General features: G+C 61.9%; 97 protein-coding genes and 9 pseudogenes (1 of these 106 only partly in view). 34 read left to right on the top strand and 72 right to left on the bottom strand.

The genetic code is table 11. From position 1 onward, the window contains the following. Positions 1-111 precede the first annotated feature (111 nt). Positions 112-830: pseudogene (locus OKW30_RS27110) on the bottom strand (IS6 family transposase). Positions 831-1,317: 487 nt separating this feature from the next. After that, positions 1,318-2,334, bottom strand: coding sequence for an IS110 family transposase (locus tag OKW30_RS27105; protein ID WP_429348115.1), 1,017 nt, complete (start codon positions 2,332-2,334; stop codon positions 1,318-1,320). Between the two features lie 428 nt (positions 2,335-2,762). On the opposite strand from OKW30_RS27105, the gene OKW30_RS27100 reads away from it, so the two are divergent. Next, positions 2,763-3,887: an acyltransferase family protein gene (locus OKW30_RS27100; RefSeq protein WP_429348114.1), complete on the top strand. Its 1,125-nt coding sequence runs from the start codon at positions 2,763-2,765 to the stop codon at positions 3,885-3,887. A 91-nt stretch (positions 3,888-3,978) separates the two neighbouring features. On the opposite strand, the gene OKW30_RS27095 is transcribed toward OKW30_RS27100, so the two are convergent. The 3 genes from OKW30_RS27095 to OKW30_RS27085 all read right to left on the bottom strand — a co-directional run bounded on the left by OKW30_RS27095 (position 3,979) and on the right by OKW30_RS27085 (position 7,208). Further along, complete coding sequence (locus tag OKW30_RS27095) at positions 3,979-5,877, bottom strand: ATP-dependent metallopeptidase FtsH/Yme1/Tma family protein (RefSeq protein WP_429348113.1); 1,899 nt, start codon at positions 5,875-5,877, stop codon at positions 3,979-3,981. Between the two features lie 588 nt (positions 5,878-6,465). Further along, a complete protein-coding gene (locus OKW30_RS27090; protein ID WP_429348112.1) occupies positions 6,466-6,783 on the bottom strand; it encodes a hypothetical protein in 318 nt (105 codons plus the stop codon). A 53-nt stretch (positions 6,784-6,836) separates the two neighbouring features. Next, the gene (locus OKW30_RS27085) at positions 6,837-7,208 is read right to left on the bottom strand and encodes a hypothetical protein (protein WP_429348111.1); all 372 of its coding nucleotides are present in this window, start codon (positions 7,206-7,208) and stop codon (positions 6,837-6,839) included. Here OKW30_RS27085 and OKW30_RS27080 point away from each other — a divergent pair. Then, on the top strand, positions 7,207-8,055 hold the full coding sequence (locus OKW30_RS27080; protein ID WP_429348110.1) for a shikimate dehydrogenase family protein: 849 nt from the start codon (positions 7,207-7,209) through the stop codon (positions 8,053-8,055). The genes OKW30_RS27085 and OKW30_RS27080 overlap by 2 nt on opposite strands. 128 nt (positions 8,056-8,183) lie before the next feature. Further along, a complete protein-coding gene (locus OKW30_RS27075) occupies positions 8,184-8,831 on the top strand; it encodes an ABC transporter ATP-binding protein (RefSeq protein WP_429348109.1) in 648 nt (215 codons plus the stop codon). 4 nt (positions 8,832-8,835) lie between these two features. Here the strand turns inward: OKW30_RS27075 and OKW30_RS27070 are convergent, their stop codons facing one another. Continuing rightward, positions 8,836-9,843 (bottom strand): zinc-dependent alcohol dehydrogenase family protein, encoded by a 1,008-nt coding sequence (locus tag OKW30_RS27070; RefSeq protein ID WP_429348108.1) that lies wholly within the window; start codon positions 9,841-9,843, stop codon positions 8,836-8,838. Between the two features lie 129 nt (positions 9,844-9,972). Next, positions 9,973-10,287, bottom strand: a complete 315-nt coding sequence (locus OKW30_RS27065; RefSeq protein WP_184064945.1) for an antibiotic biosynthesis monooxygenase family protein — start codon at positions 10,285-10,287, stop codon at positions 9,973-9,975. A 190-nt stretch (positions 10,288-10,477) separates the two neighbouring features. Between OKW30_RS27065 and copM the strand changes: the two genes are divergently transcribed. After that, entirely contained in the window at positions 10,478-10,873 is a 396-nt protein-coding gene (gene copM / locus OKW30_RS27060) for a CopM family metallochaperone (RefSeq protein ID WP_429348107.1), read from the top strand. Positions 10,874-10,886: 13 nt separating this feature from the next. Here the strand turns inward: copM and OKW30_RS27055 are convergent. From OKW30_RS27055 to prpC, 5 genes and pseudogenes are all read right to left on the bottom strand, one after another. Then, a pseudogene (locus OKW30_RS27055) lies at positions 10,887-12,123 on the bottom strand (MFS transporter). 134 nt (positions 12,124-12,257) lie between these two features. Further along, positions 12,258-12,872, bottom strand: a complete 615-nt coding sequence (locus OKW30_RS27050; protein WP_184064936.1) for a class I SAM-dependent methyltransferase — start codon at positions 12,870-12,872, stop codon at positions 12,258-12,260. A gap of 10 nt (positions 12,873-12,882) precedes the next feature. After that, complete coding sequence (prpF, locus tag OKW30_RS27045; protein WP_184064934.1) at positions 12,883-14,070, bottom strand: 2-methylaconitate cis-trans isomerase PrpF; 1,188 nt, start codon at positions 14,068-14,070, stop codon at positions 12,883-12,885. Positions 14,071-14,175: 105 nt separating this feature from the next. After that, positions 14,176-16,773 (bottom strand): Fe/S-dependent 2-methylisocitrate dehydratase AcnD, encoded by a 2,598-nt coding sequence (gene acnD / locus OKW30_RS27040; protein ID WP_429348106.1) that lies wholly within the window; start codon positions 16,771-16,773, stop codon positions 14,176-14,178. Positions 16,774-16,885: 112 nt separating this feature from the next. Then, a pseudogene (gene prpC / locus OKW30_RS27035) lies at positions 16,886-18,057 on the bottom strand (bifunctional 2-methylcitrate synthase/citrate synthase). 237 nt (positions 18,058-18,294) lie between these two features. Between prpC and prpR the strand changes: the two are divergent. Next, a complete protein-coding gene (gene prpR / locus OKW30_RS27030) occupies positions 18,295-20,253 on the top strand; it encodes a propionate catabolism operon regulatory protein PrpR (RefSeq protein WP_429348105.1) in 1,959 nt (652 codons plus the stop codon). 6 nt (positions 20,254-20,259) lie between these two features. Here prpR and OKW30_RS27025 read toward each other — a convergent pair whose 3' ends face one another. From OKW30_RS27025 to OKW30_RS27010, 4 genes are all read right to left on the bottom strand, one after another. Then, positions 20,260-20,685, bottom strand: a complete 426-nt coding sequence (locus OKW30_RS27025) for a hypothetical protein (protein ID WP_429348104.1) — start codon at positions 20,683-20,685, stop codon at positions 20,260-20,262. 106 nt (positions 20,686-20,791) lie between these two features. Then, complete coding sequence (locus tag OKW30_RS27020) at positions 20,792-21,115, bottom strand: glycoside hydrolase family protein (RefSeq protein ID WP_429349175.1); 324 nt, start codon at positions 21,113-21,115, stop codon at positions 20,792-20,794. Positions 21,116-21,165: 50 nt separating this feature from the next. Beyond that, positions 21,166-21,411 (bottom strand): hypothetical protein, encoded by a 246-nt coding sequence (locus tag OKW30_RS27015; RefSeq protein WP_429349236.1) that lies wholly within the window; start codon positions 21,409-21,411, stop codon positions 21,166-21,168. A gap of 166 nt (positions 21,412-21,577) precedes the next feature. Then, the gene (locus tag OKW30_RS27010; protein ID WP_090809231.1) at positions 21,578-21,841 is read right to left on the bottom strand and encodes a hypothetical protein; all 264 of its coding nucleotides are present in this window, start codon (positions 21,839-21,841) and stop codon (positions 21,578-21,580) included. Between the two features lie 183 nt (positions 21,842-22,024). Here OKW30_RS27010 and OKW30_RS27005 point away from each other — a divergent pair, with 183 nt between their 5' ends. After that, positions 22,025-22,147, top strand: coding sequence for a hypothetical protein (locus OKW30_RS27005; protein ID WP_429348103.1), 123 nt, complete (start codon positions 22,025-22,027; stop codon positions 22,145-22,147). Between the two features lie 59 nt (positions 22,148-22,206). Here the strand turns inward: OKW30_RS27005 and OKW30_RS27000 are convergent, their stop codons facing one another. The 3 genes from OKW30_RS27000 to OKW30_RS26990 form a co-directional block, all read right to left on the bottom strand. Then, on the bottom strand, positions 22,207-22,482 hold the full coding sequence (locus OKW30_RS27000; RefSeq protein ID WP_090809227.1) for a hypothetical protein: 276 nt from the start codon (positions 22,480-22,482) through the stop codon (positions 22,207-22,209). Positions 22,483-22,837: 355 nt separating this feature from the next. Continuing rightward, complete coding sequence (locus OKW30_RS26995) at positions 22,838-23,188, bottom strand: hypothetical protein (protein ID WP_221307645.1); 351 nt, start codon at positions 23,186-23,188, stop codon at positions 22,838-22,840. A gap of 12 nt (positions 23,189-23,200) precedes the next feature. Further along, positions 23,201-24,031, bottom strand: coding sequence for a hypothetical protein (locus OKW30_RS26990; RefSeq protein WP_260336220.1), 831 nt, complete (start codon positions 24,029-24,031; stop codon positions 23,201-23,203). A 176-nt stretch (positions 24,032-24,207) separates the two neighbouring features. Here OKW30_RS26990 and OKW30_RS26985 point away from each other — a divergent pair, with 176 nt between their 5' ends. Further along, positions 24,208-25,290: a tartrate dehydrogenase gene (locus tag OKW30_RS26985; protein WP_184064923.1), complete on the top strand. Its 1,083-nt coding sequence runs from the start codon at positions 24,208-24,210 to the stop codon at positions 25,288-25,290. 96 nt (positions 25,291-25,386) lie between these two features. On the opposite strand, the gene OKW30_RS26980 is transcribed toward OKW30_RS26985, so the two are convergent. Both OKW30_RS26980 and OKW30_RS26975 read right to left on the bottom strand, forming a co-directional pair. Next, on the bottom strand, positions 25,387-27,009 hold the full coding sequence (locus OKW30_RS26980; protein ID WP_429348102.1) for a hypothetical protein: 1,623 nt from the start codon (positions 27,007-27,009) through the stop codon (positions 25,387-25,389). After that, positions 27,006-27,941, bottom strand: coding sequence for a glycosyltransferase family 2 protein (locus OKW30_RS26975; RefSeq protein ID WP_184064919.1), 936 nt, complete (start codon positions 27,939-27,941; stop codon positions 27,006-27,008). Before OKW30_RS26975 ends, OKW30_RS26980 begins: the two co-directional genes overlap by 4 nt. Positions 27,942-28,308: 367 nt before the next feature. Between OKW30_RS26975 and OKW30_RS26970 the strand changes: the two genes are divergently transcribed. The 5 genes from OKW30_RS26970 (at position 28,309) to OKW30_RS26950 (ending at position 33,043) form a co-directional block, all read left to right on the top strand. Next, positions 28,309-29,004: a class I SAM-dependent methyltransferase gene (locus OKW30_RS26970; protein ID WP_184064917.1), complete on the top strand. Its 696-nt coding sequence runs from the start codon at positions 28,309-28,311 to the stop codon at positions 29,002-29,004. A gap of 13 nt (positions 29,005-29,017) precedes the next feature. Beyond that, positions 29,018-29,425 carry a GtrA family protein gene (locus OKW30_RS26965; RefSeq protein ID WP_184039660.1) on the top strand — a complete coding sequence of 136 codons (408 nt, stop codon included), beginning with the start codon at positions 29,018-29,020 and terminating at the stop codon, positions 29,423-29,425. Between the two features lie 168 nt (positions 29,426-29,593). Then, positions 29,594-30,580 (top strand): M14 family metallopeptidase, encoded by a 987-nt coding sequence (locus OKW30_RS26960; protein ID WP_184064914.1) that lies wholly within the window; start codon positions 29,594-29,596, stop codon positions 30,578-30,580. Between the two features lie 384 nt (positions 30,581-30,964). Continuing rightward, positions 30,965-32,323: an MFS transporter gene (locus tag OKW30_RS26955; protein WP_184064911.1), complete on the top strand. Its 1,359-nt coding sequence runs from the start codon at positions 30,965-30,967 to the stop codon at positions 32,321-32,323. A 387-nt stretch (positions 32,324-32,710) separates the two neighbouring features. Next, positions 32,711-33,043 carry a hypothetical protein gene (locus tag OKW30_RS26950; RefSeq protein WP_429348101.1) on the top strand — a complete coding sequence of 111 codons (333 nt, stop codon included), beginning with the start codon at positions 32,711-32,713 and terminating at the stop codon, positions 33,041-33,043. Positions 33,044-33,067: 24 nt separating this feature from the next. Here the strand turns inward: OKW30_RS26950 and OKW30_RS26945 are convergent. The 6 genes and pseudogenes from OKW30_RS26945 to OKW30_RS26920 all read right to left on the bottom strand — a co-directional run. Then, positions 33,068-33,617 (bottom strand): annotated as a pseudogene (locus OKW30_RS26945) (glycosyl hydrolase 53 family protein); the annotation flags it as partial. Beyond that, complete coding sequence (locus OKW30_RS26940) at positions 33,610-35,574, bottom strand: beta-galactosidase (RefSeq protein ID WP_429348100.1); 1,965 nt, start codon at positions 35,572-35,574, stop codon at positions 33,610-33,612. The gene OKW30_RS26940 and the pseudogene OKW30_RS26945, both read right to left, overlap by 8 nt. A 60-nt stretch (positions 35,575-35,634) precedes the next feature. After that, complete coding sequence (locus OKW30_RS26935) at positions 35,635-36,486, bottom strand: carbohydrate ABC transporter permease (RefSeq protein WP_018424689.1); 852 nt, start codon at positions 36,484-36,486, stop codon at positions 35,635-35,637. Between the two features lie 27 nt (positions 36,487-36,513). Continuing rightward, positions 36,514-37,419: a carbohydrate ABC transporter permease gene (locus OKW30_RS26930; RefSeq protein ID WP_090809213.1), complete on the bottom strand. Its 906-nt coding sequence runs from the start codon at positions 37,417-37,419 to the stop codon at positions 36,514-36,516. 78 nt (positions 37,420-37,497) lie between these two features. Beyond that, positions 37,498-38,751 carry an ABC transporter substrate-binding protein gene (locus tag OKW30_RS26925; protein WP_429348099.1) on the bottom strand — a complete coding sequence of 418 codons (1,254 nt, stop codon included), beginning with the start codon at positions 38,749-38,751 and terminating at the stop codon, positions 37,498-37,500. Between the two features lie 117 nt (positions 38,752-38,868). Next, positions 38,869-40,008 (bottom strand): ABC transporter ATP-binding protein, encoded by a 1,140-nt coding sequence (locus OKW30_RS26920; RefSeq protein WP_429348098.1) that lies wholly within the window; start codon positions 40,006-40,008, stop codon positions 38,869-38,871. A 204-nt stretch (positions 40,009-40,212) separates the two neighbouring features. Here OKW30_RS26920 and OKW30_RS26915 point away from each other — a divergent pair, with 204 nt between their 5' ends. Next, the gene (locus OKW30_RS26915; RefSeq protein ID WP_090809209.1) at positions 40,213-41,229 is read left to right on the top strand and encodes a LacI family DNA-binding transcriptional regulator; all 1,017 of its coding nucleotides are present in this window, start codon (positions 40,213-40,215) and stop codon (positions 41,227-41,229) included. A gap of 4 nt (positions 41,230-41,233) precedes the next feature. Here the strand turns inward: OKW30_RS26915 and OKW30_RS26910 are convergent, their stop codons facing one another. The 3 genes from OKW30_RS26910 to OKW30_RS26900 are packed head-to-tail and all read right to left on the bottom strand — an operon-like array spanning position 41,234 to position 44,812. After that, positions 41,234-42,241, bottom strand: a complete 1,008-nt coding sequence (locus tag OKW30_RS26910; RefSeq protein WP_429348097.1) for a 4-hydroxythreonine-4-phosphate dehydrogenase PdxA — start codon at positions 42,239-42,241, stop codon at positions 41,234-41,236. A gap of 23 nt (positions 42,242-42,264) precedes the next feature. After that, positions 42,265-43,440 (bottom strand): L-rhamnonate dehydratase, encoded by a 1,176-nt coding sequence (locus OKW30_RS26905; RefSeq protein WP_429348096.1) that lies wholly within the window; start codon positions 43,438-43,440, stop codon positions 42,265-42,267. Positions 43,441-43,471: 31 nt separating this feature from the next. Next, a complete protein-coding gene (locus tag OKW30_RS26900) occupies positions 43,472-44,812 on the bottom strand; it encodes an MFS transporter (RefSeq protein WP_429348095.1) in 1,341 nt (446 codons plus the stop codon). 136 nt (positions 44,813-44,948) lie between these two features. On the opposite strand from OKW30_RS26900, the gene OKW30_RS26895 reads away from it, so the two are divergent. Continuing rightward, positions 44,949-45,884: a LysR family transcriptional regulator gene (locus OKW30_RS26895; protein ID WP_429348094.1), complete on the top strand. Its 936-nt coding sequence runs from the start codon at positions 44,949-44,951 to the stop codon at positions 45,882-45,884. On the opposite strand, the gene OKW30_RS26890 is transcribed toward OKW30_RS26895, so the two are convergent. Continuing rightward, on the bottom strand, positions 45,859-47,196 hold the full coding sequence (locus OKW30_RS26890) for an MFS transporter (protein WP_429348093.1): 1,338 nt from the start codon (positions 47,194-47,196) through the stop codon (positions 45,859-45,861). The two genes, OKW30_RS26895 and OKW30_RS26890, sit on opposite strands and share 26 nt — an antisense overlap. Before the next feature lie 308 nt (positions 47,197-47,504). On the opposite strand from OKW30_RS26890, the gene OKW30_RS26885 reads away from it, so the two are divergent. Together OKW30_RS26885 and OKW30_RS26880 are read left to right on the top strand one after the other, a co-directional pair. Further along, positions 47,505-47,831 (top strand): hypothetical protein, encoded by a 327-nt coding sequence (locus OKW30_RS26885; RefSeq protein WP_429348092.1) that lies wholly within the window; start codon positions 47,505-47,507, stop codon positions 47,829-47,831. A gap of 94 nt (positions 47,832-47,925) precedes the next feature. Next, positions 47,926-48,090, top strand: a pseudogene (locus OKW30_RS26880) (LysR family transcriptional regulator); the annotation flags it as partial. Positions 48,091-48,489: 399 nt separating this feature from the next. On the opposite strand, the gene OKW30_RS26875 reads toward OKW30_RS26880, so the two are convergent. The 9 genes and pseudogenes from OKW30_RS26875 to OKW30_RS26835 form a co-directional block, all read right to left on the bottom strand. Further along, positions 48,490-48,711: a hypothetical protein gene (locus OKW30_RS26875; protein WP_187631200.1), complete on the bottom strand. Its 222-nt coding sequence runs from the start codon at positions 48,709-48,711 to the stop codon at positions 48,490-48,492. 97 nt (positions 48,712-48,808) lie between these two features. Then, positions 48,809-49,168: pseudogene (locus OKW30_RS26870) on the bottom strand (transposase); the annotation flags it as partial. Positions 49,169-49,194: 26 nt separating this feature from the next. Next, entirely contained in the window at positions 49,195-50,697 is a 1,503-nt protein-coding gene (locus OKW30_RS26865; protein WP_429348091.1) for a YaaC family protein, read from the bottom strand. Between the two features lie 49 nt (positions 50,698-50,746). Beyond that, complete coding sequence (locus OKW30_RS26860) at positions 50,747-51,430, bottom strand: hypothetical protein (protein ID WP_187619791.1); 684 nt, start codon at positions 51,428-51,430, stop codon at positions 50,747-50,749. Between the two features lie 497 nt (positions 51,431-51,927). Further along, a pseudogene (locus tag OKW30_RS26855) lies at positions 51,928-52,984 on the bottom strand (DUF746 domain-containing protein). Positions 52,985-53,337: 353 nt separating this feature from the next. After that, positions 53,338-54,003 carry a DUF799 domain-containing protein gene (locus OKW30_RS26850; RefSeq protein WP_429348090.1) on the bottom strand — a complete coding sequence of 222 codons (666 nt, stop codon included), beginning with the start codon at positions 54,001-54,003 and terminating at the stop codon, positions 53,338-53,340. 10 nt (positions 54,004-54,013) lie between these two features. Beyond that, positions 54,014-54,385 (bottom strand): DUF4810 domain-containing protein, encoded by a 372-nt coding sequence (locus OKW30_RS26845; protein ID WP_429348089.1) that lies wholly within the window; start codon positions 54,383-54,385, stop codon positions 54,014-54,016. Between the two features lie 69 nt (positions 54,386-54,454). Next, complete coding sequence (locus tag OKW30_RS26840; RefSeq protein ID WP_429348088.1) at positions 54,455-55,135, bottom strand: CsgG/HfaB family protein; 681 nt, start codon at positions 55,133-55,135, stop codon at positions 54,455-54,457. Positions 55,136-55,192: 57 nt separating this feature from the next. Further along, positions 55,193-56,944: a ShlB/FhaC/HecB family hemolysin secretion/activation protein gene (locus OKW30_RS26835; protein WP_429348087.1), complete on the bottom strand. Its 1,752-nt coding sequence runs from the start codon at positions 56,942-56,944 to the stop codon at positions 55,193-55,195. A 34-nt stretch (positions 56,945-56,978) separates the two neighbouring features. On the opposite strand from OKW30_RS26835, the gene OKW30_RS26830 reads away from it, so the two are divergent. Next, complete coding sequence (locus tag OKW30_RS26830) at positions 56,979-57,383, top strand: hypothetical protein (protein WP_429348086.1); 405 nt, start codon at positions 56,979-56,981, stop codon at positions 57,381-57,383. Positions 57,384-57,631: 248 nt separating this feature from the next. Here OKW30_RS26830 and OKW30_RS26825 read toward each other — a convergent pair whose 3' ends face one another. The 3 genes from OKW30_RS26825 to OKW30_RS26815 form a co-directional block, all read right to left on the bottom strand. After that, positions 57,632-57,925 (bottom strand): hypothetical protein, encoded by a 294-nt coding sequence (locus OKW30_RS26825; RefSeq protein WP_429334355.1) that lies wholly within the window; start codon positions 57,923-57,925, stop codon positions 57,632-57,634. A 13-nt stretch (positions 57,926-57,938) separates the two neighbouring features. Next, positions 57,939-66,800, bottom strand: coding sequence for a hemagglutinin repeat-containing protein (locus OKW30_RS26820; protein WP_429348085.1), 8,862 nt, complete (start codon positions 66,798-66,800; stop codon positions 57,939-57,941). Between the two features lie 238 nt (positions 66,801-67,038). Then, the gene (locus tag OKW30_RS26815; RefSeq protein ID WP_187610435.1) at positions 67,039-67,233 is read right to left on the bottom strand and encodes a hypothetical protein; all 195 of its coding nucleotides are present in this window, start codon (positions 67,231-67,233) and stop codon (positions 67,039-67,041) included. 268 nt (positions 67,234-67,501) lie between these two features. Between OKW30_RS26815 and OKW30_RS26810 the strand changes: the two genes are divergently transcribed. Then, positions 67,502-67,672 (top strand): hypothetical protein, encoded by a 171-nt coding sequence (locus tag OKW30_RS26810; protein ID WP_429348084.1) that lies wholly within the window; start codon positions 67,502-67,504, stop codon positions 67,670-67,672. After that, positions 67,657-68,081: pseudogene (locus tag OKW30_RS26805) on the top strand (hypothetical protein). The gene OKW30_RS26810 and the pseudogene OKW30_RS26805 overlap by 16 nt, the downstream one beginning before the upstream one ends. A gap of 22 nt (positions 68,082-68,103) precedes the next feature. On the opposite strand, the gene OKW30_RS26800 reads toward OKW30_RS26805, so the two are convergent. From OKW30_RS26800 to OKW30_RS26785, 4 genes are read right to left on the bottom strand one after another with little or no spacing between them, the layout of a single operon-like run. After that, positions 68,104-68,439: a hypothetical protein gene (locus tag OKW30_RS26800; protein ID WP_184064884.1), complete on the bottom strand. Its 336-nt coding sequence runs from the start codon at positions 68,437-68,439 to the stop codon at positions 68,104-68,106. 36 nt (positions 68,440-68,475) lie between these two features. Further along, positions 68,476-69,561 carry a sugar-transfer associated ATP-grasp domain-containing protein gene (locus OKW30_RS26795; protein ID WP_429348083.1) on the bottom strand — a complete coding sequence of 362 codons (1,086 nt, stop codon included), beginning with the start codon at positions 69,559-69,561 and terminating at the stop codon, positions 68,476-68,478. Between the two features lie 2 nt (positions 69,562-69,563). After that, the gene (locus tag OKW30_RS26790; RefSeq protein ID WP_187631399.1) at positions 69,564-70,946 is read right to left on the bottom strand and encodes an undecaprenyl-phosphate glucose phosphotransferase; all 1,383 of its coding nucleotides are present in this window, start codon (positions 70,944-70,946) and stop codon (positions 69,564-69,566) included. A 41-nt stretch (positions 70,947-70,987) separates the two neighbouring features. Then, on the bottom strand, positions 70,988-72,508 hold the full coding sequence (locus OKW30_RS26785; RefSeq protein ID WP_187631398.1) for a mannose-1-phosphate guanylyltransferase/mannose-6-phosphate isomerase: 1,521 nt from the start codon (positions 72,506-72,508) through the stop codon (positions 70,988-70,990). Between the two features lie 635 nt (positions 72,509-73,143). Between OKW30_RS26785 and OKW30_RS26780 the strand changes: the two genes are divergently transcribed. Then, on the top strand, positions 73,144-74,451 hold the full coding sequence (locus tag OKW30_RS26780; protein ID WP_429348082.1) for an O-antigen ligase family protein: 1,308 nt from the start codon (positions 73,144-73,146) through the stop codon (positions 74,449-74,451). On the opposite strand, the gene OKW30_RS26775 is transcribed toward OKW30_RS26780, so the two are convergent. From OKW30_RS26775 to OKW30_RS26750, 6 genes are all read right to left on the bottom strand, one after another. Then, positions 74,427-75,617 carry a glycosyltransferase family 4 protein gene (locus tag OKW30_RS26775; RefSeq protein ID WP_184064868.1) on the bottom strand — a complete coding sequence of 397 codons (1,191 nt, stop codon included), beginning with the start codon at positions 75,615-75,617 and terminating at the stop codon, positions 74,427-74,429. The two genes, OKW30_RS26780 and OKW30_RS26775, sit on opposite strands and share 25 nt — an antisense overlap. A gap of 51 nt (positions 75,618-75,668) precedes the next feature. Further along, positions 75,669-76,985 carry a lipopolysaccharide biosynthesis protein gene (locus OKW30_RS26770; RefSeq protein WP_429348081.1) on the bottom strand — a complete coding sequence of 439 codons (1,317 nt, stop codon included), beginning with the start codon at positions 76,983-76,985 and terminating at the stop codon, positions 75,669-75,671. A 16-nt stretch (positions 76,986-77,001) separates the two neighbouring features. Further along, positions 77,002-78,012: a glycosyltransferase family 2 protein gene (locus OKW30_RS26765; RefSeq protein ID WP_184064861.1), complete on the bottom strand. Its 1,011-nt coding sequence runs from the start codon at positions 78,010-78,012 to the stop codon at positions 77,002-77,004. A gap of 69 nt (positions 78,013-78,081) precedes the next feature. Then, positions 78,082-79,539: a hypothetical protein gene (locus OKW30_RS26760; RefSeq protein ID WP_429348080.1), complete on the bottom strand. Its 1,458-nt coding sequence runs from the start codon at positions 79,537-79,539 to the stop codon at positions 78,082-78,084. 18 nt (positions 79,540-79,557) lie between these two features. Next, on the bottom strand, positions 79,558-80,673 hold the full coding sequence (locus OKW30_RS26755; protein WP_184064855.1) for a glycosyltransferase family 4 protein: 1,116 nt from the start codon (positions 80,671-80,673) through the stop codon (positions 79,558-79,560). A gap of 60 nt (positions 80,674-80,733) precedes the next feature. Then, the gene (locus tag OKW30_RS26750) at positions 80,734-83,055 is read right to left on the bottom strand and encodes a polysaccharide biosynthesis tyrosine autokinase (RefSeq protein ID WP_429348079.1); all 2,322 of its coding nucleotides are present in this window, start codon (positions 83,053-83,055) and stop codon (positions 80,734-80,736) included. An 808-nt stretch (positions 83,056-83,863) separates the two neighbouring features. Between OKW30_RS26750 and OKW30_RS26745 the strand changes: the two genes are divergently transcribed. Both OKW30_RS26745 and OKW30_RS26740 read left to right on the top strand, forming a co-directional pair. After that, a complete protein-coding gene (locus tag OKW30_RS26745; RefSeq protein ID WP_184064849.1) occupies positions 83,864-84,796 on the top strand; it encodes a GlxA family transcriptional regulator in 933 nt (310 codons plus the stop codon). 58 nt (positions 84,797-84,854) lie between these two features. Beyond that, on the top strand, positions 84,855-85,871 hold the full coding sequence (locus tag OKW30_RS26740; protein WP_429348078.1) for an ATP-grasp fold amidoligase family protein: 1,017 nt from the start codon (positions 84,855-84,857) through the stop codon (positions 85,869-85,871). Positions 85,872-86,023: 152 nt separating this feature from the next. Here OKW30_RS26740 and OKW30_RS26735 read toward each other — a convergent pair whose 3' ends face one another. The 4 genes and pseudogenes from OKW30_RS26735 to OKW30_RS26720 all read right to left on the bottom strand — a co-directional run bounded on the left by OKW30_RS26735 (position 86,024) and on the right by OKW30_RS26720 (position 89,888). Next, positions 86,024-86,731: a substrate-binding domain-containing protein gene (locus tag OKW30_RS26735; protein WP_429348077.1), complete on the bottom strand. Its 708-nt coding sequence runs from the start codon at positions 86,729-86,731 to the stop codon at positions 86,024-86,026. Between the two features lie 14 nt (positions 86,732-86,745). Continuing rightward, positions 86,746-87,430 (bottom strand): annotated as a pseudogene (gene ligK, locus OKW30_RS26730) (4-carboxy-4-hydroxy-2-oxoadipate aldolase/oxaloacetate decarboxylase). Between the two features lie 2 nt (positions 87,431-87,432). Continuing rightward, positions 87,433-88,458, bottom strand: coding sequence for an amidohydrolase family protein (locus OKW30_RS26725; protein ID WP_429348076.1), 1,026 nt, complete (start codon positions 88,456-88,458; stop codon positions 87,433-87,435). Positions 88,459-88,529: 71 nt separating this feature from the next. Beyond that, positions 88,530-89,888: an MFS transporter gene (locus OKW30_RS26720; protein ID WP_429348075.1), complete on the bottom strand. Its 1,359-nt coding sequence runs from the start codon at positions 89,886-89,888 to the stop codon at positions 88,530-88,532. 887 nt (positions 89,889-90,775) lie between these two features. Here OKW30_RS26720 and OKW30_RS26715 point away from each other — a divergent pair. The 3 genes from OKW30_RS26715 (at position 90,776) to OKW30_RS26705 (ending at position 92,776) form a co-directional block, all read left to right on the top strand. Beyond that, entirely contained in the window at positions 90,776-91,357 is a 582-nt protein-coding gene (locus OKW30_RS26715; RefSeq protein WP_187619723.1) for a cytochrome b/b6 domain-containing protein, read from the top strand. A gap of 3 nt (positions 91,358-91,360) precedes the next feature. Further along, a complete protein-coding gene (locus OKW30_RS26710) occupies positions 91,361-92,155 on the top strand; it encodes a molybdopterin-dependent oxidoreductase (protein WP_429348074.1) in 795 nt (264 codons plus the stop codon). Between the two features lie 219 nt (positions 92,156-92,374). Next, entirely contained in the window at positions 92,375-92,776 is a 402-nt protein-coding gene (locus OKW30_RS26705) for a DUF3597 domain-containing protein (RefSeq protein WP_429348073.1), read from the top strand. Between the two features lie 264 nt (positions 92,777-93,040). Here OKW30_RS26705 and OKW30_RS26700 read toward each other — a convergent pair whose 3' ends face one another. Beyond that, positions 93,041-93,313 (bottom strand): hypothetical protein, encoded by a 273-nt coding sequence (locus OKW30_RS26700; RefSeq protein ID WP_013091148.1) that lies wholly within the window; start codon positions 93,311-93,313, stop codon positions 93,041-93,043. A gap of 329 nt (positions 93,314-93,642) precedes the next feature. Beyond that, entirely contained in the window at positions 93,643-95,343 is a 1,701-nt protein-coding gene (locus tag OKW30_RS26695; protein ID WP_184064825.1) for a Na/Pi cotransporter family protein, read from the bottom strand. Between the two features lie 377 nt (positions 95,344-95,720). Between OKW30_RS26695 and OKW30_RS26690 the strand changes: the two genes are divergently transcribed. Continuing rightward, positions 95,721-96,461, top strand: coding sequence for a 3-ketoacyl-ACP reductase (locus OKW30_RS26690; RefSeq protein ID WP_090809155.1), 741 nt, complete (start codon positions 95,721-95,723; stop codon positions 96,459-96,461). 173 nt (positions 96,462-96,634) lie between these two features. After that, a complete protein-coding gene (locus tag OKW30_RS26685) occupies positions 96,635-97,039 on the top strand; it encodes a Fis family transcriptional regulator (RefSeq protein ID WP_429348072.1) in 405 nt (134 codons plus the stop codon). Positions 97,040-97,055: 16 nt separating this feature from the next. Here OKW30_RS26685 and OKW30_RS26680 read toward each other — a convergent pair whose 3' ends face one another. The 5 genes from OKW30_RS26680 to coxB are packed head-to-tail and all read right to left on the bottom strand — an operon-like array spanning position 97,056 to position 102,527. Then, positions 97,056-98,384 carry a c-type cytochrome gene (locus OKW30_RS26680; protein ID WP_429348071.1) on the bottom strand — a complete coding sequence of 443 codons (1,329 nt, stop codon included), beginning with the start codon at positions 98,382-98,384 and terminating at the stop codon, positions 97,056-97,058. Further along, entirely contained in the window at positions 98,384-98,800 is a 417-nt protein-coding gene (locus tag OKW30_RS26675; RefSeq protein ID WP_184064815.1) for a hypothetical protein, read from the bottom strand. The genes OKW30_RS26680 and OKW30_RS26675 overlap by 1 nt, the downstream gene beginning before the upstream one ends. Beyond that, positions 98,797-99,438: a cytochrome c oxidase subunit 3 gene (locus OKW30_RS26670; protein WP_090810416.1), complete on the bottom strand. Its 642-nt coding sequence runs from the start codon at positions 99,436-99,438 to the stop codon at positions 98,797-98,799. The genes OKW30_RS26675 and OKW30_RS26670 overlap by 4 nt, the downstream gene beginning before the upstream one ends. Before the next feature lies 1 nt (position 99,439). Then, complete coding sequence (gene ctaD, locus OKW30_RS26665; RefSeq protein WP_429348070.1) at positions 99,440-101,437, bottom strand: cytochrome c oxidase subunit I; 1,998 nt, start codon at positions 101,435-101,437, stop codon at positions 99,440-99,442. Between the two features lie 28 nt (positions 101,438-101,465). Then, on the bottom strand, positions 101,466-102,527 hold the full coding sequence (coxB, locus tag OKW30_RS26660; protein WP_429348069.1) for a cytochrome c oxidase subunit II: 1,062 nt from the start codon (positions 102,525-102,527) through the stop codon (positions 101,466-101,468). Between the two features lie 357 nt (positions 102,528-102,884). Here coxB and OKW30_RS26655 point away from each other — a divergent pair, with 357 nt between their 5' ends. The 3 genes from OKW30_RS26655 (at position 102,885) to OKW30_RS26645 (ending at position 104,209) form a co-directional block, all read left to right on the top strand. After that, entirely contained in the window at positions 102,885-103,322 is a 438-nt protein-coding gene (locus OKW30_RS26655) for a DUF2778 domain-containing protein (RefSeq protein ID WP_429348068.1), read from the top strand. Continuing rightward, positions 103,319-103,594, top strand: coding sequence for a hypothetical protein (locus OKW30_RS26650; protein WP_184064801.1), 276 nt, complete (start codon positions 103,319-103,321; stop codon positions 103,592-103,594). The genes OKW30_RS26655 and OKW30_RS26650 overlap by 4 nt, the downstream gene beginning before the upstream one ends. A 141-nt stretch (positions 103,595-103,735) precedes the next feature. Continuing rightward, the gene (locus OKW30_RS26645) at positions 103,736-104,209 is read left to right on the top strand and encodes a DUF2778 domain-containing protein (RefSeq protein WP_429348067.1); all 474 of its coding nucleotides are present in this window, start codon (positions 103,736-103,738) and stop codon (positions 104,207-104,209) included. Positions 104,210-104,670: 461 nt separating this feature from the next. On the opposite strand, the gene OKW30_RS26640 is transcribed toward OKW30_RS26645, so the two are convergent. Then, positions 104,671-105,054 carry a hypothetical protein gene (locus tag OKW30_RS26640; protein WP_187629712.1) on the bottom strand — a complete coding sequence of 128 codons (384 nt, stop codon included), beginning with the start codon at positions 105,052-105,054 and terminating at the stop codon, positions 104,671-104,673. 3 nt (positions 105,055-105,057) lie between these two features. After that, positions 105,058-106,230: a DUF6402 family protein gene (locus tag OKW30_RS26635; protein WP_429348066.1), complete on the bottom strand. Its 1,173-nt coding sequence runs from the start codon at positions 106,228-106,230 to the stop codon at positions 105,058-105,060. A gap of 226 nt (positions 106,231-106,456) precedes the next feature. On the opposite strand from OKW30_RS26635, the gene OKW30_RS26630 reads away from it, so the two are divergent. Then, entirely contained in the window at positions 106,457-108,913 is a 2,457-nt protein-coding gene (locus OKW30_RS26630) for a penicillin acylase family protein (protein ID WP_429348065.1), read from the top strand. Positions 108,914-108,956: 43 nt separating this feature from the next. Here the strand turns inward: OKW30_RS26630 and OKW30_RS26625 are convergent, their stop codons facing one another. Both OKW30_RS26625 and OKW30_RS26620 read right to left on the bottom strand, forming a co-directional pair. Further along, positions 108,957-109,922, bottom strand: a complete 966-nt coding sequence (locus tag OKW30_RS26625; RefSeq protein WP_184064788.1) for a PDR/VanB family oxidoreductase — start codon at positions 109,920-109,922, stop codon at positions 108,957-108,959. After that, complete coding sequence (locus tag OKW30_RS26620) at positions 109,919-111,004, bottom strand: aromatic ring-hydroxylating oxygenase subunit alpha (RefSeq protein ID WP_184064785.1); 1,086 nt, start codon at positions 111,002-111,004, stop codon at positions 109,919-109,921. The genes OKW30_RS26625 and OKW30_RS26620 overlap by 4 nt, the downstream gene beginning before the upstream one ends. A 185-nt stretch (positions 111,005-111,189) precedes the next feature. On the opposite strand from OKW30_RS26620, the gene OKW30_RS26615 reads away from it, so the two are divergent. Further along, complete coding sequence (locus tag OKW30_RS26615; protein WP_090809135.1) at positions 111,190-111,690, top strand: MarR family winged helix-turn-helix transcriptional regulator; 501 nt, start codon at positions 111,190-111,192, stop codon at positions 111,688-111,690. Between the two features lie 20 nt (positions 111,691-111,710). On the opposite strand, the gene OKW30_RS26610 is transcribed toward OKW30_RS26615, so the two are convergent. After that, a complete protein-coding gene (locus OKW30_RS26610; protein ID WP_184064782.1) occupies positions 111,711-112,649 on the bottom strand; it encodes an NADP-dependent oxidoreductase in 939 nt (312 codons plus the stop codon). A 204-nt stretch (positions 112,650-112,853) separates the two neighbouring features. On the opposite strand from OKW30_RS26610, the gene OKW30_RS26605 reads away from it, so the two are divergent. Continuing rightward, on the top strand, positions 112,854-113,087 hold the full coding sequence (locus OKW30_RS26605) for a DUF2795 domain-containing protein (protein WP_187629707.1): 234 nt from the start codon (positions 112,854-112,856) through the stop codon (positions 113,085-113,087). A gap of 62 nt (positions 113,088-113,149) precedes the next feature. Continuing rightward, positions 113,150-114,061 (top strand): DUF72 domain-containing protein, encoded by a 912-nt coding sequence (locus tag OKW30_RS26600; protein WP_429348064.1) that lies wholly within the window; start codon positions 113,150-113,152, stop codon positions 114,059-114,061. Here OKW30_RS26600 and OKW30_RS26595 read toward each other — a convergent pair. The 3 genes from OKW30_RS26595 to OKW30_RS26585 all read right to left on the bottom strand — a co-directional run. Continuing rightward, on the bottom strand, positions 114,053-114,715 hold the full coding sequence (locus tag OKW30_RS26595) for a UdgX family uracil-DNA binding protein (protein ID WP_429348063.1): 663 nt from the start codon (positions 114,713-114,715) through the stop codon (positions 114,053-114,055). The two genes, OKW30_RS26600 and OKW30_RS26595, sit on opposite strands and share 9 nt — an antisense overlap. 27 nt (positions 114,716-114,742) lie before the next feature. Beyond that, positions 114,743-114,895, bottom strand: a complete 153-nt coding sequence (locus OKW30_RS26590) for a DUF6496 domain-containing protein (protein ID WP_184064770.1) — start codon at positions 114,893-114,895, stop codon at positions 114,743-114,745. A 124-nt stretch (positions 114,896-115,019) separates the two neighbouring features. After that, a protein-coding gene (locus tag OKW30_RS26585) for a hypothetical protein (protein WP_184064767.1) crosses the window boundary here: on the bottom strand, positions 115,020-115,343 show its 3' portion. 360 nt of this gene lie beyond the right edge of the window; only the last 324 of its 684 coding nucleotides appear in the window; its start codon lies beyond the right edge, outside the window — the gene reads right to left on this strand; it ends in the stop codon at positions 115,020-115,022.

Genomic DNA, 115,343 nt, shown 5'->3' with positions numbered 1-115,343 from the left:
AGTCTATTGCCGTACAGGAAGAGTGCCATCGTTGCGTGAGTCGTAGTCCAAGCAGGGGTGCTGTCACGTCAAATTATTCGCGACGCAATAGCGGAGAGGACAGACGCCTGCTCAGAAAACGGACGGAGTTTGGGTGGCCTCAGTGAAACAATGCCAGGCGGCGAAGCGTGTGGCGAGCTGTTTGCGGTAGAGTGAGGCGCGTAGCAGGTGTCGTTTGAGCGCGAAGTGCTGACGGATCGGACCGAAGCTCGATAAGAAAGCCTGCGTGCGTTCAGGATCGCGGAAGCCACGCATGCGTCGCTCACGTTCGCGCGTCGGCTGATGACTGTTTTCAGCTCGGTTATTGATTCGCGCGCTGGCTTTGACGAAAACGTGCTTCACATGAGCGAGCTCGGGAATCTCGGCTTTCGCCGCCGGATAGCTGCGCAGCTGGTCGGTCACGATCTTGCGCGGTGCTTCAGCACACGAGGCAAGCACGCGCTTGAAAAACCGCTTCGCCGCTGCCTTGTCGCGGCGCTTCTGTAGCAGGATATCGAGTTCACTCCCGTGTTGATCAACAGCGCGCCACAGCAGGTAAGGCTCGCCGCGCAACGTCACAAATACTTCGTCAAGGTGCCATGTCGTGCCGGGCTTGCGACGCGCCGCTTTCACACGGTGGGCGAAACGGGCACCGAATTTATCGCACCAGCGTCGGACTGTTTCGTAGCTGACGATAACCCCCCCTCGAATAGCAGCTCTTCGATATCACGCAGGCTGAGCTGAAACCTGAAATACCAGCGGACCGCGGAACTGATGACCGCCGCTGGAAAGCGATGACCGTGTAAAGCGATTTTTCATTCTTCATCACGCGATCTTACTCGAACATCTCAGCAACGTGACACCCATTAGCCGGCCCAAGTCAAGGCGCGAATTCATCCATCGCCGGATTGCAGTGGCGATGGTATTTCCATCGGCACTGCAATCCGGCGATGCTTTTCCGTTGTCTGTCATGCTGCCTACGGAGCCTGATCACATCCGCTTTCTCTCAGCTGGTTGCGAACCGGGTCGCACCAGACACCCATCGGGATCAAGCATGCCGCAGGTCTGCAGCCGCCCTGGCGACTATTGCCGCCCCAGAGAAACGTTGGTGCCAGGCGACGTCCAATGGGTTGCATCGCAGAGCCGTGGCTGTCACTTTCGCGACGCCAGTCAATTGTGGCTCATCGCCTGGGCGATCCGGTTTTTCGCAGACAGTGGGGCCGGCGCAGGAGCACGTCCAATCAGTAGCCCTGGCTGCAGGCCAGTCACGTTACTGGCTCGCCTCCATGCGTCGACCCGTCAGGCAAAACATCGCTTCACGTCAAACGGCTGGTGCTCACGCAACATGTGATAGCACGCGCGTGCCAGCTTGTGCGCCAGCGCCTTGATTGCGAGGATTCCATTCCTTGCGCGCTTCTTGCGCTCATAAAAACGCCTCGCCTGCGGGCAGTAGCGAATGGCATAGTTCGCCGCCTCGACAAACGCCCAGGCGAGGTACTTGTTTCCATTCTTCGTGTTGCCTTCGCCTTTCTTGCGGTTGTTGCTCTCCCGTCGGCTATCGACACAGCGACAATATGAGCTGAAATTGCCAACGTCGGCAAAGCGCGTGATGGCGCCCGTCTCTAGCATGATCGTTGTCGCCAGTACGGGGCCGACACCGGGTATCGACTTCAGCAGCGCATAATCCGGGCGCAGTTGTACACGCTCCATGAGTCGCTTCTGCAAGATGGCGATTTCCTCCTGCAGCGTGCGCATCACCGCCAGATTGGCCTGCATGGCGAGCGTCACATCAGGCGCAAAACCGAGCGCATTTACCTGCTCGTCGCTCAGATGCTTGATCACTTCTCCGGTCATCCGCTGACCTGTCTGTCGGGAAAGCAGGTTTTCGATTGAGAGTATCTGTGCGGTCCGGCAGCGCACCAGTTGCATTCGTTTGCGCGAGAGGTCCCGTACTGGCCGCTCTTCTGCTGGATAAATGTAGCCTTCTGGCAATAGCCCCAGACGCAGGAGTTGCGCCAGATGGGCTGCATCGGTGAAGTCACCGCTGTATTTCAGGCCCTCGTACTGCCTGATTGCCGCTGGGTTCGCCAGATGGACCTGATAGCCATCCTCCATTAACTCATCCACCAGCCAGTACCAGTTGAACGTCGCTTCGATGACCACCCCGACCAGTTCGGGCCGGTACGGTGCCAGAGCGGCCCGAATCTGGAGCGCATCGTTCGGTAACCGCCGCTGGTAGACAACCCGGTCCGTTTCATCGCTGACCACGACCACACTGTTGTTCGAGTGCAGGTCGATTCCACTAAACTTGTTCATGCCGGCCTCCTGTGCGTCACGTCGGTGTTCGCACCTCCGACTCTACGCCAGCCGTTCGAGTCGAACGGAGGGGGCCGGCTATATGATTATCAGTGCCCATCAGCGTGCCGACCTGTGCGAACGACAAAAGACTCGATCGTTCAATGCATCACCTATGACGCAGGCGAAGGCGCTGACGATCCGCCTCTAATGTTCGCTTTCACAACGGCTTTCTGAAATGGAGGCGTTGGCGACTGGTAATACTCGGCGCGTCTTTAGCGAACACGCGGAAAGTTTTGCGGCTTTTCATGCACGAAACAGGGACACCCGTCTTCATGGATGGACGCGAGCCTCGAAAATAAATCATCGAACGCGCGCTGCGATTTTTTTCGCATTTTTTCCCCGTACGATGTTTTCGTGCTTTTCCGCCGCTTTGCGAATAGAGGTCTATGAAAAACAGAATTGCCGGATTCGATGGATTGCGCGCGATCGCTGTGCTGATGGTGTTTCTGCAGCATCGACTCTTCGGCGACATCGGCGAAATCGGGCATCTCGGCGTGTGGATCTTCTTTGCGCTGAGCGGCTTTCTGATCATCGGCATCCTGTCGTCGCGGCGCGCGCGCATCGAAGAGGGCGACAGCTGTTTCCGCACCGAACTCCGGCGCTTTCTGTTTCGTCGCACGGTGCGCATCTTTCCGATCTATTACCTGATGCTCGTCGTGATGTGCGTGCTGATGGCATTTGGCCTCGCGAATCCGGAACTGGCGAGCGGCATGCCGTTTCACTTCGCGTATCTGTCCAACTTCTGGATCGGCTCGGTGCTGCGTTACTGGCCGGGCCGCTATTCGCACTTGTGGAGCCTCGCGATCGAGGAGCAGTTCTATCTCGTCGTTGCGCCGTTTTTGCTGCTGCTCGCGACGCGGCGACATCGAGCGGCATGTTGGGCGATCGTGGCGCTCGGCCTTGCCGCGCTGTTCGCGATGCGCGCCGCGCATTGGGATGAGATCACGATCTATACGCACCCGTTGAGCAATGTCTGGTTGCTCGCGTTGGGCGGCATCGGTGGTCTGGTGATCGAGGACGATCGCGGCCGCGTGCGTGCCTGGCTCGGTCGTGGCCTGACGCTGTTCGCGCTGAGTCTGGTCGTGATCGGTTTGTGCGCGGCCGAGCCGAGGTGGAACATGCTCGACGATCCCTTGCTGTTTACCGCGATCAGCGCAACGTACGGGATCGGTATCGCGGCGCTGGTGGCTTCGATCGCGTGTTGCCGCAATGCTGCCGTGATGGGTCTGCTACAGACGCGTTGGCTCGCCGGTCTTGGGCGTATCAGTTACGGCTTCTATCTGTATCACAACCTGATCCCCGATCTGACGCGTAACCGTCACGCCGAGGCGTTGTTTGGCGGCACCGTGCCGATGTGGGCACATATGCTTGGCATCGTCGCGTCGTTTGCGATTTCGCTTGGCATTGCGGTGCTGTCGTGGCGGTTGATCGAGGCGCCGATTTTGCGAGTGAAGGCGCGCGGCGAATCGGTATTGAAAGCAGCGGAGAACGTCGCTTCCGACGTAGCCTGAAAGATCGAACCAGGTCGATGCGCGAGGCGCTTTCCCGCGATGCCGACCGACCCGGGATCGTCGGACTTCGCGTAGCGCATCATCAGGCCCGTCAAGCCGCCGCAGGCTCGTGCACGATCTTCAGCGTGCTCTTGTGCTCGGCGATGAACCGATAAACGGTGTCCCCGGGTACGGTCTCGTGCTCGAGCAACTGGTCCGAAATGTCGCGCAGTACCGGCTCGTACGCGTGCAGTAGCCCGTAGCAAAGTTCGTTGAGTTCCTTGAGCAGCACGTTCGCATGCTCGATTGCGCTCTTCATTTGCAGGCCCGCATACTGCGACGGCAGCGCCGCGAGACTGAACAGATCGCCGTCGCTGTTGAAGCCGAACTTCGACACCATGTCGAGGCTGATACGCGAGGCCTCCTGCAAGTCCGACGCGGCGCCGCTCGATGCTTCGGAGAACATCAGAATCTCCGCGTTGCGTCCGCCGAGCAGCACCTGGATCTCGTTGCGGATTTCCGTTTCGCGGTACAGGTGCTTGTCCTGCGCCTTCGTGATCAGCGCGACGCCAAGCGCGCCGCCACGCGGCAGAATCGTCACTTCCTCGAGCACGCCGGTGCCAAGCAGCGCCGCGACCAGACCATGACCCGCCTCATGCACCGCGATGCGCCTGCGCTCGTCCTCGGTGAGCGCGCGCTCGGCGCCGCTCACGTCGCCGATGCGCGCGATCTTGATCGCTTCCATGAAGTGCTTCGCGGCGATTTCGTTATCGCCCGCCTTGCGCGCGATCAGCCCCGCCTGATTCACGACCATCGCGACGGTGGCCGGCGACAGTCCGGTCGTCAAACGCGCGAGCTGGTCGTAGTCGATATCCGCCGCTTTCGACTTCAGCCGCTGCGCGTAGAAACGGAAAATCTTGGCGCGGTCTTCGCGATCCGGCAGACGCACCTGCACCGTGCGATCGAAACGGCCGGGGCGGCGCAATGCTTCGTCGAGATTGTCGGGATGGTTGGTCGCGGCCACGACGATCACGCCCTCGTTCGACTCGAAGCCGTCCATCTCCGCGAGCAGCTGGTTGATGATCCGGTTGCTTTCGGCTTCGACCGGACCACCGCCGGTGTCGGTTCGTTTCGCGAGACCGTCCGCTTCGTCGATGAAGATGACCGTCGGCGCGTTCTTGCGCGCGAGTTCGAACAGGTGCCGCACCTTCTGGATACCGACACCGTAGTACTTCGCGCTGAAATAGCTGCCCGTGATCGAAATGAAGTTCGCGCCGCATTCGCCGGCCAGCGCCTGAGCGAGCCGCGTCTTGCCGACGCCGGGCGCGCCGACCATCAGGATGCCGCACGGCGCGCGCACGCCCAGCGACGAGAACTGCTTCGGATCGGACAGGTAACCGCGAATGTCGGCGAGCGCGGCCTTCGCTTCGTTCGCGCCGATCACGTCGTCGAAACGCAGCGTCGGTGTTTCGCTGAGCAGCTTCGCGCCGCCCTTCATCTCGCGTCGCATGAACCACGCCATGCCGCCGATCAGCGCGAGCGGCAGGAGCACGCTCAGCGCGTCGCGGAACTGGTCGAACAGTTGGGTCCAGCGTGCGCCGTCGCTGTGGATGTCGACGTCGGGCAGCCACACGAGCTGATACGCGGCGGCGTCGGAGCGCTCGCCCAGCAGCAGCGCGTGCGAGAAGGTTGCGTTGTGATCGGTGACGAAGTACTTCGAGCCGTCACGCAGCGACACCAGAATCGCGTTGGGACTCACGCCGATCGCCGCGACGTTGGTGTCGTGAATGTCGCGCAGCATCGTCGACGCATCCTTCTCCGCATGCGTCCACGCGGATGCATCGTGACGCATCTGGCTCGCAATGCCGCTCAGCGCCGGCGCCTGCGGCTCGGCGCGATGCTGGATATACCAGACGCCCCAACCGACCAACACCGCGATCAGCACCGCCATAGCCGCCACCGCAATTTTGCGTGCGCGCTTTTTCCCAAGCGAATTATTTCCCGGCTTCATGAGTCATTTCCAAAATGCGGACTTGAACAAGCCCTTACTTAATCAAGCTGTCTGTCAAACTTACCTGTCGAAATCGGAAGGCGGAGTCTGCGGAAAATCGGCTGGGGGCGAAGCGCCACACGGCGAGGCTCAAAGGACAATTCAGAAGGACGACGATCTTTGCGTCCCGGTGAGCCGCGTTAGCCGAAGGCAGTATGCCGGCGGTACGCTTCCGTCAAAGTCGCGGAAAAGGCCTTTGTACCGTCTATCCGGCCATCGACACGCCGGAAGGGGACGCGGGAAGCGCGCGTAGGGCGTCGCCGCCTTGGCTCCGGCGCACAGTTTATCAGCGTAAAAAGCGGCGCGTGTTTTTAAATGTCTATATCTAACCGCACCCCAATTAAAATCAGTCAGAATTACTGACAAAGGCGCAATTTAGACAGACCTAAATGATCTGAAAATAGGCCACGATTAAGTCAGGATTTTGGAATCGGCTGGCAATACCGGCGGATGAGCGACGGGTCTCTGTGGACCCGTTCGCGTCATCGCCACTTTTCTCTCAGGTTCTGCTTCTTGGGCGCCGGCGCCGAGCGGCATCGACGGTTCTTTCTACGCTGCACTTCTTTCGGTCTTCGCGGACGACTCCGACATCTCAGGCCGCCGTGCGCCGCTGGCCCGAGCCTGCAAGCGCAACATGTCGCGCAGCTTCGCGATGCGCGCGCGCTGATTCTGGATCAGATGATGCGTGTCCTCGAGCGCGCGAATACGCCGCTCCCAATAGACGTGGTCGAGTTCACCGGATTGCGCGGCGCCCTTGCGCGCCACGAAGGCAAGCACACTCTCGAGATGCTGCAAGTGGCCATCCGCGAATCTGGCCGGAAGCCGCCCGCCGCATTGCGCGGCTGCTTGCCTGTTGATGAGGCTCATCTTCGCTCCCCCGCGTCCTGCCTGTTGGCCTGATGACTTGGCCGCATCGATCGCTAAAGTCGAAAGCGATCTGCAATCTGACCGTTTGACCATAGCGCAGTTTTTGGATGCGGCTTGACCGTGCGTCTCAAAATAGGGCGCGGGCGTGAGAAATGCCGACTGGTATGGCCTGTCTTTGCGTGCTGAAACAGCTCGTCGCGCGGGATTGCCGCACTCGCATCGCGGCGACCAGGCGCGATGCCGGGCTCAAGGTAGACACCACCCATCACCGATTTTTCGTTCTGCTGCCCGTTCTGACTCAGCGTGATGCCGTCGATCGCGCCGCTTGCATTCGTGCGCAACGCATCGAGCCGACAATAGGCAACACATGGCGCCCGCCATCGGGCACGATGCATAGGGGCACCCATTTCAGGAGATTCGACCATGCAGCCGGCTGAAACCCCTTCCTTCGCGGCGTCGCTCGACGCGGGTCTGAGCGGCGCGACGCGCGTGTATTTCATCGTCGGCGATCCGATTGCGCAGGTGCGCTCGCCGTCCGGCGTGACCGCCGCGTTGCGTTCGGCCGGCCGCGATGCGCTGGTGGTGCCCGCGCACGTCGCGCCAGCCGATCTGCCGGCTTTTTTCGCGGGCATCGCGCCGATGCGCAACGTCGACGGCGTGATCATCACGGTGCCGCACAAATTCAGCGCGGCGAGCTATTGCGCGACGCTCGCCGAAGAAGCCGCGTTCCTTGGCGCGGTCAACACGCTGCGCCGCAACGCCGATGGCGGCTGGCATGGCGGCATGTTCGACGGCACCGGCTTCGTTGCGGCGCTCGTCGCGGCGGGCTGCGAACTACAGGGCAAGCGCGCGCTGCTGGTCGGCGCGGGCGGCGCGGGCTCGGCGATCGGTCATGCGCTGATTCAGCGCGGCGTCGGCTCGCTCGACGTGCGCGACAACGACGTCGAACGCACCAGCTCGCTGACCGCACGGCTCAATGCGCTCGGCCGAGGCAAGGCGCGCGGTGCGGCGGCCGACCTCGACCCGAGTCCGTATGACGTGGTCGTCAACGCATCGCCGCTCGGCATGCGCGCGGGCGATTCCTTGCCGATCGACGTCGCGCGCTTGCCGGCCAAGACTTTTGTCGGCGATGTCGTAACGAAACCGCCACTTACGCCGCTGATCGAAGCGGCACGCGCGCGCGGTTGCCCGACCGTGACGGGCACGCAGATGTTCGAACGCGTGTGTGATCGGATGGTGGAATTCTTGCTGGAGACGCCGACGTCTACGTAACGGCGCGAAGCAACCAGGCGCGCGCTGCTACACTGGCGCGAAATTGCCGTGCCGAAGATCCCGCACGGCATGCACGAGGCGTGGCGCAATCCTGCGCCGCGTTCACATCGCCCTCTGCGCGCCAACCCATGCTTCGATTCGACAACCTCAGCAAGCGCTATAGCGACCGTGTCCTGTTCGAAGGACTGCACTTCGACGCGACGTCCGGCTGCGTCGCGTTGAACGATGAATCCGGCAGCGGCAAATCGACGTTGCTCGCCATCCTCGCCGGCGCGCTCGAACCCGACACCGGCGACGTATGGCTCGGCGGTCATTCGCTGCGCGCCGCGCCGCATGCCGCGCAAGCGCTGCTCACGTATGTGCCGGAAGACAGCATGAGCTGGCCCGATCAGACCGGCCGCGATTATCTGCGGCAGGTTGCGGCGGCGCGGCACACCGCGCTGACCGACGACGTGCTCGCGCTCGCCGAACGCTTCGGCCTCGCGCCGCATCTGGACAAACGTTTCGAGCAGATGTCGTATGGCAGCCGCAAAAAGGTGTTTCTGACGGCGGCCGCGCTCGGCGAAACCCGCGTGCTGATCGCCGACGAACCGGCCGGCGGACTCGACGCGTCGGCGCGCGCGGTGCTCGCCGAGCTGTTCAGAATGCTCGGCACGACGCGCACGGTGTTTTTCACGAGTTACGACGAAGGGTTCACGCAGGCCTGCGAGGCGACGGGTGTCAGTTTCGCGGACCTAGCGATCCCGCGGGTCATGCGGGCCGGGCGCGAGCGTTGAATCCTCAGATCGCCACACAAATCTTGCCGAAGTGCGCACCCGATGCCTCGTGCCGGAACGCGTCGGCGAGCTTGTCCAGCGCGAACGTGCTGTCGATCACCGGCTTGATGCCCGTGGTCTCGAGCGCGCGCACCATGTCGATCTGATCCTGCCGGCTGCCGACGATCAGCCCTTGCAGACGCTGTTGCCGCGCCATCAGATGCGCGGTCGGCACCTGACCCGCGCGGCCGGTCAGCACGCCGATCAGCGCGATGTGCCCGCCGATGCGGCATGCGGTGATCGACTGCGGCAACGTGCCGGGACCACCCACCTCGATCACGTGATCGACGCCGCGCCCGTTGGTGATGTGACGCACTTCTTTGCCCCACTCGGGATTGTCGCGATAGTTGATCGTATGGTCGGCACCCAGTTCGCGCAGCTTCGCGAGCTTCGCATTCGACGACGACGTCGCGATCACCGACGCCCCCATCGCCCTCGCCATCTGCAAGCCGAAGATCGACACGCCGCCGGTGCCGAGCACGAGCACGCTGCTGCCTGCCTTCAACTGACCATCGACGACCAGCGCGCGCCACGCGGTCAGCCCCGCCGTGGTCAACGTCGCCGCTTCGGCGTGGCTGTAGCCGGCCGGCGCGTGCGTGAAGTAGTGGCTCGGCAGCACGACGACTTCGCGCGCGTAGCCGTCGACGCCGTCGCCGGGGGTGGTCGCAAAATCGCCGATCGCGGGCGAACCGTTTTCCCAGTGTGGGAAGAAGCAGGACACGACGTGATCGCCGGCCTTGAATTCGCGCACGCCTGCGCCGACCGCTTCGACGACGCCCGCGCCATCGGCCATCGGGATGCGGCCCGCTTCGGCCGGCAGATTGCCGCAGACGACGCCGTAGTCGTGGTAGTTCAACGAACTAGCGCGAATGCGCACGCGAATCTGCCCGGCCTCGGGCTGACCGGGATCGGCGAGATCGACGACCTGCAGGCTATCGACTGTGGCGGGAGAACCGATTCTGACGGCTTTCATGTTTTCGATCCTTGGTGAGTGGTGCGCTGCCGTGAGCAGCTCGATGTCCACGCGCGATGCGCGTCGGATGTGCATGCGCCATGCCGGCGCGAATGCGAACCGGCATGCAGGCGCCGCGCGAGCACCGCGCTATTTGACGGTCTGGATGACTTCGAAGCCTTCGAATTCCGGGTGGCCGAGATACAGCACGCGGTTTTCGTTACCGGCACTGCGATGCGCGGCACGAAACGCGTCGGACTTCGTCCATGTCTCGAACGATCCATAGTCGCGCCAGATCGTATGGCTCGAATAGAGCACGTGATCGTCCTTGCGCGGTCCCTTCAGCAAATGAAATTCGACGAAGCCCGGCACCTCTTTCAGATGGGTGTCGCGCGTGGTCCACAGATGTTCGAAGGCGTCCTCGGAGCCGGGCGCCACCTTGAAGCGGTTCATCGCGATGTACATGCTGTCAGCCTCGTTGAGTGAGTGATGCTGCCAATGATGCTGGCTTGGTCATCCGGTCGCGTTTCATTATAGGCGTGCGTTGCTTTGCCTTCGCTTGACCTTACCACGGCAGGAAGCTCCACGATGTCCGACGTGACCGTTAGAATCGCGCGGATCACGTCGCCACTCTCTTCAACAACGGAAAACCAATATGAAAAACCTTCGCGCGTTGCGCGCTCTCTGTGTGTTCGGCGGTTTGGCATTCGCGGCGGCGGCTCTGCCCGCTCACGCGCAACATCAGGGCATGCCCGGCATGGACATGCCGGATTCGGCGCATACCGACGCGGGCGCATCGACGCATGCCTTCAAGGCCGCCGACGAGCGCATGATGCATGAGATGAGCGCCCCCGAATACACCGGCGACGCCGACCGGGATTTCGTCGCGCACATGATCCCGCATCACCAGGGCGCGATCGAGATGGCGCAGGCGGAGTTGAAATACGGCAAGGACCCGGAGATCAAGCGGCTCGCGCGCAACATCATCAAGGCGCAGCATGACGAGATCGCGTTCATGCAGCGCTGGCAGGAAAAGCACGACGGCAAGTAACGCAGCGCGAGCATCACCAGCGTGGCTGCTTGCGCAACAGCGGCGACATCGCGATCAGACCGATGATCGGCCCAGGCAGCAGCAGCCATGCGACGCGCACGTCGAGCGCGTGAAATACGCTGGTCGACCACAGGATCGAGCATGCGGACAGGAAAAAGCCGAAGCTGTTCTGCAGCGTCAGCGCGCCGCCGATCTTGTCGGCGGGACAGGCCTTCACGGACAGCGCCGAAAACTGCGGCGAATCCGCGATCACGCTGATGCCCCACACGAGTAGCAGCGCCAGTTGCGCGGCGGTGCCGAACCCGGTGGTCAGCGGATAAATCGCGCACAGCGTGCCGGATATCGTCAGCGCGAGAGCGGCGGTTCGCGCGCTGCCGACCACCTGGCTGAGTCTGCCGCCGAGCAGGCAGCCGAGCGCACCGATCGCGATGATCAGGAACGACCACAACGCGACGGTGCCCGGCGTCGCCGGCGCCCCGCTCGCGAACGCGCGCTGCACGAGCAGCGGCGTCAGCGTCCAGAACGCGTACAACTCCCACATGTGACCGAAATAGCCGAGCGCGGCCGAGCGAAACTCGCTGATGCGCACGACCTGCCCGACGCCCGCCGACAAACCGAAGCGTCGGCTGCCCGAGCGCCGCGCGTGCGGCCCTTCGCCGAGCACGAACACCAGCAGCGCGCCGATCACCGCGAGTCCGGACGAAGTGAGCACCACGGTTTGCCACGGCACGCTCGACAGCAACGCACGAATCGCATGCACCGACGCCGTGCCGAGCGTCAGCATCGCAACGAGCAACGCGAGCGTCTGCGCGGCGCGGGTCCCACGTAACGAGCAGCTTCATGCCGAGCGGATAGATGCCGGCAAGCGCGACGCCCACGCCGAAGCGAAACACGAGCGCCGACGCGAGCCCGCTGCTGCACAGCGCGAACAGCGCATTCAAGGTCGCGCCGAGCACGCCGCAGACGGCGAACACCTTGCTTGCCGACACGCGATCCGCGAGTCCGGTGGTCGCCGACAGCAAGGTCCCGACGATAAAGCCAGCCTGCACTGCATTCGTCAGCCAGCCGATACCGGACGCGCTCAGATGCCAGGCGATCTGCAGATCGCGCATCGCGCCGTTCGCGCTGAACCACAACGACGTACCGAGCAATTGCGCAATCGCGATCACGAGCACCGCGCGTCTCGCGCGCGCGATGTCGTGCGCCGCGTCGCCGGACTTCGTTGCGTCGGCGTCCAGCCTGTTCTGCATCGTGGCTCCTCTGCGTCGGGACTGAGTCGGCCGCTGGGGAGTGGTTATGAGTGCGCGGCCGGAGCGGCCATTGTAGACGACGCGAAGGTTTGCATCGGCGAAGGCGGCGGCGGTGGCGCGCCTGGATCGGGGGGTCAACGGAACACGAGTCGCGTCCACGTCACGCCGCTGTCGCGGTTGGCCTTCTGAACCGATGGCGTGCGCAACTCGCGTACGAGTCGCAGGCCTTGCTCGCTCGCCAGCCGGATCGTCTCATCGGGGGTAACGTCGAACATGCGACGGCCGGCGGGAACCGGTCCGTGCCGCAGCGACATGATCAACACGCCGCCGTCGCGCAGCAACGACGCAACGCGCGGCATCGCGCGTTCGCGCTGCCGCGCATCGAGATGCATCCAGACCGCGGTGAGCATGACTACGTCGAAAGTGATGCGCTTCGACTTCGCTAGCACGACAGCGAGATCAGGCAGGCTATCGTCGAGCCACTCGATGCGCGTCGACGCATGCAGCTCGCGCGCCGCGTTGCGCAATGCGTCGACCGGTTCGACCGCGAGCACCGTATGCCCCATCGCCGCGAGCGCGGCCGCGTCCGTGCCGATGCCCGCGCCGATATCGACGATGCGCGACGGCGCCTGCGGTATCCAGTCGAGAATCGGCCGATGCCGATCGCCGAACGACAGCGTGCGCCATCGCTCGATCAGCGCGGCGGCCTGCTCTACGTAGCCTTCCGTGCCGCTGACGTTGGCCGACATCGGCGCCGCCTCAGCCCTGCTGCGGCACCCTGACCCACCCCTCCATCAACACGCGCGCGCTGCGGCTCATGATCGCCTTCGTGACAACCCACTCGCCGTCCTTCTGACTCGCCTGCGCGCCGACGCGCAACGTGCCCGACGGATGCCCGAAGCGCACCGACTCACGCTCGCCGCCGCCCGCCGCCTGATTGACGAGCGTGCCCGCGATCGCCGCCGCGGTGCCGATCGCGACCGCCGCCGTGCCCATCATCGCGTGATGCAGCTTGCCCATCGACATCGCGCGCACCAACAGGTCGACGTCGCCCGCGCGCACCGGCTTGCCGCTCGACGCCACGTAATCAACCGGCTTCGCGACGAATGCGACCTTCGGCGTGTGCTGCCGCGTCGCGATCTCGTCGAGATGCTTGATGAGCCCCATGCGCAGCGCGCCATGCGCGCGAATCGTCTCGAACATCGCGAGCGCCTTCGCGTCGCTGTTGATCGCGTCCTGCAACTCCGTGCCCTTGTAGCCGATCGCCTCGGCGTCGACGAAGATCGTCGGGATGCCCGCGTTGATCATCGTCGCCTTCAACGTGCCGACGCCTGGCACTTCCAGGTCGTCGACGAGGTTGCCGGTCGGGAACATCGCGCCGCCCGCGCCTTCTTCGTCGGCGGCCGGGTCCATGAATTCGAGCGGCACTTCGGCGGCCGGAAAGGTCACGCCGTCGAGTTCGAAGTCGCCGGTTTCCTGCACCGCGCCATCGCTCATCGGCACGTGCGCGATGATCGTCTTGCCGATATTGGCCTGCCAGATGCGCACGATCGCGACGCCGTCGCGCGGCACGCGGCTCGCCTCGACGAGGCCCGCGCTGATCGCGAACGGCCCCACCGCGGCCGACAGGTTGCCGCAATTGCCGCTCCAGTCGACGAACGCCTTGTCGATCGACACCTGACCGAACAGATAATCGACGTCGTGATCGGGCCGGCCGCTGCGCGAAATGATCACGGTCTTGCTGGTGCTCGACGTCGCGCCGCCCATGCCGTCGATCTGCTTGCCGTACGGATCGGGACTGCCGATCACGCGCATCAGCAGCGCGTCGCGCGCGGCGCCCGGTCGCTGCGCGGCCTCGGGCAGATCCTGCAGACGGAAAAACACGCCCTTGCTGGTGCCGCCGCGCATATAAGTGGCCGGAATCTTGATCTGGGGAAGGTGGGCCATGAAGGTGTCCTGAGGTGACATGTTCTTTGATGAAGGGCGATGCGGCTCGTCAAGCCGCATCGCCCTGGTCTGTTGCGACGTTCACTGCAAACGCGCGTCTACCCGTCAAGCCGCTGCTCTGGTCGACTCGAGAAAGTCCTGCGCGAAACGCTGCAGCACGCCACCGGCCTCGTAGATCGACAGCTCTTCGGCCGTATCGAGCCGGCACGTCACCGGCACTTCGACGCGCTCGCCGTTGCGGCGATGAATCACCAGCGTCAGATCGGCGCGCGGCTTGCGCTCGCCGATCACGTCGAACGTCTCCGTGCCGTCGATGCCGAGCGTCAGGCGATTCACGCCGGGCTTGAATTCGAGCGGGAGCACGCCCATGCCGACGAGGTTCGTGCGGTGAATCCGCTCGAAGCCTTCCGCGACGATCGCTTCGGTGCCGGCCAGCCGCACGCCCTTCGCGGCCCAGTCGCGTGACGAACCCTGGCCATAGTCGGCGCCCGCGATCACGATCAGCGGCTGCTTGCGCTCCATATACGTTTCGATCGCTTCCCACATGCGCGTGACCTTGCCCTCGGGCTCGATGCGCGCGAGCGAACCGGCCTTCACCTGGCCATTCTCCAGCACCATCTCGTTCTTCAGCGTCGGGTTCGCGAAGGTCGCACGCTGCGCGGTCAAATGATCGCCGCGGTGCGTCGCGTACGAATTGAAGTCCTCTTCGGGCAGGCCCATTTTCGTCAGGTATTCGCCGGCCGCGCTGTCGGGCAGAATCGCGTTCGACGGCGACAGGTGGTCCGTCGTGATGTTGTCGCCGAGCACGGCCAACGCGCGCATGCCCTTCAGCGTGCGCTCGCCGGCGAGCGCGCCTTCCCAGTACGGCGGACGGCGAATATAGGTGCTTTCTTCGCGCCAGTCGTACAGCGGGTCGGCCTTCGCGCCGGTGTCGGGGGAGACCGCGAACATCGGTTCATACACTTTGCGGAATTGCTCGGGCTTCACGCTCGCGGCGACGATCGCATCGATCTCCGCATCCGACGGCCACAGATCTTTCAGCGTGACCGCATGACCGTGCGCATCGACGCCGAGCACCTCCTTCTCGATGTCGAAGCGAATCGTGCCCGCGATCGCATAGGCGACGACCAGCGGCGGCGACGCGAGAAAAGCCTGCTTCGCATACGGATGGATGCGGCCGTCGAAGTTGCGGTTGCCCGACAGCACGGCGGTCGCATACAGATCGCGCTCGATCACTTCCTTCTGGATCACCGGGTCCAACGCGCCGGACATGCCGTTGCACGACGTGCACGCATACGCGACCACGCCGAAGCCGAGCTGTTCGAGTTCAGGCAAGAGCCCTGCCTCTTCCAGATACAGCGTGACCGCCTTCGAGCCCGGCGCGAGCGAGCTCTTGACCCACGGCTTGCGCACGAGTCCACGCCGGTTCGCGTTGCGTGCGACCAGGCCCGCCGCGATCATGTTGCGCGGATTGTTCGTGTTGGTGCAGCTCGTGATCGCGGCGATGATCACCGCGCCGTCCGGCATCAGACCGGGCTCGTTCTCGACCTTGCCGCTGACGCCGCGCGCGGCCAGCTCCGACACCGGCAAGCGGCGATGCGGATTCGACGGCCCCGCGAGCGTGCGCACCACGCTCGACAGATCGAACTCGAGCACGCGCTCGTATTCGGCGTGCTTCAGCGTATCGGCCCACAAGCCGGTTTGCTTCGCATAGGTTTCCACGAGTTTGACGAGTTCGTCGTCGCGGCCGGTCAGCTTCAGGTAGCGGATCGTCTGCTCGTCGATGTAAAACATCGCGGCGGTCGCGCCGAACTCGGGCGCCATGTTCGCGATCGTCGCGCGATCGCCCAAGGTCAAATTCGCGGCGCCCTCGCCGTAAAACTCGAGGTACGCACCGACCACCTTCTCTTTGCGCAAGAACTCGGTCAACGACAGAACCACGTCGGTCGCGGTAATGCCCTCGCCCGGCTTGCCGCTCAGCTCCACGCCGACGATATCGGGCAGCCGCATGTACGACGCGCGGCCGAGCATCACGCTCTCCGCTTCGAGGCCGCCGACGCCGATCGCGATCACGCCGAGCGCATCGACCATCGGCGTATGCGAGTCGGTGCCGACCAGCGTGTCGGGAAACGCGACGCCGTCCTTCACCTGCACGACCGGGCTCATGCGTTCGAGGTTGATCTGATGCAGGATGCCGTTGCCCGGCGGAATCACGTCGACGTTGCGGAACGCGCGCTTGGTCCAGTTGATGAAATCGAAGCGGTCTTCGTTGCGGCGATCTTCGATCGCGCGATTCTTCGCGAACGCATCCGGATCGAAACCGCCGCACTCAACGGCCAGCGAGTGATCGACGACCAGTTGCGTCGGCACCACCGGGTTCACGAGCGCCGGATCGCCGCCTTGCGCGGCGATCGCATCGCGCAGACCCGCCAGATCGACGAGAGCGGTCTGGCCGAGAATGTCGTGGCACACGACGCGCGCCGGGAACCACGGAAAATCGAGCTCGCGCTTGCGCTCGATGATCTGTTTCAGCGAAGCGGTCAGCGTCACCGGGTCGCAGCGGCGCACCAGGTTTTCGGCGAGCACGCGTGACGTGTACGGCAGCTTGTCGTAAGCGCCGGGCTCGATCTTGTCGACCGCGGCACGCGTATCGAAGAAGTCGAGCTCGGTGCCCGGAAGGCGTTTGCGGTTGGCAGTATTCATGACGTAGGGACAGGACGGTTATCGGCCGCCGGACGGTATGCCGGCGGCGTCGGGCGGCGCTTCGCTCGCGCGCCGGCCGGACAGTGCGGGTAGTTTAGCTCGCGGCCTCAGCTCAAACGCGCTTCGCCAGCGGCACGAACGGCAGATCGTCCGGACCGGTGTAATTCGCGCTTGGCCGGATGATCTTGTTGTCGACGCGCTGCTCGATGATGTGCGCGCTCCATCCTGCCGTACGCGAGATCACGAACAGCGGCGTGAACATCGCGGTCGGCACGCCCATCATGTGATACGACACCGCGCTGAACCAGTCGAGGTTCGGGAACATCTTCTTCGCGTCCCACATCACCGATTCGAGCCGTTCGGCGATCGAGAACAGTTTCGTGTTGCCCGCTTCCTTCGACAGCTTCTTCGCGACTTCCTTGATGATCTTGTTGCGCGGGTCCGAGATCGTGTAGACCGGATGGCCAAAGCCGATCACGACTTCCTTGTTCTCGACGCGGCGGCGGATGTCGGCTTCGGCTTCGTCAGGCGTCTGGTAGCGCGACTGGATTTCGAACGCGGCTTCATTGGCGCCGCCGTGTTTCGGGCCGCGCAGCGCGCCGATCGCGCCGGTGACCGCCGAGTACATGTCCGAGCCCGTGCCCGCGATCACGCGGCCGGTGAACGTCGACGCGTTGAACTCGTGCTCCGCGTACAGGTTCAGCGAGACGTGCATCGCATCGACCCACGCCTTCGACGGCTCGACGCCATGCAGCAGATGCAGGAAGTGACCGCCGATCGAATCGTCGTCGGTCTCGACCTCGATGCGCTTGCCGTTGTGCGAGTAGTGATACCAGTACAGCAGCATCGAGCCGAGCGAGGCCATCAGTTTGTCGGCGATATCGCGCGCGCCGGGCAGGTTGTGATCGTCTTTCTCGGGCAGCACGGTGCCGAGCACCGACACGCCGGTGCGCATCACGTCCATCGGATGCGCGGCGGCCGGAATCCATTCGAGTGCGGCTTTTACGTTGGCCGGCAGGCCGCGCATCGACTTCAGCCTGGTCTTGTACGCGGTCAGTTCGGCCTGGGTCGGCAGCTTGCCGTGGACCAGCAGATAAGCGATCTCCTCGAATTCGCACGCCTCGGCGATGTCGAGAATGTCATAGCCGCGATAGTGCAGATCGTTGCCGGTCTTGCCGACCGTGCACAGCGCGCGGTATTACCCGCGGTCACGCCCGACAGCGCGACGGATTTTTTCGGTTTGAAAGCGCCTGCGTTCGGCGTGCTGTTGTCTGCTTCGCTCATCGATTGTCTCCAGAAAGGGTTGGAATTTGGCCATTGCTTCGACTGGGCTGCCTTGTACGCAAGGAACGGGCCAGCCCGCTCACCGCCAGCTAAGTGCCTGATTTGGCGGCAGTCCGGCGAAGCAATGACGCGACCCCGTCCGACGCTCGATTTCATTAATGAAACTCCGGATTTCAAATCGGCAATGAATGCTCGCATAATGGAGGTCCCGAACCATCCCGTTGCGAGCCGTCCGCCTTGAGCACGCCTCTTTATGAACCGCCGCAGCGTCCGCGCGTCTGGGCGCTCAGCATTAGCCGCCTGCGCGATCTGTTCTTCGACATCGCCGGCGAATACGTGGAACGCGCGGATGTTCGCATCGTGTCGCACGCCTTCGAAGACGCGGTGCGCGAAATCGAGGCCGCGGGCGCCGCGCGGCCCGACGTCGTGCTCGCGGGCGGCTCGAACGGCGCGTATCTGAAGACGCGCGTGTCGGTGCCGGTCGTGCGGATCAGTCCGACCGGCTACGACGTCATGCATGCGCTCGCCCGCGCGCGTCGGGAAGGCGCGCGTGTCGCGCTCGTCACGCACGGCGACACGCCCGACGAAGTGCGGCGGTTCGCCACCGCGTACGCGCTCGATGTCACGTTCGCGTCGTACCAGTCGGCGCAGGACGCGGAGAGCGTCGTGCTCGATCTCAGCGATCGTGGCATCGACGTCGTGGTCGGCCCAGGCATGGTCACCGACCTCGCCGCGAATGCCGGCATGGGCGCGGTGTTTCTGTACTCGCGCGCATCGGTGCGGGCCGGTTTCGACACCGCGCTCGAAGTCGCGCAGGCCACGCGCCGCGAAACCGTGCGACGCCAGCGGCTCGACACGCTGCTGCAGCACCTGCGCGACGGCGTGGTCGCGCTCGATGCGCAAGGCCGCGTCGAACTGATGAACCAGCGGCTCGCGGGCGTGCTCGGTATCGATGCGGCAAAGGCCGTCGGCCGCGCGCTGCTCGAACTCGCGCCCGACCTCGCGGGCAGTCTGCCGGACGCGGAGGGCGACAGCTTCTGCACGGTGCGCGGCGCCAGCTATGTCGTGCATCGCGGGCCGCTCGCAAGCAGCGGCGCGGCGCCGGGCACCGTGCTGACGTTTCAGGAATCGCGCGCGGTCGAACGGCTCGATCGGACGCTGCGCGCGCGTCAACGCGTGCAGCAGTTCACCGCGCGCTACCGGCTCGACGATATCGTCGGCGCGTCGGAATCGATCGAACGGGTGCGCGCGCTCGTCGTGCGTTATGCGAGGTCGGACGCGACCGTGCTGATTCTCGGCGAAAGCGGCACCGGCAAGGAAATGGTCGCGCAGAGCATGCATCAACTGAGCGCGCGACGCGACTTCGCGTTCGTCGCGATCAATTGCGGCGCGTTTCCGGAGGCGCTGCTCGAAAGCGAACTGTTCGGCTACGAGGAAGGCGCGTTCACCGGCGCGCGCAAGGGCGGCAAGGCGGGGCTGATCGAGGTCGCGCATCGCGGCACGCTGTTTCTCGACGAGATCGGCGAGATGCCGTTGCCGTTGCAGAGCCGCCTGTTGCGCGTGTTGCAGGAGCGCGAGGTGGTGCGGCTCGGATCGACGGAGCCGATGCGCGTCGATATCCGCATCGTCGCGGCGACGCATCGCGCGCTGACCGACGCCGTCGCAGAGGGCAGTTTCCGTGCCGATCTGTACTACCGGCTCAACATCCTCAGCATCGCGCTACCGCCGCTGCGCGAGCGGCCGAACGACCTGCTGCCGCTCGCCGCCGAACTGTTGCGCCAGGCGGCCGCGCGCGAGCCGAGGCTGGCGGCGCGCGTGCCCGACGCGCAGACCGCCGCTCGCATGCTGGAGGGTTTGGGCGCGGCGCTGCGGCGCTATGCGTGGCCGGGCAATGTGCGCGAGTTGCAGAACGTGATCGAGCGGATCGCGGTTGAACTCGCCGATGGCGATGCGGACACGGATGCGAGTGCGGCGCTCGTCACGCGCGACATGCTGCGCGCGATCGCGCCGGAAGTCGTCGAACCCATCGCGCGCGCGAAGCCGGCGGCGCTGACGCTGCGCGAGCGCAGCCGTCATGTCGAGGTCGATGAAATCCGCGCGGTGCTCGCGGTTCACGACGGTGATCGCGATGCGGCTTGCGCCGCGTTGGGCATCAGCAAGACGACGCTGTGGCGCAAGTTGAATGCGGGGCGGTAGAGAGGGTTACGGTTTCACTGCCCGCACGATCACGCCGTTCCAACCGAATACGACGCGATGCGCATCCATGCGGAATACGGCCGCGCAATTGTCGCTGTCCAGCAGTAGGGCCTTCGGGGGCAAGCCCGTATCTTCGAGGTTGATGCCGTAATAGTCTTTGAGCTTTGGCGCGGTCTCGACGGTGCGGACGTTGAAACCGCCGTGCGGACGACAGCGGTCGCCTGCGAATTCGATCTGCGCAGTCGATATGCTCAGCACCTTGCCGAGCAGTCGTTTTGCCTCAGGTATTCCGCCCGAGACATCGCTGTATCCGACCACATCGGTGACGGTCCATTTTCCGTTGAATGATGACGGGGTGGCCGTGACCCCGGTGGCAGAGCAGGTGGTCGCAATCAGGTAAATGATCAGCGCCGGGCACAGTGGTTTGAGCATCACGGTCGCTGCTTCCTGAAAGGCGCCGATTCCCGTACCCGCCGATTCGCCAGTCCCCGGCTTCTGCGGGGCGAGCCAATCGGGCGCCCCCGCCGATCGCGTGGGGTCACCTATTGAGCGACATGTGCTGCGCGACTCCTTCCATATCCCCCCGATTTGCAGGGTCCAGCGCTTCTCGTGTATTCCGAACCGTCGAGTTGTATGCGAAAGAGACTGCCGCGTCGAACTGCGCTTGTGTCAGTGCGTGCCCGGTGACCGTGGCCCTAACGAGCCGCTCGGCGTCGTGAACGCGCGCCGTTAAGACAGCGTTCACCTGCTCAGGTAAGACCGCGCGCTGCAACTCCGCGTGTGTACAGGGTCCGAGGTGCGCCAGTGTTCCGACTCCCCACGTACAGTTTCCGTTGATGGGCGCATCGTTGTAATAGCGCATGACCACGCCCTCATTGAACCTGAGTGCAGCGTAACCTTCCGCGCTCATCCTCATTGCGTCGTTTGCACCCGGCGTATTTGCCGCCATGTCATCTCCTCGAAGACAATTGCATAGGCGAGCGCTACGGACAACTTGCTCACTGCCCGTAACGCGAGCGGAAATTTACCATCGCTTGCCCTGCTTGAAGCGCTATGCAGTAAATTTTGGGCCGTCGCCCAAACAAACCGCATACCGTCGTCATCCGGCATGCCGCGCTGATAGTCGAACGGCTGCGCATTGCTGAGATTCTGTGGCACGCGGGGCTTTTGTAATAGCGCCCATAAAAACCGCCTCAATAGACGCAGTAACAGTAATGCAACAGGGGTACCAGGGGAAACAGGCAACCATCGACTCTGCTGCTGGCGACCCGATCATCATACGGACCCTTGACTGGTGGATCCGACTTCGCTGACGCGGTACGGCCTACGGAAACGGAAACTGATCCGGCTCCACGCGCAAACGTTGCTGCACTTCAGGGTGATATATCGAGAGAACGCCAAGCGCCATAGCGCCGAGACGCTTCGCGATGTTTTCACCTAATTTGCCGCCCGGAATCGCTGAAAGACGCCAAGGCGCGACAACGGCGTTTTCGCGTAGAGCGGCCAAGTCGGAATCCTTGAGTGAATACATTTCAAACTGTTGCAGCTCTTCGTTATACGAGACGACGAATGATTTTGACGGGACCATAGTTCAGTATCCTCGACATTGGTTATAGAACCGGAAAGCGTTGTCCTTGCACGCGCGCCCCGTTGCCGCAGCGACACCACCGCAGCCGGAGCAGTCGTGGCGGCGGTACTCGCAAGGACGGGCTGGCAGCGGGCAGACGTGATCGTCTATCGCGACAGCACTGGGTAGTTCGAGGGGCTGCTGGTGGACGACAACGACAGCTTTGCCGGCTTTCTCCCACTCGGCGGCGCACGTTCGCTAGCGGAAGCGCTCGCGCGACTTCCTGAAGCGCTCGCGGCCCTGCGCGCGCCGGACGCGCAACAGTAGGTTTGATAATTCCCGAATGCCCTTTGCACGCACAGCGCATAAGTGCGCGGGCGCGCAGGCTACGTCTGTGAAGGCTTGTCGATCGGCTCTTGCGTAACCGACATGTACTGCTTGATGTCAGGCTGACCGAGCGCAATCACGTTGAGTATTGCGACGCCGAGCCTCCGCGCAAATTCATCGTCGAGTTTGAAATCGTACTCATCGAGAAGGATCGGCATTTCGATTTTCCCAGCCAGCAACGGGGCAAGCCTGGTTGGGTCAACGGTTTGCACCGTGAGCCGTTGACGGTCCTCTGTATAGGTTAGAACCACAGAATACGGCGGATGAGTAGCCATCAATATCCTCTGCATTGTTGATAGTTCTGGAACGCCTGCGTTTTGCATAGCACCATGCCGCGTGTACCGCCATTGGGACAGCCAGTGCGTTGCACAGGTCTAGGTCCCGTTCGTACTCCGCGAAGCATTCGGCCTCGTGAAAATCGCTCACTCCGCGCGCCGCAATGTCCTGCACATCGTCACTCACGGCATCTGGCTGATAGTTGAACGCCTGAGCATTGCCGAGGTTCTGCGGCGCGCGCGGGCTGTTGCCATAGAGCGAACTTAACACTGGGTACAGTGTCTTTTAGCATCACGGCCACTGCTTCCCGAAAGGCGCCGATTCCCGTAGTCGGAGATTCACGAGTCGAATCGCCTACTCAGCGTCGATGTCGAGCGTCTCAAATTCCACAGCTAGCTCCGCGCCGGCCGTTGCGAGGACTAGCGCTACTTGAGACCCCGGCGTCTTCGAAAACCGCTCGCTTTTAGAGAGCATGGCGCGGGCGAGATCGTAATTCGTGTCCCCCGGCGTGAGGATCTTCATCTCAAAGACGATGTTATTGGACACGCTGAAATGTTCAACGGTGCAGCGACTGGTTCCGCTAAAAGTTGCCGTTGCCCGCTTCCCTTCATCCTCCAACATGACAATAAGTTTATGCTTATCCCGAACCACGAGAGCGTTGATATACCAGTCGTGGAAGTAACCAAATTCCTTGAGTTTGTCCATCAAACAAATCCTTTACCAAGGTAGCAGCGAAAATGCATTTCCCTTATCTCTAACGCCATTTTCCCAATTATGGGAGTGTGGAACGCCAAACCCGTGATCGTGACCGAAATCAATATCGACGGCCGCGTTACCGTCTCCGTCATATAAGCGCCATTGTTTCTTGCCCGATGTGTTTTCGACCCATTGGTTAGGTGACCCTCCTTCTGAGGGAAGCCATGCCGTTTGCATTTCACCGCCCGTGGGAATGTCCTCGCTGTACTCGAACGGCTGAGCTTCGCCTAACGAACCAACACGGGGAGAATACGACGGCGTACCGGCATTCTGCGGCACCCGGGGGCTGTTGCCATAGAGCGAACTTAGCATGTCCGCGTCGGCCGGTTGTTGCGCGCGCGCGGACGCTGTCCGGGACGCCTTTTCCCGCTGCTCCCGTATCGCCTGCACGCACTTGCGCATCTCGTCCCGCTCAGGGACGAAGATCAGGCTACCGTCCTTCACTTCGTTGTAGAGGGCTTTAGCAACCTCATCGTCTTTCATCCTGTACATATGAAAGCGGTTGTCACTCCGGCCGAGCATATCGCGTAACTCGTATGGCTGGTGCGACAGCAGCACGGATGGGCTATGTTGCAGCCACGCCGCGCGCGCTTCCTCCATGCCCTGCACAATGTCATCGTGCGCTTCGCGGGCTGTGCTCGCCGGCAATGCAAAATGGAACCACCGATCCACGTCAAACAACCAGCGAGACCTGATGTGAAGGTTGAACGATCTGTAAAGGCTGACCGAGAAGAAATGTCCGTGCCGCCTTTCACGGACCTCATGATGAGAACCCAGGGAAAGTGAAGTCATCGTGCCTCACAGTCAATAAAGGAGGCCAATTGTGCATCAAGGTACCATCCCAAAAAACCCCTGGTTAAGCCTTGCAGGAGGGGCACGCCGCGCCTGGCACGGCATGAACGAATGCACCACGAATAAAATGACCGCCACCACATCCCCAACCCAATTCTTCAAAGGAGAAGCCCAGCATGTCGAACAAATACCGGATTGCCGTCATCCCCGGCGACGGCATCGGCGTCGAGGTGATGCCCGAAGCGCTGCGCGTACTCGAAGTCGCGACGCAACGCTTCGGCATCGAGCTCGAATATCGGCACATCGAATGGGCAAGCTGCGACTACTACGCGAAGCACGGCAAGATGATGCCGGACGACTGGAAAGCGCAACTGCAATCGGCCGATGCGATCCTGTTCGGCGCGGTCGGCTGGCCCGACACCGTGCCCGATCACATCTCGCTGTGGGGGTCGCTGCTGAAGTTTCGCCGCGAGTTCGACCAGTATGTGAATCTGCGGCCCGCACGGCTCTTTGCGGGCGTTCCCTCGCCGCTCGCGGGACGCAAGGCCGGCGACATCGACTTCTGGATCGTGCGCGAGAACACCGAGGGCGAGTATTCGTCGGTGGGCGGCGTGATGTTCGAAGGCACCGAGCGCGAGTTCGTGCTGCAGGAGTCGGTGTTTACGCGGCATGGCAGCGAGCGCGTGCTGAAGTTCGCGTTCGATCTCGCGCAGCGCCGCGCGCGCAAGAAAATCACCGTCGCAACGAAGAGCAATGGCATCGCGATCAGCATGCCGTGGTGGGACAAATGCGCGGCCGGCATCGCCGCGCAGTATCCGGACGTCACGTGGGACAAGCAGCACATCGACATCCTGTGCGCGCGTTTCGTCCTGAACCCGGACCGTTTCGACGTGGTCGTCGCGACCAATCTGTTCGGCGACATCCTGTCCGATCTCGGCCCCGCGTGCACGGGCACGATCGGCCTCGCGCCGTCGGGCAACCTGAATCCGGACCGCAAGTTTCCGTCGCTGTTCGAGCCGGTGCACGGCTCGGCACCCGATATCGCCGGCAAGCACATCGCGAATCCGATCGCGATGATCTGGTCGGCCGCGATGATGCTCGACTTCCTCGGTCATTCGAGCGGCAAGGAGCGCGCAGCGCACGACGCGATCCTGAAGGCGATCGAGGCGACGCTGAGCGAGGGTCCGCACACCGGCGACCTTGGCGGCAAAGCAAGCACGAGCGAAGTCGGCGAGGCGATCGCGGCAAAACTCGCCTGATATGAACGGCGCGCCAGGCCCATCAAAGCGCGCTGCGAATGCCTGGCCGCCGATCGTTCGACATGAAGGGATGACGGCGCAACGCCGGATGCGCCGTTATCGACAGTTGCGCCGCTCGTAGAGCGACCATTCGCCCTCGTGCGTCACCAGGGCGACATCGCATTCGCTATTGGCGAAGAAATCTTTCGGCAACGGCCCCTCCTTGCGAACGAAGAAATAGCGGTACAGACGGCCATTGTCCTTATTCCATTCGAAACCCGCCGGATCGTGTTCGAGCGTCAGCGGGGCCATAGGCATCATGCCCGGCCTGAAGCGCGCGATCTGCGGCACGTAAGTCGCGAAGTTCGGATCGACGAAACCGTGTTTCTCCGCCTGATACCACAGCGACTGGTGCTCGTACGCGGCCGGGCTCCTGTACGCGGGACTCGCGCGATCGAATATCAGACTTAGCGCGCGTTGATCCGGTTCGGTCCGCGACAGCAGCGCGTCCAGCGGCGCGTTCTCGACGGCGAAACGATGCAGACGAACCGTCTGGTCCGCAAAGAAGATCCAGCATCCGGCGATGATCAACGCTTGTACGGCGACGCCGGGCAGCGCACCCCGGTTCGAACCGGACGACGCACGGCGAGCGCCGTTCGCCGACGTTTGCGGCGCGCAGAACATCAACGCATACGCGGGCAACAGAAACAGCGCGAAACGGTGATACAGGTACGCCGTCTTCAGCGCCGTGCCGGGTACGACGAACCACACGAACGCCACGGCGAGCATCGGCACGATGACCGAGCGATCGGGATTGATCCTGTTGCGCCACAGCCACGGCGCGGCGAACATCAGCGCGACGAGCGGCAAATACACGGCCGCGCTTTTGTTCATGCCCCACACGTAGACGGGCAGCGAAAGCACCCGCTGCAAGTCGAAGCCCCATTTGAATACGTCTACGCCGGGCACCGTCTGCCCGAGCAGCGGATCGGTCGCGCGGCTCCACAACATATACGCGATGCACAGCACACCGAGCGGCACGAACGGCGCGAGCGCGAGGATCTTGCGGACCAACGTCTTCTGTTTGAACAGCACGAAGCCGACGCCTACCGCCATCGCAAGCAGAAACACGAGCCCGTGACAGAAGAACAGCGCCGTGCCCGCAACGAACATCCATACCCCCTTCCTGACCGAAGTCGCCTTCGCATAGTCGTGCGAGAGCCACATGAACAGAATGCCCAACGGGGTCGCGACCAGAAACGTATAGAAGCCCCACATGAAGGCGAAGCCGAAAAATCCCGGCACGAACAGCCAGTCGAGCCGTGGATCGCCGCCCAGATACCTGCGAAAGCCCACGCATGACGCCACGAACGCGAAATACGCGAGCATCAGCACGCAATTGAGCGCGGCGCCGATCGGCATCAGATACGTGAGCGGCAGCGCGAGGCCGTAGCCGACGAGATACGGCGTCAGCAGATTGAGCTGCACGAGGTTTTGCCACGGCGACGTATGCTCGAGCAGATCGCGCAGCAACATCACCTGTCCCGCGTGTTGCGGCAGGTCCACCAGGGGCGGACGCGGCGCGATCCAGAACAACGCTCCGCCATACAGCACGGTGACGATGAAAAGCACGCGCGGAAGAATGGTGGTGAGCCGGCCGGAGCGCGAAAACAGCGCGTCTGCGGACACCGCGTCGGCGCCCGGGGTCGCCGGCGCCGAACGATCGACGGGAGAATTCATAACGTTTGCTCAATGATGAAACGAGGACGCTGCTTGGTTTCGGCGTACGTCTTCGAGATGTAGCCGCCGATCACACCGAGAAAGAGCAACTGGATACCGCCGAGAAAGTACATCGGGATTACCGTCGAAGCCCAGCCGGGCACCGTGAGGTTGGTGAAGATGCGCGCATAGGCGGCCCATGCGCCGAAGCACAGCGAGCCGATCGCCAGCAATGCGCCGATGCGCGTACTCCATTGCAAGGGAACGGCGGAGAACGACGTGATGCCGTCCAGCGCGAGGACGATCATTTTGCTGAGCGGGTATTTGCTCTCGCCCGCAAAGCGCGCGGCGCGCTCGTATTCGACGATCGCAGTCTTGAACCCGAGCAGCGGAATGATGCCGCGCAGGAAAAGATTGACCTCCTGAAACTGACGCAACGCTTCCACTGTCTTGCGGCTCATCAGGCGAAAATCCGCGTGGCCCGGCAGGATATCGACGCCGAACGTCCGGAGCAGCTTGTAGTAGTTGCGAGCGGTGAAGCGCTTGAAGAATGTGTCCGACGTACGTTTGTGACGCACGCCGAAGACGATTTCCGCACCCGACTGATATTCCGCGAGCATGCGTGGAATGGCTTCGATATCGTCCTGAAGATCCGCGTCGAGACTCACGAGTACATCGCCTTGAGCCGTCATCAGACCGGCGAGCAGCGCATTCTGATGGCCGCGATTGCGCGAGAGTTTGATGCCGCCGCAGCGGGCATTCTGCGCGTGCAGCACTTCGATGATCGACCAGGTACGGTCGCGGGAACCATCGTCAATGAAAGTGATGCGGCTTTCGTTGCTCACCTCGCCGGCTTCGATCAATCGCTCCAGAAGTGCGAGCAGCCGCTTGCCTGTCTCGGTGATAACCTCTTCTTCGTTGTAGCACGGTACGACGAGATTCATCGTCGTCATAGGCAACTCCCCATTCTGAAGCTGGCTCGACCCAGAGTCAGGCACAGAGTCCGGCGTTTAACCTAGTTGGACATTAGTACGCATCGCCGACCACAGGCAAGCATAAGGACCTCTTTGTCCGAAATGTGCTAAGGCATCGGAAAAAACGTCGAATTAGAGCCGCAACGGAATTACCACATCGGAATGCGAACAACCACTTTTTACTGGCACTGGTCTGCATCAGCATGCCGATACGCGCAAGGCCATGCGATTGTTCGCGTGGTCCCGTATGATTGGGTCGTGGAGACAATGGAGAATGCATGAACCGTCACGCCAGATCGCTTTCCAATTGCTTTTGGAACCGATGTTCACGGAAAGGATGAATAGCATGGACAAGGCCGAGTTCGACAGCTTTGCTGACGAGTATCTTTCGCTGCACGCCCGTAACATCGCGGCATCGGGAGAAGGTCCGGAGTTTTTCGCCGAGTACAAGATCCGCGACATCGCCGAGGAGATGACGCGACGCGATGCGCTGCCCGCGCGCATGCTCGATTTCGGATCGGGCGTGGGCACGTCGATTCCATGGGTGAAGCGCTATTTGCCGGACGCACAGCTCACGTGCGCGGATGTATCGGAGCGTTCACTGGAAGTCGCGCAAAGCCGCTTTCCCGATTCCTCGCGCTTCGTCCACTTCGACGGTCACACGCTGCCTTTCGAGCAGGGCGAATTCAATCTCGCCTATGCGATGTGCGTGTTCCATCATATCGATCACGCCGAGCATGTTCATTTGTTGGGCGAACTGAAGCGCGTCGTGGGTCCGCGGGGCACGGTCGTCATCTTCGAGCATAATCCGCTGAACCCGCTGACCGTCAGGGCGGTCAACACCTGCGAGTTCGATGTGAACGCCAAACTGATCACCGCGCGCAACATGAAGCGGGCGTGCCTCGATGCGGGCTTTTCCGACGTTGTCGTGCGCTTCCGGATTTTCTTTCCTCACATGCTGGCCAAACTGCGTCCACTCGAAAAATATCTGACCCATGTTCCGCTCGGCGCCCAATACGCCGTCTACGCGAGCGCCGCATGAAGGCGGCCATTCGATGAACAGTCTACGCACGACAGCATCGCGTACCGAACCTCTTCGCCAGTTCATCAAATATCTTCTGGTTGGCGGCCTCAATACGGTGATCTCGGCCGCCATCATCTTTATCGTGCAAGCGGCGGGCGCGATTCCTGTAGTTGCCAACATAGTCGGCTACGCGATGGGTGTGGGACTGAGCTTCGCGCTCAACAGCAGGTTCACGTTCAGGACGGAGGCCACGCGGCACACCGCCATCCGCTTTCTGATCGTCGTGCTGATCTCGTACCTGGCCAATCTCGCGACGATGGTTTCGGTGTTGCATCTCACGCACGCGCCCTATCTCGCGCAACTGTGCGGCATTCCCGTCTACGTGATCGTGGGCTTTCTCGGCAACCGGTATTGGGCGATGCGCGGGCGCGCACGCTGAAGATGCGCCTCGTATCCACACGTCATTGATATCCGTTCACGATTTTGTCGACGTGGCGGGATACGGTAAGCACATGTCTGAAGAACATTTACTATCTTTTGCGGAAGGCGCCAGGAATAACAACGTCTTACGAAAAGATTATCAATGCCATTCACCGAGGACGCCGCCATGAGCCGAGAAGCCTATCCGATCGAAGTCGAATTCCCCGATATCGCGCCGCACGAGCCATCGTCGTCGGGCGTTGCATACGTCCATACGTTCGATTCGGGCGTGCCCGGCCCGCACGTGATGATCAACGCGCTCACGCACGGCAACGAAGTGTGCGGCGCGATCGTCGTCGACGAACTGCTGCGCCGCGCGCTGCGGCCGCGACGCGGGCAGCTCACGCTGTCGTTCGCGAACGTCGCCGCGTACCGGCGCTTCGATCCGGCGAATCCGGACGCCGCGCGCTTCGTCGATCAGGACTTCAATCGCGTGTGGACGGCGGCGGTGCTCGACGACACGTCGCGCAGGTCGAGCGAGCTGCAGCGCGCGCGTGCGATGCGCCCGGTGATCGATACGGTCGACGCGCTGCTCGACCTGCATTCGATGCACGAGCGGTGCAAGCCGCTGATCGTCGCGGGACCGCTGCAAAAAGGCATCGACCTCGCGGTGCGGCTCGGTACGCCCGCCACGGTGATCTGCGACGAAGGGCATCCCGAAGGCCGCCGCATGCGCGACTACGAAGGGTTCGGCGATGCCGCGAGCCCGAAGAACGCGCTGCTGATCGAATGCGGCCAGCATTGGGAGCGCCGTGCGGTGGCCGTCGCGCGCGATACGACCGCGCGCTTCCTGCTGCTGGCCGGCGTGATCGACGAAGCGGATCTGCCGCCTGGATGGCTCGCGCCATTGCCGCCCGAGCAGAACATCGTGCGCGTGACACAGCCGGTCGTCGCAACCAGCATGGACTTCAGCTTCGCCGCGGCGTACACCGGCCTCGAGGTTTTCGCCGAAGCGGGCGCCGTGATCGGCTGGTCGAACGGCGAAGAGGTGCGCACCCCCTACGACAACTGCATGCTCGTGATGCCGTCGCTGCGGCAGTTACGCCCCGGTGTGACGGTGGTCCGGCTGGGGCGAATCGAGCGGACGGTGGCCAATCCCGGGGTGACGGCCTGACGGGCAGATGTCTCGACGCCGTTCGCCGGTTGCTTTGGCGCGTTGAGCTTGGCGCGCCTCGTCCTTTCTGCGGCCCTATTGCAGCGCGCCGCCTCCCACGCATCGGCGGGCACGTCCGCCACTGCGAAGCTCGGGTATTCCCCCGTTGACCGCATCGATTTCATTCCTTACAGTGGCGCGCGTTCGCATAGAGAATCACAGTTCTATATTCGAACAAATTCCCTCGCCCGGCGCGATTCCGTCAAACCGATCCGTCCGGGATGATTCATTGCCGATGAACGGCCAGTCGGCCCGCCGCAGGCATCGTACGCCGTTGCCAGACGGCGTACAGTCTTAGAGAAGAATAGCTCGTCGTGTCGGGCCTTTCGCTGCCAGGAGACCATCATGAACCGCAGCCCCGCTGTGAACGTTCAAACCTTCATCAACGAGCATCCGTTTTCGCCGTTCCAATGGCTGATCTTTTTCATGTGCTTCATCATCGTCCTGCTGGACGGTTTTGACACTGCTGCGATCGGCTTCATCGCGCCTTCACTGATCACCGAATGGGGTATCGACAAGCCCGCGCTCGCGCCGGTGCTGAGCGCCGCGCTGTTCGGCCTCGCGTGCGGCGCGCTCGGCTCGGGTCCGTTGTCCGACCGCCTCGGGCGTCGCTCGATGCTGGTCGGCTCGGTGCTGCTGTTCGGCGTCGCCTGCCTCGCGTCGGCGTTTTCGACCGGCATCGACCAACTGACCGTGCTGCGCTTCGTCACCGGCGTCGGCCTCGGCGCCGCGATGCCGAACGCGGTCACGATGATGGGCGAGTACTGCCCGGACAACCGCCGCGCCACCATGATCAACCTGATGTTCTGTGGCTTCCCGCTCGGCGCCGCGTTCGGCGGCTTCCTCGCCGCGTGGATGATTCCGCATCTGGGCTGGCGCAGCGTGCTGATCCTCGGCGGCGTCACGCCGCTGCTGCTGTTGCTGCTGTTGCTCGCGAAGATGCCTGAGTCGGTCCGCTACATGGTCGCGAATAACAAGCCGGCCGAGCGGATTCGCGCCGCTCTCGCGCGCATTTCCGGCGACGCGGTGCAGGCCGTCGGTTTCACGATGACCGAAACCGCGCCGCAAACCGGCGGCAAGGGGCTCGGCGTCGTGCTGTCGCGCTCGTACATCGTCGGTTCGGTGATGCTGTGGGTCGCGTACTTCATGGGCCTCGTGATCTTCTACGCATCGATCAACTGGATGCCGATCCTGCTGAAGGACGCCGGCCTCACGCCGCAACGCGCGACGCTGATCTCCGCGCTGTTCCCGCTCGGCGGCGTCGGCGCGGTACTGGCCGGCGTGCTGATGGACCGCTTCAACGCGAACCGCGTCATTGCGGTGTGCTATGCACTGACCGCCGTCAGCGTGTACTTCATCGGTCAGGCGGCCGGCAACGTCGGCGCGCTCGTGCTGATCGTGTTCATCGCCGGCGTGCTGATGAACACCGCGCAATCGTCGATGCCGGCGCTCGCCGCCGCGTTCTACCCGACCGTGGGCCGCGGCACGGGCGTCGCGTGGATGCTTGGCGTCGGCCGCTTCGGCGGCATTGCGGGTTCGTTCCTCGTAGCGGAGCTGGCGCGCCGCCACTTCTCGTTCGGCGGCATCTTCGCGACGATCGCGGTGGCGGGTCTGCTATCGTGCGTCGCGCTGCTGATCAAGCAGGCGGCACGGCCGCAGGCGGCGGAAGCGGGTGCGTCGAAGACGGAGTCGTTCGGCCATTGAGCGTGCAATGAAATGTGCGCACCAGCGGACCGGTAACGGGGTTCGACCGAGTGGTGACCCAGAAGCCGCCCTGCGAATCGCAGGGCGGCTTTTTATTTCGCTGAATGCCTGGAATCTCTCGCTTACCTGAACGCGAGCAGTTGCTCGACACACAGCAGCACGGCAATCAGAACCATCGCCGCGCCTGAAACCTGGCTAAAGGATCGGCCGCTGCCGCTGTGACGCATCGACGTCACACCCGTTCGCCTGCGGCATTGTGATCCACGGCGGCGAAAAGCGCCCCGGCCTACTTCCCGATACACTACGCAACAATTTTTCCGCGCGCGGCCAGGCGCGGCGATCACCGCCGCTGCCGCGCCGCCGCCGTCTCATGTCAGGACTCCGGTAATGAAACGCGTAGTCGTATCCGCGCTCGTCGCGCTGTGCATCGCGCAGCCGGCCGCTCAGGCCGTCGCGCAGACCGTCAGCGATCAATGTTTCGCGCTCGGCGATATCGCCGGCCAGGTCGCGTCGTGGCGCGCACACAAAAAGACCAAAGCTCAGGCGCTCGAGCAGGCCGCCCACTACTACAAAGACCCGTCCGACCGCGCGGCCGTCGACGCGATCATCGAAAAGATCTACAGCCCCGACGCGCCACACATGACGCCCGATCAGGCGAGCATGGCGATCACGTCGGACTGCGTGAACCGGCACAAGGGGCAGGCATCGCCGGCACAGTGATGCCGGCGTGTCACCCGCGATGCGCTAGCGCCGCCGGAACGCATCCAGCGACGACAGTGCATTGCCGCGGAAATCGAACAGCGTGTTGTTGTCCCACTGGTCGCACCGCGCCGAGAAACTGCGCCTGGCCGGCGGGCGTCCGCGGGTACGGCGAGGTGCCGACGTTGGTCATCGAGTCCGGTTCCGGATCGCCGTCGCTGGTCGTCCACGGATACGCGGTCTCGACGACGATCACGTCCTTGTCGTAGCGCGTCGCAAGATCGTTCACATTGCCCTGCAGGTCGCTGAACGAGCCCTGCCCGATCACGTCGAACGTGACGCCACGCTGCGTCATGTTGTCGAACCACCAGCGGCTCGTCGCGTTGTTGCCGCCGCTGTCGATATGCAGCATCACCTTGATGCGCCCGTCGACGGATTTGACCGCGTCGTGCCCGGCCTTCAGCAGCGCCGCGAGGTTATCGAGCTGATCGTACTTGCCGAGCGGCCACAGCATGCCACCGGTAATCTCATTGCCGATCTGCACCCGCTCGGTTGGCTTCCTGCCGTGACGTGACAACCACACCACGTCACGCGTCTTTCCACGCGCAGACGTCGCCGGTATTCAGGCGCGGCCCGCCGAGCACGAACGTCGCATTGCGCGGTGCTGGCGCCTGCACCGGTTGCGCGCCGAAATTGAATGCGAAGGTCAAGCCGCCGCGGCGGCGCAGCCTCAGTCCGTCGGCGAGTACCTGCGTATCGAGGCCCGCATCGCGCGCCGCCTGCCGCAACAGCGTGCGATGCAGTTCATGCGACAGCCAGCCGGCCACATAGCGCACGTTGCCGTGCGTCAGCAGCGCGGGCCAGGCATCGTCGAAGCGCGCGGCAATGCGTGTCTTGCCATTGGCGCGCACATGCTCGCGCCAGTGCAGCGCGTGACCCTCGGTGCCGTCGATCGACAGCGCGGGCGCGAGCGTCGGCCGCAGCGTTTCGACTTCGAGCACCTGGATCGGCAGCGCGCGCTGCAACGCGCCGGGCGGCAGATTGCCGGGAATCGCGAACGCGTCGGTTTTCGAGCCGCTGCGTGGGCCGAACACCCATTGCGCGTTCGAACGCGCGATCTGCTCGACGAGCGCGGCGTCGATCACCGCGAGGCTCGGCACCACGACTAGCTGGTAGCGCGAAAGATCTGCCCGGCTCGACACGATATCGACATCGAGCCCGAGTTCGCGCAGCGACTCGTAGTAGTCGAACGCGAGCGTCTGGTAGTCGAAGCCCTTGCCGTGACGCTGGATTTCGAACATCCACTGCGTCTCGTAGTCGAATACCAGCGCGGTGGCCGCGCGCGCGGGCGCGGCGAGCGTCGACAGCACCGTACTGCCCGCGATCTCACGCGCGGCCCGTTGCACCTCGAGACCGCCCGGCGACAGTTCGTCGTTCGGCAGATTGAGCCCGGAATGCATCTGCTCCTGCGCATACGGGCACTGACGCCAACGGAAATACGACACCAGCTCCGCGCCATGCGCGAACGCCTCGTACGCCCATAGCCGCACCATGCCCGGCGCCGGAATCGGATTGCACGACGCCCAGTTCACCGGACCGGCCTGCTGCTCCATCACCCAGAAGCGCCCGCCGCCAATGCCCCGGTAGCGGTCGTGATCGAACGCGGACACGTCGGGATGTCCGGTACGCGCGAAGCGCGCCTTCTGCTCCTCCGGCAACGCGATCGACTCAGTGCGAGCAATCGGATAGCTGTCCCATGCGGCGACGTCGATCGCGTCGTCGGCGGCGAAGCGATAGTGATCGAAGGTCGTGAAAAAGCCCATGAAGTTGTGCAGCAGATCCGCGTTCGGCGCATGCTCGCGCAACACCTCGATCTGCTCGCGATGGAAGCTCGCCACCTCGTCGGACATGAAGCGGCGGAAGTCGAGCAGATGGATCGGATTGGCGTCGGTGGGTGTCAGCGTCGGCAGCCCGATCGCGTCGAACGACGGGTACTCCATGCTCCAGAACACGTTGCCCCACGCGTCGTTCAACGCGCCGATCGTTGCGTAGCGCCGCTGCAGCCACGCGTGAAAGCGCTGCAACGCCGCAGCCGAATAGCTCGGCACCGTGTCGTGGCAGCCGAGTTCGTTATCGGTCTGCCATGCGACGATCGACGGATGCCGGCCATAGCGCTTCGCCATCGCGGTGACGATGCGCACGCATTCGCGCCGGTACGTGTCGCTCGAAATATCGTAGTGACGCCGCGAGCCGAAATTCCAGCGCGCGCCGTCCGCGCGCACCGGCAACACGTCCGGATGCGCGTCGACGAGCCACTTCGGCGGCGACGCGGTCGGCGTGCCGAGCACGAGTTTCAGGCCCGCTTTCGCGAGCGTTTCGACCGCTTCGTCGAGCCATTGCCAGTCGAATTCGCCGGCGCGCGGCTCCATACGGCTCCACGCGAATTCAGCGATCCGCACATGCGTGATGCCGAGTTCGACCATACGTTGCGCGTCGTCGGCCCACATCGCGCGCGGCCATTGTTCCGGGTAGTAGCAGACACCAAGTTGCATGTGAAAGTCTCGTGGTGAGTTGACGTCGAGCCGTCGTTTCAATCGTGTTTCAAGCGCCCTTTATCCCTTGCTCGCCCCGAAGGTCAGTCCGGCGACGAAGTGCCTTTGCATGCCGAAGAACATCAGCACCGAAGGCAACGCGGCCAGCACCGAGCCCGCCGCGACGAGGTTCCACGCAGTCGTCCACTGCCCTTTCAGCGCGGCGACGCCCACCGTGATCGGCGCGGCGTCGTCGCCTTGCGTGAGGCACAGCGCCCAGAAGTAGTCGTTCCACACGAACGTGAACACGAGGATCGCGAGCGCGGCGAGCGCGGGGCGGATCAGCGGCAGCACGATGCGCAGATAGATCGTCCACTCGCCCGCGCCTTCGACGCGCGCGGCCTCGATCATCTCGAACGGCAGTTGCTTGATGAAGTTGCGCAGAAACAAGGTGCAGAAGCCGGTCTGAAACGACACATGAAAGATCACCAGCGCCCACACGGTGTTGAACAGGCCGAACTTCAGCGCCATGTCGCGCACCGGAATCATCAGGATCTGGATCGGCACGAAATTGCCGGCGACGAACGCGAACAGCACGGCCGTGTTGCCCGGAAAGCGATACGTCGCCAACGCGAAGCCCGCCATCGACGCGAGCACGATCGCGCCGATCACCGACGGCACCGTGATCAGCACGCTATTGGCGAAGTAATGCAGCATCGGCGTTTGCGTGAGCGCGGTGCCATAGTTCTCCAGCAACGCGAAGTGTTTCGGCCACGTCCAGTAGTCGCCTTGCGACAATTCATCCGTCGAGCGGATCGAGGTCAGCAGCACGGCGAGCATCGGCAGCAGCCAGATAAACAGCGCCAGCGGCAGCGAGGCCTTGTAAAGCGTGCGATTCAGCGGTTTCCAGCGTTCGACGGGAAGCGGATACATGACCGGGTACTCCCGACGTTCAGAGAATCAGCGTTCCTCGCGCAACATGCGGCGCAGATGGAACACGATATAGACGAGCATGATCGCGAACAGCACGACTGCAATCGCGGCGGAATAGCCTTCGCGGTAGTACTTGATCGCCTGGTCGTACATGAAATAGGCGAGCACGGTGGAACTGTCGAACGGACCGCCGCCACTCATCACCGCGATCAGATCGAAGCTGCGCAGTGCGCCGATCACGGTCAGCACCACCGCCATGAAGGTGGCCGGCCGCAATTGCGGCAGGATCACGTGCCACAGCAGTCGCAGCCCTTGTGCGCCTTCCATGCGCGCGGCCTCGACCACCTCGGGATTGATGCCGGTGAGCCCGGTCAGATACAGGATCATGCAGAACGGCGCCTGCGGCCACAGCGCGGCGAAGATGATGCCGAACGTGACCGTGTGCGGATCGCCGAGCACCGGGATGCCACGGCCGACGATCAGCCGCAGCAGCCCGAACGTCGGATCGTAGAACCAGCTGAATACGAGGCCGACCACGACGCCCGACAGCACGAACGGCGCGAAAAACAGCGACTTCACGACGCGCATGCCGCGCACCTGCTGATTCAGATACAGCGCGAACAGCAGACCGAGAGGTGGCGCGAGCAGAAACAACGCGAGCCAGATCAGGTTGTTCTTCAGCGCCGTATAGAACGTATCGGACTGAAACAGCTCGACGTAATTGGCGAGACCGGCGAAGGTCTTCGGCGTCATGCCGTCCCAGTGGTAGAAGCTCAGCGAAATGCTGCTGATGATCGGATAGATCACGCACAGCGCGAACAACGCGCAGCCCGGCAGCAGAAAGAAAAACGCGGCGCGATGCTGATGACGGCGCGTCGTCGAGACGCGACGGTGCCGCGCCGCGGGCAGGCGGCGCGCTGCGGTATGAGACATGGAGCGGCCTCGTCGGAAATCGAAGGCGGAATTGGGACCCGCAAGCCGGCCGCGCTCAGGCGGCCGGCGCGGCGGGACTTACTTCTGGTAGATGCGCTTGCGCGTCGCTTCGAGATGAGCAAGCACGCTGTCGAGTTGCGACGGATCGCTGTAGAACTGCTGCATGGCCTTCATGCCTTCGTCGGCCATTTCCTTCTGCATATCGCGATCGTAGAACTGCGCGATGCCGCCCTTCGTGTTCGCGAGCGTCTGGAAGCCGACCTTCGAGATCGCGTCCTCAGGCGCCGCCGCCTGGCTGTTCGACGGCAACTGTCCCCAGCCCTTCGCGAGTTCGGCGTTGATCTTCGGCGTCTCCATGAACGCGAGCAGCTTGCGCGCGTCGGCCTTGTTCTTCGCCTTCGCCGGAATCAGCAGCACGTTGACGGGGCCGTCCTCGGCCATCGGCACGTTCGCGTCGAGCACCGGAAAGCGGAAGAAGCCGATCTGGTCCTTGATCGACGGCGGGAAGCTCGCCGAGAAGAACGTGCCCATCAGCATCATCGCGGCTTTGCCGTTGTTGAGGATCGGGCCGATCGAATCGACGTCGTACGACAGCGCATTGTCGATAAAGTCGTGATTGTCGAGCAGCGTCTTCCACGTCGTGTAGACCTTCTTCACGCGCGGATCGGTGTACGGAATTTCGCCGGCCATCAGCTTCTGATGGAACTCGTTGCCGTTGATGCGCAGATCGAGATAGTCGAACCAGGCAGCCAGCGTCCAGCTGTCGCGTGCAGCCACCGCGATCGGCGCGACGCCGATCGCCTTCAGCTTCTTGTTGGCTTCGAGCAGTTCGTCCCACGTTTTCGGCTCGCTCCTGATGCCGGCCTTCTCGAACAGATCCTTGCGATAGAAGAAGCCGTACGCGTCATAGCCGAGCGGTGCCGCATACTGCTTGCCCTTGTACGTCGACGCGTCCTTGACCGACGCATACTGCTGCGACCAGCCGTTCTTCGCCCAGTCCGAGCTCAGATCTTCGAGCAGACCACGTTGCGCGTAATAGGCCATCCGCTCGCCGTCGTGCCACGAGACGACGTCGGGTGGATCGGTGGCGAGCCAGCCGCCCATCTGCACCTTGTAGGCTTCCTCGGTCACGTAGGTGATTTTCAGGTCGATGTCGGGATTGGCTTTCTTGAACTGGTCGAACGCATCCTGCCAGGTCGAGCGCTGATTACCGCGCGCCGATACGTTGACGTTCAGCGTGGCCGCGTCGACCGCGGCGCTGCCGAGCGCGCCGGCCACCACGGCGGCGGCGATCGACACCTGTGCGAAACGGCGAAGGCGAAGAGCAATCATCTATGTCTCCTTGTCTACCTTGTTGACCGGCTACGCAGCGTGGCCGGCGATGTAACCCGCTCTATGGCGGAATTCAGTCCGACGAACCGTTGAAGCAGGTCCGCCGTCGACGATCGTTCAGGCGGCCGCGCGTTCCGGCTCGAACGTGCTACGCCGCAGCGCGAGTCCCTGTTCGTCGAACAGATGACAGGCAGCGGGCGGAACATGGACGCGGATGCGCTCGCCCGCGCCGAGCGGCGTATCGCCGGGCGCCTTCGCGATCAGCGTGCCTCCCGCGTGGTCCGCGTGGATATAGCTGTGCTCGCCGAGCCGTTCCGATAGCACGGTCGCGCACTGAATGAACTGTTCGTCGCCATCGAGCCGCAGATGCTCGGGGCGCACGCCGAGCGTGACGCGCTGGCCGCGTTGCAGCCGTTTACCGTCGACGTGCGCGACCAGCTTTTCCGCGCCGGCCACGAACGCCACCGTCACACGCCCCGGTTCGATCGACTCGACGGTCGCATCGACGAAGTTCATACGTGGCGAGCCGATAAAGCCCGCGACGAAGCGCGACTTCGGGTGGTGATACAGCTCGAGTGGCGCACCGCTCTGGGCGATGCTGCCGAAGCGCTCGGCATCCGCGCCCGCATGCAGCAGCACGATGCGATCGGCAAGCGTCATCGCTTCGACCTGATCGTGCGTGACGTACACGACGCTCGCATTCGCGAAGCGCTGATGCAGACGCGCGATCTCGACGCGCGTCTGGCCGCGCAGCGCGGCATCGAGATTCGATAGCGGCTCGTCGAACAGAAACACGCCCGGCTCGCGCACGATCGCGCGGCCGATCGCGACGCGCTGCCGCTGGCCGCCCGACAGCGCTTTCGGATGTCGTTCGAGCAAGCCTTCCAGTTGCAGAATCCGCGCGGCTTCGCGCACCTTGCGCTCGATCACGTCCTTCGGCTGCTTCGCGAGCTTCAATCCGAACGCCATGTTGTCGAACACGGTCATGTGCGGAAACAGCGCGTAGCTTTGGAACACCATCGCGACGCCGCGCTCGGCGGCCGGCACGTCGTTGACGAGGCGGCCGCCGATATGCAGCTCGCCTTCGCTGAGGTCTTCGAGACCGGCGATCATCCGTAGTAAGGTCGACTTGCCGCAGCCCGAGGGGCCGAGAAATACGCAGAATTCATGCTGCGCGATCTCGAGATTCACGCGCCGGATCACCGGCGGATGGTCGCCGTAGGCCTTTTGCACATCGCTCAAACGAATCGTCGCCATGCTGTCTCCGCCGTGATTTAACCGCTTAAATTTTGGCCGAAATAAAACGCCCCGGCCTTGTGCCGGCGGCATTTAATCGCTTAAATTCGAGTTCGACGGATAAAGTCATGGTGGGTGTCTCCGTTACGTTTTTCAGAAAGTTAGCAATGTCGCAGGCCGTTTGCAACATTTGAATTGACCTCCCTAAATATGGGATAACCCGACATGGTCACGTTGTCCGAAGTCGCGAAACGCGCGCAGGTTACCGCCGCCACGGTCTCCAACGTGCTGCGCAATCGCGAGAAAGTCCGCCCTGAAACGGCTGAGCGCGTGCTGCAGGCGATCGCCGAACTCGGCTACCGGCCGAACCTGAATGCGCGCGCGCTCGCCGAAGGCCGTTCGTCGACGCTCGCGCTCATGCTGTCGAACATCTCGAACCCGTTTTACCCGGAGTTCGTGCTCGCCGCCGAGCGCGCGGCGCGCAAGACCGGCCACTTCCTGATGGTCTGCAATACCGACGACGATGCCGAAATCGGCCGCGCATATCTGAACCAGATCGCCGGCACGCTCGCCGACGGCGTGCTCGTAATGAACACGGACATCACGATCAACGACCTGTGCGCGTCTGCGACGCATAGCGCGCCGATTCTGCTCGCCATGTGGGAGCACCCCGAGTCGCCGCCCGAGCTACCGTGCATCGCAGTCGACTTCGCGCGTGCCGGCGAGCTGGCCGCGGGGCATCTGCTCGGACTCGGCCATCGCGAGATCGGCTTGCTGATCGGCGACGGCTGCGGCGGTTTGCAGGACGCGCGCTCGAACGGCTTTCGCGCCGCGATGCGCATGGCCGGCATCGAAGCCGATGCGGCCGCCGTGCTGCAGATTCGCGACTCGATCGACGCCGGCTTCGCCGCCTGCATGGAACTGATGGCGAACCGCCCGCAACTGAGCGCGATCTTCGCGACCAACGACCTGCTCGCGATCGGCGCGATCCAGGCGTTGATCACGCTCGGCCGCTCGGTGCCCGACGACGTGTCGGTGATCGGCATCACCGACATTCAGCTCGCGCATCAGGTGCATCCCGCGCTGACCACGGTCGCGATTCAAACCGCGGCCGTCGCGGAGCTTTCCATCAAGAGCCTGATCCGTTTGATCCAGACGCCGGAGCGGCAGCCGTCGATGGTGCTCGGGCCACCGCCCGAGCTCGTGGTGCGCGCCTCGACCGGGCCGCGCAGGAAACGCTGACGCGTTAGGGCCTGTTCACGCGCTCGGTCGCCATCCGCGTGACGATGTCGAACGCCTTCTGCGTCGCGCCGACGTCGGCCTTGCCCTGGCCGTGGATGTCGAACGCGGTGCCGTGCGCGGGCGTCGCGATCGGAACCGGCAAGCCGCCGTGCACGGTCACGCCGCGCCAGAAACCCATCAGCTTCATCGCGATCTGGCCTTGATCGTGGTACATCGTGACGACGCCGTCGAAGGCCTTCTGGTCGCGCGCGCGCACGAAGATCGTGTCGGCGGGAAACGGTCCCTGCGCGTCGTAGCCGAGCTTGCGCGCGGCCTCGACGGCCGGCACGATCACGTCGATCTCCTCGCGGCCGAACGCGCCGTTGTCGCCGTTGTGCGGATTGAAACCGCATACCGCGATACGCGGCTGCGGATGGCCGGCTCGCTTCAGGCCTTCGTGAATCAGCCGCACCGCGCCGACGATGCGCTCCTCCGACAGCTTCGCGCTGACGTCCTTCAACGCCATATGCGAGGTCACGCGCGAAGTCCATAGCTCGTCGAGCACGTTGAACTCGCAGAAGCTGCCCGTGTAGCCGAGCTGCTTCGCGAACCACTCCATCTCGTCGCCGGTTTCCATGCCGGCCAGATGCAGCGAGGTCTTGTTGACCGGCGCGAACAGCATGCCTTGGGTGACGTTGCTTTGCGTCAGCGCGAGCGCGTGCCTGAACGCGGCGAGACTATAGCGGCCGCCGTGTTCGGTCGCCACCGCACGCTCGAAAGCTTGATCGCCGGGCAGACGGAAATCGATCAGCGACGGCACGCCGTCGCGTTGAAACGCGGCATGCGCATCTTCGACCACGTCGTAATCGAAGCGCTGCTGCGCGATCTTCATGCCGGTTTCGAGCTCGCGCCGGTCGCCGATGACCAGCAGCTCCGCGCGCGCGCGGTTCGCCCGCTGCGCGAGCAGACGCGCGATCAGCTCGGGACCGATACCGGCGGGGTCGCCGAGAAGGACTGCGATGCGTGGCTTCATGTGCTTTCCTCGGATCGGTCCACTCATTCGACGATGTTGAAGTCGGCAAGATACTTGTCGCTCAACTTGATGCCAAGACCCGGCACGTCGTCCGACAGTTGCAGATAGCCATTTTCCGGCCGCGGCTCGCCTTCGAAGATGTAGTAGAACAATTCGTTGCCAACTTCGACATCGAACACCGGGAAGAACTCCGACATCGGGCTCGCGGTGCTCGACATCGTCAGATGATAGTTGTGCATCTGTCCCGCATGCGGAATCACCGGCACCGACCACGCTTCGGCCATCGCGTTGATCTTGCGCGCCGCCGTGATCCCGCCCACGCGATTCGTGTCGTACTGGATCACGTCGATCGCGCGGCGTTCGAGCAGATCCTTGAAGCCATAGCTCGTGAACTCATGCTCGCCACCCGACACCGGCATCAGGTTCATCTTCTTCAACTCCTGATAGCCTTCGACGTCGTCGCCGATCACCGGCTCCTCGATCCAGCGTGGATTGAATTCGGCGAGGCGCGGCAGCATTCTGCGCGCGTATTCGAGCGTCCAGCCCATATAGCATTCGAGCATGATGTCGACTTCGTCGCCGACCAGTTCACGCAACAGACGCACCTGTTCGATGTTCTTCGCCATGCCTTTCGGGCCGTCTTTCGGACCGTAGCCGAAGCGCATCTTCATCGCGGTGAAGCCGTTGTCCAGATAGCTTTCCGCTTCGCCGAGGAAAGCGTCGCGATCATCGTTGTTGTAAAGCTTCGATGCATAGCACCAGATCTTTTCTTTCGTGCGCCCGCCGAGCAGCTTGAACACCGGCTTTTTCACGGCCTTGCCCATGATGTCCCACAGCGCGATATCGATCGCGGAGATCGCCGCCATGCCGATGCCTTTGCGGCCCCACGCGAGCGTGCGGCGATACATCTTCTGCCAGATGTATTCGTTGTCGAACGGGTCTTCGCCGATCGCGATCGGCGCGAGGTATTCGTCGATGATCTGCTTCGCGATGCGCGGCGCGAGCGCGCAATTGCCGATGCCCACGGTGCCGTCGTCGCATTCGACTTCGACGACGAGCCAGCCGTGAAAGCGGAACGACCCCATCGCATCGCCACGCTCGTACAGAATATCGACCGCGTTCGTGCAGAAATGCGCTTGCGGCGGCACGACTTTGCCTTTCCACTCGAAAACACGCGTTCGGATATGCTTGATTTTCATGTTCGACGATTTCCTTCAGAGAATCAGAGAGTCAGTGGCCCGGGCGTTCGCCGAGCGGGCCGCTGCGATGAGAGACGGAATGGGAGGCGGCAGGGGCGAAGCGGAACGTCAGCAGCAGCAATGCGCCGATCAGTCCGACCACCGCGAGCGAGAACATACCCGCCTGCGAAGAGCCGATCGCGTGCTCGGCCAGCCCCTTCAGATTCGGCGCGACGAAGCCGCCCAGATTGCCGATCGAATTGATCAACGCGATGCCGCCCGCGGCCGCGGCGCCGCCCAGGTAACCGGTGGGCAGCGTCCAGAACAATGGCTGCACGCAGACGAAACCGATGGCGGCGAAACAGAAGGCGGCAATCGCAAGCGTGACCGACGACGTCATCGCCGACGCGGCAATGCCGAACGCCGCGAGCGCGAGCATCGCCGCGGCCCAGGTACGGTGATGACCGTGGCGGTCGGCGTAGCGCGTCACCCAGAACGTGCCGATGATCGCGGCGATCCACGGAATCGCTGTCAGCATTCCGACCTCGACGCCGACATGGCCGCCGCTTGCGAGCCCGGCGATGCGGGTTGGCAGATAGAACACGACGCCATACACGCTCATCTGCACCGCGAAGTAGATCAGGCCGCAGAACAGTACGCGCAAATCGCGCAGCGCCGCGAGCACCGAAGCCGGACCATGCGCGAGCTTCTGGCGGTCTTCCTGGCGCAACGCGTGATCGAGCGCGTCACGCTCTTCGGCATCGAGCCAGTGCGCCTGCACGGGCCGGTCGGTCAGATAGAAGTAAGCGACGACGCCCACCACCGACGCCGCCAGCCCCTCGACGACGAACAGCCATTGCCACGGATGCATGCCGAACGGATTGCCCGCATCGAGCAGCAGACCCGAGATCGGGCTGCCGAGCAGGAGCGCGAGCGGGAAGCCGAAATAGAACATGCCCATCGTCTGCGAGCGCGTTTTCGCGGGAAACCAGTTCGACAGGAACAGGATGATGCCGGGAAAGAAACCGGCTTCGGCGATGCCGAGCAGCGTGCGCAGCACATAGAAGCTCGTGGCGCTGTCGACGAAGGCGGTGCACGCGGACACGATGCCCCACGTGACCATGATGCGGCTCATCCAGATGCGCGCGCCGAAGCGGTACATCAGCAGGTTGCTCGGTACTTCGAACACCGCATAGCCGACGAAGAAAATGCCGGCGCCGAACGCGAACGCCGCGTCGCTCAAGCCCGTGTCGGCCTGCAGCACGTTCTTCGCGAAGCCGACGTTCGCTCGGTCGATGAACGCCAGTACGTACATCAGGATCAGAAAAGGCAGCAGCCTCGTGCGCGCTTTGGTAATCGCGCTGTCGAGCGCGGGGCTCGCGGTCATCGTCATGCGTCGTCTCCGGTTTTGTCCTGTCAACGCGAACGGCGTCGCGATTGCCGTCCTGCGATAACCGCCAGTGTGCGAAACTATCCGATAACTGACCACTGAATAATTCGAATCGGCCGATTCGCTAAAGTTATCGCTCATGATCCCGCCCGCCTCCACCATTCGCAAACGCTTGCGCCTGCGTCATCTGCAACTGATGGTCGCGCTGTCGGAAACGGAATCGCTGCGGCGTGCCGCCGACGATCTCGCGATGACCCAGCCCGCCGCGACCAAAGCCTTGCAGGAACTCGAAGACACGCTCGGCGTATCGCTGTTCGTACGCCATGCGCGCGGCATGGAGCCGACGATCTTCGGCGAGGCCGTGATGCGCTATGCGCGCGTCGTGTTCCAGGATCTCGACGAGCTGCGCGAGGAGTTGGCCGGCATCGAGGCCGGCGACATCGGCAAGGTGCGCATCGGCGCGGTGATGGCGCCGTCGCCCGAATTGCTGACGCACACGATCGTCAAGCTGAAGGCAGCGCACCCGCGCCTGCAGATGGCGGTCACGATCGACACCAGCGACGTGCTCGTGCAGTCGCTGCAACAGGATCAGCTCGATATCGTGATTGGCCGGATTCCCGATGGTTTTCCGGCGCTCGATCTGAGCTTCGAGACGTTGGCGGAAGAGGCGCTGTCGATCGTCGTGCGGCCCGATCATCCGGCCGTGAAAACAGGCAAACAAACGGGCATGCGGCCGAAGCTCACGGACCTCGCGCGCTATCCGTGGATCATCCAGCCGCATCCGAGCCCGATGCGCCAGGTCATCGATCAAACGTTTCGCGAGTCGCGCGTTGCGCCGCCGGTGAGCACGGTCGAGACCTCGTCGATTCTGACCACGCTGTCGTTGCTGCACGACTCGGACATGCTCGCCGTGCTGCCGAGTTCGGTCGCGCAGTACTACGTCGCGCTCGATGCGATCGCCGCGATCGCGACGCCGCTGCGCGGCCGGCTCGCACCGTATGGGCTGATTCTGCGCAGAAACCGGCGCGTCACGCCGGCGATGCAACTGGTCATCGATTCGATTCGCGCGGCGTGAGGTTTTCTGCGAAGCGCAATTCGCCGCCCGCATTGATGTCCGCGAGATCCGGGTGAGCGCGAGCCGCGTCGAGCGGAATATCCGGCCGCATGAAGAAGGTCGCGACGATGCCGAGCGCGAGCAGTCCGAGCGAGCCCGCGAACGGCAGCGTCCAGCTACCCGTGCGGTCCACGATCAGGCCGAACACGATCGGCGTGAAAATCCCCGCAACCGCCGAGCCCGCATTCACGAGCCCGCTCGCGACACCGACGTGCCGCGGGCTGATGTCCATCGGCACGGCCCAGATCGGCCCGATCGTCATTTCGAGGAAGAAGAACGACAGGCTCATGCACGCTGCCATGACCGGCAGCGACTTCACGACCATCACCGGCGCGAGGAATACCAATGCGCCGAGAAACGCGCAGATGATCACGTTGCGGCGCGCCGCGACGACGTTGCGCGTACGCTTCAACACGCGGTCGCTGAGCACGCCGCCCGCGGTATTGCCGACCACGCCGGACAGAAACACGCCCGCGGAGAACATCGCCGAGCTTTTCAGATCGAGGCCGCGACCGTGCATGAAGAACGTGGGCAGCCAGGTGAAGAACAGCCAGCCGGTCCAGCCGTAGCAGAAGTAGACGAGCATTGTTGGTGCGATGCGTTTGAGCAGACGCCGCCACGGCGTGGGCTCGCGCGTCGCTTCGACCGCGGATTGACGGACCGGCGGCAATTGCGTTTCCTGCTCCGCGGTCATATGGCGATGCTTGCGCGGGTCGTCGGTGAAATACCATGCGTAGACCACGACCCACACCAACGTCAGCGCGGCGACCGCGAGAAACGACACCCGCCACGACGAATACGCGACCAGCAGCGCGATCAGCGGCGGCGTAATCGCATTGCCGAGCCGCGAGAACGAATGCGTGAGGCCTTGCACGAAGCCGCGCCGGTTCGACGGGAACCAGTTGGTCAGCGCCCGCGCCTGCGCGGGCAGCGCCGCGCCTTCGCCGATGCCGAGCAAAAGCCGCGCGCCGAACAGCGACGCGAGCCCGCCCGCGAGACCGGTCGCGACCGTCGCGACGATCCAGATGCTTGCGCAGGTCACGAGCGTGAGCTTCGCGCCGAAGCGGTCGCTGACCCAGCCGCCGATCACCTGGCACAGCGCGTACGTGTATGCGAACGCGGCGAACACGAGGCCGACGTTGGTATTGCTCAGATGCAGATCGTCGCGGATCAGCCCCGCCGCCGCCGACAGGTTGACGCGATCGAGATACAAGATGAACGACATCGCGCACATGAGTGCGAGAACCGCCCGGCTGACCTTGGGTCGCAGCATCGTCTCCTCCGGATTGTCGCGTGAGCCCGCGCCGATGCTCCGACGGTGGCGTCCGCTATGGCTTGTTTTGTGCGCACATTATCAGAAGCCGGGTGATAGTTGACTAATGAATTGTTTGGATACAGCGATCACTGGGGGTTATCGCTTTCATCCTTCGCCCATAGCCGAGCGTTGACTGTCAGGTATAGATTTGGGGCTCCATGCGACCGACCCGCAGTACGGCGCAAAACTGATCAGCATCATTCGCTCACGCCATGTCGATCAATATGACGTCCGGTAGAACAGACAAAACCTTGAGGACACGATTGGTGACCTTCGCTCTGCTTCCCGCCAGCGTGCACGCAATGGCATCGGGGCAGACGATCGCCACAGCGGATCAGGCAGCGGACCGGGCAGCGAAAGTTACCCAGAGCCACCATCTATCCTCTAACCGCACCCAATGCCTGATGTTCGACGTATCCGATGAGAAGCGCTTTTTCGTGGTCGGGGTTCACGAGAAACATACGCCCGAATGCGGTGGCGATCCGGCTACCGCCCCGATACTCTTCTTCCTGAAGATACGCGAGCGAGATGGCTACGTCGTCACCAATCAACGTGACGGGGAACATTTCGCGCCGCTCGCACCGAAACCATGATCTCCGCACCCGCCACTACCACGGCGGGTTCGTCCTGTGTTGCCGCCCTCCCCGCACAAGTTATGCTCGATCTTCCCCAGCCAGGACCACCGACATAAACCTCAGGGCTCCACAGTGCTTCGTCGTTCTCGCGGAGGAACTGAACTTCTGCCGCGCCGCGGAGCGCCTGCATATCGCGCAACCCGCGCTGAGCCAGCAAATCTGCTCGCTGGAAGAACGACGCGGCACGCGACTGGTCGATCGTGCGCGGCGTTCGATGGCGTCATTGAATTCATCTTCGTGAAGGCGCAGCGGACAGGTGGAGGCGGTCACGGCGGCGCACAGCCAGTCGGAGCCGTACGGACGAGTGACGAAGATTACGGCTTTTCACCAGTCGGGTGCGACGGGCATGCCACCACTGCCCCCGCTGCACGATGTTGAAACTAGCTGGACAGGGCCAAATGGCTTTTTGCTCACGGCATCGCGTTAATCGGCGATGTCGCCTATGCTCAGTCGGGGTGGTGCCGGTTTGCGTGCCCTGGTCTTGCGGAGCCCAGCCGAACTGGGTCGTTCAACCCGTTTTAGATCGCGCAGGAATTCGTTTTGCTGTTTTCGGATCGAATAATGACAGCGCGCCTCCATGACGTCGCACATATCCACATGTGTTTTCGGCGGCTCTTCAATATTCCATATCATAGGCTAGTTTAGGGGCTAGACCGCGAGCCTTTGCCGATTCATCTTGTGCGCGCATGCACCGGTCAAGTTCAGCCTTGCTCGCCCTTTTGATGCCGCGTGCCGATTTAATTGAATTTGCCAGTTTCTTATTGTCAATTTCAAGGAATTTTGCATGATGTTCATAGCAATCAAAATCTCCAAATCCGCCACCGCCCAGGTACCGCATGCAATTTGAATCGTTGATCACCTCATCGGCAAATCGACCATTTGACCTCTGCTGGTTTTCCAGAACACACCCGACGAATTAGTCGGACCTGCAAAATTCATTTAGCGAGTTGAAGGAAGCCGCGTGCGGAGCGTGAAAGCAACGTTATCGACGTGAAGTCAACGAACAGGCGCAGAACCATGAGAACAAAAAAGGCAGGCTTGATGCCGAGCCGGGCGATGGCGCGCAGCAGCCAGCGCAGGTTATAGCCGACGGCGCACAGCACCGCATGCAGGGCGTCGCCAGTTTGCCCCTTCAGCCAGCAGCGTCGCATGCCGTGATCCTGCTTGACATGGCCGATGATCGGCTCGATGGCCTGTCGCCGTTTGAGCCAGCGGCGCTGGGGTGCCGACAACGTCCTGCTCTTGCCGCGATGCACGACCTGTACCGGCGCCACGTCTCTAGGCTGATTTGAAAGTAAATGAGTTACCATGCTAGCCAACTTCATGGCTGCGCTGTTACGATTGTTTCGCCCGCGATACATTCCAGAAATTCTTCAGGAAGGACGCGTTCCCAAACACCCAATGACGCGGTCACTAAAGCTAGGTACTGGTCCTCATCGCCTCCTTCGATTCGTCGCCACGCGCTTGGCATATATCGAACTAAAATCGAAAGGGCATACAGCGTTGTCGCCGCGATGGTCCGATATTCCCTCATACCACCGATGGTCGGAAAAAGGAGCGTCGTCCTATTGCGAAAGGGAGACGAGTGCGTCGGCAGCACGCTCCACAATGAGTCATGTCCAGAATGATCGACGCGCCCGCGGAACGCATTTCCATCTATGTTGGGACGCTCGACCTGCTGCACCTCGGTAATCGGCCACCCTGAATTTTCTAGTCGACCAACAGGAACCAAACCGGAGCGATCAACAAACAACGCGTACGTGCTGTCTACTTTCTTACCTGTCCCGTTTATGGCTGGCAAGCGGTTCTCGATCATGTCATAGACAGGAACAATCCACCCCGGAGTACCTCCAAAAACCTGCGCAAAGAGGTCGTCAATCTCGGGCATTGAAGCAAATAGACTCTGCAAGGTACAACTCATCCCTTTGGGAACAGCATCGAGGTCGCTTGCACTCCTAGGCTTTCGCTTGGGGAACGTCGAAGTGTCTAGACCCAGGAAGGCAAGCCACTGAGGTAGAAAACCCGTGGCCAGGACTCCTACGTGCACGTCCGCGAAACCGCCGTGCACCCCGGGCACTGCATACAACCCGTGCCCTTGTTTTGTCATTTCTTCCACACCATCTAGATCGGACGGTCCGCTCGGAGAGGCCAGCATTTCCGCAAAAGCGAATGCAATTGTTCCGTAATAGAGGCCGAGGATTCGTTTGTTCAACTTGTCAGTTGGTGAGAAACTGATGTAGTCCAAAGCGTTTCTCATGGCATACGCGATACCCGCAGCCTTCGTGGCTACTTGCTCTTGCGTCAGAATGACAGCCTCATGGTTGGCTCGCCGCTCCACTAGTCTGGCGGCTAGGTTCACGCTGGTGAATTGTTGCAAGCGGGCCAGGATTCCATTCAGAGGGTTCTCGTCCGTAATTCGCCGAACAGCTATTTTTGGCTTGGAAATTACCGCTGGAGTGCGGTCGGGCTCCAGTTGCTTGTTCAACGCGACAAGGAGAGGGAAAAAATCCCCCAACGGCTCCACAGGTACACTTATACCGTGGGCAAAACTGTCCAGCATGTAAGGCTGACCATTAAAAAAAATATGCCGGACTCGCTGCTCCAACCTTTTGTAAAACGCATTGTCCGTGGCGGTACTATAGAGAACCCCAAGGCGAACGGTTTTTCCCCCTTTCGTGACGACAACTTCAAGACTCGACTGATAGTCGTGCTCTTGATCGATCTCAGCAACCCAGCCATGTGAGCGAAAAGGTTGAAGAATTCCTCGCTCCACATCTGTTCGGAGGATAGCGATACGGGGATTAGTTTGATTGGTTCGCGACAATTGTGCCGTCTCCACTAGTGCGAGGCTTTTCGGAGCAATCCTAGAGGGCTCAATTGTCAAAAGCCGATGGATGTAACTGAATTTTGGCCGAAGCAATCTGCTTGGCTGAAAGACGCAGCTTCGCGCGTAGCCACGAACGAATGCCTTCCAGATAGGTTTTATCTTTCGGAGTCGTGCTTTGCTTGATGCGTCTGGTCAGCTTGGTTTCCGCCGTGTAGACATCAAGGAGATTAATTGTCCTCAGATTTGTAGGCGTTGTGGCTTTTCTTTCGATTGCCAGGATGTGGGTCACGTCAGCCGGATCAAGAATCCCGGTCTTTCGAAACTCCTGATAAATGGTTTGAAGAGGTTGATATCTAACCATTGGATTGATACCAGGGATGTTCGCAACTTTCTCCATTCTGAGCAGCAGATAGCGTTTTGCAATCGCAGCATCGCGCAGCGCAGCGTCCTGCGGGTCTGGGCCATCACTACCGCCCGTCCCTCCACCCGATTCACCACCTCCCAGCTGGTCAGATTCCCGAGCCGTAAAATCGGGAATGCCCTTCAGAGCCTCCCTGCCACCCAACGTCTCTGCAGCGCAATGCGGTCCATATGGATGTTCGGTTCCATCGTCATGTTTCAGGAAGAATGCAACGCCGGAACTCAGCGCCCTGTTATTTCCATTCATAACGCATCGATGACAACAGGTGTCTGGGTCAACAAAGTCCTTGCGGTCAGCAGTCAATGTCATTCGGGTACCTCTCGAACAGTTGAATTCACTTCTTTATGCCAAATCCCACAGGAGTATCCGACGAAGTTTGGCTACGATGTCATCAGCCGTCTGCTCCAGTCAAATCGGCAGTGTTGGTCGCAATGTAAGTCTCACGCGCGATTTCGGTACCGGCTACTTTCACCGAGAAATCGAGCGCCAGCCTCCCTGAGGGCAAGCGCCAAGGGTGGGACTGACATACCTAACAATCCAGCACGATATGGCTCTTCGCGACGCGAGGGCGCGCACGCTGCGAAAACGGACAAGCTCTCAAGTCTGCCCGCTCGGGGTAATCGACGATCTACTCTGCGCTGTCGAATGTACCAAACTAGCCGTACTGAGACCAACGACCTCACATCGTCTGACCAACCAGGTCCTACCTTCTACAGCTTCAACTGCCTACCCGGCAACGGCGATGTTGCGGCCGAACGGACAATCCGGCTAAGCCGCTCCCGCGATTCGAGCGCCCGAAGGCAGTTTCATGTCGCATTGCCGACGATACGCAGTTGGCCGTCACTGTCGACCAGCTCGCGTCGCATCGAGAACAGCCGGCCACACCCAACACACGACCAGCCGCGGTCATCAGTGCGTTGCGCGCTTCCCGAGCGACCGCAAAACGGACATGGTGTCGTCGCACCCGGTGCGACGCCCAGACTAATGCGCGACGAGAGGCCGCCGCTGGGTTCCAGCTGATCCGCGAATTCAGCGAACATGTTGCGCCATTTCCGGATCATTCCGGGACTGGTACCGACGATTTCCGACACCTGCATGACCGACAGCGGTAGCGACAGATACCGGATGCACTCCCGCATGCGCTCGAGTGTACCCATTTTCGTGTTCACGAACGGTGTACCGCGGCGCCGGGTGAATTTCAGTTTGCAGGCAGGGCATGAGAAGCGTGGAAAGCCGCCGTTCGGACGTTCGGAGAAGCGGGTTTTTCGGCTGCCGCAATCCGGGCACGGAGGTGGCCGGTGACTGATCAAATTCAGCTCGTCGAATTCGCGCATCAGGGCAGCGGGTCAGTTTCAGGTCTTCGCATACGCCGATCTCGTCGAATACGAGCGGCGCGGGATCGACCTCGGTCGGTCGCCCGCCAAGCCGGACACGGCGTTCCCACTCACCGCCCGGATCGAGTTCCCGCAGCCAGAGACGAAAGGCCGTGACGCGCTCCTTGATGTCATCCGGCAGACTGCCCATCCGGTGTCCGGCTTCGACGCACGAAACCGGTTGCGACAGCAGGGACACGAATACATCGAGCTTTTTGAGGTGTTTTTCGCACAGCGGTGTGCCGACGGTGCGGCTGAACTGACGTCCGCACGTCTGACAATCGAATACTGGCATCCGGCGGGTCTGCCGTGTCCTGAATCCCGCGCTGTTGATGTGGTCGCCTCCACAGCGCGGACAATCCGGTCGCGGGTCGTGCCGTGGGGACAGCAACGCGTTGATCCGCGCGCTCAGGAATGCCGTCAGTTCCTTGTCCTCCCCCGCGTTGTCTGCGGCGGCAGGCGCCCGTGTGCTGATAGATCTTGCTTTCATCGTTCAGAATTGTGCTGTCGCATGAAACCACGACCGTCGTCCGCGTCGTCGCGAAGCCGGGTGCTTATAGACAGACGACGCGGCAAACAGGTCAAGCAGGAGCGAGCCGGTCTTCGCCGATGCGAGGGCCATGATGCCGAGGACCGCGTTCACCAGCTGGTCACAGTCGAGATGGACGGCGTTTCGGTGATATCCAGCCCCTAGTGGAGGCCCGCATGGAGCTACTGACCCGGCGAGCCAGTTGGCCACTGAAGCTCGTCGCACCAGAAGAAGCCCATTTCGGCGGCGAGCATCGTCTCACTGTCGAAAGCGCGCGTGCCCCGTCCAGCGGGGCAAGATGGCAACCGGCGTGATCAGTCCGTGCCAGATTTCGGTGATCTCGGACCGTATAGCAGACCATTCGGCGGCCCCGCGTGCAGCAACCGGTAACTCGTCACGGCAGCAATGTCGTGACTTTTGTCCGTCAGGGAGTTTGAAATCTGCTTGACCGCCGCTGTCACGAGCATGCCGATCAGGCCGCCTCCGCTGTAGTTGTTCCCCTCGTTGCTGTTGGCACTTGCGCTGCCCTGCCACAGCACATCACCAGTCTTCAGGTCAACCAGCCTTGCCGACGCCGTGACGACAGTCGCGCTATCAACCACGTGGTACACGGTGCCGAATTGCGTGATCTTTGAATACAGCGCGGCGTCAGCACCGAAGATTTCGCGCAGCTTCGCCGGGGAGGTTGCCTGAATATTGGCCGGGACGGTCAGGCCGTTCTGACGGAATGTCTCATCCATCACCGCCACCGGCACCACGTAGTAACCCGATTCGGCGAGTGGCATCGTCATCTGCGAAAGCATGCTGTTCGTCGCCTGCACGTCGGTCGTCTCGTTTTCGGGCGGTAGAACGAGGATTGAGTGCGGCCGGCTGTTCCTGAAAGCGGTGTAATCGGCATGCTTGACGGGTTGCGCACACGCAGCTAACAACGCGAACGTCGAGAGGGCAAACCAAAGTCTGAAAGAAAGGAATCTGGACATGACGGCTCGCTTAAGGCTGTTTCGTTTTATGTTTCATCAGGAAATCCATGTAGGTCGAGGACTCCGGAAACAGGTCCTTCTCGGCCCCGAACTGTTCCATGGCCGGCCCGTCCTTGCCAACGCTCGCGTACAGCATCCCGAGTTGCGCATGAAAACCTGGCGGGGGCGTGGCGCCCTTTGCGCGGATTTCCTGCAGCGCTTTTTCCAGCGCATCGATCTGCTCCTGCGGAGCCTTTTCCGCCTTGAGATAGTCGTACACGGCCGGCTGGTAGCCGGTCCACTGGTAAAGAGGCTGGGGGCGGTTCGCCGCGCATCCCGTGAGGAGTATGGCTGTCGCCATTACTGGCAGACAGATTCCCCGCATCATGCGGCTATGTTTCATCGTGAATCGCATCATCACATTTATGGCAGGTGCGGTTGAAAGTGGATGGAACGCAATGGCCCGGCGTACTTACTGTGCGGCCTTCAGCGTGCCTGCATCGACCTGCTCGACCAGGTGATTGACGGCCTCCTGAATCGCCAGATCGAGCACCTTGCCGTTCAGTGTCGAGTCGTAGCCGGCGGTGCCGCCAAAGCCGATGACTTCACGGTTCGAAAGGCTGAACTCGCCCGCTCCCTGGCTCGAAGCCACGACTTCCGATGTCGTCGTGTCGACGACGTTCAGGCTGACCTTTGCGTAGGCCACCTGACTCTTGCCACGACCGAGGATGCCAAATAGCTGCCGGTCGCCAACCTCCTTGCGACCGAACTCCGTTACGTCCCCGGTGATGACGAAGCGCGCCCCCTTGATCGATTGTGCTTTTTTGAGGAAGCCTGCTTCCTGGCGGATTTCGTCGAGGTTGTCGCGATCGAGCACATTGAAGCGCCCAGTCTGCTGGAGCGCCGTGATCAGGATGGTTTTGGACTGACCACCGAGACGGTCAACGCCATCCGAGAAGATGCCGCGCATATAGCTCGACCGGTTGTCGAACTTGCCGACTGAAATGCCGATGGGTTGGCCCACTGCTGGCTTCTGCGCACTGGCGACGGGGGGCACCGGCAGCGAGCGCGACGATTCGGTTGCACATCCGCCCAGAACCACGACAACGGCAACAGCAACGGCTCCAAGCCCATTCGTTTTCGATGACTTCATTTTGTTTTCCTCTTTGTTGAAACGCCGAAAACCCGGATAGCGTCGGCAGGGTGATTATCAGAATTGAGCGGTCAACTGGAAACCGAGCGTCACGCGCGCAGTGGGAAAATCTGACGGCTTGTAGATCGGCGTCCCGGCGAACAGGTCATAGGCGAGCGCGCCAGCCTTTGCTGATGCACTACCGCGCACACCGAGCACCGCACCTGCCAGCTGTGTACCGGCGAGATATGCGGCGTTCGGTCCGAACACGTGCCCGTAGTCGATGCCTGCGTAAAGTGACTGTCCGGTCGATCCAACCGGTAGCTGAAACTCGTTGCGCCAGAAGAAACCGCGTTCGGCCGCGAGCATCGTTTCGCCGTCGAAGCCGCGCACCGTGTAACGGCTGCCGATGGTCAGGTCATCGATATAGTTCAGCGTGTTGTTAGTGAACTGCCCATGAACGCTCGTCACGTAACGCAATGGCTGGCTTGCTATCCTGAACGGCATTGACAGGTTCGCGTCGAGGATGGCCATGCGGAAGCGGTAAGTCGGGCCATTCTCGTAGAAGTCTGGTGTCGCCCCGAGTCCGTCCACACCCTGACGGTACGCGAGACTACCGTCGAACTGCGAACTGCCGAAGTAGTGGCGATCGGTAAGCCCCGCCTCGATGAACGTGTTGTTGCGCCGCTGCTGCGGGATAGCGGTGTCTTCAATGAAGCTTTCACCGAAGCGCTTCGTCAGCCGGAACTGCGCACCAAGTACGTTGTTCTGGCTGCGCATCAATACCCGCTGAAGTTTGAAATCGACAGTCTGCGCGTTGCCGCTCGACACGAACGTCTGGTTGACGCCCGCAATCTGCTGGTAGTAAGTGTTCGTGTAGGCCGATAGCGTGCCGGTCCAGTAGCCCCACGGAACCGAATAGAAGCCGTTCCAGCCGTGCGAACCGAGGCCTTTGTCGCCGAATTCGAGGTCCTGACTCACGCCGACGTTGAAAATGTCGTTCAGCCCGAGCGGATTGTCGATGCCAAGGCTCAGGTTGCCTTGCAGCTTGCCGGTGGCCCGCGTGCCCGAGTTGTCCACCGACGCAACCACCGTCCACGGCTTCGCGCGCTTTACCGTGACGATCACATCGCTTTCGCCCGGTACGTCGGTGGGTTCGATTTTCATGTCCACGTCCTGACTGCTAACGCGCTTCATCTGTTCGAGTCCCTGTTCGAGGTCGCGTAGATTCAGCACGTTGCCGTTTTGCGTCGGGAATGCCGACTTCCATGTGCCGCGCGTGGCAGGATCCGCAAAGCGAACCTTGCCGATGACACCCGGCACCAGTGCAAACTTCAGCGTGCCGGTTGACAGGTCCTGCGCGGGCAGCAATACGCGCGTCGTGATGTAGCCGCGACCGAGAATTGTCTGCTGCAATCCCTTGGTAAGCGTGTCGAGTCCTGCCTTGCCGACGCATTGCCCCCGGTAATGGTCGAGCCATTCGCGGGCGAACGCGAAGCGGTCGAGCGGCAACGCGGATGCGCCCTGTTTGCGTATGGCATCCGGCAGCGTCGCGGGCACATCAAGCACGAATGAGTTGATGCGGAAGCACGGCGTTTCGACCGGCAATTCGGGCCAGCCTGAAACGCGTGCAATGGTCGAAAGTACCGACGGCGCATTGACCGTCGCGTCACGTTCCTGCGCATTGCGTTGCTGCTCGACCTGCTGATTCTGTTCGGCGCTGGCGCGGGCTGCTGCTGCGGTATCCGCAGGCGTCGGAGTCTGCTGCGCATGGGCGAGCGTTATCAGGGCTGTGAGCGGCAATGCCTTCAGCCTCTTGCGGATTTTCATTCGAATTGCTTTTAGTTGATGACTGAACTGCTGCTTGATCGATACGCCATTTTTTCAAAAAGAACCTGCGATTCTCGACTCTTCTTCGCCCTTCGAAAAATTATCAGATAGATCACCTGACTCTCGGGGCTATTCCTTTTTCTTCGCTGACGCCGCACCGAGGAACGCGCAGAATGCCAGCGCCGCTGCGATTCCAACTGGCGCAAGTATTCCCGGCAATGTAGAAATCATTGCAACGATTCTTTTTGCCGAATCAGCAAGGCCAACTTTAGCTATTCCAATGAAAAACAATGAAGCATATATCCCTATCAGAAGAGCAATAAAAACCTTCCAGAATCTATACCGCCCAAGCCAACGCGAAATGGCTGGTCCAAGCAGGCCGCCAAAAACGCCGCTCCAGAAACCGTCGATCATTGTTAGCTCCTCATCACTTGCTTGATGATCCTTGAGGCGATTGAACAGCGGCTTGGGCAGCTTTACCCGCTGCCTGTCCCAAGACCAATTTGTTGACCTGAAGCACAAAGCCGGGGATTGTGGCAACATTCTTTATCGAATTCTCGACACCTGCCCAGCTAAACATCGACGTCGCGAACATGCCGTTTACCGCTCCCACACTCGCTGCTGCGCCCAGACCGACCGCAGAGAATTGCTGGTTGAGATAGAAACCCGACTGCAGTACATGGAATGCTAAGACTTATCTTCGCCCGCTTTTCGAATGGCATCTCGGCCCAAGAAAGCCACGAAGGTTGCGCAGGCGGATAGAGAAAGAAAAATCAGCATTGGGAGCGGTAAAAAAAGCTGTCCGAATCTCGCTATCGTGGTCTTAAATCCAACGACGACCAAGCCCAACACAAAGGCCGCCCCATACAAAAGGATGATCGAGACGACGAAAACTTTCCATAGTCGAAATTTACCAAGAAATTTTCCGATTAACGGCCCAAAAAGGCCACCGATAATGCCACTTACGATCTCATCTGACATAACCGCCCCTGTGCTAGTTTTTAGCGTCACCCGAGTTTGCAATCGCCTGTGCGGCCCTGCCCGCCGTCTGTCCGATTGCGAGCGCGTTCCCGCGGATCACCGCACCCGGAATCGTCCCCCAGTTCTTGATCGAATTGGGAATACCCGCCCACCCAAACATCGACACCGCAGCCATGTTGCTGTATGCGCCAAATACAGCAGCAGTGGCAAGCCCGGCGGAAGAGAAATTCTGATTGAACGTGTCATAAAAGCTGCCGCCTTTAAACACCGACACCAATGCACCTGCTCCGACTCCGGCAGTGTAGGTACCGCCGGAAACCGCTGCACCACTCAACGCGGCCGTCGCAAGAGAATACCCCGCCTGAGCAGCCTTATATGCGGCATAGGCTTCTGGAGCCAGAACACCGGCAGCAACGCTGCCGACAACGACACCCGCAGCGACGCCCGTGTCCCGCACGTTATTCTGGGCAGCATTGTAAAGATCGCCCTGCGCCTGGATCACAGCATTCAGCGTCTCATCACTGCACTGCGCACCCGCACCGCACACCTGTGATACCAGGTCCTTCTTTTTCTGGTGAAGCATCTGGTTGTACAACTCGACGTTCGACGCCGTGGCCGCGCCCGCCGTGCCGCCCACAAGCGCGCCACCTACGCCCGCCGCCACATTCGCAGCGAGGTTGCCGAGCAGTTCGGAGCCCGTATCTGATGCGACACCCTTGGACAGGCTCTCAAGCTGCCCCGCCAGCTTCGAAGACAGGCCCGCACCAGCCGCACCACCGATCGCCCCGAATGCGCTGCCCCCACCGAGGCCGCCGATCAGCGCACCACCCGCCAGATGCAGCAGTGCACGGTTGTCACCGCCTTCGGCCCACGCTGCGGCCGTGGCCGTGTCACCAGCCTTTTCGGCTGCCTCCTGTTTCGCCTCAGCATACGCACCAATCCCCTGCGCGACCACCTGGCCCGCCGCCTGCGCGGCCGCCATCGTGTCCGCCTGCTGCGAGAGCAGGGCGTTCACGTCAGGCGTGTTCGACACCGTACCGTTGGTATCCGTGGTATCGCGGCTCAGGCTCGCCACGTCCTGCGCCTGAGCTGGCTGATTCGTGATGTTGATCGCACCGGCGCCGACCGCACTACGTGTGGTGGCGCTGTCGTCACCGTTCTCGTTCTGCGAGATCATCGGCACAACGCCAGGTGCGCCACTCACCGATCCCGGCCCTGTCGCCTTGCCGGTATTGCCAACACCCACACCCGCGCTGATCCCGTTGCTCGACGCGCTGTAGTGCGACTGGTTCTGGATATCGCTGAACGTCAGCGTGCCCGTCGTCAGGCTGTTCTTCGACGCGTCTGCCGTGCTCGATATCACGCCGCCCGTCAGATCCGTGTTGCCGTTGACGTTGACGTTGAACCCGCCGTCGCCGGCATTGATCCCGGCCTGTTCGTTGACGCCTGCGTAGTTCGAATCGGCATGGCCGTTCTGCGCGCTGAAACTCGCGCTGCCGCCGCCCTGGCTGATCGTGAATCCGCCGCCTGTGCTGCTCTGGTGCGCGGCGCTGTTCGTCACGTCCTGCACACTGACAATGTTGAGGTTGCCGCCCACGTCGGCCGCGATCTGCTTGCCGTTGATCTGCGAGCCGATGATGTTCGTGTCGCCGCCCGATATCACCGTGACGCTGTTCGCGCCGTTCACATGCGAAGCATTCTGGATTGACGCGTCGCTGTTCGCGTCGCCATGCGCGTTCGACATCGCCGCCGAGACGCCAAAGCCGCCGCCCAGCGTGTACTGAACGCCAACACTTGCGCTGCTAGAACTGTTCGAGCTACGGGTCGAATCGGTGTCCGTCGTGTTAATAACGTTCACCTGATTCTTGGCCGCCAGAACGACATCATTGGCGTTCACGTTTGAGCCGGCGATCGTCAGATCGCCATTCGTCGCGACGAACGCTGCCGTGCCTCCTGCCTGCACGCCGGAGCCGCGTTGCATCGTTTGATCTTCCGACGACTGGCTTTCGCTCTTGCTTGACCCGATGCTGACCTTGATGCCGATGTCGGGCTTGCCACCATCGGCCAGGGTTTTCGCCCCCATCCCCGCTATCGCTGCATCGCCCGCCGCCGCAATGCTATGCAGCGCAGCCGCACGTTCGTTGCCCGTGCTGGTCGAATTCTTCGCTGCCTGACTTTCCGAATACGCGTTGTTGATCGCATCGCCGACCGAACCCGCCAGACCAATCGTGAGGCCGCTGCTGCTCGTCTTCTGCGTCTGCGCCTGGTGCGAGGCATCGGTGGCCGCGTCGATGATGACGTTGGCCGCCGTTCCAGCGAGGTTCCCACCTGCGACAAGATCGCTGCCCGTGACGTGCAGGGTGTTGCCCGCCTTGATCGACAGGTCGCCGTTCAGCGAGCCGATTGTGCTCGCGTTGTTCGTGACACTCGATGCCTCGTCGGTCATCGCGAGTTTGTTGGTGCCGACCGTGACGCTCAACCCGCTTGTTCCCAGACCCGTTCGCGTCTCCTCATAGGTGCTGGACGACTGCATGGTGTCCTGTGACGTGGTGATATTCACGTCATGCGCGGCACTGAGCGCGACATCGTTCGTCCCGACAATCGTGCTGCCCTTGACGTTGATGTCGTTGCCACTGGCGATAGTCACGGCGTCTGCGGAAACCATGCTGCCCTGCGAGAGCGTGGCGGTGGTGTTGCTCGAACTCGCCACTTCCTTGCCGCTTACGATATTGCTGTGGCTGTGCTGCTCCTGTTCGTTGTCGACGTGCGTTTCCGTTGCCGCACCGATGTTGACGTTACCGGCTGCGGCGAGCGTCGCGGTTCCCTGGTCGAGACTGATCGCGCTGCCCCTGACATTGATATCCTTGCCTGATACAACGGTCAGCGAATTGCCCGCATTGAGCGTCGTAGCCGTGAGCGTATCGTCCGAGCGGTGCGACGACTCCGAGTAACTACCGTGGCTATCGCTACCGGAACCGTTGCTGTCAACTGTTGAAGTTGATTTTGCCGCCTGCAAGTTCACATTGCCATTCGCAGCAAGCGTGCCGCCGCCCGCGAGATTGATGTTCGCGCCCGTCGCCGTCAGATCGCCGCCGACGCCAATCTGCGAAACGCCGCCAACGTTAATCGAACTACCCGTCGTCTGGTTGATGTTGGTATTCGACACCCCGTTCGCGCGCTCGACGATCTTGTGTTCGCCGGTCTGTACCGAGCCAATATCGTAGTTCCCGCCCACGGCCATACCGAGGTTGCCGCCCACGTTCAGGTTGCCCGCGTTCTGCTCGACGTTGCCGCCCGTGACGATCACAGCATCGCCCGCCACGTTCAGGTTCGCAACAGGGCCGAGCGTCGTCGTGGTGCGCGTCGCACCCGTCGCGCTAACCTGATCAACGGTCTTGATCGCCGTGTTCAGCAACAGGTCGCCGCCCGTGTTCAGCGCGAGGCTGCCCGCGTTCACGGTGACCGAGGTCAGGTCAACATTGCCGGTGGTCGCGAGCGACATCAGGCCGCCGCTTTGCAGCTTGCCGAACGCATTGTCGATCTGCTGGCCCTGGATCGAAAGCGTATTGCCTGCCTGCATCGTGCCGCTATTCGTGAACGTCTGCGTGTTCTGAAGATCGATGTCGGTCGCCGCGATTAGCGGTCCGTTCATGTCCTGCTGGCTGGCCTTCGCGAGATAGACGACGGGCACGAGTACCTGTTGGCCGTTGACGGTCTCGGTCTGCATGATGATGACGTTGCTCGTGAGCGCTGCCACCTGTTCAGCCGACAGGCTCATGCCGAGCGGCAGATCGAGCGACTTCGACAACGACGCGCCCGCGTCGAGCATCGCCTGATACATCGACTGAAGGTCGGTGTACGGACCGAGTACCGCCTTGCCGGTGAGCGACGTAATCTGGTTCCGAACCAGTTGCTGTTCGTAGAATCCATCGCCCAGGCGCTTCTCCGTCGTCTGCGGATTCAGGCCAAGCTGTTGCAGGTAGTAGTCGCTCGATATGAACGTCTTCTGGTTCGTGAACGCCGGGTTGGTCTCGATCAGGTAGGTTGCGCCCGGTGCGGTCGCGGGGCTGAACAGTCCGCCCTGGGGAATCGAGAGGTTTTGCAGCACGTTCTGCGCAGTCGCATTGGCAATGACCGGATTGACCATACTGCCGCCGCCATTGACCGAAGCAGCCCCGGCCTTCGTGCCATTCGCGTTGCCGCTCACGCCGCCGACAGTGACGCCGCCCAGCGACTGACCGGGGGCAAGACCGAGCGACGGAATGCCCGCGTTGCCCACCGTGTTATCGATGTTCACGCCCGTGCCGGAAAGCGTTCCGCCCGCGACGAAGCTCGACTCGTAGCTCGGGAGCGCGTAAGAGCGGATATCAGCCGGTGCCGCCTGGGTATAGCCGCCCGGCCGTGAGCCAACAAACGGCGCATCGCCAAACGGTAGCGTCCAGTTGTGTTCGGTGTTGTCGTAGTTGTTGTAGTGGTAGTAGCCTGAGTACGTGACCTGCACTTCGGGCGCGCTCTGCCCCTGCCAGCTATTCTGGTCGAGCGTGGTAGGCGCGGCGATATTGCCCACTGCCGCGACCGCGCTCCAGTAGTTCTGGAACAGGCCGACCTTCGACGCGTCCAGATTGCCGCCCGCCATGATTTGCGCCTGCGGACTGATGCCCGCAATCAGGTTCGCGAGTGCTTCGCCCGTATAGGTCGTGTACTGGTAGCCGCTATTCCACTGACCGCCGTGCGGCGGGATCGTGTACACACCGCCAATCATGGTCAGGAATGCCGGGTTATCCGGCTGGGAGATGCCCCAGCCTATGTCCTGACCGGAGCAGGCGGCCATGTCGACCGCCGTGCAGCCCGACAGGCTGATGCCGAGCTGCGCGAGCAGGGCCGGATCGACCGGTTGATTCAGGCCCGTCGTGGTCATCGTCGTGCGCGTGTTCGTCACCTGAGCGGCGTGCAGTTCCATGTCGCCGGCCGACTCGATCAGCGCCGACTGGTTGCGGATCAGGCTAGCGTTCGTGTAACTGCCGTCCGCATTCTTTCCGCCCGCCAGTACCACCTTGCCAAGACCGTAAATCGCCGTCGTCGCCTGGGTGTCGGTCGTCGTCGTGTCGTCGCGGTTCTCGATGTCGTTCGACAGCAGTTCGAGCGTTCCGTTACTGTCCGTCGCGCCGATCAGCGCGGTTGGCCCGACGTTCGTAATCGATTGCGTTGCGTTGAGCGAGACGCTGCCGCCGACCATCGTCCCTGTGTTCTCCAGCGTGTTCGAATGCGTCGCGAGAGTGCCGCCTGCCATCATGACGCCGCTATTCTGGACGTCGGCGGCATTGATGTTCAGGTTGTTCGCCGCCTCAACCAGCGCGCCATTGCTGAACGTGCCCGGCAGGGTAAAGGACAGGTCATGACCGGCGTTGAACTGCACATCTGGCGTGGGCGCAAAATCGCCCTGAACGCTCACTGCAACGTCATTGGCCGCGCTGTAGGCACCGCCGCCCGTCAGCGTCGCGGCATTCACGGCAAGGTCATGCGTCGCGCCAATCTGGCCGTTCGCATTCGTCAGCGCGCCGGTCGTCGTGATTGCGACATCGCCATTCGAACCGGCAAGGTTGCCGATCTGGCCGCCGCTGTTGTCCACGATGTCCGCCTGAACCGCGAGGCTCGCGCCGCTCAGTTGACCGCCCTGCATATTGGAGAGCGATGACGTGTCGACGGCCACGTTACCGTTGCCCGTCATCACGCCGCCACTGTTGACGGTCTGACTGCCGCCTTGCACGGTCATGTCGCCCGTGCCGAGATTGCTGACGAGACCGTTCGCGTTATTGACCGACGCCGCCTGAATGGCGAGCGTGCTCGCGTCACCCGTCGCGCCCGTGCCGGACTGGATCTGTCCGTTCGTGTTCATCAGCGTGCCGCCGCTGGCGAGAGACAGCGACGAGAGAGAACGAACCGAGCCTTGCGTGTTGTTCAGGTCGCCCGCGATGTTCGCAGCGATATTGCCTTGTGCCGCGAGCACGCCATACAGATTGTTCAGGCTTGCCGCCTGCACTGCGATCTGCCCCGCCGCAATGATCTGGCCGCCGATGTTCGAAAAAACGCCTGCGCCATAACCGGGTGCGATTGTCAGCGTGCCCGTACCGGCATTGAGAATAGTGCCGTAGTCGTTGACGAGCGCACCGGGCGCGAGCGTGAAGTCTACGCTGTTCGTTTGCAGCGTGCCGCCGTTTGAATTGTCGAACGTGCCGCTGATGCTGAAGCCCATCGACGACGGGCCATACTGCGTGATCGTGCCGCCGTGGTTCAGCAGGTCCGTCGCTTTCAGTGCGAGCTGGTTTCCCTCAATATCGCCGCCGCCATTGTCGAGCGTCGTGCCCGTCGTCAGCGTGAGGTCGGGCGCGACAATCGAGCCTCCGTCATTGGTCAGCGAGCCCGTGCTGATGGTTTCCTTCGTACCCGCACCGATCTGGCCGCCGTTATTGTTGAGCGTGCCGCTCGTGATGTTCGTATCCGTGTTCGACAGCAGCTTGCCGTTCGTGTTGTCCAGTTCCCCGCCGACTGTTGCCGTCAGGCCGTTCTGTGCGATCACCGAACCCGATGCGTTATCGAGCGCGCCGCCCTGAATCGAGCCCTCGCCGTTCGTGGCAATCCTGCCGCCGACGTTGGATACTTCGCCAGCACCATTACCCGAATTGATCGACAGCTTGCCGGTCCCGGCATGCGTAATCGTGCCGCCATCGTTGTCGAGCGCGGCTGGTGCAAGAGTCAGGTCCGTGCTGTTGGTCTGGAGTGTGCCGCCTGCCGAGTTGTCAAGCGTGCCGGTCACGTCGAGCGTCGTCGCGCCAGTTCCGGTCTGCGTGACCGTGCCGCCGTGGTTCACAAGGTTAGCGGCGTGCAGCGTGAACTGGTCGGCGCTGGTCGTCCCGCCGCTGTTGTCGAACGTCGCGGCGAGAAGTGTGAGCGCGCGGGCCGCGCCAAACTGCCCGGTGTTCGTCAGCGTCGTGCCGGCCGAAAGCGTCATGTTCGCATTGGTCGCGAACGTGCCGCTGTTGAACAGAGCCTGCACGGCCGACGCAATCAGGCTCTGGACCGCAGTGATAGACCCTGCATTGGCGATCTGTCCTGACTGGATGCTGACGTTCCCGTTGCCGCCGATAGCGCCGCCCGCGCCGTTGTTGAGCAGGCCGGTCGTCGTGATGGAAACGCCGTCTGCGTTTAGCGACGCGACGGTTCCGCCCGAGTTATCGAGCGAACCACTCGACGAAGAAAGCGCGCCTGCGGCCTGCATCGCGCCGCCCTGGTTATTGATTGCGCCCGTAACGGACTCGGTCAGCGTGCCACCCGAAACGATCTGGCCATTGTGGTTCGAGAGTGCGCCCGCAGTGATGGTTTGCGCACCACCCGACGACATTGCGCCGTTGTCGTTCGTGAGCGTACCGGCCGCACGCGCGTCAAGCGCTCCGCCCGCCGTCGCGGTTGCGCCCGACAGGTTCAGGTCACCGCTGTTCGCAGCGAGTGAAAGCGCGCCGTTCGCCGACGTGCGACTGCCAGCGAGATTCACGCCGCTGCCTGAGAGCGACGCACTACCACCTGCGACATTCTGGCCATTGGCGTTCAACTGGCCGGATGCCGTTACGTCCAGGTCGCCGGTCTGCGCGAGCGAGCCGTCGCCGTTCACGCCCGCCGCGAGCGTGCCAGTCGAAGTCACCGAGCCAGCGCTCAGGGAAGTATTCTGCTGCGCGGCAACCATGCCGCTGTTCGTGACCGTACCGCTGGCCGAGAGCGTCGCGCTTTGCTGCGCGTAAGTCGTGCCACTGTTCTGGATATCGCCGCCGGTTGCGGCAAGATTGCCGCTTGCGCTCGTCTTGCCGGTGAGAGCTAACAGACCGTTCGATTGCAGCGTCAGGTCGCCCGCCTGCGCGGCGATCACGCCCTGGTTCGAAACACCTACGCCATACTCGTTGCTCGCCAGAAAAATCCGCCCGCTGTACATCCCTCCCAGCTGGCTCACATCAATCGAGACGGCTGGTGCGGGTCCGTCGCCTGCGATCGGCGTGAACGCAAGTGAGTCGTGACCGATCTGGTTTGCGCCCGTGATAACATTCAGGCTCTTTCCGGCGTACACCTCCGCATTGACCTGCACCGCGCGGGCCAGGAGGTCAACCTGGTCCACAGTCGAACCGTCGAGTCCCGCGCCTTGCACGGTGATGTTGCCGCCCCTTACACTAAAACCGGTGAGCGAACCATCGGGTGCGAAGTTCGGCGTACCGGTCGTCAGAATGGCACGCGAGGTATTCAGAAAGCCGCCGCCATTCACCGAAATGCCGGAGCCGTTAGCGATCACCACCTCTGCGCGTTGCCCTGCAACTTCGAGATGGCCGTTGATCTGACTCGCCGCGCTGCTGTTGACCTGATTCAGGATGATGCGCGCGGCCTGGTTCGCCCCGAAGTTCGGGTTGCCATTGATCTGCCCGGCCTGCTGCGTGCCGGTGATAACGGGCGAATTATTGAGAATTGCGCCGTTTTTCTGTACGTCGAACTGTCCGTATGTATTTACGGATACACCAGCCGAAGACGGACGGTTAATGTCAACCTGTGGCAGACCATTCTGTGTCTGGATCACGGACGGCGCATGGGTACCACCCGGCACAATCTGCGCATGGGCGAGCATCGGGGCAAACAACGCGCCGCCCAGCCCCACCAGCACGGCAAATGCCACAGGGTGCAGCGCGAACCGGAAAACAAGCCGCCCGCTCGATTGAGCGATATGTGCCGCGCCTGCTACTTCTTCCTGATCGGTCTTGCGTGCGCCGCTCGCCGTTTCCTCAACCGCGACCAGCATACCTCTACATTGGCTGAAAACCAGCCTGAACATGTTCTTATTCATTCTGTGTAGCGTATTTTTATTAACTCCCCGAAAATATCTCAAGGCGCCGTTCTGGTGAGTTAAAAATTGTCAACTCGGTGCGAAGCAACAACGGAAATTGAAAACAGGACGCATCTGATAGACACGCAACGCCAATACAGGCGAATGAATTATGTAGAACGAAGAAGCGTGTGCTTCTCGCCGTGCAATTGAAAAAGGCGGCATCAAGCCGCCTTCATTGGGTTGCTGACAGAGCCAGTTAGTGCTTCGTCGTGGTCGTGCCAGGAGTCGCAAGTCTGTCCTGAACGCTTTGCGCCGCATCGGCCAGCAGGTCCGCCGCATCGCGGGGAGTAAGACGACGGTTCGGAATACCCTTGGCGTCGAGCGCCAGAACCGTGAACAGTTCATGATCGCAATTGTTCATGCGCCTGTAGTCCTCGCCGATATGGATCATGACCTCAAGCAGATTCCGCTGATCGTGTCTTTCCTCAGGCGTTACAGAAGGATTCCTGACCAATGAAGTCGCAAGCGTAATCAGATGTTGAAGTTGCTGTCCCTGCCGTTCGCAAAGATGGAAGGCAGCCAGCGCGAGACGTTCATACTGAAGCGCATCTACGGGGGGGGCGGGAAGAAGGCTGTTGCCTGGTAGCTTTGGTCATACGCGGTCCGGGTGATGGTTGAGGATGGCCCGGTCACACATAGGAAAGCGGGTGAGCGGGCACATGACAGGGTTAGCAGACCGGCGCAACACCAAACCGGCAGGCCCGAACGCCTCCCCACTCGCGTCGATTGCCAGCAGCACGTTCGAGCGCGACTGGGTCAACGTGCAGCGCGACCCGGATGATGAACAGCTTATGAGCGCCTTGCCACCAGCCACATGGCGCACTACCTGAACGCTGCAAGCCTTCTCGATCTCGCGCGCGCGGCGGCGCGGCGGCGCAGCGGCGCCCGGTGCAACAACGCGCCGCCGCGCCTTGCGAATGCACGGGCACTCCCCTCGACGGCTGGCAATCGCAACCGCTGTCGCTCGACGAAACGCTGTTCGAGAAGACCGGCACACTGGTGCCGGAGGATGATCCCGAGCCGACCTTCAGCGAATATCTGCCAGATAAGACGAGCTACTGGTCGGCCGATGCGCCGGTCGCGCCGCGCTATTTCCCGTACAACCGCTGCGGCGTATGGCAGTGCTCGATCTGCGGGCGACTGTACATGCGCCATGTCGAAGGCGGCGGTTATTTTGTCGATCGCAGGATTCGCGCGGTAAATGCTGATCTGATCGAGGACGTGCCACTGCCCGCATAACGCGGTTTGCCATAGCCGCGCTTCACGCATCGTCCTTCCCCGTGCGCGCGACGCTCAGCAGTTCTCTAACGCGTCGCGCCAGATTCGACAACGCGCCGCCGGACCGCGCGACGGCCTGCTGTCTGTGCGGCATACGTTGCAGATCGTGCCAGTCGTCATCGAGCGCTCTTGCGTGAGCGTCGGCGCCATACGGCCATTCGACCACCACCGCGCGCAAGCGGGCGGCGCGCGAGCTTCTGTCGGCGCGATCGATATACGCATTGATCTGCGACGCCTCGTACCGCGCCGATTCCTCCGAATCCACGGCAATGAAGTCGTTCAGTCCTTCGATATGGACGCACCATAACTGTTCGCTCACGTCGCGTCTCCTACTACGTTTTTTTGGCCTGCCCGATCAGCCCAGTGACAGCCGTGCAAACTCAGGTTCGGCCCTGAGCCGTTCCCAGTTCAGATCCGCGAAGCACGGGCCTTGCGTCGCCTCGCTGAATTTGACATCGTTGTGCTTGCCGTTCCACTCCATCACCTTGACCTGGCCGTTCGCGTCGACCGTGAGATCCCAGCCGATGCAGCGCGCAAACGGAATCTTCCTGTGCAGGCGTAGCACGGTGGCCACGCATTTCTCGAAACATGGGATCTTCAGGCCCGCAAAGCGCGCGCCTGAGTCTGGATGCGCGTCCACCGCGGCCCAGTCGCTCATATACCCCTCGTCGCACAGTTCGCCCGTTTCGAGTTCGACCGGCACGCATATCTCGCGATCGCTCAGCACATGCGTATCGTCCGCTCTGCCGAGTCGCAAGTAGCAGGCCCGAATGGAAATGCGACCGGCCTCGTCCACCACGGTCGTGAAGCGCAATGTCGCCACCGGCTTCGCAGCAAACGTAGCGAACAGACTGTGCTGGTTGATGAACGTCTGAATCACGCCATTGCCGAGCGACCTGATGATCGCGGGGTCGAAGTTGGCACGGTCGAAGAAGTAGACACCGTTGCCCTGTCCGGAACCGTCGAGCTTGAATACGACGCGTTCGGTATGCTCGAACACGACATCTGTCAGATCGCGCTCGGGCACCACGACGCCTTTGTCGGTAAAGAACAGCCCATTGGCAAAGTACGCGACGTCCGGCAATTCGTCGCCGTCGAAGATCAGCCGTGAAATCGGCTTGAGGCTCGAAATCTTGCCGTACCAGCCTTGCATTTGCGGCACGACGACGATGCCGTAGTAGTTGTCCGGAATCCAGCCTTCCTTGAAGGTGCCGCAAAACGCGGTATAAACGCGCAGCCAGGGTGCGTAGACCGGGTCGCCGAACACGTCTCGCGCATAGGTGTCCGCGAGCCGCAGTTTGTTCGGATCGGTCTTGCCATACCTGCTTTCGAGTCGCTCCAATATTTTTCTCGCCTGCAATTCGTGATCGTGGTGAAAGCGATAAAGCGAGACCCGCTTCGCAGATCGTCTTACTATGTTTTCAACCCCGGATAGCATCATGCTCAGTACGCGTTTGGATGATGAAGCCCCTTGAAAATCGTGGCCAGAATGATCTTCATGTCGAGCCAGAACGACCAGTTGCGCAGGTAGTACAGATCGTGTGCGACGCGGCCCTCCATCTTTTCCAGGCGATCGGTTTCGCCGCGATAGCCGTTGATCTGCGCCCAGCCGGTAATGCCGGGTTTGATCCGATAACGGTGAATATAGCCCGATACGATGTTCTGATAGAGATCGTCGTGTTCGAGCGCATGCGGGCGCGGCCCCACCACCGACATATCGCCGCGCAGCACGTTGAAGAACTGCGGTAGTTCGTCGAGACTCGTGCGGCGCAGGAACGCGCCGACGGCCGTGATGCGTGGATCGTCGCGCGTGGCCTGTTCGAGAATGCCCGGCTTCTGCTCGTGCAGGCGCATCGTGCGGAACTTGTAGATCGTAAACACGCGGCCGTCGGCGCCTTTGCGACGCTGCGTGAAGAACACCGGCCCGCGCGAACTCAGTTTGACGGCGATCGCGCAGCTCAGCAGAATCGGCGAGATCGCGATCAACGCGACGAGCGCGAATAGACGATCGAACAGGTCTTTTTGCACCAACGCCTTCGGCGGCAGCGGCGACGCGGCAAGATTGATCGTCGGCAAGCCGAGCAACTCGGTCATGCTGCCTTCGAACAGCGCAAGCGAGCGCACGTCGGGCATGAAGCGCACATTGATCAGGTCGTTGCGAAACTCCGCCACCAGCTTGAGAATCGCGCGCTCCTCGGTGAGCGGCAGCGCCAGCCACACTTCGCCGATCTGCTGTTCGCGCACGTAGCGAGCGAACGCACCCTGTTCTTCGAAGACCTGCACCGACGAGCGCGGCGCAATGCAGCAGCCGGGGTGCAGGTTATACAGCGCATTCGCGCGAAAGCCGGCCGCGGGCGACGCCTCGATCTTATGGATGATCTCGTCGCAATGTTCGCCGCACGCCGCCACCGCGACCTGCTGCAAGTTCATCCCCGCATGACGCATGCGCCCAAGCAACGCATGCGTGACCAGCCGGCCGGCCATCATTGCCGCGCCCGAAATGCCGGTCCAGTACACGAACCAGAGTCGCGACACGAAATCGATCCGATGCAGCGAGAACATCAGCACCATCGCGCAGGCCTGCACGACGAGCCAGCCGAGCGCCACCTGGCTCGCCAGCACTCTCTTCGAGCGGCCACGCCACGATTCGTAGACGCCGAGCGCCGGAAAGACCGCGAGAGCGAACGCCGCGGCAAAAGCGACGAAGGCGAAATAAAAGCTCCGCTGCGAGCCGCCGTCGAAGCGGATCTGGGAGGCCGCAAATGCCCCAGCCACGATCATCGCGACGTCGAACGCTCTCGCCAGTAGACCAGTCAGCAATCGCATCACAGCCCCCTCATAGGACGTAGCAGGTCGACTCCGTCGCATCAGCCGCAACGCCCGTACTTGTCGTCGAAACGAACGATGTCGTCTTCGCCGAGATAAGTACCCGACTGCACCTCGATGATCTGCAGCGGCACGCGGCCCGGATTTTCGAGCCGATGGCGAACACCCAACGGGATATAGGTCGATTCGTTTTCGCCAAGAAGAAACTGCTCTTCCCCACGCGTGACGTGTGCGGTTCCACACACCACGACCCAATGCTCGGCGCGATGATGATGCATCTGCAACGACAGACGGCCGCCGGGCATCACGACGATGCGCTTCACCTGAAAGCGCTCGCCATGATCGATCGAGTCGTAAAAGCCCCACGGGCGGCGCACTTTTCTGTGCGCATCGGCCTCCGGCGACTTCTCGGCCCTGATCCGCGACACGAGTCCCTTGATGTCCTGCACATGCGAGCGATCCGCGACGAGCACCGCGTCGTCGGTTTCGATCACGATCATGTTGCTGGTGCCGACGCAGGCGAGAAGCCTGCCTCCTTGCGAGCGTGCGTAGGTCGCGGTGGCCCCTTCGAACACCACGCGGCCGCTGGCCGCGTTACCGCAGTCGTCCTTCTCCATCGCTTGCCATACGGCATCCCACGAGCCGAGATCGGACCAGCCTGCTTCGAGCGGCACCACCACGCCGGAAAACGCCGACTCCGGTTTGCCAAGCTGTTCCATCACCGCATAGTCGATCGAGTCGGACGGCGAACCCAGAAACCCCTCGGCGTCCGGCATGATGCATTCTTCAGTCTTCTTCGCGTCGCGGTATGCCTGAACGCAGGCCGCGTGCATGTCCGGCTGAAACTGCTCGATGATGGAGAGCCAAACCGACGCTCGCACGACGAAGATGCCGCTATTCCACCAGTAATTGCCCGACGCGACGTACTGGGCCGCGAGTTCCGTCGCGGGCTTCTCGACGAAGCGCTCGATGCGGCGCGCGCCGTCTGGCAACGCGTCGCCGAGCCGGATATAACCGAAGCCCGTGTCGGGCCGTTCGGGCGGTACGCCTAGCGTGACGATCGCGCCGTCGCGCGCATGCCTCGCGGCGATGTCCAGCGCGTGGTGAAGCGCTCCGAGATTCGCGATCGCATGGTCGGCGGGCATGGCGACCAGAATGGCGTCTTCGTCTTCCGCGCATGCCGTCAACGCGGCAAGCGTCAATGCCGGCGCCGTATCGCGACGCGCGGGTTCGACCACGATCCGCGCGTTCACGCCGATCTCGCGCGCCTGTTCGTAAGTGGCGAAATAATGCTCGGTTCCGCAGACGATCACGGGATCGGCCGCGACGTTCCATGCGCCATCAAAACCCGCCATGCGCCCCATGGTTGCCTGCAGCAAAGTCTGATTGCCGATCACGTCGATCAGTTGTTTTGGAAACTGTTCGCGCGACACCGGCCACAACCGGGTGCCGGAACCACCGGCGAGAATCACCTGCACCAGCGTCGGAAACTCCGCCTCGGCAGAATCCTGTCGTATCGTTTCGACATCCGCTGCGGCTGCTGCCGCGGTAACCTTGCCCATCGCTCACTCCTTCGCATTGAAACCGGCTCGGGAACGCGTTTCCCTCGAGGACACCGCATAACGCGGTGTGCCGCGATCCACGCAAATACCGTCTGATGTGATTCATGACAGGGCGTGCGCGTCAAACGGACCAGACCAGTAGTTCAGTTCGCAGTGAAAGATGCATGCGCCTACAGCGAATCCGGCTCGATCGGGAAGTACGGAAACTGACTGGCCGAATCGCAATGGTCTGCTCGACAACGACGACCGGAAAACGATTGAAACGAAAGATCGAATGCGGCAAACGACCTGCATCGGATCTAGTCGACATCGTGCCCCGATGAATTCATCATAGTTAGACCGCATTGCGACGCAGCCCATCTGGCGCGAAGCGCGGAAGTTTTGGCGGTGCTCGCGGACTTGATTTAACAAGCTTGCGAACGAGCTTGCACTTCTATTGCAGGGCGCGCGATTGGAAATAAGCAGCGACACGTGCTACCGTTTGATGAACGTCCCGTGGCATTCATGTCAAAGATAAACAGCGGTGTGATCCCCGCGCGGCCCACACTGTGAGTTTTCCGCTGTTCCAATCTCGCCATCATCCAGCGCATGGGCACAACCCCAACCGGCGCGCCATTCGTTTTTCTGGAGTTGCAATGGCCTATATTTCGCTGCTCGCACTTTTCCTGACGGTCACGAATTTCGTGCCCATCAGTGCGATCGGCTTTGTCCCGTTGCTATTGCTGGCATGGCGCTTTTACGGCCGCAGTTATCCCGCATTCATCGCGCCGCTTACCGCTTTCACGGTGCTCGCGACCGTCTCGACGCTGCTCTATGATCCGCAGTCGTTCCTCGACTTCGACTTTTATCGGCGCGACGGCAATTTTTTCATTTCCTATGCGCCCATTTTTGCCGGTTTCGTGTATGCGCACCGCTGGGATCTGCACAAGGTACTGCGTGCGCTGTTCATTTTCGCGGTCATCATCAATCTGCCGATGTACGTCTACTACATCGCCACGAACGGGCTGTTCAGCATCTTCGTTAATCCGGCCGACAGTTTCGGCAGCTACTTCATTGCGCGCAACGCAGCCGGCGGCTTCCTGGCGATGCTGTTCTGTCTCGGCATAGCGTGCTACCTGCAAAAACGCAGCAAGCTGCTGATCGCGCTGCTCGCCTGCAATGTGCTGATGCTGTTTTCGACCTACAGCCGTGGCTCGCTGCTTGGCGCGGCGGCCGTTCTGCCCTATCTGTACTTTGGCCGCAAGCGCTGGATTCTCGGCACGCTGATAGCCGTGCTGCTGCTAGCCTCGGTCGCCGTCGCGATCTACCATACCCAGCCGAACGTCGACTACATGGGCTATACGTTCGCGATTCACGCCAATGACGCCAAGGTCAACAACCTCGACATTCGCTACGAGTGGTTGTGGCCGCGAGCGCTCGCGTATTTCGTGCAAAGCCCGCTCGTCGGTCTCGGCTTCGGCTCCTTCGACGACCACATCGGCAGCCTCACCTCGTACTTCCATCTGTTCGCGGTGCCGTCCGACATAGTGATCGAGCACAGCGACTCGCACGCTCACAACTCGTATCTGAATATCCTCGCCGAGCTCGGCGTAGTGGGCTTGACGCTGATCCTCGCGTTCTTCTGGAGACTGATCGAGTGGAGCAGGCAGGGGGCGGCGTATGCCGCGTTGGTCGAGGGCGGCCGCCAGTTCGCGGCGTTCCGCTTCGTCGAGATTTCGTCGGTTTGCCTGCTGGTGATGTCGGCAACCGAGCATCGGCTCGTTTCGCCGTCGAATGTATTGATTCTTTCTCTGGTGATCTCGCTGCTGCTAGCCGCGCGTCCGCTGGCGGCCACCGCATTCAGCCCCGGCCCGCGCGGAGCGCGCAAGGCGGGCAACGTGGGCGCGCGAGCTGCACAGCCCGTGCCCCAGCGCCCGACTCAGGGCGTAACGTCGGCAAGATGACGTTCTTCGGCCGGCAGCGACTGACTCGGCGCATAGGGAAGAAACTGTTCGACGCACGCATACGGGAGCCGCGCGTCGACGAAGCCCATCAGGGCCTTCTTGAAGTTTTCCGACGAAAACCGCTCGGCATTCTTGCGGCACACGCGTGCGTCGAATAGGGCTGCGTTGCTCTCGAACCGGGTAACGGCTTCGAGCAACGACGCGGTGCTTTGCTCACCGAAGAAAACCCCGGTGGGTCGCTCGAGCGGCAATCCCACCACCGATTCAAGCGCGCCACCGCGGCCGAAGGCGATCACCGGCGTGCCGCATGCCTGCGCTTCGACCACCGAAATGCCGAAGTCTTCTTCCGCCGCGAACACGAACGCGCGCGCGCGCCGCAAATGATCGACCAGCACATCGGACGGCTGATGCCCGAGAATCTGGACGTTGTCGCCGGCCACCGCTTTGATCTTCTTCATCTCGGGACCGTCGCCGATCACGACCAGCTTGCGTTCAGGCGTTTGCGAAAAGGCCTGAACGATCAGATCGATACGCTTATAAGGCACCATCCGCGACGCCGTCACGTAGAAATCCTCTTTCTCCGTACCAATAGGCATGTTCACCAGATCGACCGGCGGATAGATCACGGTCGCTTCGCGCTGATAGGCCTTTCTGATACGCCGCGCAATGAACTGAGAATTCGCGACGAGATGATCGACGCCGTTCGCGGAGCGCGAATCCCAGCCTCGAATGTAATGAAGCAGCACGCGCGCCAACGCGGAGCGCAGCCCTGTGTCGAGATGGGATTCACGCAGGTACTGATGTTGCAGATCCCACGCATAGCGGATCGGCGAATGAATGTAGCTGATATGCATCTGGTTCGGCCCGGTCAACACGCCTTTCGCGACCGCGTGCGAGCTCGAAATGACGAGATCGTAGCCTGACAGATCCACCTGCTCGATCGCAATCGGCATCAACGGTAGATAGGCGCGGTATCGTCTTCGCGCAAACGGCATCTTCTGGATGAATGACGTGTTGACGGACTTCCCCTTCACGCAATCGCGGTCTTCGAGAAAATCGACAATCGAAAAGACATCCGCATCCGGGAAGCACTCGATGATGTTCTTCAATACTTTCTCGGCGCCGCCGGACACTACGAGCCAATCGTGAACAATAGCGACTTTCACTTCGACCTCCTGTGACAATCCACCCAAACTCCCACACACCCACGCGCCACTTCAATCGTCCTTTGCGCCGCCCGCCTGCGTACTAAGCCCGCACACCACCCGCACCCGCTCGAGCGCGCGCTCGGCGCCGGGCAACAGCCCGACCAGCTCGAGGCGAATCAACACGCTGAGCAGCGTCACCGACAGCGCCGCTTCGCCGATCACCCGAGCAGAGGCCATGCCAATCGCGCCGAAACGCGGTGCGAGAACGAGCGCCGCTGCGAGATTGACCAGCGCCGAGGCGACGCCGGCCATCGCGAGCACCCGGTCTCTCCTGCGTGGCACGAATACATAGAGCGCGACGAACTCGTTGAACGCCGCGAACGGGAACATCCATGCAAACACCTGCAACACGTGCACGCTCGGCTCGAACGCGGCGCCGAGAATCAGCGGCAACACGAAAGGCGACAGCGTCAACGCGCCGCACAGCACGAGCACGCCATAGCCGAGCAGCAAGATGGCGCCGCGCCGCGTCGTGACATGCGCGCCCGCCTTGTCGCCCTGCGCGAGTTGCCGGGTTATCGTCGGAATAAAGACTTGCGCCGCGGGGGCCATCAGGCTGAGTCCGATCGTCGCGAAACGCTCGGCCGCGCCGAAATAGCCGACCTCCGCCGGCGTCGAGAACAAGCTCAGCAAATACGTCGACGATGCCGTCAGCACGACGGAGCCGGACGAATAGCAGAACAGCATCGTCGACCGGCGCACGAGCGGCAGGACGCCGGCAAACGCCAGACGCGGCCAGCCGAGTTGCCACGTCGTCAAACCGTAGGCAATGATCAAGGACGCGATACCCGCAATCAGCAGACTCGCCAACACCCATACGGCATCGTTCGGTCCTTTGACGAGAGTCAGCACCAGCACGAGACTCAGCGCGAAGCCGAACACTTCGATCATGATCGGCGTTCGAATGTGTTGCCGCCCCTGAAACAGCCAGCCGAGATTGCATGCCGACACGATACCTAGCAAAGTCGCGAGCAGGCCGATCAGCGGCCGCTCCGACAGCAACGGTGAACAGAACGTCGCAATGATGCCGATGCCCGCGCCGATCACGGCGAGTGTCAGCCGCGCGCTGACATGCAGCGAATAGATCGCATTGCATTCCTGGGTCGACTGCGCTTTCGCCACCTCGCGCATACCGACGAAGGTAAAGCCGAAGCCGACGAGCATCCATATCACGTTCATCAGCGACATCGACGCGAGTACCCGGCCGTATTCGGCCACGCCGAGCACCCGGCCATAGAATGGCACGACGATCAGGAGGTACACGTACCTCATGAAATAACCGGCGTAAACAAATACGATCAGGTTGGCGCTCGTTCGTCTATCCATGCCGTCCTCCTTCGCCTCAGCGTCCTGCGACGCGACGGCGCGCGAGCGGGTTCGCGATATAACGCACCGCGAAATCCGACAGCGGCGAATAAGGCACGAGACACAGGCTCGACAGTACGAGCGTGCCGAGCTTCTTCTTCAGGCTCCAGAACGGATTTGCAATGATCGTGTGCAGATAGTTACGCGAATCGAGGATCATCCAATGCCAACGCCGGAACAGGGTCGCGCGATAAACGGAAGAGCAGAATGTCGCTTTCTCGTGTGAGAAGTCGAGAAATGTTGCCGGTAGTTCTATGTCGAGCCGATCTTTGGCGATATTGCGCAGAATGGCCCAGCGCATGTTGAACGCGCGCGGTGCTTTCGTCAGTTGTTCCGAGTTCGCGAACGACACCGTATCACTGCCCGCGTTATGCACCCGGTAGCCGCCTAGCGACTTCGACACGGTAGCGATCGGTCCGGCCAGCGCGACGCCATAGATCGCATAAAAGTCCGCGCCATAGCGATTCACGCCCTCTTCGGGAACCGGGAAGATCTGCTTGAGCGCGCTCACCCGGTAAGCATTGCCAGACGCGGGCGGGGACGGATAGAGCCACCCGCCGCGCAGCAGCCTGCCGCAGTCGTGTGGCGGCTCGCTATTCGGCACGTAGGCACCCGTCAATGCGCCTTCGTTGTCCATCACGTCGAGCCGGAATTGCACCTTGGCCCACTCGCCGCCCTCGAAAAAGCGCATGACTTCGGTAACCGCGGATGGGTACAGCACGTCATCGGAATCGAGAAGGATCACGTACTCCGTGGTGAGCGACGCGATTGCATGGTTGTAGGCGGATACTTGCCCGCCGTTTTTCTTGCACAACGTCAGTACGCGATCGCCATAGCTTTCGATGATCGCGCGCGAACCGTCGGTCGAGCCATCGTCGACGACCATGACGGTGGTCGCCGGATAATCCTGCGCGAGCGCCGAGTCGATCGCCGCGGCCAGATAGTGCTCGTAGTTGTAATTGCAAATCGCAATGGTGACCTGCTTCATGATGTGTCAACGCTATCCGTCAGGTTCGATCCGCCGGCTCCCGGCGGTCGTCATGCTCGCGAAATATCGCTATGCCACTGCCTGCGTCACACGACGCACCACGAGATAAGCCAGATGTTTGGGCGGATTATTACCAGCGCCGTTCACCTGGTCGGGTACCTTGAATCGCACGTTCATCAAATCGTTGTCCCAACTCAGTGCAACCTTGTCCGGTGCGCTCGCCTCGCCGCTCAGCGCATCGATGAAATCGACCTGCACCGCGTGCGAGCGCAGCGGCTGCAGCCCGCCGATGGAAATGTTCTGCCAGCCCGCGCTGCTGCTCACCTGCATCACGAGGTCGTTGCCGGAAAGCAAGGCATTGGCAGCAACACCCGGACCGCATTGCAGCGGCTTCGAAAAATTCGCCAGATGCCCACCCGCTGTTTGATGCAACACGACCAAGCTTCGACCGGAAACGTTGTAGGTTCGTTCAGGCGGACCGGGATGCGTGAGACGAAAAGGTTCATAGCCGTCCCAGTGATAGATCATCGACAGGTACTTGTTCGGGTCGTCCCAATTCCTGCCGAGCGCCCACACCGCGAAGTCGAAGAAATAACGCGGCAAATAGTGCGGGTCTTTCATGTACTCGTTGCCGATCTCCGTTTGCCAGATGCCGCGCGCGGGACCGCTCTTCACATATCGCTGGTACAGCGATTCCATATCGGCAACCGGCAAGTAGTGCGTGTCGATGTAGTCGACCCAATCGAGCATGCGCTCTTTCAAGACCGGACTGCGATATTCGAGCCAGCGGTGAAAGTTATCGAGGCCGCCCTGGTCCGGCCAGCCGCCATACACCACATACGCGCGATAACTGCGAATGATGCGGGCCGCCGGAATATGAATCCGCTCGACGTAATCCTGCATCGCGCGTTCGTACGGTTTCGAGCGTTTTTCGTCCTTGCTGAACTCCGGGCCGTGCCAGAACACGGACTGAGGCAAGCCCCCGGACAACTTGCCGGCCGCCTCGTTCCAGACCTGGAAATAGCGCAGGTTATAAGGCGGCGCCGAATACTTGCGCACCACCGCGTCGACATACTGCTTCCACGCATCCACGTCGACGGGTGCCGAATTGCCGTCGCCGGGCACGGTCGCATTCCATCTCGGCGTATAGCCGAGCATCAACAGCGAACCGATTCCATCGCGTTCGTTTCGCAACAGTGCCGACGGCAGATCGATATCGAACGCCGAGCTCGTTTTGTCGATGCGCATCGCCTCGCCGGGCCGATCAGGTTGACCAGGGCCGACCGTGTCACGGCCCCAGCTAATGCCCATCGCTCGCCACATCTCGATGTCGGCGGCCGATCCGGCCCAGCCGTTCGTGCCGATCAGATCGGTCATCATGCGGGCGCGCGCGTTCGCGGGCGCCGGGTCCGGTACCATTGCGAGAGCGGGCCGGAGAGTCGACAACGGCCCGGCCGCACCCGCCGCCAACGCGGCGAGTGTGCGCAATGCACGTCTTCTGCCAGCACGGGTCTTCATGCGATCCATGTTCGTGCCCACCCATCGCTAGCTCGCGGACGCGCGCGGCGTCAGTTCGGGCAGCCGCTCGCCAGTCTTGACATCGAGGATTTCGAGCACCGTTTGCGCCGCGCGCTCCCAGCGAAACTCGCGCGCATGCAGCAGCCCCGCGCTGCGATAACGTTGGCGAAGATCGGCGTCGCTCATCATCTGCGCGATCTTGGCGGCGATGTCGTCCGCGGAGGTCGCGTCGCAGTACATTGCGGCATCGCCGCATGCTTCCGGTATCGACGTGCGCGCCGACGCGATCACGGGACAGCCGCAATACATCGCTTCCAGAGGCGGCAGGCCGAAACCTTCGTACAACGACGGAAACACGAGGCAGCCAGCGCTCTCGTACAGTGCCTTCAGCTCCGCGTCCGACACGAAACCTGCCCACACGACCTGCCGCGAATGCACAGGATGCTCGACGCCAGCACCGCTGAAGATGCGCGGATACTGTTTTCCCACGATGACGAATTTGACGTCGCGCAGATGCCCGAGCCGCACGATCGCATCGAGCACGCCGCGCAGATTCTTGCGCGGATCGAGACTGCCGACGATCACGCAATAGGCGTCCTTGTTCAATTCGAGCCGTTGCAGCACCGATGGGTCGGCAACGATCCGGTCGAAATGATCCGCGCCGGGCGCCACCACTTTCACGCGCGATTCGTCGATTTTCAGGTGATGGCAGATACGCATTTTCGAAAACGTCGAGACCGTCAGAACGATCGGATGGGTGCGCGGCAAGAGCGCGAAACAGATGCGATACCAGAGCCGGAATTTCCTCGAAAAGCCTTGCGGCATGTCAAGGACGGCCATGTCGTGAACCATCACGACCTGACTGTGCTTGAACAGCGGGTTCGTATTGCACAGACTCAGCAGCGTGATGCCGCGTGCGGCGATTGGCAGCGTGATCTGCTCCCACAGCGTGCCGCGCAGCCACGGAAAGCGCCGTTGCGGTTTGAGCAGCGCCCCCGGCTCGACCGCGTTTTGCGGCACGAACACTTCCGGTTCGTCACCGGGCGCGGCGCGCATCTGCATGGCCCGCGTCAGCTCATACGCAACGCGTTGAACCCCCGTGATGGACTGAGAAGTAAACTTTCCGTTGATTGCAAAGGCCATCTGGTTCTCCGTTTTACGCCATCGCGAACGCGCTTTTACCGCGTTGGGGTCTCCACACGCTCAGGCGCCTCGCGGCGCTTGCTGTCCGACGTCGCTTTCGCCGAAATCGCTGGCATAGTTCGTTTCGTAGCCATAGTTCTTCGTGCTTCGACGCAGCGGAATGCCGTTGAACACCGCGCCCGCGATGCGCCCTTCCGCGCGTTCCACCTTTCTGATCGTGTCGGCGATCTCCTCCTCGCTTTGCATGCCCGAGCGCAGCACGAGCAGAGATGCGCCCGCCTCGTTCGCGACGATCGAGGCGTCGGTGACCGCGAGGAAAGGCGGCGTATCGATGATCACCAGATCGAACTGGCTCGACAGCCGCTCGAGTACTTCCTTCAGGTGCGGCCTCATCAGCAGCGCGGCGGGGTTCTCCGGGCGCACGCCGCATGACAGGAACGTCAATCCGTCGATGCGGGTCGAGCGCAGCGCATTGCGGAGCGGCAGGCGTTCGGACAGTACTTCGGAAAGGCCTCCACGATTGCTCTCGTTGAATAGCGAGGCGAGATGACCGCGTCGCATGTCGGCATCGATCAGCACCACCCGTGAGCCGATTTCAGCGTGGAGGATCGCCAGATTCGCGGCGACGAAGCTCTTGCCGGCCGATGGCGTGGGCCCGATGATCATCACGATGTTGTTGCGTGCATGCGCGAGATCGCGCGTGACGGCGGTCCGTACGCTGCGCAGCGCTTCGACCGATGTGTCGTGCGGAAAGCGCGCGGCGAGAATCCTGTTCTGGACGCCGGACTCGAACTGAATCTCGTGCAGACTCTTCTGCATCGGCGGATGGGCGCGCCCGGCTGTTGCCGGCAGCGATTTGCGCCCCGCGGTCGCATCGCGGTCGAGCAGCAGTTGCTGATGGCTGAACAGAATCTCGCCAAACACCGGCACGCTCATCTGGCGCTCGACGTAGCGCGGGTCGGTCACGCCGATCATCACGTGGCGGCGCATGAAGACCAACACGACGCCGGACACGATACCGAGCACCAATCCGCCGCCGAGCACGAGAATCGGCTGTGGCATGACCGGCATATGCGGTCTGATCGCGCGATCGAGAATATGCGCGCCGCCCGTCGTGCTGGCGCGGCGCACCTGCAATTGCTCGGCCTTCTGCACCATGCCGAGATACACCGTTTCCGCGACCTTCTGCGCGCGGATCAGATCGACGCTCGCGCGTTCCGACGCGGGCATGCCGTTGAAATGGTCGGAGAATTTCGCTTTCGCATCTTTCAATTGCGCCAGTTGCTCGTCGACGTTCTGCACCCAGCGGCTCTGTTCCGTATAGCGCTCGAGCATTTGCGTGCGCTGCAATTGCAGCGCCGCGATCTGCTTGTCGAGATCGAGGCCGCCCTGCAAATAGGCTTGCGCCTCGTTGGTCGGCTGCATCGATCGCGAGCTCGAACGGAAGTTCTTCAGCGCTTCCTCCGCTTTTCGCAGATCGCCGAGTAGACGCGGGAGTTCGCCGTTAATGAACGCGAGCGTCTGCGTGTCGTTCGCTTGCCGGCTCGCCACCGCGGATGCGAGGTATTGCTCTCCCAATGCATTGGCGACGGCCGCGGCTTTGTCCGGACTCTTGTCGCGGTACTGGATTTGCATCAGCCCGGAGTCTTTCACCTTGTCGCCAATCTTGACGAGACTGGTGAAGCGCTTGATGGCATCGAGCTCATTCCAGCGGATCACCTCGAACTTCGTGCCCGGCCGCGCAGCGAGTTCCTTCACGAGCATCGACACGCCGTTCTGCTTGAGCGGCATGCCGACCGTGCCACTCGCCAGCAACTCGCCGGACGGGCCGTGCAATTCGAACGCGCCATTGTCGAGCGCGGTCAAGGTCAGCTTCTCTTCCTCGAGTTCGCGCGGCACGTCGAGCGCGGCGATCTGCACACGCTCGCCGCCCCATGCAAACGATTTCAGCCCGAGCCACGGCGCCGCGGGCTGTCCCGGTGTAGCGAATTTTTCGGCGATGTCGCCGAGAACCGGAAGCTTGTGCGGCTTCACCGAAATGTCGAAACGGAACTGGTCCATCACCGGCTGCAAAACTGCACGGCTTTCCATGACCGCCATTTCGGTTACCGACGACGGCGTCGGTGGCGGCAACAGTTCCTGGTTCTGCAACGCGAGTCCGAGGGCATTTGGCTCGGGTGGGTCCACGCGAATGATTACGTCAGCGGAATAGATAGGCGTGGCAATCAGAAGATACGCGACCGCGAACGTGAGGACGACGACGGTCGTCACCACGATCTCCCAGATGTGGTCGCGCATTAGCGTGAGCATCGCGCGGGCACTGAGTTGTCTACGCTCGGTATCAACAGCGGGATAGAGCGAGTTTTGCGGATAGTAATCCACCGGTCTGATCCTTGCAGGTTGATGAAACAAAACGATCGGCGATCGCTTTGCGTCGCCACGTCGCTATTTATGCCGCCGGCCGGATAGACCCTCGATTGGCTGGCAGCACGGCGAAGCGACGTGCTGTGTCGGGTTAGGTCGGGGAGCGTGTTCGGGACCTCTCGAACCACGGAAGGCTACACACCTATTGCTTATCCACCGCGGCATTGCCGATTGTTCTTCTCACGAATCAGCAAATGCGAAGCCCGCCATTCACGTAATCCGCGATTGACAATTTCTCTCTCGATGTTGCGCTGAAGCATAGTCCGCAAAGGATCGAGGCATTCGCCGGCGGCCCAAAGTAGGGTGCTATTGGCCGATAATGCGGAGCCTTTTACAAATGAAACAGAAGCCGGAAAGGCTTGTTGCGATCTGCAATTGCTGTAACAGAGTAATACGACAGGCATCGTACATCGCGACAGAACGCCAATTGCACGGCTCAAGTGTCAGGAATGCCCTTGTTATCCCGCAAATCGCGCCGAATCCAAGCCACTCGGCGCATTCCGCCGATGCCCCAGCATTTCGCTTGCAAGAATCGCGCTAATTGATCGGGAAAAAAATTCCGTGCAACGTTAATTAGTAGCACGCATTTCTGCGAATAGCGAGGTAAGAATTTCTTGAATCCTGACGATTACGCCAAAACACCCACGCATGCCGGCCAAGCTCGTCTCGCCCAAATCGATGCGCTAATCTCAATGCGTAGATTTTCCTGACTGGAGAAGCTCGCGTGATGAAGCACATTGGTCTATTCGTCTTTCAGGATTGTTCGATGGCAAGTACCGGCGCGATCGGCGACGCGTTCCGGCTTGCCAATGAGTTCAAGAGAACGGCTGGCGAAGAGGCGCCATACCGGTTTACCGTGGTATCCGACGGCGGCGGTCTGGTGACCAGTTCGTCCGGCATATCGATCTGGACGCAAGGCCTCGAACGCTACTGCCTCGCTGATTTCCACGCGCTCTTCGTGGCCTGCCGCGACGTCACCGAAGTCGCGGAATCCAACGACCGCTTTCTGTCGTGGATCTCGCTGCAAGGATCGATTGCATCTTTCGGCATGCAACAGGGTGCGAATCTCGCGGTCGTCTGCAACGACCCGCTGCAATCGATCGTGCCGATTTTTCTGTTCGACGACAGCGGTGACGCCGCGCGCACGCAAAGCAATGTGACGCCGACCGATCTCGCGCTCGCGCAGATCGAACGCGACATCAATACCGACACTGCCCGCAAGATAGGCCGCATCCTGCAAACCGGCTACGCCGAGAAAAGCCGCTCCGAGTTCGACGACGTCAACATCACGACGACGACGGAGAAGATTCGCGAATCGGCGCGCTGGATCAAGGAAAACTACAGCAAGGCTATTTCGGTTGCGCAGGCGGCCGAATCGGTGGCGATGAGCAAGCGCAATTTCCAGCGCCGCTTCAAATGCGAGTTCGGCATGACGCCGCTCGAATATCTGCTGCGCACACGCTTCGAGATCGTTCGCTCGATGCTGAAGAACACCGATCTGCCGGTCGACAAGATTGCGCGCCGCTGCGGAATGGGCGACGGTAATCGGCTTGGGCGGCTATTCAAGGAGCGCTATGGCATGTCGCCGACGCAATTCCGCGCGCAACAGCATGTGGATGCGGAGGAACGCTGGCTGACGCCGGAGGAAAGCTGGAGTGCCGCGACCGAGATGTTGCGGCAAGCGCCGCTGACACTTTGATTTCAATTCCCGTTACTCCGAGGACGACTCGTCGACTCGACCGCAAAGGGATTAGAACATGACGATCATCAAATCCGCCGAACTGGCCGCGCAGGATGCGGCCGTCGCGCCGAAAAACATGGCCTCCTTACGCTCCGGCGACAGTGCTCTGGCCGCGCCCTGCGGGCAGCCGGGCTTGCACACCGGTGCGCATGCGGCGCACGGGCAATCGCCATCTACCGCGAGAAAAATCAAGGAAGCGGCGAAAACGCTATTGCCGGACGCCCTTTTCCTAAGCCTGTTACATCACAAATGCATTGGCCGCTATCCGAACCTGATTCGTCCGGTGACGTTCAATGAGAAGATCCTGCAGCGCAATCTTCATCCTGATCCGCGCTATATCGACCTGACCGACAAGCTTCTGGTGCGGGAATATATTGCCCGAAAAATCGGCGACAAGCATTTGATACCGCTGATCGCAGTGCCCGATGCATTCACGCCCGAAGTGTTCGACGCACTGCCGGATGCTTTCGTAATGAAAGCCAATCACGGCAGCAGCTACGTCGAAGTGGTGAGAAACAAATCAGAGACCTCGTTCGAGAAGCTGAAGAAGCTCGCCGACCAATGGTTGCGCACCGAATTCTATTACGTTGGGCGCGAGCGGCACTATCGGACGATCGAGCCGCGCGTTTTCTTCGAGCAGTTGCTGCTCGATCGGCGCGGCCAGATTCCGGCGGATTTCAAAATGCACTGCTTTGGCGGCCGTCCTGGCGGGCCGATCATCTATATCCTCGTGATCTCGGATCGATTCGGCAACGCGACGCACGGCGACGTGTACGACGCCGACTGGAATCACCTCGATATCGCAATCGGCGACTACAAGCGCAGCGCGTTGCCCGCTCCGCGCCCGCCGCATCTACAGGCCGTGCTCGATGTCGCGGCCCGTCTGTGCGAAGACTTCGACTATGTGCGCGTCGACCTGTATGCGCCGGACGACCTCGTTTATTTCGGCGAACTTACATTTACGCCCGGCGCGGGGGTGCTGCCCTTCACGCCGGACAGTATCGATTACGAGTGGGGCAAGCTGCTGGCTTGAATCCGCTTTCATTCGTAGCGTTTTGCCTCCTCCATCCGATCGGGCGTGCCGGTCGGCGCTTTCAGCGTTTCGAAGCCGAGCATGCGCTCGCGCAAAGAGATGGAGGCGGAAAAGGCAAGGACACAAGCCTGGGCGGCGAGCGCCGCCCGCCATCAAGCCGGCGACATGCCGTTTTGCAGCTTTGCGCCGTCGGCCTCGCGCGAGGCCAGAAACGCCAGCAACGCCTGGGCTGCTTCACGCTGGCGCGCCACCGTGCAGATCGCGGCGGTGAAAGTCGTGGTGGACTGGGCGGCGGCCGGAAGCTCGCCGAGCACGTCGATGCCCGCCACGTGAATCAATTCGCTCATCTGCTGAAAGCCGAGCGCGACTTCTCCGCGCGCGACGAGCGTGCCGACCGGCACACCCGGCGGCGCCTTCACGATACGCGAAGCGATCTGCCCGGCAATGCCCCAGCGTTCGAACAGCTTCAGTAGATGCGTGCCGCTCGGCCCCGTCGAGTAACCGATGCTGCGCGCACCGAGAATCGCGTCGCGCAGCGCTGCTTCGGACGCGATGTCCGGGTGCGTTTCTCCGGCCGCGACCGCGACCGCGATGCCCGAGCGCGCGAGCCCGACGCGGCTCGCCGCCTCGACGCAACCCGTCACCACGAGCCGCTCGATCGCGTCGGCGGCAAGCACGACGATGTCGAAGACTTCGCCATCCTCGACCCGGCGCGCCGCATCGACGCCGCCGACCGATTCGATGACGACGCCTTGCCCCGTGCGCCGCTCGTAGAACGGGGCGAGCCCGGCCAGCACCTGGCGCGTGGCCATCGACGAAATGCCGGTGATCGGCGCGCGCGTGGCTTGATCGTTGATCATTGCGACCACGCCTGTCAGTCCTTGTAGCGCAGTCCGGCCTGCTCGAGCGGCCCGCGCATGTTGTACATGTCGAGACCGAGCACCCCAGCGGCGAGTTTCGCGCGCTTCCCGGCTTCATTGGCCTCGCGCGCCGCAGCCTTGTCGAGTACGGCTTGCGCGGCGGCCGCCGGCACCACGACCACGCCGTCCTCATCGGCAACGACGACGTCGCCCGGTGTGACTAACGCACCCGCGCCACACGACCGGAATGTTCACCGAGCCGAGCGTCGCCTTGACCGTGCCTTTCGCGGAAATCGCCTTGCTCCAGACCGGGAAGTTCATTTCGGTCAGCACGCTGACGTCGCGCACGCCGGCGTCGATGATCAACGCATGCGCGCCGCGCGCCTTGAAGCTCGTGGCCAGCAGATCGCCGAAGTAACCGTCTGTGCTCTGTGCGGTGACGCCCGCGACGACGACGTCGCCCGGCCGGATCTGTTCGGCCGCGACGTGCAGCATCCAGTTATCGCCCGGTTGCAGCAGCACCGTGACGGCCGTGCCGCTCGCGCGCGCGCCGGTATAGATCGGGCGCATATACGGTTGGAGCAGTCCCGCGCGGCCCATCGCTTCATGCACGGTGGCCGAACCGAGCGCGCCGAGTTTCGCTGCCACCTCCGCATCCGCGCGCTGGATATTGCGATAGACGACTCCGATTTCATCCATGATCACAGCCCCTTCGTTTTCAGCAAGGCGCCGAGACGCGGATAGACGCGCCGCGCGTTACCTTCGTAGATCTTGTAGCGCTGCTCCGGATTCATATCCGCGGCTTCGACGTAGCGCTTCGTGTCGTCGAAATAGTGACCGGTTTGCGGATCGACGCCGCGCACCGCGCCGATCATTTCGCTCGCGAACAGGATGTTGTCCACGGGAATCACGCGCGTGAGCAGGTCGATACCCGGCTGATGATAGACACAGGTGTCGAAGAACACGTTGTTCAGCAGATGGTCTTTCAGCAAGGGCTTTTTCAGTTCCTGCGCGAGGCCGCGGAAACGACCCCAGTGATAAGGCACCGCACCGCCGCCGTGCGGAATCACGAAACGCAGCGTCGGGAAATCGCGAAACAGGTCCGAGGTCAGGCATTGCATGAACGCGGTGGTATCCGCATTCAGGTAGTGCGACCCGGTGGTGTGGAAGCACGCGTTGCAACTCGTGCTCACGTGAATCATCGCGGGAATGTCGTACTCGACCATCTTCTCGTAGATCGGGTACCAGGAACGGTCCGACAACGGCGGGCTGGTCCAGTGGCCCCCCGACGGATCGGGATTCAGGTTGATCGCGACATTGCCGTACTGCTCGACGCATTTGACGAGTTCAGGAATACAGGTGGCCGGATCGACACCCGGACTTTGCGGCAGCATCGCGGCCGGCACGAAGTTCTCGGCAAACAGCCGGCTCACGCGATAGCACAGTTCGTTGCAGATCGCGGCCCACGTGCTCGAGATTTCGAAGTCGCCGATGTGGTGCGCCATGAAGCTCGCGCGCGGACTGAAGATCGTCAGATCGAGGCCGCGCTCGCGCATCAGTTTCAACTGGTTGTTTTCGATCGACTCGCGCAGCTCGTCGTCGCTGATCTGCAATTCCGACCCCTTCGGCATCCCGGAAGGACTCTTGATGCCTGCGATCTGGCGGTTACGCCACGTCTCCAACGCTTTCGGCGCGGTGGTGTAGTGTCCGTGAATGTCGATGATCACCGTGATTCCTCAGTAGATGAATTTATCCAGCGGCGCCCGCGAAACGCACGCGCGCCGTGTTGCCTCACGCCTCAATGCGCGATATTCGGCTGCGCCACCGTTTCGGCGCCGCCCACACGCTGGCTCACCAGGATGGCGAAAGCGGCGAGTGTGGCGGGGATCGCGAGCATCGCCAGGATCGCGCCGAACTGCCAGCCGAAGCCGAGCAGTGCGCCGCCGATCGCCGAGCCGAAGATACTGCCGAAGCGGCCCATGCCGAGCATCCAGCTCACACCAGTCGCACGCGCAACGGTCGGGTAGCGGCCGGGTGCAAATGCGTTCAGACCGGTTTGCGCGCCGCTCATGCAGAAGCCCGCGGCAAACACCAGCAATGCAAGCGACGAAGACAGCGCGCCGATGTAGCCGAGCCCGAGCACGCACAGTGCGCCGCCGATATACGCGGCGCTGATGACCGGCGCCGGACGCGCCTTGTCCATGAGCCAGCCGACGAGGATCGCGCCGATCGTGCCGCCGATCTGGAACATCGCCGTGACGTTGGCCGCGGTCGTGACCGACAGACCCGCATCCTTCATCAGCGTCGGCAGCCAGCCGGTCAGCAGATAGATCACGAGCAGGCCCATGAAATACGTCACCCACAGCGCGATCGTCATCGAGCCATAGCCTTGCGAGAACAGCACGCCGATCGGCTTGCGCGTGGGCAGCGGCGGTTCGTTCGACACGAACACTTCATTGCCCGCGAAATGCACGCCGCACACACGGCCAAGCACCTTGCCGATACGCTGCGCGGGCGCGCCGCGCACCGCGAGCAGACGGGCCGACTCAGGCAGCAGCCAGATCTGGAACGGGATCAGCACGAGCGGCAGTGCGCCGCCGAAAATCAGCACCGCGCGCCAGCCGTGAACCGGAATCAGCCAGCCGGCCGCGAAGCCGATCAATGCCGAGCCGAGATTGAAGCCCGTGAACATCACGGTGATCAGCAGCGCGCGCTTGCGTTGCGGTGCGTACTCGGACAGCAGCGTCGTCGAGTTCGGCATCGCGGCGCCGAGACCGACACCGCTGAGCAGACGCAATGCTGCCATCGAAAACGGCGATTGCGCGAACGCAGTCGCGATCGTGAACAGGCCGAACAGAAACACCGACGTAATCAGCACCCACTTGCGGCCGATGCGGTCCGATGCCGGACCCGCGAACAATGCGCCAATCACGAGACCGAGCGGCGCCGCACTCATCACGAGTCCGAATTCGGGGCGCGAAATCGCCCAGTCATGAATGATGGAAGGCGCGACGAAGCCGATGATCGCGACGTCCATGCCGTCGGCGGTCACGATCAGAAAACACAGCACGACCAATAACCACTGGTAGGGCGAAATCGACCGTTCGTCGATGAACTTCTTGATATCAATCCTGTTGCCGCTGGTAGTACTCGTCATCAAAACTCTCCTGTCTCCTTCATTGGTCTCATCGCGCGCTCGAAGCGGGTAGCTTCGCAAAGTACGTCGACTCGGTAACCATCGTGGCGATGGGCCCCTACACGGCTTACTCAAATAACTGGCGTGAAGGTACGTTTCGTCCTTCGCGGGCCAAAGCGCGGGTTAACCATCGGGTCGATGCGAGTATCCGCATTCTCAGCGTTCCGCATAGCATCGGCGAAGCCCGTCCGATTCGCGCAAAGCCCCGCTGGACAAGCGTTCAAACCAGAGTCGCGGCCCTTCGAAGCGGGCTTTTCGAACGCCTGCCGGTGCACACCCTGATAAACAGAACAGATGAAGCGGGAATGAACTCGCATAGAACGGCAGTGAGACGCCCCGCTTTTCCGATCAACATGGATGCGCCGCGCTGGTAGCGGATTTGCCCCGCGCAAAAAGAGCACAAAAAGAAAAAAGCGGCATGACCGTGCTATGGCCATTCCGCTTCGGGCTGAGCCGGCCTCGCGAGACCGGCTGGTACTCAATTACCGTTGTGCGCTACCCGGCTCAGAGGGCTGCGACACCCCTTCCGCGCTGCAACCTTCGAGCCAGCGTCAGTCCGTAGTCAGGAATGTCGTATGCTGCGTTTCCCATGCGGCGGGACGGCCTGCCTGCGCGATGTGCATCGTCATTGAAAGTCGACAGCAAGAACGAAAAGATTTCAGACACGACGGAATAACCGTCGATCGATCGCGTTACCGCTTCGGGCGCAATGCCAGTCTGACGCTCGCAGCGTAACTCGTCGCCCGATCCTGCTTGCGCCCCCGTACCGGCGCCGACGGCATCCCGTTGACGGCTCCCGCGGCACCGGAATGATTGTCAACGAGCATGGAGTGGTCTCGAGGCACAACATGGTTCAACCCGGTTGGGTGCGAATTACGCACTGGATCAATGCTGTCGCGGTCGTGCTGATGGTAATGAGCGGCTGGCAGATCTACGACGCGTCGCCGATCTTTCCCGCAATTGAGTTTCCACCTTCGATCACGCTTGGCGGCTGGCTCGCCGGAGCGCTGCAATGGCATTTCGCAGTGATGTGGCTGCTGGTCGCCAATTTCATCGTCTATCTGGCGCTGAATCTGGCGACCGGACGCTTTCGACGCAAGCTGCTGCCTGTCCGGCCGAAACAGTTGGTCGCCGATCTGCTCGCTGCGCTGAGCGGGCGCCTGAAACACGACGACCTCGCGCACTACAACTCGGTGCAAAAGCTCGCCTATCTCGTCGTGATCGCCGACATCCTGCTGATCGTGTTGTCCGGGCTCGCCATTTGGAAGTCGGTGCAGTTCCCGCTGCTGCGCACGCTGATGGGCGGATATGACAATGCGCGCGTGGTGCACTTCATGTGTATGAGCGTCCTGGTGGCGTTTTTCGTCATTCACGTCGCGATGGTTGCGCTCGTGCCCCGCTCGCTGCTGTTGATGCTACGCGGACGGTAAGTCATGACGATCCGAAAACGAACCGCGCAACAAGGCACCTTCCTCGCGACGCATGGCGAATCGATCATTCGCGATGCTCAGCGCGAACTCAAATCGCCTGCGCGCCGGCTGTTCGGCCGGCGGCTGCTGACGTTAAGCGGCATCGCGCTGCTGTCCGGTTGCGATCTGACCGACGACAAGGCAGTGAACACCGCGCTGCGCCGCATCTCGTTCTTCAACGACGACGTGCAGGCACTGCTGTTCGATCCGAACAAGCTGGCGCCCACGTATCCGGCATCGATGATCACGCGGCCGTTTCCGTTCAATGCGTTCTATGGCGTCGACGAGGTGCCCGAGATCGATGCCGCGACCTACCGTCTGCAGGTCAGCGGCCTCGCGCACGGCAAGCGTACGTGGGCGCTCGACGAACTGCGCGCGCTGCCGCAGGAAAGCCAGATCACGCGTCTTATCTGTGTCGAAGGATGGAGCGCGATCGGTCGCTGGGGCGGCGTGCGCTTTTCCGAATTCCTGCGCCGCGCGGGCGCGGACACGAGTGCAAAGTACGTGTCGCTTCATTGCGCGGACTACAACTACTGGACGAGCATCGACATGCCGACGGCGCTCCACCCGCAGACGCTGCTCACGCTGACTTACGACGGTGACGTGCTGCCGCCGAAGTATGGTTTCCCGATGAGGCTGCGTGTGCCGACCAAGCTCGGCTTCAAGAATCCCAAGCATGTCGTCGCTATCGAAATCACGAACCAGTATCCGGGCGGCTATTGGGAGAACCAGGGCTACAACTGGTTCAGCGGCTCGTGACGCAATGATGTTTTTCTCCTTCCATCAACCACGCACAGCGTCATGTTGACGTGACGCGGGCTAAGTCGTGTCAGGATCATTGCGCGCGGACCAATACGAGCAGTCGATGGGTTGACAAAATATTACGTTTTTCACCGTGGTAGATCGCGTAGCATACTGGGGGTATGTCCTGCGAGCGCCCCCACTCGCATTCGTCATTCAACCGCGGAGATTTCGGAAATGAGTATTTTTGGTGACATCGTGCACAAGCTGTTCGGCAAAGCGAAGCCGGACCAACCTCCCCCCGCGACGGAACCCACCCCCGACCCGGCCGCCGCGCAAGCCGCGACGCCCAGCGCTCCCGCCGCGCCCGCACCGCTGACCGACGTCGACGTGGCCGTCGTGATGGATCAACTCGTCAGCGAAAGCGGACAGACGTTGAACTGGCGTACGTCGATTGTCGACACGATGAAGGCACTCGGCGTCGACAGCAGTCTCGAACACCGCAAGCAACTTGCCCAGGAATTGAAGTACAGCGGGGACATGAACGACTCCGCGAGCATGAACATCTGGCTGCACAAGCAGGTGATGCAGGCGCTCGCGGCAAACGGCGGCAAGCTGCCGCCCGATCTGGCAAGTTAAGCAGGACGAAGCAGGCGTTTCGCAGTAAGCGAAGCGCAGTGGAAGTCGCGCAGTAAAAATCACGCAGTAAAAATCAAAGACTCAGTCCAGGTTGCCCGGTCGAAGCACGAAACCGGGCAACCGTAAACTTCTCCGCTCGGCAATCAATGCTCGCACAATCGACTACCGAGAGCGCGCACTGCACGCGCCCGCGACAGCACGATTGCCATCAGCCCACGTATCGAAACGCGGGTGACGAAACACATTGCGATGGAATAGACGCGGCTATTGCGCCGCGGTGAGCTTGAGTCCCGGCCGCAACGGCTGGGGAGGCTCCAGAGGAGCCTTGCGTTCGTCCGATACCTGTTCGATTCCCTTTCTCGTGACTTCTTCGAGGAAGGTCAGGCGAGCCCGATAGTAATCGGCACGCAGCTGTGCGTCGAGCACGAGCTGTTCGGCCTGAAACAGTTCCATGCGCAAGTTGTTCAGCGCGCGTTCGGCCTGTTTCTCGGGAGTAGGAGCATGTTGTGAAGCCCAGTTAGCAAGCCACCTTATCATGGTGAAGCCCTCCTTGAGTTCAATGCTCTGCTGCGACAAAGGCTATCAAATTATGGATGCGGCGTGTGTTAAATCGCTTCAGGCGTTGCTTATTGTGCGAGCTACCGTGGGTCGTCGCACGATCGACTTCACCGCCGCGCCTTGACTACTGATACCACAACACGCGCGAGGCGAAAAAAGCCCGCACAGCAAAGGCGGGCAATCCCACTCTCTTTGAAAGCGTGTCACGAGGATGACACGCCACAAGTTTAGAGCTCGTGCAACCCCAACGTCCGTGTGCTGGCGATCACTTTGCGCGAATATATCGATCTCCAATCATGCGTCGCGCGTTATTGCAGCTCTTGAAGCGCTGCCACATTTTTCGCAATGGCCCGCGCAAACTGCGCGATCTGCCGGCCCTGCTCGATCAGATCCATGGCGATCCGGAACGTGACCACGTCCGCCTTGTCCGCCAGCTGAAGCTTCGCGAGCACGACCTGACGCGCGGTCGCGGCGAGCTTGTCGATGCCGGCCTTCGCGTCGACGACCTTCGCGACCTCTTCCGGATCGCGCGTCTCGATCGTGCGGATCGCCTGCTCGAGATTGCGGATCACCGCCTCGGTAAACTGCGTGGTCGCCGCATCGCGCAGACGCAGCAGATCGATCTGCTGCGTCATTCGTTGTTGTCCGACCGTCATCAGCGTCATGCCGACAATGCCGCTGATGCTCTCCAGATGACTCGTGACCTGCGTGTAGCCGACCACCTGCTGACCTTCTTCCTCCGAGTGCTGCCGCTGCGACAGGCGGCCGATATATTGAAGAATCTCGAAGGCCAGCCGGTCGCTTTCCTTGTCCTGATCGAGCATCTGATTGATCTCTTCCATCGTGCCGGTCGACACCATTTGCGAGCCGCGTTGCACAACGTCGAGCACCTGCGCGCCGAGCCGGGTCAGCTCGATACGCACGCGTTGCAGTGCAAGCGCCGGCACCGCCAGCGACGTCTCGTCGAGATACTGCGGATCACCCGCGGGTTTGGCGGCCTTCGCGCGCTTCGGCACGACCAGTTGCGCGAGCCGCGCGATCGGACCGGCAAACCAGATCAGCAGCAGCGTGTTCGCCACGCTGAACAGCGTATGCACATTGGCTACCTGACGCGGCGCCTCGGCCGCGAGGCGTGCAAGCCCTTGCAGTTCCGGATGCGACGGCGATATCCAGCGCACGACCTCCGCCATCTGCGGAATCAGGAAGAGCGCAATCACGACGCCGAGCACATTGAAGATCAGATGCACGACGCCGACCTGCAACGCTTCCGGTGGCTTGCCGATCGAGGCGAGCAGTGCCGTGCCGCAGGTGCCGACATTCGCGCCGAGAATCAGCGTGATGGCGGCTTCGAGCGGCATCAAGCCCTGGCCGCTCAACGCAATCACGACCGCGAGCGTCGCCGCCGAGCTTTGCACAACCGCGGTGAAGACCGCCCCCACGATGACGCCGACGAGCGGATTGCGCATGTCCTGCATCGCGTCGATGAACGGCTGATAGGTGCGCAGCGGATGCGTGGACTCGCCCATCAGCTGGATGCCCATGAACAGCAGTCCTAGCCCCATTACGACGCGTCCGATCTGCCGCAGCAGCTCGCGCGGAGCAAACGCGTGCAGCACGAAGCCGATCGACAGCATGTACGGCGTCAGACGCGAAACGTCGAAGGCGATGATCTGCGCGGTGACGGTCGAGCCGATGTTCGCGCCCATGATCATCGGCACCGCCTGGGTCAACGTCATCAGGCCGGCGGACACGAAACCGACCAGCAGCACCGTCGTGATGGTCGACGAATTCAGCAGCGCGGTCACGACGGCGCCCGCCACCACGCCGCGAAACCGGCTTGCGGTCAGCACGCCGATCAGCGACTGCAGTTTCGATCCCGCGATCGCCTTCAGGCCGCCGGTCAAGAACTCCAGACCGAGAAGAAACAGCGCGAGGCCGCCAATCAACAGCCCGAAGATCCCAAGGAAGTTCAACCTGTCGGGATCGATGTCAGCAAGATAATCAGTCATCCTGATGTGCCTCTGATGATCACACGAATAGACGCGGGAGCGAGGGACGGCTTCGCGCCCCGCATCGACGACCGTGCAGGCAGTCTGCCGCACGGTGTCCGGGGCAGGTACTTAAGGCTAACGCTAAGGGTAAGAGGAAGACGGCGCGCAGGCAAGGACGGGAGGGCGGCCGGCAGTCTCGAGCGACCCCGGAGTTCGCAAAGCATGCAACCCGCAATCGACGTAATTCATTGCCCCGTCAAGCAACGATTCCACGCCTGATTTGGCAGTTAACCCGTAGGTGAAAATGCCCATCGTCCCAGGCATTGGCCGCTGCCAATAATAGGTCCATCCTCCAATCAAACTTGCTCAACTCACCCAAACAAGAAGGAGGACTTATGGCAAACCGTGTTGCATACGTAACCGGCGGCATGGGCGGTATCGGAACCGCCATTTGCCAGCGCTTGCACAAAGAGAACTACACCGTCATCGCGGGCTGCGGCCCGAACTCGGCGCGCAAAGCCCGATGGCTGGAAGATCAGAAAGCGCTCGGCTATAACTTCGTCGCATCGGAAGGCAACGTCGCGGATTGGGAGTCCACCGCGAAAGCGTTCGAGAAGGTCAGGAAAGAAGTTGGTGAAGTCGACGTGCTCGTCAACAACGCGGGCATCACGCGCGACGGCATGTTCCGCAAGATGACGTTCGAAGACTGGGAAGCGGTGATCGACACCAATCTCACGAGCCTGTTCAACGTGACCAAACAGGTCATCGAGGGCATGGTCGGCCGAGGCTTTGGGCGCATCATCAACATCTCGTCGGTCAACGGCCAGAAAGGCCAGTTCGGGCAAACCAACTACTCCACGGCCAAGGCCGGCATTCATGGCTTTACGATGTCACTCGCGCAGGAAGTGGCGACCAAGGGCGTGACGGTCAACACCGTGTCGCCGGGCTACATCGGCACCGACATGGTCAAGGCCATCCGTCCGGAAGTACTGGAAAAAATCGTCGCGACAATTCCGGTACGGCGTCTCGGCACGCCGGAAGAGATTGCGTCGATCGTCGCGTGGATCGCGTCGGATCAAGCGGGCTTTGCGACCGGGGCGGATTTCTCGCTGAACGGCGGTCTGCATATGGGCTAGCGGGAACGGCGCCGCGTCGCGCGCGGCGCAGCCGTTTTCCGTTATGGACGTTGTCAGGTTCCGTGATGGTGTAGCGGCCGGCGCAAGCCGGCCGCCTCAGTGAGCTTATGACCAGAAAAGCGAGCCCTACTCGCGCTGCACCCGCGAAGTCGCCGCGCACGCACCCGAAGGCTATGCTGCGCCCGATCGTACCTGCCAAAGCAGGCGAAATTTCGCTCGACTATCACATGACGCTCGAGGCATTACGCAGCGGCGTCGCCAATCAATATCACGTCGGCAGCATGGCACAGGCCATTTACATGGCAATGCTGCTGAATCAGCGCGGCTATGGTTCGGCCGTACCCGAGCTGTTTCGCGACGCGGAGGGCGCGATTCTGCGCTGCCGGCAGGCGGGACTCGAAACGGGCCTCTGCGTGGTCGATCACGACGCCTACGCGCTACTCGGTCAGGTTCTCACGCTCTTCGATCAGCAACTCGCGGCGGCGCCGGTACGGGAGTTGATCGCGGTCAATGCGAAGCTGAAGACGCTGTTCAGCGCCGCCAATGGCCACTGCGACGGTAACGAGAACACCTCATGACGAGGCGCGTTGGCATTTACTTGCGCAATGCGCCGCGCACGCTCGACACATCGTTTCGCGTGACCGGTCCGGCCGCATTTCCCCATGTGGTCCGAACAAACGTGAGCACGCGCGCCATTTCGGTGTCCGTCAGCTTGCCGGCGAAAGACGGCATCTTGCGCGGTTCCGGTCCCGACTCGGTATGCGGACTGCCCCCGCCTTCGACCAGCAAGCGCACCAATGACGCGCTCGACGCCGACAACACCGCGGGGTTGCCCGCGAGGCGCGGATACTTGTTCGGCACCCCCGCCCCATCCATCTGATGACAGCGCGCGCAATACGATGCGTAAATGCCCGCGCCGGGTCTTTCCACATCCCCGGTTTTCAGCGCCCGTACGGTTTGCTGCGCGGCGGCGGAGCGGGCGTTGAAATAGCCGCTTGGCGCGCGCGGCGGCAGGCTCTTCAAATACGCGGCGATCGCCGCGAGATCGTCGTCGTTCAGGTACTGCGTGCTGTCTTCGACGACCTGAACCATGCTGCCGAACGGGATGAGTCCGCCGCCGTGGCCGTTTCGAAGGAACTCGACGATGTCGGTCGCGGAACTGCGGCCGAGCCCCGAGCCCGGGTCGGCGCTCAGGTTCGGCGCGAACCAGTGATCGTTGATGCCTCCCGTCAGATAGGCCGATGCCGACTCGTCATAGCCGCGCTCTTCGTACGCCGGTCCGCGCGGCGTGTGGCAGGCGCCGCAATGGCCGAGCGATTGCACCAGATACGCGCCGCGATTCCATTGCGCATCGCGTTTCGCATCGGCTTTGAACTGGCCTTTCGGCGCGAATGCCCAGTCCCAGAACATCAATACCCAGCGCTGATTGAATGGAAACGGCAAGCGCGTTTGCGGGGCAGGCGCCGCGACCGGTTGCACGCCGTGCATGAAGTACGCGTAGAGGGCATGCATGTCGTCATCGGTGATCTTCGCGAACGACGGGTACGGCATCGCCGGATAAAGCCGCTTGTTCCCGGGCGCGATGCCCTCGCGCACCGCGCGTGCGAAGTCGTCATAGCTATAGCGGCCGATGCCGTATTGCGGATCCGGCGTGATGTTCGACGTATAGATCGTGCCGAACGGCGAACCCATGCCGAGGCCGCCGGCAAACGGCGGTGTGGCCTCAGGCGCCGCGCCCGGATGCGGCACGCGCGGCGCGGCGGTGTGGCAACCGGCGCAATCGGCGGCTTTGGCGAGATATGCGCCGCGCGCGACCTGCGCGGCGTCGGTGGAGGCGCCGGCGGCGTTTGCGGTCGCTGCTATCGTCAGCGGGCATGCGGCCGCGATGGCGAACCTCACCGCGTTGAGAACGTCGCGCTTCATCACCACCACCTGCACGGCGACACGATCGCGACCGCGGCATCCGTTGCGATCAATGCGAACAGAAACAGCGTGCTGCACATCACCGCGACGTGCGTCAGAAACCAGTCGAGTTCGGCACGCGTGCGGCGCTCGCCGTTCAGCGCACCGAACTTCAGTGGCGCGACGCGGCGCAAATTGCGCCACGCGACCCACGTGCCGAACGCGCCCGCGATCAGACACACGGTGCCGAGCGCGACGAGCGCCGGACGCATCCACGACACGAGCGGCGCACCGAGCGGATGGTTGTACGGATAGCAGGCCTGCGCCGCGAGCGCTTCCGCGAGCATCATCTGCAACAGCCACGCGAACGGCGCCGCGAGCAGACCGATCAGCACGTAGGGCATCGAGATGTGCGAGTCTCTGGGCGCTGTCGTCATGACCACTCCCGGAACAGATACGGCGTCAGATACAGCGTGCTGAAAATGAACAGCCAGACGACATCGACGAAGTGCCAATACAGCCCACCGACCGACAGCGCCGCGCAGCGTTTGTCGTCGAAATAGCCGAGCGCGGTCCAGATCGCCAGCAGCGTCAGCACGACGATCCCGACCAGTACGTGCGCCATGTGAAAGCCGGTAATCGTGAAGTACAGCGAACCATAGAGATGCGAGGTCAGCCCATAGGGGTGGTTGTGCCATTCGCGCAACTGAATGCCCAAGAAGATGCAGCCCAGCACGATGCCCACCGCCATCGACGCGACACCGAGCCGCAATCGCCGCCGACGCACGCAGCGCTCGCAGAACCAGACGAACACGCTGCTCGATAGCAGAATGACCGTATTGGCGCTGCCGAGCCCGAGCTTCGGCAATCCTTCCGGCGGCCAATGCTGCTGGCTTTGCGAGGCCAGATACAGATACGAGAAGATCAGATAGCCGAACAGCGCGCCTTCGGTCGTGATCAGCGTGAAGCAGCCCCACCAGCCGCTCGATCGCTCGCCCGCGCTGCCAACCGGCAACGCACGTGCGGTCTCGTCCGGTTCGCTCGACGAGCGATTGAGATCCAGTGCATCGCTCATGTCAGCCTCCCGCATCCTCGAGCGCGACCGGCTCGCGCTGGATCAGCGCGCGCTCGGGCCACAGCCACGTGATGATCGAGACCGCGCAGCCGGCCAGCATTGCCCCCACGAACACCCAGGCGGTCAACGCGAGCCCCGCGAACAGTAGCGCGGCAAAGACCGCGAGCCAGAACGGCGCGTACGAATCTTCGGGCATCTTCAGGATCACGTCGGGACTCGCCTCGAGCGCGGTCGTGCCCAACGCTTCGCGACCGTGCGCGAGCAGATAGCCTTCGTCGAGTTGCGAGCGTGTTTGAACCGCGTCGCCCGGCTCTTCGATCCGGCCTTCCCACAACGGATGCCGGCTCGCGAGCGTCGGCACCACCGCGAAGTTGTACGGCGGCGGCGGCGAGCTGATCGACCATTCGAGCGTCGGCGCGTCCCACGGATTGTTGCCGGCGACCTTTCCGCGCCTCAGGCTCACCGCGATATCGATCAGAAACAGCAGCACGCCGGCCGCAAACAGGAACGAACCGAGCGACGTGACGAGATTCACCGTGTTCCAGCCCATGTCGGCGGGATACGTGTACATGCGGCGCGGCATGCCGAGCAGTCCCGCGATATGCATCGGAAAGAACGCGACGTTGAAGCCGATGAAGAGCACCCAGAACGCGAGCTTGCCGAGACGCTCGTTCGTCATCCTGCCGGTGAATTTTGGAAACCAGAAGTAGATGCCGCCGATCACCGGAAATACGTTGATGCCAAGCAGCACGTAGTGCAGATGCGCGACGACGAAGTACGTGTCGGTGAGTTGCCAGTCGAACGGCACCGCGGCCGTCATCACGCCGGAGACGCCGCCGATCACGAACAGCAGCACGAAGCCCGCGAAAAACAGGAACGGCACGCGATACACGGGGCGACCGGTCCAGATCGTCGCGACCCAGGCGAACGTCGCGACCGCGCTCGGCACCGCGATGACCATGCTGGCCGAGCCGAAGAACGACAGCGCGAGCGCGGGGATACCGGTCGCGAACATATGGTGAATCCACACGGCAAAGCCGACCACCATCGTCGCGACCGTCGCCAACGCGACCGGCCCATAACCGACCAGCGGCCGGCGGCAAAAGACCGGCAACGCATCCGACACGATACCCATGGCCGGCAACACGACCACGTAGACCCACGGGTGCGCGAAAATCCAGAACAGGTGCTGCCAGAGCAGCGGCCGCCCGCTATTGAGCACGTCGAAGAAATGCGTGCCGATGCGGCGGTCCATCCACAGCATCAGAAACGCGAGGCTCACCGACGGCACCGCCAACAGATTGCCGGCCGACGCGGTCAGCGTGCCCCACACGAGCACCGGCACGCGATCGAGCGACATGCCCGGCGCGCGCATCCTCAGCAGCGTGACGACGAAGTTCATCGCGCCGACCGTCGTCGAAATGCCGAGCAGCACCATGCCCAGCGCGTACACGTCGATATTCGGGCCGTTGCTGTACTCGAGGCCGGACAGCGGCACGTAGTTGAACCAGCCGGCGTCGGGGGCCTGTCCCGTCGGAAAACTCGCATACAGGAAGATGCCGGCGAACAGGAACACCCAATACGACAGCGCGTTCAGGCGCGGAAAGGCCATGTCGCGCGCGCCGAGCACGAGCGGCCATAGATAGTTCGAGAAGCCGGACAGAACGGGCAGCGCGTATAGAAAGATCATCGTCAGTCCGTGCATCGTGAACAGCTGGTTGTACTGTTCGGGCGTCAGCACCGTTGCGTTGGGGCGCGCCAGTTGAACGCGCATGATTAGCGCTTCGACGCCGCCCATCAGCAGAAAGATGAACGCGGTCACCAGGTAGCGCAAGCCGATGGTCTTGTGATCGACCGTCGAGAACCAGCCGCGCCAGCCGGGCCGCGACTCCCAGATTTCGCGCAGCCGCTTTTCCTGCTCGCTGCCGGGCTCGACACGGCCGCGCCGCGGCGTGCGGGTCAGCGCGGGTAGCGAAGCGGAAGCGGGATGATCGGACATTGAACGGGCTCCTCGAGTGCGATGCGCTTCAATGCAGCGTCGCGAGATACGCCGACAACGCGGCGGCCTCGCTGGTGGTCAGCGCGATACTGGGCATCAATGCATCGGGTTTGATCCGCTGGGCGTGCTCGATCCAGTCGAGCAGATGGTCGGGCGTGTTGCTGAGCGCGCCTGCCGCGATCGTGCGACGCGAACCGAGATGGGTCAGATCGGGCGCCTGCACGCCAGTCGCCTTGGTGCCGCGAATCGTGTGGCAACCCGCGCAGCGCTCCTCGAACAGATGCTGGCCGGCCGCGACGGCCGCGTCGCCCGTGGGCACGGTGGCCGCGCGTCCCTGCGCGTCGCGCCATGCGTTGAACGCCGCGGCGTCCTGCGCGATCACTTCGAACGCCATATGCGCGTGCTGCGCGCCGCAGAACTGCGAGCACTGCCCACGATAAATACCGGGACGGTCCGCCTGCAGCCACTGCTCGTTGGTTTGGCCTGGAATCGTCTGCGTCTTGCCCGCGAGTTGCGGTACCCAGAAAGCGTGCACGACGTCCGCGCTTTTGAGCTCGATCTTCACCGGCTCACCGACCGGAATATGAATCTCGTTCGCCGTGCTGAAGTTGCGGGCGGGGTTCGGATCGTCGCGGTAATCGGCTTTCCACCACCAGTCGTAAGCGGTCACGGTGATCGTCAATTGCGGATACGACGCGGGCGACGCCACCGATTCGAGCGTGATCAATGCATAGACCAGCATCGCCAACAGCACGACCGACGACACCGCGGTACCGATGAACACCCAGCGGATGCCGCCGGGCTCGGCGCTCAGCGCATCCGGTTGCGCCGCGGGACGCTTGCGGACCATCGCGCCGATCAACAGGCCAGCGACGATCAGCGTGACCAGCGTCACGATCGCGGTGAAAACCCAGCCGAGGTACAGCGTCGGACGAGCCGCCGGGCCAGCCGCGTGCAGGAAGTAGTTCAGCGGCGCCACCGTGTTCGCGTGTGCGGAGTTGGCGAAACCGATAGCCAGCGCCGGTAACAACGTGACGCTGCCGCGCCTGACGCGCCGGCCTGACGTTCCGGATGCTTCCGCTGCTGCCACTGAGAACCCCGCTGACAGTGATGACCTTTCGACACGCGCCGTCCCCTGCGAACGAGGCGACGTCCGAGCACATCAGCAAAAATCAGGCCGCGTGTGCCGAGGGTGCGGGCGTGAGGTTCGCGCTGACTCGAACAGGTCAGCAGAAGGGTGCATTCGCTCGGTTATGCGAACGCGTGGACGAGCTGTTGCGTAGGGAGGAATTGTCGGTGCGGAAAATTTTTTTATATTGGCCTTCTCAAAATAAATTGCCTTTAAAATGGCCGCGCGGCATAACTGAACTATTTTTCTTATATCACACTTGTCAGTCGATATGGAGGACTGATGCTTCAATGCTCATTCAAACTGAATAATAAGCCAATGAGCGAATTTCGCATTGGCGCTCTATCCTTTCCCGCATACTCTGGGCAGGAGAATTATATCAATAAGGCTGTTGGAATGTGCACGCCGAAGTATGGCGCTATTCCCGTCGGCGGATATTACATCTTCGACCGAAGATCCGGAGGCATTATCGGACCATGGAAAGATCGGCTTAACCTGAATGGCAATAACAAGAGCGAATGGTTCGCGCTCCACGCTATCGACGGCGATATTGATGACGATGAGCTCTTGTGCGACGGCATCGCTCGTGGCCGATTTCGATTGCATCCAAAGGGAAGATTGGGGAAGAGCGAGGGCTGCATAACTATCGATCAACTCGCGGACTGGCGTCATATCCGTTCAATACTTTCCGATACGCCGAAAGTCTCAATTCCCGGATCGAAACTTAAAGCGTACGGTGAAGTGACGGTGAGATGAAAAAGCTCCTAATCTGCCTCGCGGTCGGTTTCGGCTTACTGCTCGCAATCTTTGCCAATGCGCTGTGGTGGATGATGAATCCCGAAGCGCCCTTGAACTTTTCGAATCCGATATGGAAATGGGCGGTTCGTATGTATGGGGTCACGACGGCATATCAAAAATCCGACCTGGCCTTTCTCATGTCGTCGGCCGCAATCGTGCTAGGGTTCGCCGCAGCTGTGCTGGTTTTCCGGCGGAGCAGGAAGCGTGGTCAGCGAAAGCTTGACGACTAGCCATCTCACGGTGGAAATAATCGCTGTTGGCGCGGAAATTTTTTAATAGTGGTTTTCTCAAAACAAATCGCCTTTAAAATGGCCGCACGGCATCACCGAACTATTTCTTATTTCACTCTTTCCAGTCGATATGGAGGACTGATGCTTCAATGCTCATTCAAACTGAATAATAAACCGATGAGCGAATTTCGGATTGGTGCACTATCGTTTTCTGCTTACTCTGGGCAGCAAGGTTATATCAACAAGGTGGCTCTAACGTGCACGCCGGTCTTCGGCGCCATACCGGTCGGCAGATACTATATCTTTGATCGAAGATCGGGCGGGAAGCCCGGCCCGTGGAAAGATGCGCTCAACCTGAACGGCAATAACAAGAGCGAATGGTTTGCGCTCCATGCAATCGACGGGGATATCGACGATGACTCGGTCCTTTGCGATAACATCGTTCGCGGCCAGTTTCGTTTGCATCCAAAGGGGAGATTCGGTAGGAGCGAGGGGTGCATAACGATCGACCAGCAAAGTGATTGGCAGCGTATCCGCTCGATACTCACCGATACACCGAAAGTATCAGTACCCGGGTCTGAACTTAAAGCGTACGGCGTAGTGACGGTGGCATGAAAACAATCCTGCTCTGTCTAGCTGTCGGCATAGCTTTCGTGCTCGCAATCTCTGCTAATGCAGTCTGGTGGATTTGGCATCCGGATACGCCCTTGAACTTTTCGAACCCGATATGGAAATGGGCGGTTCGTATGTATGGGGTCAAGACGGCGTATCAAGAATCCGACTTGGCCTTCCTCATATCGTCGGCTGCAATCGCGCTAGGGTTCGCCGCAGCTGTGCTGGTTTTCCGGCGGAGCAGGAAGCGTGGTCAGCGAAAGCTTGACGACTAGCCATCTCACGGTGGAAATAATCGCTGTCTCAGCACCAAAAGTTGCGCCTGAAGCCCACTGCCCAGCGGGTTGCGCGCGGCTAGATCCGCTCGCACGTCCGGTCGCCCAGCCTTGAAAATCGTGTCATGCCATTGCCGACGCCCAGGGCTTTCGGCAAGGCTTCTTGCGCTCGTGGACCAAGAACATTCTTCAAGGCAGTTTTGCCTTAGCACGGTCCCACCATGAAGGCGGTAGCTCGATTTCTCCGTCGTCGCCTTCCGCCGAGGTGTCGTATATCAGAGAGTCCTCTGTCCAGAACAGGCGGATTCGCTCTGGATATCGATAAACTCGCGCGGCGAGCAATTCCGCCGTAGTTGCGCGGTACAGCCTCAAGGCGATCCGGTCACGGGGCAGATATGCATACCGCGCGATGTATTTCCCGTCATCTGATTTCTCATCGTGAAATGTGGCTCCTTTCATTTGCGTGACCGCGGAACGATACTGGACCGCCCCGAGCGCGATAATCGCACTCATCGTTACGATGAACACCCTGGCGAGAACCGATCGCAACGCCTTGCTCTTGAAGACATTCATTGATCAAAGATGCACGACGATCGGCCGCTGGAGACAAATTGTATTGAAATCAGAGTAGACGATGAAATCACCTCCGCGATTGTGCTTCCGTTGCCACTGTCTGAAATCCCTGTTTCTGATCGGATAATAGACCTTACCCGGATCCGACAACGCCTGTGTTGGGCCAATCACGACAGGAAAATCTATCCAAGGTGAACCCGCCAGATTCGCCAGTTCGGTGGCGGCCGAAATTGCCACGCCTCGCCTGCTCCAATGTCCCAAGTATTGCGACGTGGTGTCCAACTCGCCCTGAAAGGAGTAGCTATCCTTCACATAAACGACGATTTTCTCGACCACGCCGATTCTTTTCTGAAAGTCGTATTCGATCTCCGAAATAGCTGCGTTGATCACGAAGGAACCGAGCGCTGCTGTCAGATCATCGGGTGCATGAGCAGTCGATTGGCGCAAGGCCGTTTTTGCTTTTTGCTCGAAAGTGCCATCTACGGTCACATACTGAAACTGGAAATCTTTGTGCAGTATCCGAATATCATGGCGACAGATACCCCACGCGCTCAGATACATACGACCGAATGACATGTAACGCGCAACTATTTGCCGAACTGCGCTAGCCGCCTTTGAACTGTAAATCCTCTCGTTGACAAGATCTTCGTACTGCTCTCTGGCGCGTCTGAATCCAAGGACCCATTTCATTTTGATTATGCCGTGGTCATACATGCTGTCTGGATACGGCTTGCCGTCCTGGTTGATCTCGTATTTCTGATCGTCCTCAGACCTCGAATAGTTGAGTTCTCCTGCGAACCATCGGTCCATCAGTTTTGCACCGACCGGCATCATCTCTTTGCGCATCGCGGCCGGGATGTCCTGGATGTCAAACGGAGGCACGGTCGTTTCACGCTCCGTCAGTCGAGGCGGTTTAGGCGGCTGCGGTACTTCGGGCTTGCTCAACTGGGTCTTAGAACGGGACAAGGCCTGCGCATTTTTGCCGTTGTCATCCGGCAGATTTCCCCGCTGAGCAGGCGCCGGCGGCCTGGACTTCGGTTCGGCTTGTTCTACATGTGCTTTCAGCGGATTTAGCTGCGCTGGCGGAGGCTTGTCCAACGACATACCGACACCGCGCACGGCGCGCGCGTCGTCCTGCTTGGTCCAGCGCCACAACAGTTTGTTGATCTTGTACACAGAAATTTCGTTAGGCACGCTATAGCTTCTCGCTCTAGATTTAACGTTCGTGAACTACTAATGACCGGAATGCGAGTCCACTGCCTTCTAGCCACCTGACATTAATAGCTAACTGACAGTTCGAAAGAAATCAGAGCACGCCCAAATGGGGCGTCCAGTCACAATCTTTCTTGACGCCGAGCGACACGCCCGTCACCGCTCAACGTTCGCCCAACCACAAAAGGCCATGCGTTCGAACGTCTCTCTGCTCCGCCGCCTCGCCGCCCTGCTGATCGCCCTGCCCGTCGCCGCCGCTCTGCCAAGCTGCGCGAGCCCCGATGCGGACAACGTCGCGCACACCGGCCCGTATCGCGCCGATATCCGCCGCACCGCGCTCGGCATTCCGCACATCAACGCCGACAACTGGGGCAGCCTCGGCTACGGATACGGCTACGCGCAGGCGCAAGACAATCTGTGCACGATGGCCGAAAGCTTCGTCACCTATCGCGGCGAACGCTCGCGCTTCTTCGGCGCCGACGCGCGGCCCACGCTCGGCGCGACGTTCGGCCAGCCCAACAATCTCAATTCGGATTTCTTCTTCCGTTTCATCGTCGACGATGCGACCGTCGCGCGTTACCGCAAAAGCCAGACCGACGACATGCGCGCGTTGATCGACGGCTTCGTCGCCGGCTATAACCGCTACCTCGCCGATCTCGCGCACGGGGATTTCCCGGGCGCGCATGCGGCCTGCCGCGCGGCGCCGTGGCTCGGCAAGATCAGCAACGCGGACTTGTACCGGCGTCAGATCGCGGCGAATCTGGCCGGTGGCGAGGCGCGCTTCATCAACGCGATCGCGACCGCACAACCGCCCCAGCCGATGCCGGTGCCGCCGCAAAGCGCGTTGCACGACGACGCCCCCGTCGACCCACCGCTCGCGGAATTCGGCGGCCATGCGGGCATCGGCAGCAACGCTCTCGCGTTCGGCGCGGACGCGACGCACACCGGCAGCGCGCTGCTGCTCGGCAATCCGCACTGGTTCTGGACCGGCCCCGATCGCTTCTACCAGGCTCAACTCACTATTCCTGGCAAGCTGAACGTCAGCGGCGTGTCGTTTCTCGGCGTACCGCTGATCATGATCGGCTTCAACGACAACGTCGCCTGGACCCATACCGTCTCCACCGCGAAGCGCTTCGGCCTCTTCAAGCTGACGCTCGAACCTGGCGCGCCAACCCGGTATCAGGTCGACGGCAACAGCGAAGCGATGACGCCGACGCGCGTGAACGTCGAGGTACGCGCCGCCGACGGTTCGCTGCATACCGTGTCGCGCACGCTGTATCGTTCGCGCTTCGGAGCGCTGGTCAATCTCGGCACGATGTCGCCCGCGCTCGCGTGGAATGCGCAGCAGGCGTTCGCGCTGCGCGATATCAATACCGACAACTTCCGCGTGTTCGAAAACTTCCGCGCATGGAATCAGGCGGCCTCGCTCGACGATTTCATCGCCATCCAGAAGAAGAACGCGGCGGTGCCATGGGTCAACACGCTTGCGATCGGCCGTGACGATCCGCGCGTCTGGTACGCGGATATCGGCGCGACTCCGGACGTGCCCGACGAACTCACGCAGCGTTGCACGCCGCCGGTCGGCCGGGCACTGGCGCGGATCATGCCCGGCGTGCCGGTCCTCGACGGTTCGCGCAGCGACTGCGACTGGCGCGACGAGCCCGGCGCGGTACAGCATCATGCGTTGCCGGTCGCGCAGATGCCGTCGCTGCTTCGGCGCGACTATGTCGGCAATTTCAACGACAGTTACTGGCTCAGCAACCCGGCCGAACCGATGACCGGCTATGCGAAGATCATCGGTGCGACCGCGACGCCGCAGACGCTGCGCACGCGACTGGGCCATACGATCGCGGCGCAATTGCAGAGCGATCCGCATGGCGTTTCCGCCGATACACTCGGCCACGCTGCGCTCGACAGCCGCTCGATGTCGGCGTTGCTGTTCAAGCAACCCGTGCTCGACCGTCTGTGCGGCAGCGACGCGCTCGCGGCCCTGCCGGCCGGCCCGAACGCCGACCCGCAGCGCGCGGCGTGCAAGGTACTCGCCGCATGGGACGATACGGCCGCGGTCGACGCAGTGGGGGCAACCTTGTGGGACGAACTGTGGCGACGTCTGCTGACGATACCGCCCGCGCAGCTATACGCGGTACCGTTCGAACCCGCGAAGCCGTTGACCACGCCCGCGGGCATCGCCGCCGATCCGGCCCAGCTCGCCGCCGCGCTGCATGACGCGCTCGCGGCACTGCAACGCGCCGGCATCGCGATCGATGCACCGCGCAGCGCGGCGCTCTACGTGCAACGCAACGACGAGCGCATTGCGCTATTCGGGGGTTGCGACGCGGGCGGCTATTTCACCTCGGCGTGTGCCGCGCATCCCTTCGATGCGAGCGGCTATTCGATGAACGTCAAGCCAATGGGCGACACCTATCTGCAGATAGTGTCGTTCGCCGGCGCTCAGGTGATCGCGCGCACGCTGCTCGCACCGTCAGAATCGGATGACCCGGCGTCGCCGCACTATGCCGACGGGACGCGCGATTACGCGGCCCAACGCTGGACGTTTATTCCGTTCTCCGAAGAAGCGATTGCGCACGATCCGGCGTTGAGTGTGCGCACGGTAAGTTCGTCGGATTCTGAGGGAAAAGCGCAATAAATAAGCGGGACGACGGGCAACAGGCCCGTCGTCCCGCAGAAAATCACAGATCGAGCACCAGCAGCGGCGATTTCGCGCGCGAGCAGCACGGCAGGAACTGGTCGTTTGCCGCGCGTTCCTCGTCGGTCAGATACGAATCCAGATGATCCGGCTCGCCGGACAGCACCCGCGTCAAACAGGTACCGCACACGCCCTGCTCGCACGACGTGATCACTTCGACGCCATGCGCGGCCAGCGCCTGCACGACCGTGCATTCGGGCGGCACGTCGATCGTCGCGCCGCTGCTCGCGATGCGCACCTGGAAGCTGCCGCCCGTCGCCGCCTGATTCGCGGCCGCGCCGAAGAACTCGTAGTGCAGCCTGTTTTCCGGCCAGCCCTTCGCACGCGCGGTCTCGAGCACGAAGTCCATGAAGCCGCGCGGACCGCAGACATACAGGTGGGTGCCGGCCGGCGCATCGCTGAGCGTCTGCTCGATATCGAACGTCGAGCCGCCCGGATGGTCATCGTGATGAAGCTGGACCGACTTCGCGAAGCCAGCTTGTGCAAGACGCTCGACGAACGCCGTGCGTTCCTTCGAGCGCGTGCAGTAGTGCATGTCGAACGAAGCGCCCGTGGCGGCAAGCCGCTCGGCCATGCAAAGAATCGGCGTGACGCCGATCCCGCCCGCGAGCAGCAGATGATGAGCCGCATCGTCAGCGAGCGCGAAATGATTGCGCGGCGCGCTGATCTGCAGGCGATCGCCTTCGCGGACCAGATCGTGCACCGCTTTCGATCCGCCGCGTCCCCCTTCGTCGCGCAGCACCGCGATCAGATAGCGATGCGTTTCGCGCGGATCGTTGCACAACGAGTACTGACGCACGAGCCCGTTCGGCAAATGCACGTCGACGTGCGAGCCGGCGTCGAAGGCCGGCAACGCCTGAGCGTTTTCGCTCGCGAGTTCGAAGCTCGCGATACCGAGCGCTTCGTCGCGCCGGCGCGCGACCACCACATTCAGCACGGGATGATTCATGTCGCCGTCCGCACGGGAATGACGCGCGTCACTTCAGCCTGCGGCGCGCCCGTCTCCGCGCGTTCCTGCGCGACGAGCCGATCGATCACGCGGCGCGACATCACGCCGCCCGCATCGATATTGAGCTTCAGCAGATTGCGCTCGGGCCAGCGCAACAGGTTCTGCTGCTGACGTTCGAGCATCTCCAGATCTTCACTGAAGATCTTGCCCTGCCCTTCGCGGATGCTCGCGGTCAGCGCCGCATCGTCGGGACGGAAACTGCGCGCCATGCCCCAGAAATACCAGATCGACGTTTCCGTTTCCGGCGTGATGAAATCCACCACGATCGACGACGCTTTCTGGTCGGCCGGCGCGTGATAGCCACCATGCCCGGCATGCGCGACGCCTACCTCGATCAGCACGTGACTCGGCGGCGTGAAGTGGCAGATCTGCCAACGGTCGACGGGCACGTCGTCGGCGAGACCATTGCCGCGCAACGCCATCTTCCAGAACGGCGGCGCCGCGACGTTTTCCATGAAACGGCTCGTGCGCACGGTATCGCCTTCGGCCACGGTTTTGGGCGCGGCTTCGTCGATTTCCTTTTGCCCGATGCTGTTGGCGTGCACATAGGTCTCGTGCGTCAGATCCATCAGGTTGTCGATCATTAGCCGGTAGTCGCAGCGGATGTGATAAAGACCGCCGCCGTACGCCCATTCGGCACTCTCGGCCCACTCCAGATGATGCAGCCTGGCGGCATCGGCCTGCGCCGCATCGCCGGGCCACACCCAGACGAAGCCATAGCGCTCGATCACTGGATAGCTGCGAATCGCTGGAAAGCCGTTGACGCGTTGCCCCGGCATGCCGGTCGCCTTGCCCTGACAGCCCATTTCGAGGCCGTGATAGCCGCACACGAGCGTGCCATCGCGCACGAAACCGAGCGACAGCGGCGCGCCGCGATGCGGACAGAAGTCTTCGAGCGCCACCACGGCGCCTTGCGCGTTGCGATAGAAAACCATCGGCTCGCCGCAGATCTGCCGGCCGAACGGCTTATCCGCGACTTCATCGGGCATACATGCGACGTACCACGCATTCTTGGGAAACATGTCAGTCTCACTCCCTGGATTATTCATGGATTGCATTCAGCCTACTCATTGAGATTCAGTGTACTCAATGCGTCTTTAATGATTAAATGAAGGTTTTCCCCTAGACGAACTTTCAATCAGGTAACACGAACGCCGGTTCGCCATTTCCATTCGCAACGAAAAGGCGCGAGATCTTCAGAACTAATATGGTCACTTCAACCGATACCAGCACTTCCGCGATCAGCATCGATCTGTACGACCAGCCCGGCCATTTGATCCGACGCGCGCATCAGATTTCGGTGTCCATGTTTCATGATCTGATCGGACGCGAGGTGACGCCCGTTCAGTATGCGGTGCTCAGAATGCTGCAGGAATTGCCCGGACTCGATCAGGTCACGCTCGCGCAGCGAGTCGGCCTCGACACGTCGACCACCGCCGATATCGCGGTACGGCTCGAAGCGAAAGGCTGGATCGTGCGCGAAGTTCTGCCGCGCCGCCAGCGTCGTCTATTGCTGACGCCGGCTGGAGAGCAGTTGCTCGATGAATTGATCCCCGGCGTCAACGCGCTCAATCACGGCCTGCTCGACGGGATGGGAGACGAGGATGCGCGAGAGCTATTGAGACTGTTGAGAAAGTTCGTGCATCTGAATAACGATCAGAGCCGCGCGCCGCTGCGCAGCGCGAGCGACGACGCGAATCCGAACTAGCAGACAGCGCGCTCTCCGTACTACGACGCCACCTCCACCACGATCTTGCCGCGCACGTGGCCTTTCGCGAGCCGTTCCAGCGCCTTGGCCGTCGCATCGAACGCAAACCGTTCGGCGACCACGACACGCACGCTGCCCTTGTCGAGCAACGACGCGATCTCCGTCAATTGCCGGCCGTCGGGTCGCGCGGTATAACGCGTGGCCCGTGCGCCATGGCTCGACGCCTCGGCCTGCGACGGCTCGTTGAGCGTCGAGATCAGCGCGCCACCGGTCGCGACGGCCGACCACGAGCGGCGCTGCGTATCGCCGCCGATCAGATCGAACACGAGGTCGATGTCGCGCGCGACGTCTTCGAAGCGCTGCGCGTGATAGTCGATCACGCGATCCGCACCGAGCGAGCGCACGAACTCGATGCCGTCGCCGGACGCCGTAGCGTACACTTGCGCGCCCTTCTGCCTGGCGAACTGCACGGCGAAATGTCCAACGCCGCCCGCGCCCGCATGAATCAGCACGCGGCCGCCGGCTTCGAGGCAGCCGTGATCGAACAGGCCCTGCCATGCGGTCAACGCGGCGAGCGGCACGGCGCCCGCGGACCCCACATCCAGTTTTTCCGGCGCATGCGCTAGCGCGCTCGCGGGCACGACGACGTATTCCGCGTACGCACCCTGTCCCTGGCCAACGAAGCCATACACCTGCTCGCCCGCGCGCCATTGCCCGACGCCCTCGCCGACCCGTTCGACCACTCCGGAAAAATCGCGCCCCAGCGTATAGGGCAGCTTCTCTTCACGAATCAACGGGTACTGGCCCGAGCGCGTCTTCAGGTCCACCGGATTGGCGCTGGCCGCGCGCACGCGCACCAGCACCTGGCCGGCGCCAGGCTCGGGGATCTCGATCTTCTCGGCCTTGAACACCTCGGGACCGCCGAAGCGGTGAATGCGATATGCGAGCATTGTGCTCATGATGGCCTTCTCCTTGAAAGGTCCTGTGTCAGCGGCGCTATTTTGCCGGCTGCACGCAAGCCGCGTTCCTCATCGCGGGGTTCTTTTTCATCCGCACGACGTGCGCCGCTGGAAAACGCAACCCGAGCCCGCGCGCCGAGGCACGACATATGCGAGAGGTACCTGTAGGCGCGCAGTCGTGATGTACTCATTCAAGGAGGAACCATGTCACAGCACCCCGCCCATTCCCAGGATCACCGCCACCCCGGTCAGCCGAATCCCGCTGACGTCGAAAAAGCACTCAGTGGTGTGAATTACCCGACCACACGCGAAAAGCTGGTCGCGCAGGCGCGCAAAAATCACGCGAATACCGACATCGTCGATCTGGTCGACCGTCTGCCCGATCACAATTTCGACAGCCCGGCCGCGGTGGCGAAGCAAATCGCGCGTATTCAATGACGCTGCGATCCGTCGAGTCGGAGCCGGACTCCGAACCCCATTCCGCCGGACCCGACGCGCGAATGAAGAAGACCGGCGATGTGCGTATCGGCATTTCCGGCTGGCGCTACCAAGGTTGGCGCGGCAGCTTTTACCCAGAGGATCTCAAACATGCAGCGGAATTACAGTACGCGTCGGCACTATTCGGCACGATCGAAATCAACGGCACGCATTACAGCCTTCAATCGCTCGATAGCTGGCAGCGTTGGCACGCGCAAACGCCTGACGGCTTCGTGTTTGGCATCAAAGGCGCGCGCTATCTGACTCATATGCTGCGGTTTCGCGATGCGAGCGCACGTGTCGGCATCGCGAACTTCTTCGCGCAGGGGCTACTCGCGTTGAACGAAAAGCTTGGTCCGATCCTATGGCAATTTCCGCCGTCGTTCCGATTCGAGCCCGAGGCAATGGAGCGCTTTCTGAGCGTGTTGCCGTTCGAGATCGCGAGCGCATCCGCGCTGGCGAAGCACCATGATGCGCGTGTCAAGACGCCTTATGTCGACATCGATCGCAAGCGGAAGTTGCGTCACGCGGTCGAAGTGCGCCACGCGAGCTTTGTCGATCCGGCGTTCGTGACCTTGCTTCGGCAATACGGCGTCGCGCTCGTCGTTTCAGATTCCACCGAACCGTGGCCCGTCGCCGAAGATCTGACGGCGGACTTCGTCTATATTCGCCTGCACGGCAGCGAAGCCAAATACTCGGGTGCGTATGGGGACGACGCTCTGCAACGATGGGCCGAGCGAATCGATGCATGGCGCGGCGGCTCCCAGCCTGCCGACGCGCGATTGATCGCGCCGCAACTCCGGCCGCCTCGCCGAGCCGCGCGAGACGTCTACTGCTACTTCGACAACGATGTAAAAGCTCGGGCGCCGTTCGACGCACAACGATTGATGAAAGTCCTCGGATTACGAGCGACGCACGCGCCGGCGTCATCCTGAGCGCTTGCCGCCGTGGGCCAGCTTCTGTGCGGTGCGCAATGCCGCGACGCTTCGCTCGTACACCTCGCGACGCGTTTCAGGGTCCGGCGCGCGCAGCGCAAACGACGGATGGTACGTCGCGACCACGCGTTGCTCGCCGCGCTCGAGCGTTTTGTCGAACGCGTCCTGCAAGCGCGCGTGCGAGTCGTGAACAACCGCTTTCAACGCGGTCGCGCCCAGCGCCACGACCACGCGCACATGCGGCATGTCGAGCTCCTGCTCCAGCCAGTAGCCGCAAGCATCCACTTCACGCTGAGCGGGCGTTTTGTGCAAGCGACGCTTGCCGCGCGCGATCCACTTGAAATGCTTGACGGCGTTCGTCACGTAGACCTCGTTACGCTTGACGCCCGCTTCTTCGAGCGCGCGGTCGAGCAACGCGCCGGCAGGCCCGACGAAGGGCTTGCCCTGCAGATCTTCCATGTCGCCGGGTTGCTCGCCGACCAGTACGATCGACGCATGCCGCTGCCCTTCGCCGGGCACGGCCTGAGTCGCATTGCGCCAGAGCGCGCAACGGCGGCAATCGCCGAGCTTCGCCGGATGCTGATCGGGTTCGACATCCGCCGGCTCCGATTTCGGGTCGCCATCCGCGCGCCTTTTCCGCGGCCTGTCGGTCATGGGTACGACCGCGCGTGCTGAAGCAGCTTATTTCTCACTCTTCTTCGGCATCTTCGCGCCCGACTTGCGCGCCTGATTCAACGCGATCGCGACAGCCTGCTTGTGCGGCTTGCCATGCTTCGACTCGGTCTTGATGTTGTGCGACACGGTCTCTTTCGATGTACCTTTCTTCAGCGGCATGATCTTCTCCGGGTGTAGATGACGAGAGGAAAAATCAGGACCCGCACGGAATGGCGTCCCTGCCGAAGCTACGCAGCATATGCTGTGCCCGGGGGCCTCATAGGCCGGATCGGCCGCGTCGAAATCAACCGGAAACGCCCGCTGCCGCCGCATTCAACGCCAGCGACACGCCCCCCACCAGAATCAGACTCGACGCCCACACCGCATCGAGATTGAACCAGCTGCGCGACACGAACCTGAGCCCGAGGTAGCGATAAACGAGCCATGCGAGCACGCCGCCGGCCATCGTCATCGCGGCCGCATGCACCGCGGAGACCGACAGCGCCATGCGCAGACTCGTTTCGATCAGCGTTTGGGCGGCTTGGTGCGCGCTGTCCATTGCGTCTGCGCGGCACAGACCGAGGTAGATCGGCACCAGCATCAAGCCGGCGCCGTGCGCGATCGCCAC

It is taken from the genome of Paraburkholderia sp. Clong3 (genome assembly GCF_050436485.1).
Taxonomy (GTDB): Bacteria; Pseudomonadota; Gammaproteobacteria; order Burkholderiales; family Burkholderiaceae; genus Paraburkholderia; species Paraburkholderia tuberum.
The sequence above is the reverse complement of the archived record's forward strand: the minus strand, read 5'-3'. Positions and strand labels throughout refer to the sequence as shown.

Excerpts from the sequence above, each read along its gene's own strand:
- OKW30_RS26965 (WP_184039660.1), top strand. The coding sequence starts at position 29,018 with ATGAACAGTCTACGCACGACAGCATCGCGTACCGAACCTCTTCGCCAG.
- OKW30_RS26925 (WP_429348099.1), bottom strand. The coding sequence starts at position 38,751 with ATGATTGCTCTTCGCCTTCGCCGTTTCGCACAGGTGTCGATCGCCGCC.
- OKW30_RS26900 (WP_429348095.1), bottom strand. The coding sequence starts at position 44,812 with ATGACGATGACCGCGAGCCCCGCGCTCGACAGCGCGATTACCAAAGCG.
- OKW30_RS26770 (WP_429348081.1), bottom strand. The coding sequence starts at position 76,985 with ATGGATAGACGAACGAGCGCCAACCTGATCGTATTTGTTTACGCCGGT.
- OKW30_RS26850 (WP_429348090.1), bottom strand. The coding sequence starts at position 54,003 with ATGTCCAGATTCCTTTCTTTCAGACTTTGGTTTGCCCTCTCGACGTTC.
- OKW30_RS26690 (WP_090809155.1), top strand. The coding sequence starts at position 95,721 with ATGGCAAACCGTGTTGCATACGTAACCGGCGGCATGGGCGGTATCGGA.
- OKW30_RS26955 (WP_184064911.1), top strand. The coding sequence starts at position 30,965 with ATGAACCGCAGCCCCGCTGTGAACGTTCAAACCTTCATCAACGAGCAT.
- OKW30_RS26700 (WP_013091148.1), bottom strand. The coding sequence starts at position 93,313 with ATGATAAGGTGGCTTGCTAACTGGGCTTCACAACATGCTCCTACTCCC.
- OKW30_RS26895 (WP_429348094.1), top strand. The coding sequence starts at position 44,949 with ATGATCCCGCCCGCCTCCACCATTCGCAAACGCTTGCGCCTGCGTCAT.
- OKW30_RS27020 (WP_429349175.1), bottom strand. The coding sequence starts at position 21,115 with ATGCGCTATTACAACGATGCGCCCATCAACGGAAACTGTACGTGGGGA.
- OKW30_RS27085 (WP_429348111.1), bottom strand. The coding sequence starts at position 7,208 with ATGGTCGAATCTCCTGAAATGGGTGCCCCTATGCATCGTGCCCGATGG.
- OKW30_RS26630 (WP_429348065.1), top strand. The coding sequence starts at position 106,457 with ATGCGTTCGAACGTCTCTCTGCTCCGCCGCCTCGCCGCCCTGCTGATC.
- OKW30_RS26650 (WP_184064801.1), top strand. The coding sequence starts at position 103,319 with ATGAAAAAGCTCCTAATCTGCCTCGCGGTCGGTTTCGGCTTACTGCTC.
- OKW30_RS26785 (WP_187631398.1), bottom strand. The coding sequence starts at position 72,508 with ATGGGCAAGGTTACCGCGGCAGCAGCCGCAGCGGATGTCGAAACGATA.
- prpF (WP_184064934.1), bottom strand. The coding sequence starts at position 14,070 with ATGGCCCACCTTCCCCAGATCAAGATTCCGGCCACTTATATGCGCGGC.
- OKW30_RS26685 (WP_429348072.1), top strand. The coding sequence starts at position 96,635 with ATGCTGCGCCCGATCGTACCTGCCAAAGCAGGCGAAATTTCGCTCGAC.
- OKW30_RS26920 (WP_429348098.1), bottom strand. The coding sequence starts at position 40,008 with ATGGCGACGATTCGTTTGAGCGATGTGCAAAAGGCCTACGGCGACCAT.
- OKW30_RS26840 (WP_429348088.1), bottom strand. The coding sequence starts at position 55,135 with ATGAAGTCATCGAAAACGAATGGGCTTGGAGCCGTTGCTGTTGCCGTT.
- OKW30_RS27000 (WP_090809227.1), bottom strand. The coding sequence starts at position 22,482 with ATGGCTACTCATCCGCCGTATTCTGTGGTTCTAACCTATACAGAGGAC.
- OKW30_RS26755 (WP_184064855.1), bottom strand. The coding sequence starts at position 80,673 with ATGGCCTTTGCAATCAACGGAAAGTTTACTTCTCAGTCCATCACGGGG.
- OKW30_RS26735 (WP_429348077.1), bottom strand. The coding sequence starts at position 86,731 with ATGATCAACGATCAAGCCACGCGCGCGCCGATCACCGGCATTTCGTCG.
- OKW30_RS26890 (WP_429348093.1), bottom strand. The coding sequence starts at position 47,196 with ATGCTGCGACCCAAGGTCAGCCGGGCGGTTCTCGCACTCATGTGCGCG.
- OKW30_RS26820 (WP_429348085.1), bottom strand. The coding sequence starts at position 66,800 with ATGAATAAGAACATGTTCAGGCTGGTTTTCAGCCAATGTAGAGGTATG.
- OKW30_RS26845 (WP_429348089.1), bottom strand. The coding sequence starts at position 54,385 with ATGAAACATAGCCGCATGATGCGGGGAATCTGTCTGCCAGTAATGGCG.
- OKW30_RS26600 (WP_429348064.1), top strand. The coding sequence starts at position 113,150 with ATGAAGAAGACCGGCGATGTGCGTATCGGCATTTCCGGCTGGCGCTAC.
- OKW30_RS26915 (WP_090809209.1), top strand. The coding sequence starts at position 40,213 with ATGGTCACGTTGTCCGAAGTCGCGAAACGCGCGCAGGTTACCGCCGCC.
- OKW30_RS26780 (WP_429348082.1), top strand. The coding sequence starts at position 73,144 with ATGGCCTATATTTCGCTGCTCGCACTTTTCCTGACGGTCACGAATTTC.
- OKW30_RS27070 (WP_429348108.1), bottom strand. The coding sequence starts at position 9,843 with ATGAAAGCCGTCAGAATCGGTTCTCCCGCCACAGTCGATAGCCTGCAG.
- OKW30_RS26825 (WP_429334355.1), bottom strand. The coding sequence starts at position 57,925 with ATGTCAGATGAGATCGTAAGTGGCATTATCGGTGGCCTTTTTGGGCCG.
- OKW30_RS26590 (WP_184064770.1), bottom strand. The coding sequence starts at position 114,895 with ATGCCGCTGAAGAAAGGTACATCGAAAGAGACCGTGTCGCACAACATC.
- OKW30_RS26815 (WP_187610435.1), bottom strand. The coding sequence starts at position 67,233 with ATGATCCATATCGGCGAGGACTACAGGCGCATGAACAATTGCGATCAT.
- OKW30_RS27090 (WP_429348112.1), bottom strand. The coding sequence starts at position 6,783 with ATGAGCCTCATCAACAGGCAAGCAGCCGCGCAATGCGGCGGGCGGCTT.
- OKW30_RS27065 (WP_184064945.1), bottom strand. The coding sequence starts at position 10,287 with ATGTACATCGCGATGAACCGCTTCAAGGTGGCGCCCGGCTCCGAGGAC.
- OKW30_RS26610 (WP_184064782.1), bottom strand. The coding sequence starts at position 112,649 with ATGAGCACAATGCTCGCATATCGCATTCACCGCTTCGGCGGTCCCGAG.
- OKW30_RS27010 (WP_090809231.1), bottom strand. The coding sequence starts at position 21,841 with ATGGTCCCGTCAAAATCATTCGTCGTCTCGTATAACGAAGAGCTGCAA.
- OKW30_RS27095 (WP_429348113.1), bottom strand. The coding sequence starts at position 5,877 with ATGAAGCCGGGAAATAATTCGCTTGGGAAAAAGCGCGCACGCAAAATT.
- OKW30_RS26720 (WP_429348075.1), bottom strand. The coding sequence starts at position 89,888 with ATGACGAGTACTACCAGCGGCAACAGGATTGATATCAAGAAGTTCATC.
- OKW30_RS26645 (WP_429348067.1), top strand. The coding sequence starts at position 103,736 with ATGCTTCAATGCTCATTCAAACTGAATAATAAACCGATGAGCGAATTT.
- OKW30_RS26745 (WP_184064849.1), top strand. The coding sequence starts at position 83,864 with ATGGCAAGTACCGGCGCGATCGGCGACGCGTTCCGGCTTGCCAATGAG.
- OKW30_RS26995 (WP_221307645.1), bottom strand. The coding sequence starts at position 23,188 with ATGGACAAACTCAAGGAATTTGGTTACTTCCACGACTGGTATATCAAC.
- OKW30_RS26765 (WP_184064861.1), bottom strand. The coding sequence starts at position 78,012 with ATGAAGCAGGTCACCATTGCGATTTGCAATTACAACTACGAGCACTAT.
- OKW30_RS26605 (WP_187629707.1), top strand. The coding sequence starts at position 112,854 with ATGTCACAGCACCCCGCCCATTCCCAGGATCACCGCCACCCCGGTCAG.
- OKW30_RS27075 (WP_429348109.1), top strand. The coding sequence starts at position 8,184 with ATGCTTCGATTCGACAACCTCAGCAAGCGCTATAGCGACCGTGTCCTG.
- OKW30_RS26990 (WP_260336220.1), bottom strand. The coding sequence starts at position 24,031 with ATGACTTCACTTTCCCTGGGTTCTCATCATGAGGTCCGTGAAAGGCGG.
- OKW30_RS26940 (WP_429348100.1), bottom strand. The coding sequence starts at position 35,574 with ATGCAACTTGGTGTCTGCTACTACCCGGAACAATGGCCGCGCGCGATG.
- OKW30_RS26615 (WP_090809135.1), top strand. The coding sequence starts at position 111,190 with ATGGTCACTTCAACCGATACCAGCACTTCCGCGATCAGCATCGATCTG.
- OKW30_RS26680 (WP_429348071.1), bottom strand. The coding sequence starts at position 98,384 with ATGAAGCGCGACGTTCTCAACGCGGTGAGGTTCGCCATCGCGGCCGCA.
- OKW30_RS26950 (WP_429348101.1), top strand. The coding sequence starts at position 32,711 with ATGAAACGCGTAGTCGTATCCGCGCTCGTCGCGCTGTGCATCGCGCAG.
- OKW30_RS27050 (WP_184064936.1), bottom strand. The coding sequence starts at position 12,872 with ATGTCGGCCAACGTCAGCGGCACGGAAGGCTACGTAGAGCAGGCCGCC.
- OKW30_RS27100 (WP_429348114.1), top strand. The coding sequence starts at position 2,763 with ATGAAAAACAGAATTGCCGGATTCGATGGATTGCGCGCGATCGCTGTG.
- OKW30_RS26975 (WP_184064919.1), bottom strand. The coding sequence starts at position 27,941 with ATGACGACGATGAATCTCGTCGTACCGTGCTACAACGAAGAAGAGGTT.
- acnD (WP_429348106.1), bottom strand. The coding sequence starts at position 16,773 with ATGAATACTGCCAACCGCAAACGCCTTCCGGGCACCGAGCTCGACTTC.
- OKW30_RS26760 (WP_429348080.1), bottom strand. The coding sequence starts at position 79,539 with ATGGATCGCATGAAGACCCGTGCTGGCAGAAGACGTGCATTGCGCACA.
- ctaD (WP_429348070.1), bottom strand. The coding sequence starts at position 101,437 with ATGTCCGATCATCCCGCTTCCGCTTCGCTACCCGCGCTGACCCGCACG.
- OKW30_RS26655 (WP_429348068.1), top strand. The coding sequence starts at position 102,885 with ATGAGCGAATTTCGCATTGGCGCTCTATCCTTTCCCGCATACTCTGGG.
- OKW30_RS26675 (WP_184064815.1), bottom strand. The coding sequence starts at position 98,800 with ATGACGACAGCGCCCAGAGACTCGCACATCTCGATGCCCTACGTGCTG.
- OKW30_RS26810 (WP_429348084.1), top strand. The coding sequence starts at position 67,502 with ATGACAGGGTTAGCAGACCGGCGCAACACCAAACCGGCAGGCCCGAAC.
- OKW30_RS26740 (WP_429348078.1), top strand. The coding sequence starts at position 84,855 with ATGACGATCATCAAATCCGCCGAACTGGCCGCGCAGGATGCGGCCGTC.
- OKW30_RS26910 (WP_429348097.1), bottom strand. The coding sequence starts at position 42,241 with ATGAAGCCACGCATCGCAGTCCTTCTCGGCGACCCCGCCGGTATCGGT.
- OKW30_RS26860 (WP_187619791.1), bottom strand. The coding sequence starts at position 51,430 with ATGACATTGACTGCTGACCGCAAGGACTTTGTTGACCCAGACACCTGT.
- OKW30_RS26960 (WP_184064914.1), top strand. The coding sequence starts at position 29,594 with ATGAGCCGAGAAGCCTATCCGATCGAAGTCGAATTCCCCGATATCGCG.
- OKW30_RS26620 (WP_184064785.1), bottom strand. The coding sequence starts at position 111,004 with ATGTTTCCCAAGAATGCGTGGTACGTCGCATGTATGCCCGATGAAGTC.
- OKW30_RS26715 (WP_187619723.1), top strand. The coding sequence starts at position 90,776 with ATGGTTCAACCCGGTTGGGTGCGAATTACGCACTGGATCAATGCTGTC.
- OKW30_RS26905 (WP_429348096.1), bottom strand. The coding sequence starts at position 43,440 with ATGAAAATCAAGCATATCCGAACGCGTGTTTTCGAGTGGAAAGGCAAA.
- OKW30_RS27080 (WP_429348110.1), top strand. The coding sequence starts at position 7,207 with ATGCAGCCGGCTGAAACCCCTTCCTTCGCGGCGTCGCTCGACGCGGGT.
- OKW30_RS26970 (WP_184064917.1), top strand. The coding sequence starts at position 28,309 with ATGGACAAGGCCGAGTTCGACAGCTTTGCTGACGAGTATCTTTCGCTG.
- OKW30_RS26930 (WP_090809213.1), bottom strand. The coding sequence starts at position 37,419 with ATGTCTCATACCGCAGCGCGCCGCCTGCCCGCGGCGCGGCACCGTCGC.
- OKW30_RS26670 (WP_090810416.1), bottom strand. The coding sequence starts at position 99,438 with ATGAGCGATGCACTGGATCTCAATCGCTCGTCGAGCGAACCGGACGAG.
- OKW30_RS26710 (WP_429348074.1), top strand. The coding sequence starts at position 91,361 with ATGACGATCCGAAAACGAACCGCGCAACAAGGCACCTTCCTCGCGACG.
- OKW30_RS26595 (WP_429348063.1), bottom strand. The coding sequence starts at position 114,715 with ATGACCGACAGGCCGCGGAAAAGGCGCGCGGATGGCGACCCGAAATCG.
- OKW30_RS26985 (WP_184064923.1), top strand. The coding sequence starts at position 24,208 with ATGTCGAACAAATACCGGATTGCCGTCATCCCCGGCGACGGCATCGGC.
- OKW30_RS26935 (WP_018424689.1), bottom strand. The coding sequence starts at position 36,486 with ATGTATCCGCTTCCCGTCGAACGCTGGAAACCGCTGAATCGCACGCTT.
- OKW30_RS26695 (WP_184064825.1), bottom strand. The coding sequence starts at position 95,343 with ATGACTGATTATCTTGCTGACATCGATCCCGACAGGTTGAACTTCCTT.
- OKW30_RS26705 (WP_429348073.1), top strand. The coding sequence starts at position 92,375 with ATGAGTATTTTTGGTGACATCGTGCACAAGCTGTTCGGCAAAGCGAAG.
- OKW30_RS27105 (WP_429348115.1), bottom strand. The coding sequence starts at position 2,334 with ATGAACAAGTTTAGTGGAATCGACCTGCACTCGAACAACAGTGTGGTC.
- OKW30_RS26640 (WP_187629712.1), bottom strand. The coding sequence starts at position 105,054 with ATGAATGTCTTCAAGAGCAAGGCGTTGCGATCGGTTCTCGCCAGGGTG.
- OKW30_RS26795 (WP_429348083.1), bottom strand. The coding sequence starts at position 69,561 with ATGATGCTATCCGGGGTTGAAAACATAGTAAGACGATCTGCGAAGCGG.
- OKW30_RS26875 (WP_187631200.1), bottom strand. The coding sequence starts at position 48,711 with ATGCGGTACCTGGGCGGTGGCGGATTTGGAGATTTTGATTGCTATGAA.
- OKW30_RS26835 (WP_429348087.1), bottom strand. The coding sequence starts at position 56,944 with ATGAAAATCCGCAAGAGGCTGAAGGCATTGCCGCTCACAGCCCTGATA.
- OKW30_RS27025 (WP_429348104.1), bottom strand. The coding sequence starts at position 20,685 with ATGCTCAAACCACTGTGCCCGGCGCTGATCATTTACCTGATTGCGACC.
- OKW30_RS26980 (WP_429348102.1), bottom strand. The coding sequence starts at position 27,009 with ATGAATTCTCCCGTCGATCGTTCGGCGCCGGCGACCCCGGGCGCCGAC.
- OKW30_RS26790 (WP_187631399.1), bottom strand. The coding sequence starts at position 70,946 with ATGCGATTGCTGACTGGTCTACTGGCGAGAGCGTTCGACGTCGCGATG.
- copM (WP_429348107.1), top strand. The coding sequence starts at position 10,478 with ATGAAAAACCTTCGCGCGTTGCGCGCTCTCTGTGTGTTCGGCGGTTTG.
- OKW30_RS26625 (WP_184064788.1), bottom strand. The coding sequence starts at position 109,922 with ATGAATCATCCCGTGCTGAATGTGGTGGTCGCGCGCCGGCGCGACGAA.